Origin of the sequence: Kitasatospora sp. NPDC127121, assembly GCF_042677305.1 — a bacterium.
Taxonomy (GTDB): domain Bacteria; phylum Actinomycetota; class Actinomycetes; order Streptomycetales; family Streptomycetaceae; genus Kitasatospora.
In genome coordinates this window covers 7,578-90,181 of sequence record NZ_JBHXTQ010000025.1, presented here as the reverse complement: position 1 = coordinate 90,181, position 82,604 = coordinate 7,578, and the positions used below count along the sequence as shown (strand labels likewise).

Sequence of the window (82,604 nt, the reverse complement as noted above, 5' to 3'; positions counted from 1 at the left end):
CGGGCGATCAGCCCGGGGTACCAAGGTCACACTGTCCGACGGAACCGGGATCCTGCCGGTCCCAGGTGTGCCCGGGACCGGCAGGACGGCGGTCAGCGGCGGGTCCGGCGGAGCGTCAGCAGCAGGAGGCCCGCGGCGAGCATCGCGAAGGCCGCCAGGCCCGCCAGGGGCATCGGGTCCGACCCGGTGGGGGGCAGCGGGCCGCCGGTGGGGCTGGGCGAGGGCTGCGACGGGTTGACGGTGATGCTGGTGGCGCAAGGTCCGCCGGTGGTCGCCGACGGCTGCGGCACCTCCCGCGCGGAGCGGAGCGACCGGTTTGCCGAAGCGGGGCAGTTGCTGCCGTCGCCGAGCGAGACGACCCGGTTGTCGAGGCGCTTGCCGCCGGCGTCGGACCTGACGGTGAAGGTGTAGACGAGGGTCTCGGTGGCTCCGGGGCGGAGGTCGAGGGTCCAGGTCAGGCGCGGCGGGCTGTAGGAGATCCGGCCGATGGTGGCGTGGGCGTCACCGTCGTAGCCGGCGGCGTCCAGGACGCCGGTGAAGTCGTCGACGACGACGGCGCCGTGGTAGGTGCCGCTGGCGCGGTTCGTGGCGGTGACGGTGTAGGTGACCTTGTCACCGGGGTCGGGCTTGGCCGGGGAGACCTGCTTGGCGAGGTGCAGGTCGTGCCGGACGGTGATCGGCTCCGTCGGGGTGGCCACGGCCGTGTGCGTGGGCGTGGCCGGGTCGGGGCCGCCGGTGACGACGGCGGAGTTCACCGGCACCTCCGTCGCGTCCGGAGAGAGGGTCCCGCTGAGGGTGTAGGTCGCGGTGGCGCCGACGGCCAGGTCGATGGCGGGGCAGGTGGCGACGCCGCCGCTGTCAGGGCAGGGCATGCCGTCGGCGTCGGCGGTCAGCACCGGGTGGTCCACCTGCTGCGGGAACCGGTCGGTGACCACGACGTTGCGGGCCCGCGAGGGGCCGTCGTTGGTGACGCTGACCCGCCAGGAGATCGGCCCGCCGGCCACGACCGGGGAGGTCAGCAGCACCTTGGAGACCGTCAGACGGGCCTGCTGGACCGGCGAACCGGTCGGTGAGGCGACGGCGGTGTGGGTGGGTGTGGCGGGGTCGGGCCCGCCGGTGACGACCGCAGTGTTCACCGGCGTGCTGGTGGCCGCGGGGTCGAGCTTGCCGGTGAGCGTCCACGAGTGGGTGGCGCCGACCGGGATCTGGACGGCGGGGCAGGTCGCGACCCCGGCCGTGACGGGGCAGACGGCGCCATCGGAATCCGAGGTCAGCGAGGCGCCGGACACCCCGCCGGGCACCCGGTCGGTGACGACCACGTCCCGCGCCTGGCTGGGGCCGTTGTTGGTGACCGACACCTGCCACCGGATCTGCTGCCCAGGCACCACCGGGCTCGTCAGCAGCACCTTCGACACCGTCAGACGGGCCTGCTGGACCGGCGAACCGGTCGGTGAGGCCACGGCGGTGTGGGTGGGTGTGGCCGGGTCGGGCCCGCCGGTGACGACCGCAGTGTTCACCGGCGTGCTGGTGGCCGCGGGGTCGAGCGTGCCGGTGAGCGTCCAGCTCGCGGTGCCCCCGGCGGGGATCTCGACCGCCGGGCAGGTGGCGACGCCGGCGGCGATGGCGCAGCTGGCCCCGCTCGTGTCATCGGCCATCGCGGGGTTGTCGACGCCGTCCGGGATCCGGTCGGTGACCACGACGTTCCGGGCCCGCGAAGGACCGTGGTTGGTGACCGTCACCCGCCACCGGATCGGGCCGCCCGGCACCACCGGATCGGTGAGCAGGATCTTGGAGGCGGTCAGGTTCGCCTGCGGCGACGGGGAGCCGGTGGGCGAGGCCACGGCGGTGTGCGAGGAGGCCGTGGGGTCGGGGCCGCCGGTGGCGGTGGCGCCGTTGGTGGGAGTGACCGTGGCGTTGGGGTCGAGGACGCCGCTCAGGCTGTAGCTGTGCGACTGACCGACCTCCAGCTCAATGGCCGGGCAGGTTGCGACGCCGCCCGAGACCGGGCAGGCGGCCCCGTCGGTCTCGGACGTCATGGTCGGGCTCGACACTCCCGCCGGGATCCGGTCCGTGACGACGACGTTCCGGGCCCGCGAAGGACCGTTGTTCGTGACGGTGACCCGCCACTGGATCTGCTGCCCGGGCACCACCGGGTTCGTCACCAGCACCTTGCCGAGCGTCAGGTTCGCCTGCGGGGTGACGGCGCCGGAGGGGCTGGCGACCGCCGTGTGCGTGGGCGTGGCAGGGTCCGGGCCGCCGGTGACGGTCGCGGTGTTCCCGGGCACGGCCGTGGCGTCCTGGGCGAGCATGCCGGTGAGGGTGAAGGTCGAAGTCGCGCCGACCGGGATCTTCACCGCCGGGCACGTCGCCGTGCCGGTGCTGACCGGGCAGGACGAGCCCGTGGCGTCCACGGTCATCATGGCGCCGACCACCTGGTCCGGGATCCGGTCGCTGACGACCACATTGCGGGCGGTCGACGGCCCCCGGTTGGTGACGGCGACCCGCCACGAGATCGGCTGGCCAGGCACCACCGGGTCGGTGAGCAGGATCTTCGTCACGGTCAGGTTCGCCTGCGGCTGGGCCGTCTCCGTGGGAGTCGCCGTAGCCGTGTTGTTCGACGGGTTGGGGTCCGGGCCGCCGGAGACGGAGGCGACGTTCACGGGCGTGCTGGTCGCGGCGGCAGCGTCGAGCGTGCCGGTGACGGTGTAGGAGGCGATGCCGTCGGCCGGGATCTCGACGGCCGGACAGGTCGCCGTGTTGCCGGCGATCGGACACGGCGTGCCGTCGGTGTCGGCGGTCACGGCCGGATTGTGGACCTCCGCCGGGACGGTGTCGGTGACGACCACGTTCCGGGCCCGGGAGGGACCGTTGTTGGTCACCGTCACCCGCCACTGGATCGGGCCGCCCGGCACCACGGAACCGGTGACCAGCACCTTGGAGAGCGTGAGGCTGGCCTGCGGCGAGGGCGAGTTGGTCGGGGTCGCGACGGCGGTGTGCGTGGGCGTCGCCGGGTCGGGGCCGCCGGTCACGATGGCGGTGTTGGTGGGCGTGGTGGTCGCGTCCGAGGCCAGGGTGCCGGTGAGGGTGTACGACTCCGACTTGCCGATGGCGAGCTCGATGGCCGGACAGGTCGCCCGGTTCCCGGTGATCGGGCAGAGGCTGCCGTCCGTGTCCCGGGCCAGGGACGGGTTCGCGACGCCGTCAGGGACGGTATCGGTGACGACCACGTTCCGGGCCGTGCTCGGTCCGTTGTCGGTCACGGTGATCCGCCACTGGATCTGCTGTCCGGGCACGACCGGGTTGGTGAGCAGCACCTTCGACACCGTCAGGCTGGCCCGTCCTGAGGGGGTGGTGGTCGGCGAGGCGACGGCGGTGTGGTGGGGTCGGGGCCGCCGGTCACGGTGGCGGTGTTGGTGGGTGTGGTGGTGGCGTCCGAGGCCAGGGTGCCGGCGAGTGTCCACCTCAGTGTTTGGCCGACGGGGATCTGGACGACCGGGCACGTCGCCGTCCCGTTGGCGATCGGGCATGTCGTGCCGTCCGTAGCCGTCATCCTGGCGTTGGTCACGCCCGTCGGTACCTGGTCGGTGACGATGACGTTGCGGGCTTCGCTGGGCCCGTTGTTGGTGACGCTGACCTGCCATTGGATCTGCTGTCCGGGCACGACCGGATTGGTGACGAGCGCCTTCGAGACAGTCAGGTTCGCCTGCGGCGAGGGGGTGGCGGTCGGCGAAGCCACCGCGGTGTGGGTCGGAGTCGCCGGATCGGGGCCGCCGGTGACCGTCGCGGTGTTGGTGGGCGTGGTGGTGGCGTCGGGTGACAGTGTGCCGGTCAGTGTCCAGGGGACCGAGCCGCCCACGGGGATTTGAACGGCCGGGCAGGTCGCCGTCCCGGACGTGATCGGGCAGTTGGCGCCATCAGCGTCAGCCTTCATCGAGGCAGCCGTGACACCGGCCGGAACCTGGTCGGTCACCACGACGTTCCGGGCTTGCGACGGACCGTTGTTCGTCACGCTGACCTGCCACTGGATCGGGCCGCCGGGTACGACCGGGTCGGTGAGCAGGGCCTTCGACACCGTCAGGTTGGCCTGTCCCGAGGGGGATGCGGTCGGTGAGGCGACGGCGGTGTGGGTCGGGGTCGCCGGGTCGGGGCCGCCCGTGACGATGGCGGTGTTGGTGGGTGTGGCGGTCGCGTTGGGGTCGAGGGTGCCGGTGAGTGTCCACTTCAGTGTTTGGCCGACGGGGAGGTTCACCGCCGGGCAGGTAGCTGTTCCGGACGTGATCGGGCACGTCGTGCCGTCCGTAGCCGTCATGCTGGCGGTGGTCACACCCGTCGGTACCTGGTCGGTGACCACGACGTTGCGAGCTTCGCTGGGTCCGTTGTTGGTGACGCTGACCTGCCATTGGATCTGCTGTCCTGGCACGACCGGGTTGGTGACGAGCACCTTGGAGACGGTCAGGTTCGCCTGCGGCGAAGGCGAGTTGGTTGGTGAGGCGACTGCGGTGTGTGTGGGTGTCGCGGGGTCGGGGCCGCCGGTGACGGTGGCGGTGTTGGTGGGTGTGGTGGCCGCGTTGGGGTCGAGGGTGCCCGTCAGTGTCCAGGTGCGTGTCTGGCCGACCGGGATGTTCGCTCCTGGGCAGGTGGCGGTGCCGTTGGTGATCGGGCAGTTGATGCCGTCGGCGTCAGCCTTCATCGAGGCAGCTGTGACACCGGCCGGCACCTGGTCGGACACCACCACATTCTGGGCGGTGCTCGGTCCGTTGTTGGTGACGGCTACCTGCCACTGGATCTGCTGTCCGGGTACGACTGGGTTGGTGAGCAGCGTCTTCGAGACCGTGAGGCTGGCGTGCGGTGAGGGCGAGTTGGTCGGTGAGGCGACGGCGGTGTGCGTGGGCGTTGCCGGGTCGGGGCCGCCCGTCACGATGGCGGTGTTGGTGGGTGTGGTGGTCGCGTTGGGGTCGAGGGTGCCGGTCAGTGTCCAGGTCGACGTCTGGCCGACGGGGATCTCGACGGCCGGGCAGGTCGCGATGCCGTTGGCGATCGGGCAGGTCGTGCCGTCTGCGGCCGTCACGCTGGCGTTGGTCACGCCCGTCGGTACCTGGTCGGTGACGATGACGTTGCGGGCTTCGCTGGGTCCGTTGTTGGTGACGCTGACCTGCCATTGGATCTGCTGTCCGGGCACGACCGGGTTGGTGACGAGCACCTTGGAGACGGTCAGGCTCGCCTGCGGTGACGGCGAGCCGGACGGGGTCGCGACGGCGGTGTGCGTCGGGGTGGCCGGGTCGGGACCGCCCGTCACCGTCGCCGTGTTGGACGGTGTCGTCGGGGCGTTCGGGCTGAGGGTGCCGGTGAGCGTCCAGGTGAGCGAGCCGCCGACGGGGATCTCGACGGCGGGGCAGGTTGCCGTCCCGTTGGTGATCGGGCAGTTGGTGCCGTCGGTGTCGGCCTTCATCGACGCGCCGGTCACCCCGTTGGGCACGGTGTCGCTGACGACCACGTTCCGGGCCCGCGACGGCCCGTTGTTGGTCACGGTCACCTGCCACTGCACCTGTTGTCCGGGCACCACCGGGCTCGTCAGCAGCGCCTTCGACACCGTCAGGTTTGCCTGCGGTGACGGAGTGGCGGTCGGCGAGGCCACCGCTGTACGCGTCGGGGTCGCCGGGTCGGGGCCTCCGGTGACCGTGGCGGTGTTGGTGGGGGAGGTGGTGGCGTCGGGCGACAGCGTGCCGGTGAGCGTCCAGGAGAGCGAGCCGCCGACGGGGATCTCGACAGCCGGACAGGTGGCAGTCCCGTTGCTGATCGGGCAGTTGGCGCCGCCGGTGTCGGCCGTCATGGAGGCGCCGGTCACTCCGCTGGGCACGGTGTCGCTGACCACGACGTTGCGGGCCCGCGACGGGCCGCTGTTGGTCACCGTGATCCGCCACTGGATCTGCTGTCCGGGCACCACCGGGTTGGTGAGCAGGACCACCGGCCGCCGGGGTGGTGGCGTCGGCACCGGGGGAGGAGCCGCCGCCACCACCGGCGATGAGCAGCGGGGTGGTTCCGTAGGTGCCGTTCCACACGGCGCTCAGCCCGCCGCCGCCGTACGTCGGGCTGGTGCTGTTCATCACGCCGCCCTGCCCGGAGGTGACGGTGAGCCGCTGGCCGGGCGTCACGGCGAGGGTGCCGGTGGTGTAGCCGCCGCCACCGCCTCCGTACTGGCCGGTGTAGTAGGGGGGCCGGCGCCGCCGGCGCCGAAGACGCGGGCGTAGACGCTGCTCACCCCGGCGGGCACGGTGAAGGTCTGGTCGCCGCCGCTGTAGGTGAAGCGGACGCAGTTGGTGTTGGTGGCGGACGGCGTGCAGGAGACCTGGGCGCGGTTCCGTTCGACGAGGCCCGGGGCGGTTCGCTGCGGGTGCACGGAGGCGGCGAGGGCGAACCCTCCTTGCGGCACCAGGCACAGCAGCGCGAGGACGCCACGCAGCAGCATGGACACTGGACCGTCGACCAACGACCGCACCGGACGCCCCGGCGCCTCCTCTCGCGATCACGCGTCAGCACGCGTGCGCGACCAGGAATAACCGACGTCGCGGTAGGCAGCGGTCACTCGCGACCGTGTCATCTGATCATTACGTGCGAATCCCTGCTATTGGCCTATGAGGAGGCCTCGGCCGGGTCTCGCGGGCGGCGACGGAGTCGCTGCTCCCGCCCCGGAGGACTCCGGTCGGAAACCCGCCCGGAACGACGGGTCGGGGTGGGGAGCACCCACCCCGACCCGTGTGTCGATGTCCCCGCTCGATCAGTGCGCTCAGCGCGTTCAGCCGAACGCCGGCACCTGGTCCAGCACCGCCAGCCGCGCGTTCGCCGTCCGGATGCTGCCGCACACCACCTGCGCACCGCCGATCCGGTAGTCGTCCCCGCTGCCGGTCGCCTTGATCACCGCACCCTGCAGCGAGGTGTAGGACTTGTCCGCCAGATCGGCCTTCCGCAGGTCCCGGACCACGATCAGGCGGCGCAGCAGGTCGCTCGCGCCGGGCTGGGCGCCCAGGGCCTTCTTCTGGTCCTCCGACAGCTTGGCGAAGGCCGCGTCGTTCGGGGCGAAGACGGTGACGTTGTCCATCGAGTCGAAGACGTCCTTGGCCTTGGCCGTCTTGATCAGCGAGGACATCGAGGTGAGGTCCTTGGTCTGGTCGATCGCGGACAGCACCGGGATGCCGCCCATCGAGGCCAGGCTCCCGGGGCCGTCGGCCGGCAGCGCAGCGCAGTTCGGGCCGAACGCCTGCTCCGGCGGGGGAGGTGCGGCGACCGCCGGAGCGGCAGCGTCGCTGCCCACACCGGTGCAGCCCGCGAGCGGCACGAGGGCCAGCGCGACGGCTGCGGTCAAGACGGGGCGGGTCGTGCGACGACGCATGCGAAGTCCTCCTCAAGGGGGCGAACCGGCCTATCCGGGCTGAATACGCTCAGATAGTGACACGGGAGCGGGGTGATCCCCGGGACTGGCCTCACTTGACGAACCATCACTGGACAACGTCCGGCTCCGGCGGACCGGCCCGCCCGGGCGACGGGCGAGCCGAACGGGCTGTCCTCGCCCGGACCCCCCGTCAGGGGGTGAGTCGGAACGCCTCCAACTCCATGCCGTACCAGCGGGTGGTGCGGCCCAGCGCGGTCATGCCGAGCCGGTGGCAGACGGCCAGCGACGGCCGGTTGTCCGGCCGGACCACCGCGTGGATCTCGGCCAGGCCGTCCGCGAATCCCTTGGCCACGGCGCCCTGCGCGGCCTCGGTGGCGTAGCCCTGCCCCCAGCTGTCCGGATGGAGGTGCCAGCCGACCTCGACCTCTCCGTCGCCGTCCGGGATCGGGATGAGCAGGACGGAGCCGGCGACCACGCCGGTGTCCTTCCGTTCCGCCGCCCAGGTGCCGAAGCGCGGGTCGGCCGAGCGGCAGCGGAAGCGTTCGATCGCCGCCTCGGCGTCAGTGAGGTTTTCCAGGGTGCGGGGATCGCGGCCCAGCCACTGCGTCACCTCCCAGCGGGAGTAGATGTCGAGTGCCCGCTCGCGGTCCTCGGGCTGCCACTGGCGTATCGTCAGGCGATTGGTCGTGAACATGGACGTGATTCTGCTCCGACTGACCTGCGGGTGCCAGGCGCAGGCGCTTTCGGCATCGACCGCGAGGCTTCCACCGCACGGCGCTTCCGTCGCGGAGCTTCCATCCCGCAGCTTCCACCGCCCCGACCGGACGGGCTCCCGTGCGCAGGGCGACTTTGGGCCAAGATTGCCTGTTCATGCGATCAGCACATGTTGTGCACACCTCCTCCCCGTAGGGTGTGGCCGTCCCATCCCGGGTTCCCCCGTCAACGGGCCGCATCGTGCTGCCCGCCGCTTGGACTGGAGTGAATTGACCATGCCTGACCGCCACTTGTGGAAGCGCCTGACAACTACCGTCGTCCGCAGGGGAGTCGGCGCCACCCTGGGCGCCCTCGCGCTGATCGCAGCCTTCGTCCTCGCGGGAACCGCCGCCGGGACGTCGAGTGCGGCGGCCCAGCCGGCCGGCTGGGGCGGCCCCGGCAAGTGGGCCTGCTCCGGCGCACCCGTCCAGTCCGGATGGGTCATCACCATCTACGACCGGACCGGCTGCAACGGCTCCGGCTCCTGGTACCAGGAACCGGTCAAGGACGGGATCTGGACCTGTTCGGGCTCGCCGATCGTCCCCGGGTACGTCATCACCGACCACATCCAGACCGGCTGCAACGGCATCGGCTCCTGGCGGCACAGCCTCCCGAAGGACGGGATCTGGACCTGCGGCGGATCGCCGGTCGTCAGCGGCTACGTCATCACCGACTACATCCGCAACGGCTGCAACGGTGTCGGGTCCTGGCGGCACAACCTCGCACGCGTCGGCCTGTGGACCTGCCCGGGCTCGCCCATCCCGGCCGGCTTCCGCGCCACCACGTACAGTGCCGGCGGGTGCAGCGGCCTCGGCGCCTGGGCCCTGCTCCGCGCCTGACCCCACCCGCCTGCCGGAGGCACCGCGCACTCGCGCCGGTGCCTCCGGCACGCTCCCGCCACGGCAGCTGGTCGAAGCCGTCGCCGTCGACGCGCACAGCGTCGAGATCCACGCTGGCCATCGTGTCCACACAACGGATGGTTGTGCCCTCCCGACGGATCAGTTGTTTGATCCCGCCATTCGCCATCCGCTTTGATGCCGGTGGCCAGCGGGTGGTTGTTCGGATCGGCGAGAGGCGTACGGGTATGAATGGGCAGCGGGTACTGGGGCGGCGGGCACTGGGGCGGCGGTTCGGATGGCTGTGGGCGGCGTTCGCGGTCAGCTCCTACGGCTCGGGACTCGGATTCGGCGCGTTCCCCCTCCTCGCGATCCTCGTGCTGCACTCCGGACCGACCCAGGTGGCGCTGCTGGCCGCCGCGGGACGGGCGGTGGGGGCCCTGGTCGCCGTGCCGCTCGGTCCGTGGATGGAGTTCCGGCGCAAACGGCCGGTCATGATGGCGATGGACCTGACCCGGTTCGCGGTGCTGCTGAGCGTCCCCGCCGCGTTCGCGCTCGGCCGGCTCAGCTTCGCCCAGCTCCTTGTTGTCTCCGTCGTCACCGCCGCGGCCGACATCGCCTTCAAGGCCGCCAGTGGTGCGTACCTCAAGACGCTCGTGCCGCCCCAGGACCTGCTCGTCGCGAACAGCCGGTTCGAATCGACGACCTGGACCGCCACCACGGTCGGGCCACCGCTCGGCGGGGCCGCCATCGGAGTGTTCGGCCCGGTGGTGACCGTGGTCGCCGACGCCCTCAGCTACCTGCTCTCGGCCCTCGGCATCCGCGCCATCGGCGGCACCGAACCGCACCCCGCGCCGACCGGCGCACCGCGGCTGCGTGCCGGGGACCTGCTCGAAGGGTGGCGCCACATCCTCACCCACCCCACACTGCGCCCGCTGTTCCTCAACGCGATCGCGGTCAACGGCCTGATCATGGCCGCGGAACCGCTGATGGCCGTACTCCTCCTCGGCCACCTCGGCTACGCACCCTGGCAGTACGGCCTCGTGTTCGCCTCCCCCTGCGTCGGCGGCCTGCTGGGCTCACGCCTCGCCCGCCCGCTCGCGACGCGCTTCGGACAGCACCGGACGCTGCTCGCCGCCGGAGTGCTGCGCGCGTGCTGGCCCATCGGGCTGGCGTTCGTCCAGCCCGGGGCCCCCGGGATCGTCCTGATCGTCACCGTCCAGCTCGGCCTGGTCACCTGCTGCGGCCTGTTCAATCCGCTGCTGGCCACCCACCGGCTCGAACAGATCGACCCCGACAAGATCGCCCGCACCCTCGCCGCATGGTCGATCAGCAGCAGTGCCGCCATCGCGGCCCTCACCGCCCTGTGGGGCCTGCTGGCCGCCACCACCAGCCCCCGCACCGCGATCGCCGCCGCCGGAATCCTCCTCCTCGCGACCCCGCTGCTGCTGCCGCGCCGCGAGAGGACGCCCCGGAAGGCAGGGGAACAGGCCGCGAGCCTGACCTGAGACGCGGGAGTTCGGACGGCTGCCGGTCGAATGTCTCAGATGTCAGCGCGGCCCGCGGCGGTCGTCGAGCTGGACCTCCAACTGCGGCCAGGTTGCGGCCAGGCGTGTCAGGTCGTCCGCCGTCGGGGTGGTGAGTTTCGGGCCGGTGAGCGAGCCCACCGGTGCGCCAGGCTTGAAGTGGACCAGTGTCCCGGTCGTGCCGTCCACCTCGACGGGCTCCAATCCGGTGACGGGGACGCCGAGTTCGTAGCGCTGGGTCCAGGCCCCGTTGAGACGGCGGTTGGTGTGGACGAGCCAGTCGCTGAGCGCTGCGACGACGGACATGCCGCGCCGAGGATGACCGTCGGGCAGCACTTCGGCCTGCGGGAAGTCGAAGAACCGAAGGTCCTTCGTCGCCATGACGGGCTTCTTCACGCTCCGACCCTGCTCGTCCACCCGGGTGTCGGTGCCCCGCCCGTTGTCCCTGACGGACAGGGAGCCGTCGGTGTGGAGAACGAGGACGCAGCGCCCGCCGCCGTTTCCTGATGCTTCGTCGGCCGCATAGCCGAGGACTTCCAGGGCGAGGTGCCACGGTCCGCCCGGAGCGAACTCCGCCGGGTTCTGCCTGATGTGCGCCAGATGATCCGCATCGACGGCGCTCGACCAGTCATGTGTCGTGTTGACCCACTGGGCCCTCGGTTCATTCATCGGGCCAGGATGCCGCAGGCCGACGACGGCTCCGGGACCGGCCCCGTGACTGGCGACCGTTCGTGGCATCCGTGCCGGTCGAGGCCGGGCGATGGCCGTTGGGTGTCAGAGCAGGACCGCTCCCGCGACTGCCGCTGACGCCGTGACGAGAACGCCCACGATGCCGCTGGTGACTCCGCTCCTCCAGGACCGCTGTGCGGCCGCGAGGTCCGGGGTGAAGTCGGCCGGGTCGGCGGGGGAGTAGTGGATCGTGACGTTCCGGCCGTACGAGTTGGTGGGGTCCGGCAGGCCTGAAAAGCAGTACGCGGTGACGGCCGCGCCCTCGTGGGTGGTGAAGGCGACCACCGGCGTCTGGCTGGTGGAGGTGTAGCCGTCCTCGTCGGTGCGGACGCTCCTGACGACGGCGACCACACGGCCCGGAACGGGAACCATCGCGGCCAGAGTGTCGAACCGGCTCCGCGCCTGGCGGACCTCCTGGGGCAGGGAGCACGCGAGGAACACGCTCCACGGCGCGCCGACACCGATCAGGGCCCACGGCCAGCCCCAGTCGACCGCGGCGACGACCACCAGCCCGACGTAGATCAGGAACACCGCGAAGTTCGGCCAGCCGAGCCCGTAGCGGCCGGCCCAGAGGTCGTCGGTGAACCGGAAGGCGTCCGGTCTTCCGGGCGGATAGCGGATCCCGATCTCCCGGCCCGTCCAGGCGGTGTTGATCCGGTCGCCGCAGTCGCCGTCGTTCGTCACGGTGAACTCCTGCCCGGTGGAGGAGTCCTGGAAGGTGGCGACGATCGCTATGCCGTCCGCCTCGGAACCTCTGTGCCGCGGCTCCTGCACCCGCTCGATCCGCCCCATCACCCGGACCGTCCGCTGGGCGCCGGTGACCCCCGCCAGCGACCGCCCGTACCCGAGCAGTGCCAATGTGCCGAGCACCCCGCACCAGAGCGCCAGATAGTCGTGCCAGCCCATGAGTCCTCCTCCTGTCCTCCGGGTACGGTCTGCCGGGGTTCGTTCGCTGCTGTGGCAACCCGCCGTGTCGAAGCGCGTCGAGTGCGGGTGACGCGCGGGTGATCAGCGTGCCGGGGCTCGTCGCACTACCTGGCCCTCACCGTTCGCCTCCAGCGAGGCACTGCCCTCGGGCCCGGTCACGCCGACCCTGATCGTGAGGGAGCCGGCGAGATGGTCGGCGGTGATCTGCCAGGACGTCGGGGAGCGGACATCGAGCGTCGTTTCGGCCTCCTTGACCAGGGCCGGGAACCGCTCGTAGGGCAGGGACAGCGGATCGAACTGGGGGGCCTTCGTGCTGCTCGGGGAGAACACGACCGACAGCACGCGCTCCTGCGCGAAGACGGTGATCGCCTGTCGCGGATCCTTCCCCTCGGTAAGGGAGTTGATGGCCTTGCGCAGTTCGCCGTCGTCGAGGAACGACTGGTCCGGCCCGAGAGAGACCGTCCCGGTCCCGGACGACACCACCGTGGTCGACCACGTCGAAGTGACCGTCGGTGCCGGAGAAGCGGCGGAGTCCTGTTGCTCGAACAGGTCCACGCGGAACAGGAAGACCACGGCAGCCGCGGCGAGCAGCAGGCCGAAGAGCCTGACGAAACCGGTCGAACGGCCCTCGGAAGGCTCGGTCACCATGGTCGACTCGGGAGCCGAATCCAGCTGGGCGCCGGCCGCCCGCTCCTCCCACTCCGGGGTCGGCCGCTTCACGATCGTCACCCGCCACGGCCTGTCCGGTGGATACTTCACCACCAGGACGCCGCGCGGCCGGTAGCCGGGGAGGTCGACGAGGTTGATGTCCTGAGTGATCCCGACGCGGTAGGCAGGCTCGTCGTCCGGTACGACGGTGAGATCGAACCGCACCGGCACGTCGCTCGTCTCACCCCCAATGGCGCGCAGGCTCTCGATCACCGCGAGCGCCGTTCGGGGCACGACCTCCGCCTCCCGGGCCCGCCTCGGCGCGCCGGCGAGGAGGAGCAACAGGCCGTAGACGACGGGCAGTCCCAAACCCCCGATGAACAAGGGCACTTTCTCGACGACCACACCGACGACTAGCGCGGCCAGCGAGCCCCCGATCACGGCCCCCGTCAGGAAACCGCGGGCGAGGGCGACCGGAGTGCTGCGCGAGGGCGGCGCGCTCGTGGTGATCGTCATACGGGTGATTGTGCCGGGCCGGGGTGACAGCCGGTAGGCCTGGGGCGGGCGTTGTTCACGCGGGGCTGGCAGGGCGCGGAGTGGGGCGGCTGTCAGGAGCAGTCGGAGCGACGGGCGGCGGGCTGCGTGTGCTCTCGAAGGGCAGGTCCCAGATCGCGCCCGTCGCGGGGCGGTTTCGACGGGTGGCCCGGTTCGCCAGCTCCCGCGGTCGACCTCACGGGAGTTGGCGATGAGCGGGCGGTCTGTGCGAGAGCCGAGGGTCGGGCACGAGGGGCAGAACGGGCGCTGGGCCCGGGTGTCGAGCCTGCTGTTGGCGGGTGGCTATTGGGTGTCTGCGTCTGCGTTGGTGCCGTGTGTGAGTTGGTGGTTGAGGTTGGTGAGGGCGTTGTGGGTGGCTTTGGTGTGTTGGTTGGGGATGGTGTGTTTGGGGAGGAGGGTGGGCCATCCGTGGGGGGTGGTGGTGAAGGTGATGGTGAGTTTGGTGTGTTGGTTGTTGTGGGTGGGGGTGAGGGTGTAGGTGGTGGTGCCGGTGAAGTGGCCGGTGTGGGTGGTGGTGAGGGTGTGTGGGGGTGTGGTGTGGGTGGTGGTGGCGGTGGTGTGGATTTTGGGTCCGGGTTTGGTGTGGCCGTTGGGGTGGATGGTGATGTGGGTGGTGCCGCCGGGGTGTTCGGGGGTGGGGTTGCCGGGTTGGTGGGTGTTGTGGGGGGTCCACCAGGTGGTGGTGCCGTTGAGTTCGGCGATGAGGTGGTTCCAGACTTGTTGGGTGGGGGCGTGGATGATGGCTTCGTTGATGAGGTCGTAGGTGTGCATGGCGGGCCTTCCTGTTCTTTCCTGAATTCCTGAAGTCCTGAGTTCTTGCTTTCTGGCCTTTGGCCTGTATTTCTTTTTTGCCGCTTGCCGCTTGCCGCTTGCCGCTTGCCGCTTGCCGCTTGCCGCTTGCCGCTTGCCGCTTGCCGCTTGCCGCTTGCCGCTTGTGGTTTTGGCCTGTGCCTGTGTCTGTGGTTTGTTTTTTTATGGGTTTTTTGCTGGCTTGTTTTGTCTGTCTGGGATTTGGGCCTTCGGCTTGTGGTCTGTGGTTTGCCGATTGTTGTTTGTGGTTTGTTTGTTTTTTGTTGTGTGTTTGCGTGTGCCTGTGTGTCTGTGTTTGGGTTTGTTTTATTGGTGTATTTCTGTGGTTCTGTGTCGGCGTGTGTGTTCTTGTTTCTGTGCTTGTTGTGGGTTTGTGTCGGTGGGGGTGCCTGTGCCTGTGCCTGTGCGCCTGTGGGTCGATGCCTGCGCTTGCGGGTCGATGCCTGTGTGTTTGTGCTTGTGCCTGTTGTGTGTCTGTGTGTCTGGTGTTTTCTGTTTGTGCGCCCGCGGCCCGTGGTCTGTGTCGGTGTTTGTGCGCTCGTGGCCTGTGGTCTGTGTCGGTGTTTGCGGGTCTGTGGTCTGTGGTCTGTGTTTTTTGTTTGCTGGTTTGTTTTATTGCTGTGTCTGTGTTTGTTTCTGTATGTCTGCTGTGTGTGTTTGTTGTGTGTGTGTGTTTGTGTGTTGTTAGGGGAAGATGTTTTGGCCGGGGGTGAGGGTGTGGGTGGGGTCGTATTTGTGTTTGGTGTTGGTGAGGTTGGTCCATTGGGGGCCGTAGTGGTTTTTCCAGTCGGTGGGGGTCATGTGGGGGATGGCGCCGACGAGGTAGCGTTTGGCGCCGAGGGTGGTGGCGTGGTCGTAGAGGGTGCGGTTGTGGGTGAGTTGGGTGGTGGGGTTGGTGCCTGGGTGGGGGAAGGTGAGGAGGTCGAAGAGGTAGGTGGTGGGTTCGTTTGGGGTGATGGCGTAGGGGTGGGTGAGTTTGTTGGTGGGGAAGGGGTAGAAGAGGAGGAGGCCTTGGCCGAGGGTTTGGGGGGTGATGAGGGGGGTGGCGTAGGTGATGAAGTTGGCGGCTTGGGTGGCGGGGATGAAGAGGCTGAGCCAGGGTTTGGGTTGGTTCCAGTAGCCGAGGTTTTTGAGGTTTTGGGTCCAGGTGTCGGCGCGGTAGGTGTATTCGCGGTAGGTCTGGTCGGTGGTGGTGGTTTGGTTGGGGAGGTTGGGGTTGAGTCCGGTGAGGAGGGGTGTGGGGTTGGGGGGTGTGGTGCCGTTGTAGTAGGTGGCGGTTTCGATTTTGTAGAGGGGGGTGGTGTTTTGTTGGGGGATGATTTCGCCGATTTGGGTGTGGAAGCGGCCGTCGTTGAGGATGGTTTGTTGGTCGGTGAGGTAGGTGGTGAGGTTGTTGTAGTAGAGGTTGAAGACGAGGGCGCGTTGGGGGGCGGGGATGAGTTTGATGGTGGCGCGGATGATGATGCCGAATTGTCCGGCGCCGGCGAGGGCGGCGTGGAAGAGGTCGGGGTTTTTGGTGGGGGTGGCGGTGAGGAGGTGGCCGGTGCCGGTGATGATGTCGATGGATTCGACGGTGTCGGCTTGGAGGCCGTGTTTTTGGACGGTGTTGCCGATGCCGCCGATGCTGATGGTGCCGCCGATGGAGAGGTGGAGGTAGTCGGTGAGGCAGGGTGGGGTGAGGCCTTGGTTGAGGGTGGCGTCGGTGAGTTGGGCCCAGGTGACGCCGGCGTCGACGGTGGCGTTGGTGGGGGTGATGGTGTGGATGCGGTTGAGGGTGCGGGCGTCGATGCTGATGCCGCCGTCGGGGGAGGCTTGGCCGTAGTTGGAGTGTGATTCGAGGTCGTTGTCGGTGCCGCTTTGGCCGTTCATGGCGACTTTGAGGCCGTTGTGGCGGGCGTAGTTGATGATTTTGATGATGTCTTGGTCGGAGCCGGGTTTGAGGACGGCGTGGGGGGTGTTGGTGGTGAGGCGGCCGAAGTCGTGGCTGAATTCGGTGAGGGTGGTGGTGTCGGTGGTGAGGGTGCCGTCGAGGGTGGGGACGGGGCAGTGGTTGTGGGTGGTGGGGGTGTTGGTGGTGGCCCAGGTGCGGGTGGTGGTGTTGAAGGCGGTGATGAGGGCGGTGGTGGCGGTGGTGGTGAGGATGGTGCGTCGGGTGAGGGGTTTGGTCATGGGGTTTCCTGTTCTGGGGTAGTGGGTGTGTTCGGGTGGCGTGTGGGTGTTCGTGGGTGGGGTGCTTGATGGTGTGACGGTTGCGGGTTGGCGGCCGGGTGGTGGTTAGTGTGTGAGGGCGGGTGGGTGGGTCCTGCAGGGTGGGCGGTCTGCTGGGCCCGTGCAGGTGTTCGGTTGTTGGTTGTGTGTCCGGTTCGGTTTCCGGTGGGGTGTTCTGGGGTGTGGGCCGGCCGGGCGGCGGGGTCCGTGGGTGGGCGGGTGCCGCCCGGCCGTGTTGGGTGTGCCTGTGTGGTTGTGTGCGTGTGCCCGAGGGTGTGCCCCCGCGTGTGCCCGTGTGTGTGTCCGGGTGTGTGCGTGTGGGGGGTTAGGGGGTGGTGTGGGTGACGGTGGCGCGTTGGTAGTTGAGGAGGTCGAAGCGGCGGGTCTGGCGGCGGAAGCGGTAGGTGTAGGTGGGCCAGATGGAGGGGTTGTTGCCGTGGTGGTCGGTGTACCAGCTCTGGCAGCCGCCGGCGTTCCAGACGGTGTTCTTCAGGCGGTCGGTGAGGGTCTGGTTGTAGGCGTTCTGGGCTTCGGGGCGGATCTCGACGGAGGTGATGCCGAGTTTGTCGATGGTTTTGAGGGCGTCGACGATGTAGGCGATCTGGGCTTCGATCATGACGGTCTGGGAGGAGTGGCCCAGGGTGGTGTTGGGGCCCAGGAGCATGAAGAGGTTGGGGAAGCCGTGGATGGTGGTGCCGCGGTGGGCTTTCATGCCGTGGGTGTGCCAGGTGTCGCGCAGGGTGGTTCCGTCGCGGCCGTGGATGCGGCGGGCGACGGGGCGGTCGGTGGCGGTGAAGCCGGTGGCCAGGATGATGGTGTCGACGGTGCGGGTGGTGCCGTCGGCGGTGGTGATGTGGGTGGGGCCGATGTCGGTGATGGTGTCGGAGACGATGTCGACGTTGGGCTGCTGGATGGCGGGGTACCAGGTGTTGGAGAACAGGAGGCGTTTGCAGCCGACGGTGTAGTCGGGGGTCAGGCGCTTGCGCAGGCCGGGGTCGGGGACGGATTTCTTGAGGTGGCCGGCGGCCATGTTCTTCATGCCGGTGGTGCGGGTGGGGCGGGACATGAAGAACGCGACGATCTCGCGGCCGTTCTTGTTGAAGGCGCGGCGGAAGCGCTGGTAGCCGGGCAGGTGGCGCAGCATCCAGGTGTGGCGGGGGGTGTTGGGCTTGTCGGGTTTGTGGGCGACCCAGGGGGGTGTTCGCTGGTAGAGGTCGAGGCGGGCGACCTGGTTCTGGATGGCGGGGACGAACTGGATGGCGGAGGCGCCGGTGCCGATGACGGCGACGTTGCGGCCGGTGAGGTCGTGGTCGTGGCGCCAGCGCGCGGAGTGGAAGAGGGTGCCGGTGAAGGTGTCCAGGCCGGGCAGGTCGGGGACGGCGGGCTCGGAGAGGTAGCCGGTGCCGGTGACGAGGATCTGCGCGGTGTAGCGGCCGTGGGTGGTGTGGATGCGCCAGTGGCGGTGGTCGGCGTCCCAGTGGGCGTCGAGGAGTTCGTGGCCGTAGCGCAGGTGGGGTTCGACGCCGAAGCGCTGCGCGGTGTCCTTGAGGTAGGCGTGGACTTCGGCCTGGGTGGCGAAGGTGGACTTCCACCGCGGGTTGCGGGCGAAGGAGAAGGAGTAGAGGTGGGCCTGGACGTCGCAGGCGCAGCCGGGGTAGGTGTTGTCGCGCCAGGTGCCGCCGAGGTCGGTGGCGCGTTCGAAGACGAGGAAGTCGTCGGTGCCGCTCTGCAGGAGGCGGATCGCGGTGCCCAGGCCGGAGATGCCGGCGCCGATGATGGCGACTTTGAGGTGGCGGACGGCGGTGGTGCCGGGGTGGGTGGTGGCGCCGGCGGGTTCGGGCTGGTCGGCGCCGGAGGGGGCGGGGTGTTCGGCGGTGGTGGTCATGGCCGGGGTGTCCCCTTTCAGGCGCGGCGGGTGAGGGTGACGCGGAAGTTGTTGAAGATGTGGTCTTCGAGGGTGTAGGCGAAGATGTCGAGGTAGCGCTCGAAGCGCTGGACGGTGGTCTCGTCGGCCATGGCGACGGCTTCGTCGCGGCGGGCGGCCAGGAGCTGGAGCCAGGCGCGGCAGGCGCGGGCGAAGGACTCGGGTTCGTTGCGGATCTCGGTGACCTCGAAGAGGCCGTCGAGGCCGGCGGCGAGTTCGGGCAGGCGCGGGATGTGGCAGCCCTCGAACTCCTCGCGCTGGAGGAACTTGAGGTCGTCCAGGAGCTGGCGGCGCAGCGGGGGGTTCTCGACGGTCATGGTGTGCAGGACGAAGCGGGCGCCGGGCTTGAGCAGGGAGTGGACCTGCTTGAAGAAGACGCGGTAGCGCTGGGTGCGCTCCTTGGGGGTGAGGGAGGAGAGCACGAAGTGTTCGAGGGCGTTGATGCAGAACGCGGCGTCGTAGGGCTCGCCGTCGGCCTTGTGGTCCTCCCAGCTCTCCACGCGGGCGTGGATGGCGGGGTTGTCGAGGGCGGCGACGAAGTCGGCCTGGGTGCGGGAGAGGGTGACGCCGACGGCCTGCTGGACGCCGTGGACGGTGGTGAGGCGGTTGAGCATGGTGCCCCAGCCGCAGCCGATGTCCAGGACCTTGGCCTTGCCGGCGGCCTGGGCGAGGTCGGTGAAGACGTCGAGCTTGCGTTCCTGGGCCTCGTCGAGGGTGGCGACGAGGTCCTCGCCGTCCTCCCAGTAGCCGCCGGAGTACATCATGGTGGGGCCCAGGATGAGGCGGTAGAGGTCGTTGCCGACCTCGTAGTGGTGGCGGATCGCGTCGACGTCGGGGTTGATGGAGCGGGTCTCGGCGGTGGTCATGCGGGTGTGCCCCTGTTCTGGTGGCGGATCGGATGGACCGGATTGGGCCGGGCTCGGCCGGGCCGGACTGGACTGGACTGGGCCGGGTGGTGCGGGTGTCCGGTGGTGCGGGTGTCCGTGGTGCGCGGCGCCGGGTGGTGCCTTTCCCCGCGTGGACGGCCGTTGCGGTGGCGGTGGCCGCTCTCGTCGTCTGCGGACGGGAGCGCCGGTGAGGGCGGCCGGGTCCGTGCGGTGTGAACGGCCGTGCGGGTCGGGGTGGTCGGGGTGTGTCCGTGCTTGCCTACGGTCGCCCTCCCGCCCCGGCGGGTGCGGCCTGCGGCGCGGTGCGGTGCGGTGGCCTCGGTGCGGTGGCCTCGGTGCGGCGCTGTGCGGGTGCGGTGCGGTGCGGTGCGGGTGCGGTGTCCGCGTCGCGGTGCGGTGCGGTGCGGGGTGGTGGGTGTCGTGCGTGTGGGTGCGGTGTCTCGGGTCAGGTAAGCGCGTGTCTCGCAAGCGGTGCGCAAGCGTGGGCGCAGGGCCGGGGTTGCGGGGCGTTTGCGTGGGGGTGGGTTTCATGCGGTTTCGACAAGACACGCGGCCCCCACGGCCTTCCCGGGTTTTTCCCCGGGGGGTTTTCGGGTTCCGTCGCGGTGCGTTCCGTGGCCTGTGGGCGGCGGGGGGCGCGGTGGCGGTGTCCGTGATCCTCCCGGGGTGTCCGGGTCTGTTCTGCCTCATCACGTGTTGGCGCCCGTTCCGGGGCGTCCAGGAAGGAACGATCACTCATGTCCGACATCCCCACCATCGAGGACCTGGCCGCGCAGTTGCAGGCGGTGTCCGGGGCGCAGGAGATCGACGCGGACGCGGCGCTGCAGCACATCGCGGACGTGGACTCGCTGGATCTGATGGAGTGGCTGTACGGGTTCCAGAACCAGTACCCGCACATTCCGGCGGACGAGTCGCTGTTCGCGGACATCGACGACACGACGACGCTGCGGGTGGTGCACGAGCGGATCCTGGCGCTCGTGGGCCAGGCCGGCGTCTGAGCGCGGGGCACTGCTCGATGAGCGGCTTCGACATCACCGGGTGGGGGATCTCCGTCCCCGAGCGCGTGGTGACCAGCGTGGAGCTGGCGGAGCGTTTCGGTGTGGACGAGCACTGGATCGTCTCCAGGTGCGGGATCCGGGAGCGGCGGGCGGTCGGGGCGGGGCAGAGCACCGCGTCGATGGCGGTGGAAGCCGGGCGCCGGGCGCTGGAGCGGGCGGGGCTGTCGGGTGCGGACATCGCGCACCTGATCGTGGCGACGGCGACGCCGGAGCAGCCCTCGCCGGCGACGTCGGCGTTCGTCCACGACGCGCTGAAGATCGCGGGCAGCGCGCACGACGTGAACTCCGAGTGCGCGGGGTTCGTGTACGCGCTGGTGACGGCGGTGGGTCTGCTGCACATGGACCCGCGCCCGATCCTGGTGATCGGTTCGGACACCCACACGCTGACCGCGAACCCGGCGGACCGGGACCTGTCGATCCTGGTGGGTGACGGGGCCGGTGCGGTGGTCCTGCAGCCCGGCCCGGTGGAGCGGGTCCTGGCGTGGAACCTGGGCGCGGACGGCTCGTGCAAGGACAGCCTGAAGGTCCTGGCGGGGGGCTCGCGGATGCCCACCACCGAGGAGACGGTGCGCCAGGGCTTGCACTACGCGCAGATCAACGGCAACGAGATCTACCTGAACGCGGTGCGCTACACGGTGCGCACGATCCGCGAGACGCTGGAGCAGGCGAAGCTGACGCCGGCGGACGTGGACCACGTGGTGCCGCACCAGGCGAACATCCGGATCATCAACTCGGTGCTCGCCCACACCGGGATTCCCGCGGACCGTCTGGTGGCGAATCTCGACCGGTACGGCAACACCGCTTCGGCATCGATCCCCATCGCGCTGGCGGAGGCGCTGGACGCCGGGCGCATCCAGGACGGCGACACGGTGCTGCTGGCCGGGTTCGGTGCCGGGATGACGTGGGGTTCGGTCCTGCTGACGTGGGGAGGGGCGCGGTGAGCGGCAAGGGCGCCTTCGGGCAGCGGCCCGACTCCCCGGTGGCGCTGGTCACCGGCGCCTCGGGGGGTCTGGGCCGGGAGCTGGCGCTGGCGCTGGACGCGGCCGGGTGCCGGGTCGCGGTGCACTACAACAGCGCCCGCCAGGCCGCCGAGGAGGTGGCGGGCAAGCTGGCCGGCGACCACGTCCTGGTCACCGGCGACGTCGCGGACTACGCGCAGGTCACCGCGATGTACGAGCGGATCACCGAGGCGCTGGGCCCGGTGGACGTGCTCGTCAACAACGGGGCGGTGCGCAAGGACGCGCTGATGGCCATGCAGAACCCGGTCGAGTGGCGGCAGGTGATCGACACGAACCTGGTCGGTTCCTTCCACACCGCGCGGGTGTGCGTGCCGGCGATGCTGCGGGCCCGCTGGGGCAGGGTGGTCAACATCGTCTCCCCGTCCGCGCTGATCGCCACCGCCGGGCAGACCGCCTACGCGGCGTCCAAGGCGGGGCTGATCGGGCTGACCCGCACGCTGGCGGCGGAGTGCGGGCGCCGGGGGGTGACGGTGAACGCGCTGTCGCCCGGGTTCATGATCACGGGGATGACGGACACCCTGCCCGAGCACGTGATCGCCGGGATGCGGGAGAAGGTGCCGGTGCCGCGGTTCGTCACCCCGCAGGAGGTCGCCCGTTCCATCGGGCTCTTCCTCGACCAGGACTGCATGACCGGACAGGTCATCAGCATCGACTCGGGAGCCTCCATCACCTGACCCGCCCCCGGCCCCGCCCGCTCCCCTTCCCGGCCCGCCCCCCAGGTGAAGACCTCAGGGGCGGGCCGGGCCGCGTGCGCAGGCAGCCCGGCCGGGGCCGGCGGGGCCGACCGGGGCCGGCGTCCCGTGGCGGGGCCTGGGCGAGGACGGCTAGGCGAGGACGGCGAGCGCGGCCTCGTAGTTCGGCTCGTCGGCGATCTCCGCGACCAGCTCGGTGTGCAGGACGGTGTCGTTCTCGTCCAGGACGACGACGGCGCGGGCGGTCAGCCCCGCCAGCGGGCCGTCGGCCAGGGCCACGCCGTAGTTCTCGTGGAAGTCGCGTCCGCGCAGGGTGGACAGGGTCCGGACGCTGTCCAGGCCCTCGGCGCCGCAGAAACGGGCCTGCGCGAACGGCAGGTCGGCGGAGATGCACAGCACCACGGTGTTGGCCAGCGAGCCGGCCTTGGCGTTGAAGGTGCGCACCGAGGTGGCGCAGGTGGGGGTGTCGATGCTGGGGAAGATGTTAAGGACCTTGCGCTTGCCGGCGAAGTCCTGCAGCGAGGTGTCGGCGAGTCCCTCGCCGACCAGCGTGAACGCCGGGGCCTGGCTGCCGGCCTGGGGCAGCGCGCCGCCGACCTGGACCGGGTTCCCCTTCAGCGTGACCTGAGCCATGAAAAGCCTCCTACCAGCGGTGGAATGTGGTGACAACGCCGCCGATCCTACTGCGCGCCCCCGGCCCCGGACGCCGGGCGGCCACCTCTCGGACACGGGAGGGCCCCCGGGTGCCCGCGCCGCTGTGCCCGCCGGTGCGCTCGCCGGCGGGTCTGCCGGTGCGTCTGCCTGCGGGTCTACCAGTGTGCCTGCCGGCGGGTCTGGCGGTGCGTCTGGCGGTCAGGCGGACCAGAACGGGTCGTCGTGGCGGGGCAGGACGTCCAGGTTGCCGTTGGGCAGGGTCGGTTCGGGCACGTAGGTGCCGAAGGGGTCGCGGTCGCGGATGACGGGGATGGGGCCGACGGTGGCCTGGAAGGCGATGTTCCCGGCGGCGCCGAACAGCACGGCGACGCCGTATCCGGCGGGCGTGGTGGCGAACATGGCGGGCTGGCGGGGGTTGACGGCGGTGATCCGGTAGCCGCGGGCCTGCCAGCCGCGTTCGGTGACGCCCAGCAGCGCCCCGTACCTGGCGGGGGCGACCCTGGTGGTGACGTGCCGCTCGCGGGTGGCGGTGGCGTAGCCCAGGGAGCGGTCCTCAAGGCCGCCGGTGGTCTGCTCGGTGGAGCGCGGCCAGCCGTCCCAGTGGCGCAGCGGGGGGCGGATGGCGGACATCGCCTCGTCGAGGAGCGCGTCGAGGGCGTGGACGGCCTGTTCGGGGGTCATGGGGGCGGCTTTCAGTGTGACCAGAACGGGTCGTCGTCCGTGGGGATGACGTCGAGGTTGCCGTTGGCCGTCACGGGGTCGGGGGTGGGGGTGCCGAACGGGTCGCGGTCGCGGATGACGGGGATGTGGCCGCCGCCGGAGGCCTGGAGGGTGATGTTGCCGGCGGCGCCGAACAGCATCGCGACGGAGGATCCGTCCGGGGCGGCGGCGAACAGGGCCGGCTGGTTGGGGTTGACCGAGGTGATCTTGTATCCCTTGGCTTTCCAGTCGCGTTCGGCCATGTCCATCAGGGCGGTGTACTTGGCCTTGGAGACCTTGGTCATGATGTGGCGGTCGCGGGTGGCGATGGCATAGCCCTTGGAGTGGTCGTCGATGCCCCCGCTCTGTTCGGTGGAGCGCGGCCAGCCGTCCCAGTGGCGCAGCGGCGGCTGGATGCCGGAGAGCGCCTCGTCCAGGAGCGCGTCGAGTTTCTGGACGGCCTGTTCGGGTGTGGTGAGGGACTGGGGTGCCGGGTGCTCGTCGCCCACGCCCACGCCCACGCCCGCGCCCGTGTGCCCGCAGGCCGTCAGGGCGAGTGCCAGCGTGGCGGCCGTGAGGCCGAGCCGTCGTGCGGTCGGGGTTGCCATGTTCATCGGCCTTCCTGCCGTGTCACGGCGTCGTACCTGCCGGCCACGATCTGGCCGATGTTGTTGATCGACTCCGCGGTCGCGGTGTCGGAGGAGCTGTTCATGTAGTTGGAGTGGGAGTCCAGGGACAGGGACTTGCCGTCGGGGACCGCGAACCGGTTGGCGCCGAAGTCCTTGCTGGCGGGGTCCTGGCCGAACCAGAGCTGGTTGTCGGGGGCGAACGTCTGGTAGAGGTCGTCGGCGACGGGGCCCAGGACGGGGCCCAGGACCACGTCGGTGGCGACCCGGCCCTTGGCCGGCAGGTGGCTGACCGGGTCGTTCTCGGCGTCGCCGACCCACACGTGGTGGGGGTCGATGTGCAGTTGGGAGGCCTTGTCGGCGCCGGTGCCGGGGGAGCCGACCAGGATGATGTCGTCGGCGCCGGTGCCGCCGGGCAGCTGCGCGCCCAGGCCCACCGTGGTGGAGCCGTAGCTGTGGGCGAGGGCGACCAGGTGCGCGGGCGCTCCCTCGTGGGTGGCGCGCAGTCCGGCCATGAACGTGTCGTAGGCGGCGCCGCCCTTGGCGGCGCGGTCGGTGCCCATCACCTCCAGGGGCCGGGGGTCCCCGTCGAGGACCTTCTCCAGTCCGGGCGGCGGGTCGTAGCCGAGCCAGATCATGGAGGCGACCTCGGCACCGGAGTCGGCGATGTGGGCGGCGTTCCACACGTTCAGGGCCCGGTCGGCGTCCTTGCCGCCGACGGAGGACAGCTTGGTGCCCAGCCCCGGCACGTAGGCGCTGACGTTCTTCGCGGTGTCGGGGTTGCCGAAGGACAGGATGCCGCGGCCCTGGCCCTGTTCGCCGACGCCCAGCAGGAACGCGGGCGGCTGCCGGCCGTTCTGCACGTTCAGCTTGTCCCGGATCGCTCGGAAGCCCTCCAGTTTCTGCTTCTCGTCGTCCGACGGGTTCGGCTTGTGCTCGTAGGTGTCGATCAGGTGCGCCAGGTTGAGGCGGTTGGCCTGGTCGCGGGCGGTGGCGGGGATGCCGTCGCGCATGCCCAGCAGGTCGGGGTGGGCCTGGACCAGGCGCTGCTGCTCGTCCGGGGTCAGGCCCTTCCACCAGGAGTTGACCTCGGTGGGGGCGGCGCCGGCGGGCGGCCAGCCGGCCGCCATCAGGCCGGTGCCGAGCTCGTCGACGGCCTTGCGGTCGGCGCCGGCCTGCGCCAGGTCCAGTCCGGTGCCGGTGCGGGCCCGCACCGTCAGGTCGTCCAGCAGCTTGGCGATCTTCTGGTCGGCGCCGTCGGCCTCGGTGACGGCGTGGGAGATGCGATCCGCCAGCGCCCTGGCCCGCTGCGGCGTGTCGTAGCCGGGGTCGTGGCGCTCCGCCTGCGAGGGCGCCGGCCAGCTGACCGTGCCGTCCTCGGCGACCGTCAGCCCCGCGCCCTGCGCCTCCTGGAGGGCCTCCTTCAGCTTCGACTGCGCCAGCTGGAAGCTCTCCGAGGCCTCGCGCAGCAGCCCCGACACCGCCGACATCTCGGTGTGCGCGGCGTCCAGGCGCCCGCTGGTGCGCTGCAGCGAGGCGTTGGCGGCGCCGGCCGCGGTGCCGACCCACTGGCTGTTGAAGACGTGCTTGGTGACCTCGGTGTTCATCGCCTGGACGTGCTTGCCGAACGCGCCGGCCAGGGTGTCGTAGGCGCCGGCGGCGCCGGCCAGGCCGGACAGGTCCGCGTCGCGCAGCTGGGCGAGGGTGACCATCAGTTCACCGCCGGCGCGTAGGGCCCGGCGCCGGGCGCCTTGAGGGCGCCGGCGTTGCCCGAGTCGGTGCCGCGGTAGTTGCCCGCGGTCTGGCCCAGCTTCAGGCTCACCCCGTCCACCTCCGAGGCCAGCTTGTTCAGGCACTCCTCCCACGCCGCCGTGCAGGCGTGCAGCGACGCCCCGGTGCGCCAGCCCGACAGCGCCGCGACCGCCGTGTCGGAGGGCTCGTGGATGTGCTTGAGCTCGCCCGGCATCGCCTCACCGGTGTCCTTGGCGACCTTCGCCGCCGCGTCCAGGTCCGCCGGGTTCACCCCGAACAGCGGCCCGCCCGCCGGCGGACCGTAGGGCCCGTACAGGCCCGGCCCGTCGGAGCCCGCGTACGCGTTCATGGATCCCGTCCCCCCGCTGGTCGACCGACTGCTGTGCCCGCTTGGGGCCGCCCCGGGGCCCGCACCCGGGGCCGCGGCCGGGCTCGCGGCCGGGGTCCCGTGCGGGCATGCGAAACCGCACGCTTGTACGGTTCGCGTCGAAGCATGGCGAAAATAGCAGATCAGCCCACCGGCGCAGGCCCGGTGACGGCCTGGCGGCGGGCTTTCGGTGCCCGCGTCCCGGCGGTGGCGCCCCGTCACCCGGGCCCGGGTCGGGGCGGTCGGGCGGTGGCGCGGGTCTACGGCTGCGGTGGTCGGGCGGCGATGAAGACGAGTTCGCGGCCCGGCCGGTCGGGGGCGTCGCGGACCTCGCGCAGGATGAAGCCGTGTGCGGCCAAGTCCGCCTCCACCTCGCCGCGTTGGCGAAAGCGCAGGGTGGAGGTGGAGGTGGGCTGCTGCCCGTCGGCGGCGAACACGCAGGTCCGCCGGAAGGTCACCGGGGCCGGCCCGGCCGGGCGGTTCAGGGGGTGGGGTCCGCCGGCCCGGCGGGGGAGGGCCAGGGGTGGGTGGGGTCCTCGGTGATCCGTACCTGCTGCGGGGCGTTGCGGGGGAAGGTCCAGATCCGTCCCAGGGTGCTGGTGGCGGTCACCGTGGTGTCGTCGAGGGTGACGTCGGCGAACGGGTTGGAGGAGCAGGAGATCGCGAGCCACTCCAGGGTGTTCTCGTCGTCGTCGCGGGTCAGCGCGACCCAGCCGATGCTGCCGTGCTCGGACGCCTCGCCGGCGAGGGCGCGGCTGCCGGCGTGGGTGCTGGTGGCGAACGTCGTGTCGACGTCCGTCCAGTCGGTGGGGGTCCACGCGGTGGCCCGCAGCAGTTCCCCCCAACTCCACTGCTGGGCCCGCGGGTCGTGGGGCCGGCCGGCGGGGGAGAACCGCATGAGCTGCATCACCGACAGTGACCCGTCGCCGAACATGATGAAGTCCCCGTGGGGCGCCTCGCGGGCGCGCCAGCGCTCATAGGCCAGGCCGGACCGGGGTCGCGCGTCGTCAAAAGCCACGCCCGCCATGATCGCACCCGGCAGCGCCCCGGCAACGGCCGGGACCGAACTCCCCTGCACCGCAAGGCCGGTGCGGCGCCGCGCCGCGGCGGGCGACTCGGACCACCCCTTCCACATACTCGGATCCGAGTAGTACGATCCGAGTATCACCAGCCCCGGCCCCGACCCGGGCCCCCGCGTGCGACCACGGAGTGCCATGACCGCCAAACGACCCGCCAACCCCCTGGCCCTCGCCCTGCTCGGCCTGCTCCTCGAACAGCCCCTGCACCCCCACGCCATGGCCACCACCCTGCGCGAGCGCCACCTCGACCAGGCCTTCAAACTGACCACCGGTTCGCTCTACGACACGGTGCGCGCCCTGGCCCGCGACGGCTGGATCGAGGCCACCGACACCGAACAAGTCGGCGCGCGCCCCGCCCGCACCGTCTACCGCCACACCCCCCAGGGCCGCCAGTACTTCACCCAGTGGCTGGACGAACTCATCCGCGAACCCTCCCGCGAATACCCGAAATTCCTGTCCGCCGTCAGCTACCTCGGCGCCCTGGGACCGCACCGCGCCGCCCAGGCCCTGCGCGAACGGGCCGCCGCCCTGCAGACCCGCATCACCGAGAGCGAACAGGCCCACCACAGCGCCACCCGCGAACACCACGCCCCCCGACTGTTCGTCATCGAGGCCGAGTACGCCCACGCCATGCTGCACGCCGAACGCCAATGGGTGCTGCGCACCGCCGAGGAGATCGAACAGGGCACCCTGGCCTGGCCGGAGGCCGCCCCCGATGCCTGACACCCCCACACCCGCACCTGCACCCGCGCCGGCCCGTACCGGACAGCGCTTACCCGCCGCCGAGGCCGCCAGCGCCGCCGGCGACGCGGACGTCCTGGTCGTCGGCGCCGGCCCCGCCGGCCTGATGCTGGCCTGCGAACTGGCCCTGGCCCGCGTGCGCACCGTGCTCCTGGAACGCGACCCGTCCCCGCCCGGCTTCTGCCGCGGCTTCAATCTCAACGCCCGCAGCCTGGAACTGCTGGAACGCCGCGGCCTGGCCGAGCGCCTCCTCGCCGAAGGCCCCACCGTGGCGACCACCGCGTTCACCGCACAGGCCCGCCTCGACCTCGCCGCCATGCGCACCCGCCACCCCTACGTCCTGGGCATCGCCCAGACCAGGGTGGAGGAGATCCTCACCGAACACGCCCGCCACCTGGGCGTGCGCATCCTGCGTGGCCACCGCCTGAGCGCCCTCGACCTCGACGACGACGGCGTCCACGCCCACACCGACACCCCCGACGGCCCCGCGCTGCTGCGCGCCGGCTGGCTGGCCGGCTGCGACGGCGGCCGCAGCACCGTGCGCGGACTCGCCGCCATCGCCTTCCCCGGCACCCCCGCCCGCCGCTTCACCCTGCTCGCGGACGTGGTCCTGACCGACCCCCGGCAGATCCCCTTCGGCGTGAACACGGGCGAGAACGGCACCGTGTTCGCCATCCCCAGACCCGGCTACGTCCGCCTGCTCACCGCCGACCCCCACCCGCCCCGGGACCGGCACGAACCGCTCACCCTGCCCCGCTTCCAGCAGGCACTGGACCACGCCCTGGGACGCCGCGTCCCGATCGCCCGCGCCCACTGGCTGACCCGCTTCGGCGACGCCGCCCGCCTGGCCGAACGGCTGCGCCGGGGCCGGGTGCTGCTGGCCGGGGACGCCGCCCACATCCACCCGCCCGCCGGCGCCATCGGCGTCAACGCCGCCATCGACGACGCGATGAACCTCGGCTGGAAACTCGCCCTCGTCGCCCGCGGCCAAGCCCCCGAAACCCTCCTGGACACCTACCACAGCGAACGGCACGCGGCCGGCGCCAGGCTGCTGCGCAACACCCGCGCCCAGGCGCTGCTCGCCGGCGACGACGAGGAACTCGCGCCGGTGCGCGACCTGCTCGCCGAACTCGCGCAGGCCAAGGAGACGGCCGGCCCCCTGGCCGAGGAGATCACCGGCATCGCCACCCGCTACCCGGCCCCCCACGGCAGCGGCCACCCCTGGGAGGGCGCGATGGTCCCGGACATCCCCCTCCAACACGGCACCCTGCAACACGGCACTGTGCAGCACGGCACTGTGCAAGACGGCACCCTCCAACACGGCGCCCTGATACCGCTGCTGGCCCGCACCGGCGCCGGCGCCCTGCTCCTGGAGGACACCACCGCGGCCGAGGCGCTGCGCGCGGCGGCCGCCCCCTGGGCGGACCGGGTGAGCGCGGCGACGGTGCGGCCCGGCGCCCTGCCCGACACGCCCGCGGTGCTGGTGCGCCCGGACGGTCACGCCGCCTGGACCGCACCGCCCACCGCACCGCCCCGGGCCGCCGCCGAACAGCTGCGCGCGGCCCTGCACTTGTGGTTCGGGCCGGCGGCGGTGCCGGTGCCGGGGGCGACCGGCCTCCCGTAGTGCCGCGCGGGGTCCGGGCGCTCCGGCGCTCCGGCCGTGTGCCGCCGGTGCGCCGCTGGGCGAACCGGCGGTGGTGCGCGAGGCGTTGACGGCGTCCGCGGCACAGGTGTCCGCTGTGCCGAGAGGCCCGTCCCGCCCGCCCGCCGTCCCGCCCGCCGGGGCAGCCCCGCGGCTGCCCGGGGCGGCGGGTCGCCCGGGCCCGGGTACGGCCTGCGCGCGGTGCGGCCACCGGCTGGGGCCGCTACAGGTTGACGCCGCCGGTGACGTCGATCTTGGTGTCGGTGGTCCAGCGGGCGTCGTCGGAGGCGAGGAAGGCGACTGCGTCGGCGATGTCCGGTACCTGGCCGATCCGGCCGAGGGCGGTCAGGGCGGGGTTGCGTTCCAGGTTCGCCGGGTCGGCCAGCACGTCGGCGGTCATGTCGGTGCGGGTGAGTCCGGCGACGACGGAGTTGACGGTGATGTTGCGGGAGGAGATGTTGATGATCCGGCCGCTGTCGCGCAGCCGTGGCAGCACCCGCTGGGTGAGGAAGAGCGGCGCCTTGACGTTGACCGCGACCATCTCGTCGAACTCCTCGGGGGTGAGGACCTCGATCGGGCGCCCCATGAGGTTGAACCCGGCGTTGTGGACCAGGATGCCGATCGCCGCTTCCCCGTGCGCGCGCAGCCCGGCCGCCGGCCCGGCCATGAGGGTGTCCACGTCGCCGGGAACGCCCAGTTCGGCGTCCACGGTGAACGCCCGGCCGTCGGCCCCGGCGATGGCCGTGGCGCTCTCCTTCGCCGCCGCCTCGTTGCTGCCGTAGTGCACGGCGACCAGGGCGCCGTCCCGGGCCGGGCGTTCGGCGATGCCCCGCCCGATGCCCCGGCTGGCGCCGGTGACCAGCGCGACCTTCCCGCCGAGGTCTCGCATGTCCACCCCTTGATCATGTTCCGCCGAGACCCCACCGTCCGACCCGACAAGGTCGGACTCGCGCGAGTTTGACGTTCACTCAGGCCGCGCGGGGGTGCCGCCCTTTCCCGGACACGGACACGGACACGGACGTGGACGCGCACGCCTCGGCCCCAGGCCGGCGGGCCGTCGCCCGAGCCGGTCCCGCCACCGCCGGGCTCAGGCGGCCAGGCCGGGGAGGACCTCGGCGCCGGGCAGCCGGGCCGCCGCCCAGCCGGGGAGGATCAGCTTGCCCCGCCGCCGCCCGCTGCCGATGAGCACATGCGGGGCGGCGGCCACCGCCTCGTCGACCAGCAGCGGCCAGCCGCCCGGCAGGCCGACGGCGGTGATGCCGCCGTACTCCATGCCGGTGGCGGCGACGGCGACGTCCACCGGCGCGAAGGAGGCCTTGCGCGCGCCCAGGTGCCTGCGCACGGCGGTGTTGACGTCCAGGCGGGTGTCGGCGCGCACCAGGCAGGCGGCCAGGGTGACGTCGCCGCCGCGTTTGGCGGCGACCACCACGCAGTTCGCGGAGAGCTCCAGCGGCACGTCGTAGGCCTGGCAGAACACCGCGGTGTCCGCCTTGTCGGGGTCGGTGTCCACGTACAGCACGGATCCGGCCCACCCGTGCTCGTCCGCGTTCGTCAAGGCGTCGGTGACGGGGGCGGCGAGGTCGTCGCAGACCTCGATCGCCGCGCGGACGAGGGTGAAGTTCCCAAACGGGGCGCGCACGTTCTCGTTCATGAAACGGACTGTACCGCGCCCCCGGCAGGCCTGGCGCGGGCCCTGCCGCTGCCCCTGGGGCGGCGAAATCCGGTGCCGGCCGGAGTCGGTGGCGCCGGGCGCGGGGAAGGGGCCCGCCATGGAAGATCTTGCACAGAACATCGATGAGGCGGCCGCCGGACAGGACGGTCCGCCGCCGCACCTGCTCCCCGGCCCGCCGGCGCACGCGGTGCGCCTGGCCGGCGGCGCCGCGAACACCGTCTGGCTGGTCACCCTGGCCGACGGCGGGCGCGTGGTGGTGAAATCCACCCCGGGACTGCCCCCCGACGCGTACGCGAAGGAGGCCCGGGGCCTGCAAGCCCTGCGTACCCACGGCGCCCTGCCGACCCCGCGGGTGCCGGCCCTGCACCCGGACGGCCTGGTCCTGGAAGCCCTCGAACAGCCGCCCGCGCACGACACCGCCTTCTGGGAACGCGCCGCACACGCGCTGGCCGGCCTGCACACCACCACCGGACAGCGCTTCGGCTGGGCCGAGGACGGCTGGCTCGGCCGCCTGGCACAGCGCAACCCCTGGACCCAGGACGGACACGAGTTCTTCGCCCGCCACCGCCTGCTGCGCTACCTCGACGAACCCCTGGCACGCCAGGCACTCGGACCCCGGGGCCGCGCCGACCTGGAACGCATCTGCAACCGGCTGCCCCGACTCCTCCCCGCCGCACCGCCCGTCCTCACCCACGGCGACCTGTGGCACGCCAACATCCTCGCCCGCCCGCACGCGGCACCGGCGTTCATCGACCCGGCGGTGTGCTGGACATGGGCGGAGACGGACCTGAGCATGATGCTCTGCACCGGCGGCGTCCCCGCCCGCTTCTTCGACGCCTACCGCGAACACCACCCCCTCACCGACGGCTGGCAGCACCGCATGCGACTGCTCCACCTGCGCGAACAGCTCAGCTGCGCCGCCCACTTCGGCGCACGCGACGGCCACACCGGCGACCTCCTCGACGTGCTGCGCACCTACCGGTAGCGCGGCCGCCCGTCCGGCCCGGCGCCCGCTGCGCCGTCCTCAGCGGCCTTCTCGTCTGTGGTGGTCCTGCGGTGCGTCGGGGACCAGTTCCTGGTCGTAGCGGGCCAGGAGGGTCTGCATCGTCCGGCGGTCGGGGCGGCCGCCGGCGGCGAGGGCGGCGGCCTCGATGAAGAACTCCTCGAAGCCGGCCGGGGTCAGCGTCACCAGGATTGTGGCGGGGGTGTCGCCGATCGCGGTGAAGGAGTGCGGGTGGGTGCGCGGGACGTGCAGGAAGGCGCCGGGGCCCGCCTCGGTGGTGTGCTCGTCGCACCGCAGGCGGAACGCGCCGCTGACGACGTAGAACGTCTCGTCGTGGCCGCGGTGCAGGTGCAGCGGTGCGCCCTGGCCGGGTTCGAAGGTGGACTCCAGGACGGCGATCGATCCGCCGCTCTGGGCGCCCGCGAGTTTGACGACGTACGGGCTGCCCGGCACGTGGTGGCGCCCGCCGTGTCCGGGGGCCAGGGCGACGGGTTCGCGGTGGGGGTCAGCCACGGCCGGGCTCCCGGCCGGGCTGCCCGCCGGGTTCCGCGCCGGGTTCCCTGGTGAACTCCTTGCGGTGGCGTTCGGCCCAGGCCCGGAACGGTGTCGCCGCGCGGCCGGTGAGCTGCTGGACCGCCGGCGTGACGGTCGCGGCGAACGGTTCGAGCGAGGCGGCGCGCAGCGCCATGACCGCGTCGGCGGTCTCCGGGCGCAGGCCGTGGTCCAGGAGTGCCTGGCGGGCGGCGGGGGGTGGGATCTCGGTGAAGTCCAGTGGGGTGCCCAGGACTTCGGCGAGCGTCGTGGTCATCTCGCCGGGGGTGAGGGCCTGGGGGCCGGTCAGCAGGTGGGCCCGGCCGTCGTGTCCGGGCCGGGTCAGGGCGTGGGCGGCGGCCGCGGCGATGTCGGCGGGGTCGATGACGGACACCCGGCCGGCGGCGAACGGGGCCCGGACGGTGCGGGTCGCGCGGATCGCTCCGGCCCAGGCGAGGGTGTTGGACATGAAGCCCATCGGGCGCAGGAACGTCCATGCCAGGCCGCTGTCCTGGACGGCCTGTTCGCCCGCGCGGTGCCAGCGGGCGACGGGGTCGTCCGCGTCCGGGTCGGCGGCCCGGCCGGAGGACAGCTTGACGACGGCCTCGGCGCCGGCGCGGGCGGCCGCGGCGGCGAGGTTGGCGTCGTGGCGCGGGATGTCGGGGCCGTCGGAGAGCAGGAACACCTTGCGCACGCCCCGCAGGGCGGCGGCCAGGCTGTCCGGCTCGCCGAGGTCGGCGCCGACGACGTCCACGCCGCCTGGCAGGCGGGCCCGTTCGGGGCGGCGGGTGGCGGCGCGCACGGGGGCGCCGAGGGCGGCCAGGTGGCCGACGAGGGCGCGGCCGACGGTGCCGGTCGCGCCGGTCACGAGTATCACGGGGTCCTCCCGGTGTCCTTCGGCAGGCTGTCCTTCGGCAGGGTGTCCTTCGTCAGGGTGTCGAGCAGGTCGTCGTGCCAGGCCAGGTCGGCCTTCAGGCGGGCGAGGCAGTGCTCGAAGATCCACGGTTCCAGGCCGGTCAGGTCCGGCCGGGCGGCCTCGAACTGCTCCTCGAACAGGGCCACCTGGTCGGCCACGGCCCGCCGGCGCGCGGCGACGGCCCCGGCGAGGTCCTCGTCCGTGAGGTCCGCGGTGTACTGCAGGGCCAGGTCGACCGGGTCGGGCAGCAGGCGCACCTTGCGCAGGGCGGCGTCGCGCAGGGCGGCGAGCTCCCGGCGGCCCTGGCCGGTGATCGCGTAGACGGTCCGCTCGGGCGGGTTGCCGACCTTCTCGTTGCGCACCACCTCGACCAGGCCGTCGTCGGCCATCCGGTGCAGGACGCTGTAGAGCGATCCGGGCTTGACGTCGGTCCACAGCTCGGTGCGGTCGAGCTGGGCCGCCTGGCGGATCTGGTAGCCGTGCATCGGGCCGCCCCGGGCCAGCGCGCTGAGTGCGAAGAGTCGCGAAGTGCTCACAGTGTTAGTCGAACACGACTACAGGTCATAGTCAAACGCGATTATGGGTGCGGGTGCGGGTGCGGGTGCGGGTGCGGGTGCGGGTGCCGGTGCGGCGTGGGAAGTCGGCCGGTCCGACTTCCCGCGCTGTCGCGTCCGTTGCCGGGGGCGGGCGCGACTCGGGGCGAATCGTTCCTGCGGCCCCGTTGCTCCCCGCAAGGGGCCGCCGGTACAACAGAATTGGCCGTTCCGGCCGTCTCCAACGCCTGCGCAGGGAGGTCGTGGCCACCGTGGTGCGGGTCGGGCGGGCTGGTCGGGTCGGAGCTCGTGGGCTCGGTACACCGATGGGGCCGGCGGGGCGGGTCGTCGGGCCGGACGGCATCCCCGTGGTGCTGCGGCTGTACGGACCTGTCCACGGCCTTCCGCCGGACGGCGGCGCGGCCTATTCCGACGGCTTTCCGGTCTTCCTCGTGCTCGCCGTTCTGTTCGGTGTGGTGATCCTGCTGGTCGAGGCGGTGTGGTGGGTGCGCGGGACGCCTCGCTACCGGCTGAGCATCGAGGTCGGCGGGCCGCAGCCGCGCAGCCTCCTGCTCGGTTTCAAGTCCCGGGCGCAGGCGGAGGACTGTCGCCGGAGCCTGACCGCCGCCATCGGCGAGCACGGCGGGGAAGCGGTGCCCTGCACCCCGGAGGAGGCGGGAGGGCTGCCGGTTGCGGCCGGCCGTCGGCCCAGGGTCCCCAGGGTCCCCAAGGGCCGCAGGGCGGCGAAGGCGGACTGAAAGCGCGGGAAGTCGGCCGGTCCGACTTCCTGTGCGGAACAGCGGTTTGCTGCAGCCCGCCACTCTGCTGGGTTCGGCTCCCGCTCAGAGGCCTGGTGGATCCGCTGGGACGGGTCCTTGTCGCTCACGGTACGTAGACGCTGGGGGTCAGGCCGTGGGGAAGTCGCCGGCCTTGATTCCGGTGACGAAGGCGGACCAGGCGTCGGAGGAGAAAGCAAGCACGGGCCCGTCGGGGTTCTTGGAGTCGCGGACGCGGCCGGGGTTTGCGTCGTCGACCTCGATGCAGTTTCCCTGGTCGGCGCTGTAGCTGCTCTTGCGCCAGGAGGCGGGGTTCTGGGCGGTGTTGGTCACGGGCGATCCTCCGCAAGCTGGGTTGCGTTGCTGCCGGACGGGTCCTTCGCGCTCACGGTACGTCGCAGCCCCGGCCGTGCGGCCGGGGCTGCGACGGGGGTGGCTGGCGGGTCAGGCCGTGGGGAAGTCGCCGGCCTTGACCCCGGTGAGGAAAGCGGACCAGGCGTCGGCCGGGAAGACCAAGGCCGGGCCGCTGGGGTCCTTCGAGTCGCGGACGGCCATGCCGCCAGCGACGACGTTCCCCGCCTCGACGCACTCGTTCGCCTGTGCGCTGTAGCTGCTCTTGTACCAGCCCCGAGCGGAGATCTTCGGCTTGGTCATGCGCTCACCCTCTTGTCTGATCTCTTAACTCGCTGTCTCTGCCGCGATTGCGGTGATCATATCCAGCGACTGGGCGGGGTTCAGGGCTGACGATCGCAGGTCCTCGAAGACGAGCCCGTAGCCGTCGAGTTCTGCCTCTCGTTCCAGGTAATGGCTGCTCGTCAGATTCTCCAGAAACACTGCTCCCGAGGTAGGGGAGCCAGTGAATCCGTACATCACGAATGCCCCGCAGGCGCCAGCGGTCGGACCGATGTCGAGCGGAACCACTTGCAAGGTGACGTTGGGGAGTTGCGCCGCTTCGACGAGGTAGCCCAGTTGCGCGCGGTGTGCATCGGTGCCGCCCACCGGGCATCGGAGGGCCGGCTCCCAGATGATCGCGCAGAGTCGGGCCGGATCGGGCTTGGTCAGAACCTCCTTGCGTTCCATCCGGAGCCTGACCAACTGGTCGATGCGTTCCGGGCGGACAACAGCCGGGTTGGCCTGAAGCAGAGCGCGGGTGTAGTCCTCGGTCTGCAACAGGCCTGGCAGGACCAGTGGCTGCCAGTTCCGGATGTAGCGAGCGTCTGCTTCCAGATCGAGGAAGTCCACATAGGCGGGCGGGATCGTATCGCCGTGGTCGTGCCACCAGCCGCGCTTCTTGCTGTCGCGGGCCAGCGTCTCAAGGGAATCGCGGTCCCTCGGCTCCGTGACGCCGTACAGGTCCATCAGGACGCCGAGGTCCAGTCGGCGGATCCCGACCGCGCCGGTCTCTATCCGGCTGATCTTCGCGCGCGAGCATGCGAGCGCGGATGCGGCGTCCTCGGTGGTCCTGTTCGCTGATTCCCGGAGCCGACGGAGCTCCGACCCCAGGCGGCGGCCGCGGACGGTCGGCCTCGGTTCGTCGGTCATGCGCGATTCCTCCCTTGAACTGCCCAGTCTGCCCCGTGACGGACCGTCGGGGCCACGCGCCTCGCAAATCTGCACGGTTGCAGTCGTTCTTGTTGCAGACAGCATTGGCGCAGTGGCATGCTACAGGGAGTAGTCCATGAAAGACACAGCGTGATCTTGATGGATCGTCACCCGGGCATCCCCATGCCCGCCGACGGTCCTCGGGCCTTGCCTCACGTGCCCGGATCACGCTTTCCCGCTCCGCCGCCGAGGAGGCGTCGCCATGTCCGAAACGCTGAAGATCCCGCCCCCCGTCGCGGGGGAGTACTCCTGCTGGCTGTCGCGCCACCAGAAGTCCGTGCCCACCGCGCGGGGGCTGCTGCGCGACTTCCTCTCCGACCACCAGGGGGGCGAACTGTTCTCCGACTACTCCGGGTTGGTGCTCGGCGAACTCGTCACCAACGCCGTCCAGCACGCCCGCACCCCGTCCGACCGGCTGCTGTTCGTGCGCTTCGCCCTCTCGGCCGACGACCTGCGGATCGAGGTCCACGACGCCGACTCCCGGCAGCCCGTGCTGCGCCGCGTCAACGGGGACGAGGAATGCGGGCGGGGGCTGTGGCTGGTGTCCGAACTCGCCCTCCAGTGGGGCTGCCGACCGTGCGCGGGCGGGGTCGGCAAAGCGGTGTGGGCGGTCCTCGGACCCCAGAGCGGCGCCGCCGCGTGACCACCATCCCGCCCCGCGACTACCCGCACCCGGTCACCGTCGAGATCGCCGGCGTCACCGAGACCGCCACCTTCGCCCGGCTCGCCGACGCCCTGGCGGCCGTGCGCACCGACCTGGCCCGCCTTCCCCTCGACGACGACCACGCCGCCTACCTCGCCGACCTGTTCGCCCCCGAATCCACCGCCCTCATCTCCCGCCGGCTGACCGACTTCGGCGCGCTGCGCACGATCGCCTTCGTCGGCATCCACGCCCACCCCATCCACCTGCGCCCCGCCGAAAGCCCCGCCGGCTCCGACGGCATCGACGAGCTCCCGGACCCGACGTGAGGCGCAGCTGCGCCCGGGTCGTGAGGTGGTGGTGCCTGCGCGGCCAGTTCTCCCTGCCCGTGCGGGCGTTGAGTCCGGGGCGCCGCGCCGCGTACGCCGAGATACGGCGCTGGGCGGCCACCCCGGGCAGTGCCGAGGCCCTGCTGCGGGCCGTCGCCGACCGCGCCGCCCGCCAGGCGCCCTCGCGCTAGTTGTGCTGCGACCGGGACCGTTCGCCGTGTACGGGGGCGCCTCTCAGTCTTCCTGCGAGAGGCCTGATCACTCGGCCACTGCCGCGCGCCAGATCCATGAGGTGCGGCGGGGGCGGTCTTCCAGATCGCCCCGGCCGGTGCACCAGAGGAGGACATGGGCCGGGTCGCCGGGTGGAGCTTCGGGGAAGAGCCGGTGGAGTACCGCCGCGCAGAGCGGTGCCGGGGGCAGCCATGGCACGCCCAGCCCCTGGGTGATGTCGTGGGTGTGCAGGAGCACCTCGGCGACACCCATTGCCGCAAAGCCTGACGGGTCGCAAGGACCCCAGTGCCAGGCCCGCGCCTCCGGGCTGGCCGTGGCCAGGGCACTGCCGAGTAGCCCTGCGCAGGCGGTGACCACCTGGAGCACCTCGCGTGGGGAGCTGTCCGGGCGGACGGCGAGGTCGAAGGGCAGGTAGGCGTCCGTCGGGCGTGCGGTGATCTGCCCGGCGTAGGCCAGCAGGTCATGGGCGATGTGGGCGGCCGTCGTCCAGCAGCTCCATTCCAGCGGACCTGCCGGTACCGACCAGTCCTCCGCGTCGTGCGGGCCAAGTACCCGCATCATCTCGGTCACGGCCTCGTTGACGTCTCGGTTGTCGATGTAGCGCATCCGGCGATGCTACGGCCGCGACAGGAGAGTTCATCCGTCCACGGTTGGGCTGCCGCGCTTGCGAGGGGGCGTCCGCCCCGGCGGAGGCCCTTCTCGCCGCGGATGCGTGCGCGTTCACGGCGTTGGGCGGCCAGGACGTCGGGGTTCTGGGCCCACTGGCGGATCTTGGCGCCCTTGTGGGCGGAGAGGTTGTCCACCACCGGGGGCGACCGTCACAGAATGTGACGAATCGTCAATCATGCACCGATAAAAGAGAGTTGCAACAGTAGCCCGGCCCGGGCGGTCTCAGCGCCGAGCGTGGCGGACCTTCAGCCGTCCGAACCCGGTGGTCCCGGAGATCCGGATCGTGGGGCCGCCGGGGGTGGGGTGCCGCGGGGGCTTGTAGCGGGCCTCCTTCCAGCCGGCGTGCATGCCCTCGATGTCGACGACCGCGTCGTGGGGCACCGTGATCCTGGCGCCGCCGGTGCCGAGTTGCAGTTCGATGTCGACGACCGGGTGCTCGAAGACCGCCCGGGACAGGTCCAGGTGCACCCTGCCGAGCGCGGAGGCGACCTTGAGGGTCCGGGGCACCCGCCAGGCGCCGCTGCGCCGGATGCGTCCCGTGGCGGCGCCGATCGTCGTCTCGGTGCCCGCGCCCGGTTCGGGGAGCGAGGCCAGGGACCGCGCGAGTGCGCCCTGCGTCCTGGCGGTGAGCGCCTGGTCGAGGCGTTCGTCCATCTCCTCGTGGGAGATGCGCCCTTGGCTGTACGCCTCTTGCAGGCGTTGCACGGCCGTGTCGCGGTCGTCGTCGCCGGCCAGGGGCGAGAGGTCTTCCGGCAGCGAGGTCACCGCCACAGCCTAGCGCCGCGCCTGCGCCGCGAGTCAGCCAAGGCCCCTGGCGGGAACGGCCGGTGCCGCGCGGAGCCGGTGCGCGCAGGATCGCGGCCCCGCGTCGGGCGGCGTGCGGTCAGCGCAGGGCGGCGAGTTCGCTGACGCGCAGGGTGGGGGTGCCCAGGAAGAGGTCGGCAGGTGCCGGGCCGTGGGCGATGTTGAGCGTGTCGAGCCGGTAGGTCCACGCGCCGTCGTGTGCGTGGGCGAAGCGGTAGTTGATCTGCCAGCGCAGCCATTGCCCGCGGGCCAGGCGCACTGCCGGGGGGCGGCGCCGTCGGCGCGGCATGCCGAAGGGCGTCGCGACGAGCTGGACCCGCAGCAGGTGGCCGGCCTCCTGGAGGAGCACGCCGGTGTCCGTGCGGGAGCCGGGTGTGCTCTCGTGCGTCAGGGAGCGGGGCCGGAAGCCGTCGGCCTCGTGCATCCGGACCTCGTGGACGAGGGGCGGTGAGCCGGGCGGCAGCGCAAAGGCGGTCGGGGCCGCGTTGCGCCGGGCGGCTTCGGGTCCGCCCCGGGACTGTCCGGTCCATGACGTGCGGACCCACTGCATCACTGTTTCCACGGGGCCGATCCTGCGGCAGGGTGGTGCCCGGGCGCCACGTCGTTTCGGCGGCTCACGGCACCGGCCGGGGCCGGGCGGGTGGGCCTCACGGCAACGGCCATGCGCGGGTGGGCGCGTAGTCGGCCTTGAGGCTGTGCAGCTGGGCGGCGAGCAGGCGGCCCGCCGCCCCGGCCAGGCCCTGGCGGTCCGTCACCGGATGCGGACCGTCCAGGAGGGACATGGTGAGGCGGTAGGTCGACAGGGCTCTGTCCGTCCGGGCCCCGGTCTGCTCCCGGGACGGTGCGCGGGACAGGACCAGTGCCGCCGGCTCGCGGTTCTCGGCGATGGCGGCGCCGAGGCGGGCGTGGCCGTCCAGGACCACATGGCAGTTGAGCCCGCTGAACCACCAGAGCAGGACGGGCGCCAGGATGCCCTCCCGGGCCTGCTTGCGGCAGGCCTTCACCCGGGGGTCGTCGGGTGGCGGCATCCGGCGCAGCGGCATGACCCGCCACGAGCCGTCGAACCAGTCGATGTAGCCGTCGGGATGGCCGTCGAGCAGCAGGGAACGCCACTGGCCGCCCGGCCCGCCTGCGGCCGGTGCCATCCCCTCGCGGGCGAGCCGCGGGGAGAGCACCCACCGCCCCTCGTGGAGCGGGCCGGCGGCGCGGGCGTGCAGGGCGCCGGCGAAGCGGTGCGCCCAGCGGGCGTACCAGGACGGCCCTCCCGGCCCGGCGGCCGAGCACGCCTCGGCGATCGCGCGTGCCTCGGCGGCCCGCAGGGGGGTGATGGGGGAGCGGTAGTGGTCCGTGCGGGAGTACTCGACGCCGCACCGGTCGTCGTCGATCCTGCCGGTGAGCACCACCCGCGGACCCTGCGACAGGACGATCAGGTTCCCGTTCGCCGTCCGCGGCCGCAGCCCCGGTTCGGTGGCAGGGGGGAGCTCCAGGCCCAGGCCGCCCCAGGATTCGCCGTCGGCCGCTGTCAGATTCCTCCGGTGCACCGCACCGATCCTAGGCGCAGGCGGGCAGGCCCGCGTCGGCCCGCCCGGCCCGGGTTGACACGCTTCTTCACATCTAGAATATTGGATACGTCATCTGGTCGAGGGTCGGGCGAAGGGGGTGCGCGCGGTGGATCCGCTGGCCGTTCACAAGGCGCTCGCCAACCCGGCGCGGGCGGACTTCCTGCGCTGGCTCAAGACGCCCGAGCGCTACTTCGACGAGGACTACTACCGCGAACGCGGCGTGGGCTTCCACATCGGCGTGTGCGTGACGGACATCCGGGAGAAGTCCGGGCTCGCCCAGTCCGTGGTCTCCGGCTACCTGCAGATCCTGCGCGACGCCGGACTGCTGGTGTCCGAACGTGTCGGCAAGTGGACCTTCTACCGCCGCGACGAGGAGACGATCGCCGCGTTCGCCGCCTACGCCCGCGACGAACTCTGACGCTCCGCCCCCTCAGGGGCGCACCCCACCGCCCCCGCCGGGGCGGCCCGGGCTGCGCCCTTCCTTTTCGCCCCATTCCATCTAACTATCTAGATTTGTAGCCCTGTGCGTGGGGGGGCGGGTGCCGTGCGCCCGCACACCCCGCGCGCCGGGCGGACGGAGGCAGCACATGGCAAAGACCGGCCCCGCCGTCCTGACGCTCTCCCTGGGAGTGTTCGGGATCATCACCACCGAGATGGGCGTCGTCGGCGTCCTGCCCCGCATCTCCGAGGACCTCGGCGTCACACCCTCCGCCGCCGGCTGGCTGGTGGGCGTCTTCGCTCTCGTGGTCGCCGCCACCGGGCCGTTCGGCACCCTGCTGGCCTCCGGCCTGCGCCGCAAGGCCGTCCTGGCGGGCGCCCTGGCCGTCTTCGCGCTCTCCAACGCCGTGTACGCGCTCACCGACGACTTCGCCGTGATGTTCGCCTTCCGGATCCTGCCCGCGCTCTTCCACCCCGTCTTCTTCGCCGTCGCCCTCACCACCGCCGCCAACCTGGTCCCCGCACACCGCGCCACCCGGGCGGCCACCACCGTCTTCGCCGGCGTCACCGTCGGCTTCGCCTTCGGCGTGCCGCTCACCTCCTACCTCGCCGAACACGCGGGCCTGGCCGCCGCGTTCTGGTTCGGCGCCGGCGTCAACCTGCTGGCCTGCCTGGGCGTCCTGCTCCTCCTGCCCGCCACCCCCGCAGCGCCCGCCACCCCCGCAGCGCCCGCCGGCCGGCGCCCCTCCTACCGGGGCCAGCTGGCCATCCTGCGCCGGGGCCGGCTGTGGCTGTCGGTCCTGGCCGTCGTGTGCGTGTTCGCCGCGATGTTCTCCGTCTACGGCTACTTCGCCGAATACCTGGAACGCGTCACCGGCCTGAGCGCCTCCCTGGTGGGCGCCGCGCTGATGGCCTTCGGGATCGTCATGGTCCTCGGCAACCTCCTCTTCGGCCGCCTCCTGGAACGCGACCTGCTGCTCACCGTCACCGCCTTCCCCGCCCTCTACGTCCTCCTCTACGCCCTGCTCTACGCGATCGGCCCCTGGCCCGCGCCGATGACCGCCGGCGTCCTGCTCTGGGGCGCGGTGCACTCCGGCGGACTCGTCGTCAGCCAGAGCTGGCTGGCCCGCGACGCCCAGGACGCACCCGAGTTCGGCAACAGCCTGTTCATCTCCTTCTCCAACCTGGGCATCACCGCCGGCAGCGCGGTGGGCGGCCTCGTCGTCTCCACCGCCGGCGCCCGCCACCTGCCCTGGGCCGGAGCGGGCTTCGCCCTCGCCGCCCTGGCCGCCGTCCTGCTCCGCCGCCGTCTGGGCCCCGGTGCCCCCATCCCCACCGCGCCGGCCGTGCTGGCGCCGCAGGCGCAGGACGCACCGCCCGCCACCGTCTGACGGCTCCCGTGTCAGTCCAGGCAGGCCAGGGCGTCCGCCACGAGTGAGCGCGCTGCCGCGCCCCGTACCGCCCCCTGTGAGAGGCGGTCGAAGGCCCGGGCGTACAGGCCGACCTGGCTGGGCTGCGTAAGCGTGGAAGCGGCATCCAGCGTGTCCGCGTGGACCCTGCTGTCGTCGAAGACCGTGAAGGTCGGCATGGGCCACACGTCCCGTTGTGCCGCGAACGGGACGATGCCCAGGGCGACGTTCGGGAGATCCATGGCGCCGAGCAGGTGGTCGAGCTGCGCGGCCATGGCCTCGGCGCTGCACACGCGGTACCGCAGCACGGACTCCTCCAGGACGAAGGAGAACCGGCGTGCGCCGTTGTTCAGCACCGCGTTGCGCTTCATGCGGGCCGCCACGGCGTCACTCACGTCGTTCGGGATTCCCCGGAAGTCCGCGATGGACGCCAGCAGGGCGGCGGCGTATCCAGGTGTTTGGAGGAACCCGGGGATCACGTCGGAGACGTAGGTCCGGAACACCTTGGTCTGTCGGTACAGGTCCCCGGTGGACTCCTGCAGACGGCGCAGCCCGCTTCGCTGGAGCCGTCTCCACTGCACGTGGGCGTCGGTGGACTGCCTGTTGGCGGCGATCAGGTCGGGGATCTGATCGCCGGCGTCACAGGCCCGGCACCACGCCCTGATGTCCGCGTCGGAGGGGGGCGTCCTGGCGTTCTCGATCCGGGACGACTTCGACTCCGACCAGCCGCACCTGATGGCCAGCTCCCGCCCGCTGATCTCTGCGTCCTTGCGGATCTCGCGCAGCCGGGCGGCCAGGACTTCGCGGGCCTGCTGGACGCTCGCAGAGGGGTGCGCGGGCACGGAGCCGGCCTTCGTCAGATTCCGTACAGGTGGTGCGGGACCGCTCGCTCCCAGACCGCTTCGAACGCGGTGGCGCACAGCTTGACGGTCTGCGGGTCCTCGGTGATCTCGTCCTCGACCACCGCGCCGTCGCCGGAGAAGTGGTGCACCCGGAGCAGCGCGTCGTCGAACAGCCAGAAGTCGTTGCCCGGCAGGGGGATGCCCGTGGCCCGTCGCCGGGGCAGCCAGCGGACCTCCTCGCCCGCCGTGACGTTGGCGTGGGTGACGTAGTGCTCCCACCGGATGTACGCGGACACGGGCTCGGAGACGACCCGGGCCCGGCGCACGGCCACGCCCCGGGCCACCGTGTCCGTGATCAACTGGTCATAGGGATGCCACCAGGACCCGCGGTCCTCCCAGTCGATCCGCTCGCCGCGCCGCCATGCCTCGAACCGCTCCGTCGGGGCGTAGGAGTCCCGCAGCTCCAGATGGACGGCGGACCGCCGGCACCGCCCGAGCAGCTCAGCGAAGTCGGGCACGCTCGACGGCATCACAGGCCTCCCTGATCATGGGCACCATCCGGGCCGGAATCCTGACGATGGTCTCACTGTCGGGTACCGGACCGTTCGCGGGGCTGCTCGCCTCGCACTGCGCCTGAGTCTCGGGGCTCGCATTCCACCCCTGCAACAGGATCTCCTGAGCCTGCGGGTCCACCCACACGGTGGGGCAGTGGTCCCGATCGGTGTCGGGATCGATGCCAACGAACTCCACGGCCATGGTCGGCTCCCTGGTCCAGGTGCTTTCTCGGGCTCGCACAAGCTTTGCCGAGCAGCGGATACGGCGTCAATACGGGTACTCGCCAGGGTGATTGAAGTGCAAGCTCGTGCAAGTTCGTAGAGTCCGGTGCCTCGCCGTCCGTAGCGTGGCCTGTGCCGGTCACAGCAGACGGCGCAGGAAGCATCCGGGTCGAGTGCGGAGCCCGGGACGACGCGAAGGAGCCCGGCCATGGGTTGGGGAACCGGCAAGGGTGGGAGCAGCGGCGGCGGATCGGGCCGCAACGACGGCGGACAGGGCAAGCACGCGGGGAACAAGGACCCGGGCAAGTCGGCCCCGAGCCCCGACACGCAGGGCAGCAAGGGCGACAACAAGCACGGCAAGGGGAAGTAATTGCCTGAGCACGAGGGTCAGCCGGAGCAGGCCGCCGTTCGCGGCCTGCTCTCGGCCGTCGGCAAGGAGCTCGGCCGCGACGTGGCCCCGGAATGGGCGGCAGCCGCCGAAGCGGCGCCCCGGTCCTGGTTCCTCGCCGACCGGGTGTGGCTGGACGACGGGAACGGCGGCTACACGCCGTGCGACCGCGCATCCGATCCGGAGGGCTGGAACAAGGCCGCCTACGCCGACGTACCGGTCGTCACGCAGGTCAACGACGGGAAGGACCCGGACGCAGACCCATGGCCGTCGTCCTCGGCATCGGCCCCGTCCATCGTGTTCCGCATGCTCGAAATGCTCGATCTGCGGGACGGCATGACCGTGCTGGAGATCGGCACCGGCACGGGGCTGACGGCCGCCTACCTGAGCCACCGGCTCGGTTCGCCGAACGTCGTCTCCGTCGAGGTGGACGCGCAGGTCGCGACGCGAGCCCGGACCAGTCTGGCGAACGCCGGTTTCAGCCCCGAAGTGGTCTGCGGCGACGGCACCCGAGGGTGGGGCCTGCGGGCCCCGTACGACCGTGTCTCGGTGACCTGCGCCCTGCAGGGCGTCCCCGAGGCGCTGGTCCGCCAGACCAGGCCCGGCGGGCTGATCCTCACGCCGTGGGACAACCCGTGGGTCTGCTGGGGCCTGCTGAGGCTGTCGGTCGCCGAGGACGGCAGCGCCGAGGGCCGTTTCAGTCCCTACAGCGCGTTCATGCTCGCGCGGAACCAGCGAACGGACCTGCGGATCTATCGGGACGTGGTCCGCGACGAGCACGTGCCGGACGAGTCGCACACCGAGCTGCCCGCGCACGGGATCGCGGAAGACCGGTGGGACCTCGCGTTCACCATCGGCGTGCACCTCGGTAACGTCTGGACGGCGTGGGACGACGACCCCGACGTGGACGGCGTCGCCCGCCGGCTCTGGCTCGCCACCACCGACGCCACGTCGTGGGCGGCCGTCGATCGGGCGGACGACGGGTCGAGCGGCTACACCGTGTGGCAGTACGGCGAGCGGCGGCTGTGGGACGAAGTGGCACGGGCGCGCGCCTGGTGGATCGGCCACGGTGAACCCGGGCCAGAGCGGTTCGGGCTGACCGTGACGCCCCAGGGCGAGCACCGGTACTGGCTCGACAGCCCGGGCAACGCCGTCCGTTCCAGGGACGATCGCTAAGGCTCGGACCGGGGCGCGGACGTCTCTCATCGCGACGGTCCATGCCTGCCGCCGTCCCACACGGGGTGTTGTTCAGCAGGGGACGGGGACGGCGAACCCTCGCGCCGGACCGGATTGAGGAAGGGCCCGCCGATCCGGCGCGGCCGCCCAAGAGTCCTTCCTGCGAAGCGGATCGGGCGCGCGCCGCGGCGTGCAGCGGGCGCGGTGACGGCCGGATGCCGGGGGTGTGAGCCGGGTGCCGGTGGCCTGTCAGTGGCGTGCCGGTGGGCCCTGGGAGCTTTCCGGGGACAGGCCGGGTGCCCATCCGGCAGGCGTGCGACAGACAGGGAACCACCATGACCACCGACATCACGATCATCGGCGCCGGACTCGGCGGGCTGACCCTGGCCCGCGTGCTGCACCTGCACGGCATCGCGTCCACGGTCTACGAGGCGGAGGCCTCGCCGGCGGCGCGTGCGCAGGGCGGGATGCTCGACATCCACGACTACAACGGGCAGCTCGCCGTCCGGGCGGCCGGCCTGATGGACGAGTTCGAGGCCCTCGTACTGGAGGGCCGCCAGGCGATGCGGATCCTCGACCGGGACGGGAGCGTCCTGCTCGACAAGGCCGACGACGGCACGGGCGGGCGCCCCGAGGTGCAGCGCGCCGAACTGCGGCAGATGCTGCTCGACTCGCTCCCGGCCGGCACCGTCCGGTGGGGCCGCAAGGCCGCCGGCGTCCGCGCCCTGGGCGCCGGCCGCCACGAGGTGGCGTTCGCCGACGGCGCCACCGCCGTCACGGGCCTGCTGGTCGGCGCGGACGGCGCGTGGTCACGGGTGCGGCCGCTGCTGTCCGCCGCCACTCCCGAGTACACCGGCACGTCGTCCGTCGAGACCTACCTGTTCGACGCCGACACCCGCCACCTCGCCGCCGCGAAGGCGGTCGGCGGCGGGTCGATGATGGCGCCCTCGCCGGGCGCGGAGATCTTCGCCCACCGGGAGAGCGGCGACACCCTGCACACCTACGTGATGCTCACCAGGACGCAGGACTGGTTCGCCGCCGTCGACTTCGCCGACCCCGCCGCGGCACGCGCCCGCATCGCGGCACAGTTCGACGGCTGGGCACCGGAACTCACCGCGCTGATCACCGACGGCGACACCGCCCCGGTCCTGCGCCCCCACTACACCCTGCCGATCGCCCACCGGTGGGACCGGGTGCCGGGGGTGACCCTGCTGGGCGACGCCGCCCACCTCACCGCCCCCAACGGCGAGGGCGCCAACCTCGCCATGCTCGACGGCGCCGAACTCGGCCAGGCCCTGGCCGCGCACCCCGGCGACACCGAGGCCGCCCTCGCCGCGTACGAGCGGGCCATGTTCCCCCGCAGCGCCGAGGCCGCCTCCGAGGGCGTGCACATGCACGAGCTCCTCAACGGCGACGACACCCCCCGCGCCCTGATCGCCGCCTTCCTCGACGGCGAACCGGCCTCCTGAACCGGCCTCCTGAACCACCCACCGGGAAGCGACCGGCGGGCGGCGCTCAGGCGTACCGGTCGAGCAGCGCCTCCAGGTAGTCCTCCAGGCGCCGGCCCAGCAGGGCCGGCGTCAGGTCGCCGCGCCCCAGCTCCCGCCACGGCACGGCGACCTTCTCCGCGTCCGGGGCGAACGCCAGCGCGTCCAGCAGCCGCCAGTACAGGTGTGCGCCCGGGTCGGCCTCCAGCGTGCCGCCGGCCGCCAGGTAGCGGGCGGCGAAGTCCAGGCCGGTGTCCACGCCGTGCAGCAGGGCCAGGGCGGTGGAGCAGTGGGCCACGTCCAGGTCGGCCGGGCCCCAGGAGGTCTCCACCCAGTCCACGACCCCGCTGACGGCCAGCGCGGCTCCCTGCCCGGTGAACAGCACGTTGCCGGGGTGGAAGTCGCGGTGCAGGAAGCACGGCCGGTACGCGGGCGCCTCGCGGCGGATCACGTCCACCGCCCGCCGCCACACCCCGGGACGCGCCGTGGCCCCGGGCACCCGCACCCGCTCCGGGGCCGTCCACGCCTCGAAGGCGCGGGGTCGCTCGCCCGGCGCCACCGCGAGGGCGTGCACGGCGGCCAGCTGACCGGCCAGCAGGTCCGCGCGGCGCTCCACGTCGCCGTCCTGCGCCACCCGCACGCCGCCCGGCAGCAGCGACATCACCAGCGACGGGTGGTCGCAGAACTCGCCCGCCGCGTCCAGGGCGTGCAGCCGCGCCGCCGGCACGCCGCCGTCCGCGAGCAGCCGCAGCACGCCGGCCTCACGGGTCAGCAGGGCGGGCGCGTGGCGCAGGTAGAACGGCTTGACGAACGAACGCAGCACCAGCCCGTACCCGCCCGGGACCGGGCCTGCCTCCGGGCCGACGTCCAGGCGCCGCATCCGCGACGTCCAGCCGCCGCGCAGGCCCGTCACCGACCGCACCCGGTGGCCCGGGGGGAGGCCCTGCTCCACCCAGCGCAGCGTGGCGGCCCAGTCCCGGCCCGAGGGCCCGTACGGTTCGTGCGGCGGTTCGTGCGGCGGTTCGTGCGGCGGCGCGAAGGCGTTCATCCGCCGAAGGATACGAACACCGCCCGCCCGCCGCCATGCCGGGTTCCCACCCGCCCCCGCAGCCCGCGCGGCCCCGGGCCTGACGCAGGGTCAACTCACCGTCAACGCCCGCCGACCGCCCACTATTCCGAGACCGGTCGAAGTTTGACAGTTCCCCGCGCACCGGGTTACGTAAGTGGCCGCACCGCACGCCACGCCGCACGCCGCACCGCACACCGCACCGCCACCGGCCCGTCGCAGCAGGGGAGTTACGCCATGTCCAGGACCGTCGTCTTCGACCGCACCGGAGGACCGGAGGTCCTGACCGTGCGAGCCGCCGCCGTCCCCGTGCCCGGCCCCGGCGAACTGCTCATCCGCGTCAGCGCGATCGGCCTCAACCGCGCCGAGGCCCTCTTCCGCGCCGGCGCCTACCTCGACGAGCCCAAACTGCCCGCCACCCCCGGCTACGAGGCCGCCGGCACCGTGGAAGCCCTCGGCGAAGGCGTCACCGGCTTCGCCGCCGGCGACCGGGTCGACACCGTCCCGGCCTTCTCCCAGAACGACTACGGCGTCTACCGCACCCACGCCCTCGTGCCCGCCCGCGCCGTCGTCCACCACCCGGCCGGCCTCACCGACATCCAGGGCACGGCCGTGTGGATGCCCTACCTGACCGCCTACGGCGCCCTCGCCGAGGACGGCCACCTGCGCCCCGGCGACCACGCCCTGCTCACCGCCGCCGCCTCCGGCACCGGCCTGGCCGCCATCCGCACCGCCCGCCGCCTGGGCGCCGTCCCCATCGCCACCACCCGCACCCGCGCCAAGAAGCAGCAACTCCTGGACGCCGGCGCCGCCGACGTGATCATCACCGGTGAGGAGGACCTGGTGGCCCGCGTGGACGCCATCACCGCCGGCACCGGCGTGCGCACCGTCTTCGACCCCGTCGCCGGCCCCGGCGTCCTCACCCTCGCCCGCACCATCGCCCCCGGCGGCCGCCTGATCGTCTACGGCCGCCTCGACCCCCGCGACACCCCCCTGCCCGGCCAGGACACCTTCGCCCCCGTCACCAGCCGCTTCTACTCCATGCACGACATCACCCGCGACGACGAACGGCTGCGCCGCGCGCAGGCCTTCGTCACCGCCGGGCTCGCCGACGGCTCCTTCACCCCCGCCGTCGACCGGGTCTTCGAGGGCCTCGACCGGATCGCCGAGGCCCACCGCTACCTGGAGGCCGGCACCCAGGTCGGCAAGATCGTCCTCACCGTCCAGAACTGACCCCACTGACCCCACCAGGGCCGAGCCTTCCAGAACCGGCCCGCCCCACGGCCGCCGGCCGCGGGACGGGCCGGCCCGCTCAGGGCGCCGTGCGGGCCTCGGCATCGGCGGCGGCGACCACCGCCGACAGCAGGCCCGGGAAACGGCCCTCCAACTCCTCGGCGCGCAGCGAGTTCATCTTGGTGGTGCCGACGTAGTACTGGTGCAGCAGTCCGGCCTGGCGCAGCACGTTGAAGTGGTGCGTCGAGGTGGAACGGGAGACCGGAAGGTCAAAGGAGCCGCAGCTCAGCGCGGCACCCGCGTGGGCCAGCCGGCGCACCACCGATCTGCGGGCAGGGTCCGCGAGTGCCTCCAACACCTGCTGGACCCTGAGGTCCTCCACACCAGGGTGCACGATCACCCGCGCCGCCACGCGTGCCCGTCCCACACCCACCACCCCTTCCCAACGCTCGACCCCCGTCCCGGTTCGGTAAAAGCCGCGCGGCGTGCGCGACTTCGCGCCTCGACGCTACTACGAGCGCGCCGTGCGCCACGCCCACCCGCAACACCTCCGCAACACGCGCGCGCCCGCCCCGGCGCGCCCGCGACCCCCGCGCCCCCGCCCGCCCCCGTGCGCGCACGCGGGCGGGCGGCCCCCTCAGCGTCGGGGGCCGCCCGCCACGACGACAGGCCGTCAGGCCGCGCGCGCACCGACAGGCCGCCAAGCCGCGCGCACCGGCGATCCGCCGAACCACGCGCGCACCGACAGGCCGTCAGGCCGCGCGCACCGCCGGTCCCGTCAGGCCGCGCGCACCGGCGGCCCGGCCGGGCGCGCCAGCCGGGCCAGGGCCAGCGGCTCGAAGATCCCCATCAGCACCGGGTCCACCGGCCGTACCACCGCCGGAGCGGGCGCGACGGGAGCGGGGGAGCGCAGCAGCGCCAGGTAGAGCTCCTGGGTCTCGGCGGCCGGGTCGATGCCCAGCTCCTCCGCCAGCACCCGGCGCAGCTGCTGGTAACAGCGCAGCGCCTCGGCCCGGTTGCCGGCCGCGGCCAGCGCCTCCATCCGGCAGCGGTAGGCGCTCTCGCGGAACGGGGCGCGGCGCACCGCCTCGTCGGCCCAGCGCAGCGCGTGGTGCTCCTCGCCCAGCGCCGAGGCCGACAGGCTCGCCGTCTCCAGCGCGGACATCCGCAGTTCCTCCACGTGCTCGCGCACCCCGCCCGCCCACTCGCCCTCGTGGTCGGGCAGGAACGCGCCGCGCAGGTTGGCGATCGCCCCCGCGGCCAACTGCTGCGCCACCGCGTAGGAGCGGGCCGCGTACGCCTCCCCGGCCTCCCCGACCGCGCTGGCGGCGGCCTCCAGGTCCACCGCCGCGTCCGCGGGCAGCCGCAGGACGTAGCGCCCGCCCTGGGCGATCAGCGGGGTGGCGCCCGGGCCCTGGCCGGGGGAGGCGACGAAGGCCCGCACCCGCGAGACCACGCTGCGCAGCGCGGAGGCCCAGGTGTCGGGCAGGCCGTCGGGCCAGATGGTGTCGGCCAGCTGGTCGCGGCTGGTGCCGGCGGAGCGTTCCAGGACCAGGCGGGCGAACGCCACCTGGGCCTGGGCGCTGGACAGGTGCTGCGGGGCGCCGCGGTCGTGCTCGATCGTCACAAGTCCTGTCAGGCGGATCAGCATGAGAATGTCCCCGATCTGCCGGACGGACTGTCTTCCCGGAAGCCGTTCAACGTGCTCCAACCCCCTTGAGCCAAAGCGGAGCCGACGGCCCGTGACGCCGGGCCGACGGCGTGGGAAACCTGGACCGGAAATTCCGCCTACCAGCCGTTCGGTTTCGGCGGATTTCGACCATACATTCGGCGCATCACACGGTGTCAACACTGGTCGACAAAACATACCCACCGGCCGGTCCATGCGTCGTGGACGCAGGGTTTCTGCACGTCAGAGCGTTACCGCAGGCCGAGAACACGGCTATTGCGGACGCCTTGCGCATCCTGCCGTAGAAATGTAGTCATCCTTGAGCACCCCGCGTGAAGGCTTCGAGAAACACCACCCACCCCCTGCGCCGGGCACCACCCGTAAAAGCCCCGGGACTATCCCGGGAGGAAACCCCAGCACCACCACCCGCCCCCGCGCCGGGAAATACCGAAAACAATCCGGAACAAGCCGACGACGAACCGCCGAACAGCCGACGGACAACCGGCGGCAAACCGACGGCAAACCGCACGGCAAAACCGCCGCGCGCCCGCCGCGCCCCGCCGAGAAGGAGACCCGCACGTGAACGCCACCGGAGCATGGGACCGCCTGGAGCCGAAGCTCGCCGCCACCCTGGACCGCGTGGCCGCGCTGGAGTCCGACCCCTCACGCCGCAACAGCTTCGTCGCCTACACCATGGAACGCGACAGCGCCTACTGCGACCTGGACGGCGAGCGCCTGCTCATGATGTCCGGCTACAGCTACCTGGGCCTGGCCGGAGACGAACGCGTGGTGGCCGCCGCCAAGGCCGCCGTCGACGTCTACGGCACCGGCAACCACGGCGTGCGCGCCCTGGCCGGCACCATCCCGCTGCACGAGGAACTGGAAGCCGAGGTCGCCCGCTTCGCCCGCCGCGAACGCGCCCAGGTCTTCGGCTCCGGCTACGCCGCCAACGTCGGCACCGTCGGCGCCCTGGTCGGCCAGGGCGACACCGTCCTGATCGACAAGTACGACCACGCCAGCATCGTCGACGGCTGCCGCCTCTCCGGCGCCACCGTCACCCGCTTCCGCCACAACGACGTCGACCACCTGGAACGCCGCCTCAAGGCCGCCTCCCCGACCGGCGTGCGCCTGGTCATCGTCGACAGCGTCTACTCCATGGACGGCGACATCGCCCCGCTGCCCGAACTGCGCGCGGTCTGCGACGCCCACGACGCCCTCCTGATGGTCGACGAGGCCCACGCCCTGGGCGTCATCGGCGAGACCGGCGGCGGCATCGAGGAGCACTTCGGCTACCGCCACCGCGTCGACATCAAACTCGGCACCCTCTCCAAGGCCATCCCCTCCATGGGCGGCTGGGTCGCCGGCAGCCACGAACTGATCGGCCACCTGCGCTACGCCGCCCGCCCGTTCCTGTTCTCCGCCGCCCTCGGCCCCGCCCAGACCGGCGCCGCCCTGGAGTCCCTGCGGATCCTGCGCCGCGAACCCGAACGCGTCACCCACATCCAGGTCCAGGCCGAGCGCCTGCGCCGGCGCCTCAACGACGCCGGCATCTCCACCATGGACTCCGCCACCGCCGTCCTGCCCGTCATCGCCGGCTCCGACGACGCCGCCTACGACTACGCCACCGCCTGCCGCAAGGCCGGCGTCATCGGCCTGCCCGTCGTCACCCCCGCCGTGCCCAACGACCTGGCCCGGCTGCGGATCGCCGTCACCGCCCGCCACACCGCCGCCGACATCGACTTCGCCGCCGACGCCTTCCTGACCGCCGCCGCCCAGACCGGCCTCATCTGACCGAGCCGGCCCCCGGCCCACCCAGGAAGGCCCGCCGGCCCCGGCCCCGCCCCACCTGGGAAGGCCCGCGCCGGCCCCCAACGCCCGGAAAGGACAAGACCATGGCAGCCCGCCCCACCCGGCCCCCCATCGCCGTCACCGGCCTGGGCGTCGTCAGCCCCGCCGGCCACACCCCGGCCGCGTTCTGGCACACCGTCAGCACCGGCACCCCCACCGCCACCGCCCTCACCGACCCCGCCCTGGCCCGCCACCGGGTCCGCCTGGGCTGCCGCGTCACCGACCTGCCCGACAACGGCCCCGTCCCCGCCAAGGACGCCCGCCGCCTCGACCCCTTCGCCCACTACGGCACCCTCGCCGCCCTCGCCGCCCACCAGGACGCCGGCGCCCCCGAACCCGACCCCGGCCGCAGCGCCATCGTCGTCGGCAACGCGGTCGGCGGCCGCACCACCAGCGACCGCGAATCCGCCCTCTTCACCACCGCCGGACCCCTGCGCGTCAGCCCCCTGATGCCCCTGGTCACCATGCCCAACGCCGCCGCCGCCCAGATCGCCATGCGCCTGGCCTGGACCGGCCCCGCCCTGACCATCGCCACCACCTGCGCCTCCAGCGCCGACGCCATCGGCCACGCCGCCCTCCTCCTGGAAACCGGCCGCGCCGACATCGTCATCGCCGGCGGCTGCGAAGCCACCCTCACCCCCGTCACCCTCGCCGCGTTCGGCAACCTCGGCGCCCACTCCCAGCGCAACGACGACCCCGCCCGCGCCAGCCGCCCCTTCGACACCGACCGCGACGGCTTCGTCATGGGCGAAGGCGCCGGCTTCCTCGTCCTCGAACGCCTCGCCGACGCCCGCGCCCGCCACCGCACCCCCTACGCCCTCCTCGCCGGCTACGGCTCCAGCGCCGACGCCTACCACCTCTCCAACCCCCGCCCCGACGGCGCCGGCGCCGTCGCCGCCATGCGCGCCGCCCTCACCGACGCCGGCCTCACCCCCGCCGACATCGCCCACGTCAACGCCCACGGCACCTCCACCGTGCACAACGACCGCGCCGAAGCCGCCGCGCTGCGCACCGTCTTCGGCCCGCACGGCGTGCCCGTCACCTCCACCAAGGGCGCCATCGGCCACCTCATCGGCGCCGCCGGCGCCGTCGAGCTGATCGCCGCCGTGCAGGCCATGAACAGCCGCCTCGCCCCTCCCACCGCCAACCACGAGCACACCGAACAGGGCCTGGACCTCGACGTCGTCCACGGCACCGCCCGCCCCATCCGCGCGGGCGCGGCCCTGTCCAACTCGTTCGGCTTCGGCGGCCACAACTCGACCCTGGTGGTGACCCCGCTATGACCACGACCACACCCGCGACCGCTACGGCGACCGGGCCCGCCCACCGCACCGCCCGCACCAGCACCACCGTGACCGCCGACGCCCTGGCCGCCTACCGCACCGCCGCCCGCACCGGCCTGCCCCCCGCCCCGGACGGCGCCGCCGCCCCCGCCCACCCCTTCGTCCTCGCCCACACCCTCGCCCAGCACACCGTCACCACCCTGACCACGGGCGACACCGGCTTCACCGGCGTGGTCCACCTCGCCCAGGAGATCCACACCCACCACCCCCTCACCGCCGGCACCCACGTCGACATCGACGTCACCGTCACCGCCGCCCGCCGCGAAGCCCGCGGCACCCGCCTGGCCCTCACCACCCACCTCACCGACGGCACCCGCACCCTGGCCCACCTGACCACCTCCGCCCTGCTCGTCGGCGCCACCACCATCGAACCCTTCGGCACCCTGGGCCCCGCCGCCCACCCCGGCACCACCCCCGACACCGAACCCCTCACCCTCACCCACACCCTCACCCCCGCCGACGTCACCGCCTACGCCCACGCCGCCGGCGACCTCAACCCCCTGCACCTCGACGACGACGCCGCCCGCGCCGCCGGATTCCCCGCCGCCATCGCCCACGGCATGCACCTGGTCGCCCTCGCCACCGAGGAGATCACCGACCGCCACGCCGACGGCGACCCCATCCGCCTCACCGCCCTGGGCGCCCGCTTCGCCGCCCCCACCACCCCCGGCACCCCGCTGCGCCTGACCCTGCAGCCCTACGACCGGGGCACGGTGGTGCGCTTCACCGTCGCCACCCAGGCCGGCACCGCCGTCAAGGCCGGCTGGGCCGCCCTCACCCCGGCGGGGGAGTGAGACCCCGATGACCACACCCGCCGAACCCGCCGCGCCCACCGCACCCGCCGCGCCCGCCGCACCCGCCGCGTCCGCCGCACTCGCCGCGCCCGCCGTGCAGGCCCCGCCGCCGCTGTCGCTGCCCGACGCGTTCACCGCCCACGCCCGCACCCGGCCCGACGCCGTCGCCCTCCTGTGGCACGAGCGCGCCGTCACCTACCGCGAACTCGCCGAAACCGCCGAACGCGAACGGCTGCGCCTGCACACGCTGGACCTCGCCCCCGGCGAGCCGGTGGGCCTGCCCGCCGCCAAGTCCCCCGAGCAGATCGCCCTCGTCCTGGCCTGCCTGATCGAGCGCCGCCCCTTCCTGCTGCCCTCCCCGCAGCTGGCCCCCGCCCTGCTCGCGGCCCTGTTCGCCCAGGCCGGCGCCCGCCACCTGCTCGCCCCCCTCGGCCAGGACGCCCCCGCCCTGCCCACCCTGGCCCGCCCCGCTCCCGTGCCCACCCTCGCCGCCGGCACCTCCTTCCTGCTCACCACCTCCGGCTCCACCGACCTGCCCAAGATCGTCCCCCTCGCGCAGGCCGCCGTCGACCGCTTCACCGCCTGGGCCCACGACACCTTCGACCTCGGGCCCGGCCGCGTCGTCGCCAACTACGCCCCCCTCAACTTCGACCTGTGCCTGCTCGACGTGTGGGCCACCCTCGCCGCCGGCGGCACCGTCCTGCTCATCGACCCCGCCCACGCGCTCAACGCCCGCCACCTGCTCGCCCAGCTCACCCGCCACCGCCCGCACGTCCTCCAGGCCGTCCCCCTCGCCTACGCCCTCCTCGCCCAGGCCGCCGCCGCCCAGCCGGCAGGCGTCGCGGTGCTGGACAGCGTCGAGCACGCCGCGTTCACCGGCGACGCCATCGACGCCCGCACCCTGGCCGCACTGCCCGCCCTGCTGCCCGGCGCCGCGCTCTACAACATCTACGGCTGCACCGAGACCAACGACAGCTTCCTGCACCGCCTGGACCGCCTGGACGCCACCGCCGCCCTGCCGGTGCCCATCGGCACCCCCCTGCCCGGGGTGCGCACCCTGCTCGCCGCCCCCGACGGCACCCCCGTCACCGGCCCCGGCCACGGCGAACTGTACGTCTCCACCCCCTTCCAGGCCGCCGGCTACCTGGACCGCTCCCGCGACACCGGCCGCTTCACCACCCAGCCCGAAGGCGCCGGGCCCGGACGGCGCTGGTTCCGCACCGGAGACCTGGCCGTCCGCGACGAACACGGCCGCCTGCACCTGACCGGACGCGCCGACTTCCAGGTCAAGGTCCGCGGCGTCGCCGTCAACACCGCCGAGGTCGAACGCGTCCTGCTCGCCCACCCCGAGGTCCGCGAGGCCGCCGTCGCCGCCGCCCCGGACCCGCTGACCGGCAAGCGCCTGCACGCCGCCGTCCAACGCGCCGCCGGCTCCGCCCTCAACAGCCTCACCCTGCGCGAACACCTCGCCCGCAACCTGCCGCGCGCCGCCGTGCCCGAACGCCTGGCCATCCACGACGCCCCGCTGCCCAAGACCGCCACCGGCAAGGTCGACCGCAAGGCCGTCCTGCCCACCGCCTGACCGAGCCACCCGGCCCATCACCTGATTACGCCACCAAAACCCCACACACCCAAGGGAGTTGCGAGCCATGAGCAACATCGCCCAGATCAAGCGGTTCCTCATCGAGGAGTTCCTGCCCGACGTCACCCCCGAGCAACTCGCCGACGACCACGACCTGCTCTCCGACGGCGTCATCGACAGCCTGGGCGTCCTCAAGCTCATCGCCTGGGTCGAGGACCACTTCGCCCTGCCCGTCGACGACACCGACCTCGACCCCAACAACTTCCGCTCCGTCACCGCCATCGACGCCTTCATCACCCAGCGCCGCGCCGTCCCGGCCAGCGCCGTGGCAGGCGGCTGACCCGTGCACCCGGCCCTCACCGCCCTGCTCGCCGGGCACGACGTCGACCTGGACACCTGGCGCTCGTGGTGGGACCAGCTGGAGCAGCGCACCCCGGGCCCGGCCCGCGACAGCGACCGGGCCCAGGCCGCGGCCCTGCTGGCCGCCCTCACCACCCGCCTGCCCGCCCCCGACACCCTCGCCGCCTTCACCACCTCCCTGACCGAACGCAGCCCCCACCCCGGCCCCGCCCACCCCGCCAGCGTCAACATCGTCGGCACCGGCGGCGGCCCGGCCACCTTCAACCTCTCCACCGCCGCCGCCCTGACCGCCGCCGCCATGGGCGTACCCGTCGTCAAGACCGGCTCCCGCGCCTACACCAGCAGCGCCGGCTCCATCGACCTGCTGGAGCGCCTCGGCATCACCCTCACCTCCTCCCACACCGCCACCGCCGACCACCTCGCCCGCCACGGCATCGCCTTCGCCGGCCCCCACGTCTACCCGCCCGCCCTCACCCGCCTGGCCCGCCTCCTGTTCCCGCTCACCCTCAAACCCTTCGGCCGCCTCCTCAACACCCTCGGCCCGCTGCTCGCCACCGTGCCCGTCACCGCCCAACTCACCGGCACCAGCGCCACCACCGACCTGCCCGCCCTGCGCCACCTCGCCCCCCGCACCCCCGGGCGCGCCGTGTGGCTGGCCACCAACACCGCCGGCGCCGACGAACTCCTGCCCTTCGCCGACAACACCCTGCACACCCCCGACACCACCCTCCACCTGCCCGCCGGCTCCATCGCCCCCGCCGACGGCACCCTGGCCGACCTCGCCCCCCACCCCGAGGACCTCACCGGCCACTTCCTGCAAGCCCTCGCCGGCCGCGCCGGCCCCACCGCCACCCACACCATCGCCCTCAACGCCGCCGCCCTCGCCCTCGCCTCGGGCCGCCACACCCACTGGCACACCGCCCACACCGCCGCCCTGGACGCCCTGGCCGACGGCGCCCCCCGCGCCCTGGCCGCCCGCCTGCGCGCCGACCACAAGGCCCCCGCCCATGCCTGACACCACGTTCTTCGCCGCCCGCGCCGACGGCCGCCCGCACCTGGCCCTGTTCCTCAACGCCGGAGACCCGCCCGCCCGCCTCACCGACCTGGCCCTCGTCCTGGAGGAGGAAGGCGTCGACGTCCTCGAACTCGCCGTCCCCTTCCCCAACTCGCCCACCGACGGCCCCGTCATCCGCCGCTCCGCCGACCGGGCCCTGGCCGCCGGCACCACCCTGGACACCGTCCTGGACGAACTCGCCACCCTGCGGCCCCAGTTGAAGAACCTGAAGATCGCACTGCTCGCCGACTGGAGCCACAGCCTGCGCGCCGCCGACCCCGCCACCTGCGCCCGCGCCATCGCCCAGGCCGGCGCCGACGCCCTGCTCGTCCACGCCCTGCCGCCCCGCCTGCGCCCCGCCTGGCGCCAGGCCCTGCGCGAGGCCGCCCTGCCGCAGGTCGCCACCTGCTACCCGACCTCCACCCCCGAGGTCCTCGCCGCCGCCGCCCGCGACGCCCACGACGCCTACGTCTACCTCGTCGCCCACTACGGCCGCTCCGGCACCACCCCCGCGGCAGGCCACCACACCCTGGCCGCCACCGTCGCCACCCTGCGCGCCGCCGCCCCCGCCACCCCGGTCGCCATCGGCTTCGGCGTCAAAAGCGCCGCCGACCTGGACGCGGTCGCCGCCGCCGGAGCCGACGCCGCGATCGTCGGCTCCGCCGCCGTCGCCCGCATCGAGACCGCCCTCACCGAGGGCCGCGACGCCGCCCAGGCGCTGCGCGCCCTCCTCCACGACCTCCGCCCGCCCGGGCCACCCCAGCCCGCCACGGCCGGACGCACCACCACCAGCACCACCGCCGTACCGCGCACCACCGCCACACCGCGCACCACCAGCACGAGCACCACCCCCGGCACCACCACCCTCGCCCGCTGACACGAAAGGCAGAACCAGCATGCTGATCCGCGACCTTGACGACGTCCAGACCGTCGAGTGGGGCAACGGCCTGTCCCGCCGCTTCCTGGTGGCCGGCGACAACCTCGGCTACACCCTCACCGACACCATCGTCAACGCCGGCACCAAGTCCCGCCTGGAGTACCGCAACCACCTGGAGGCGTGCTACTGCATCGCCGGCTCCGGCGAGGTCATCGCCATGGACGGCACCTCCCACCCCATCACCCCCGGCCGCCTCTACGCCCTCGACCAGCACGACGCCCACTACCTGGTCGCCAGCCCCCACGAGGACCTGCGCCTGGTCTGCGTCTTCTCCCCGGCCCTGCGCGGCGACGAGGTCCACCAGCTCGACGCCTCCTCCTCCTCCGCCTACTAGGCGAAGACCCCCCTTCGAGTCACGCGCCGGCGCCCCGCGCGCCGGCCTGCCACCCCGGGCCCCGCACGCGGGCCCGGGAGGAAGGCGGCACGTCCATGATCCGCTGGAACGCCGACCAGCACGCCCTGCGCGAGGGCCTGGCCCGCTTCGGCGACGACCTGAGCGCCGGCCACATCGAAGGCGACGAACAGGCCGCCTTCTCCCACGACAAGTGGCGCCTCGTCCAGAAGACCGGCATCCTGTCCCTGCCCTTCGAGGAACGCTACGGCGGGCTGGGCCAGTCCCTGCTCACCACCATGTACGTCCTGGAGGGCCTGGGGCAGACCTGCCGCGACGGCGGCCTCAACTTCTCCGTCACCACCTCCCTCGCCTCCACCGGCGTCCCCCTCCAGGCCTTCGGCTCACCCGCCCTCAAAGAGGCCTACCTGCCGCGCATCGCCTCCGGCGAGGCCATCGGCGCCCACGCCATCACCGAGTCCGAGGGCGGCTCGGACGCCATGCAGATGCGCACCCGCGCGATCCGCGACGGCGACCACTTCGTCCTCAACGGCGCCAAGACCTTCGTCAGCAACGGCCCCGTCGCCGACGTCATCGTCGTCTACGCCCGCACCCACCCCCAGGGCGGGGCGCTCGGCGTCACCGCGTTCCTCCTGGACCGCGACATGCCCGGCATCAGCACCGGAAACCCCATCAAGAAGATGGGCCTGCGCACCTCACCGCTGTCCGAGGTCTACCTCGACGACGTCAAGGTGCCCGCCTCCCGGGTCCTGGGCCGCGTCGGCGGCGGCTTCCTCGTCCTGGACCACGTCATGAAACGCGAGATCCTCTACTCCTTCATCGTCAACACCGGCGAGATGCAGCACCGCCTGGCCCGCTGCCTCGACTACGCCAAGACCCGCATGTCCTTCGGCAAGCCCATCGGCTCCTACCAGTCGGTCGCCAACAAGATCGTCGACACCAAGATCCGCCTGGAGACCGCCCGCAAGTGGCTCTACGACACGGCCCAGCGCCTGGAGGCCGGCGAGAACGTCACCGTCGACATGGCGATCGCCAAACTCCTCACCAGCGAATCCAACCTCGCCACCTCGCTGGCCGCCGTCCAGGTCTTCGGCGGCAACGGCTACATGTCCGAGTACGGGCTGGAGAAGGACGTGCGCAACGCCGTCGCCGGCACCATCTACTCCGGCAGCAACGAGATCCAGTACAACCGCATCGCCGCCATGCTCGGACTCGGCAAGTGAGCGCCCCCGCCCCGCCCCGCCCGCTGCCGCCCGCGCGGCCCCGCCACCTCAAGGTGTGCGGGGCCCGCACCCGCGCCGACCTCACCCTCCTCGCCGAATCCGGCCCCACCCTGGTGGGCCTGTGGCACGGCGTGCCCGGCGGCCCCGCCGAACTCTCCGAACAACACCTCGCCCACCTCGCCGCCACCGCCATCCGCCTGGGCCTGGAACCCGTCCTGGTCACCTTCCTCGACGACGCCGACCGACTCGCCCGCCTCGCCCGCGCCACCGGCATCCGCTGGATCCAGCTCCACGCCTACCAGAACCCCGCTCTCGTCACCGAACTGCGCCACCACCTGCCCTACGCCGTCCTCGTCAAAGTCCTCCACCTCTCCCGCGGCCGCTGCCTGGAACGCCCCTTCATCGGCGCCTTCGAACGCGCCGGCTGCGACCTGTTCCTCCTGGACACCGTCACCGACGACGGCCGCGTCGGCTCCACCGGCCACCCCCTGGCCCCCGCCGACGTCCACACCCTGCTGCCCCGCCTCACCATCCCCTTCCTCCTCGCCGGCGGCCTGAACGCCGCCAACCGCGACACCTACCGCACCGTCACCGACCACCCCCTGTACGCCGGCGCCGACATCGACACCGCCGCCCGCAACCGGGCCGGCGACTTCACCCACGAAGCCGTCACCGCCCTCGCCCACGCCTGGCACCCCCGCCCCAAGGAGGCTCGCGTATGAGCGCCCCGCGGTTCCTCGACGCCCTGCTGGCCGCGAGACGCCCCCTGATCATGGAAGTCAAACTCCGCGACCCGCACGGCACCGACCTGCTGGGCCCGCGCACCGTCACCGACCTCGTCACCCGCTACGAACAGGCCGGCGCGCCCTGCCTGTCCGTGGTCACCGGCCGCTGGTTCGGCGGCACCCCCCGCCTGCTGCGCGAGGTCACCGCCGCCACCGACCTGCCCGTCCTCCAGAAGGACTTCCTCACCCGCCCCGCCCAACTGGAGGCCGCCGCCGCCCTCGGCGCCTCCGCCGTCCTGCTCACCGCCGCCCTGCTGCCCGCCACCTCCCTGCACCGCCTGGTCACCACCGCCCTCGCCCTGGGCCTGACCCCGTTCGTCGAGATCACCGGCGAACACGAACTCGCCCACCTGCCCCAGCCCGAACACTGCGTCATCGCCGTCAACAACAAGGACATCCGCACCCGCGAACGCGACCGCGGCGACCTCGGACGCAGCCTGCGCCTGCTGCCCGCCCTGCACGCCACCGGCACCCGCGCCCCCGTCTCCGCCTCCGCCATCACCGAACCCGCCGACGCCGCCCGCCTCCTGGACGCCGGCTACGCCGGACTGCTCATCGGCACCGCCCTGATGCGCCAGAGCGACCTCACCGGCTGGCTCACCGACCTCGACACCGCCCGCGCCGGGACCGCCACCCGCGCCGGGACCGCAGATCGCGCCGCCACCGCCCGGGCCGGGGCCGCCGTATGAACCCCCGCCCGAACCTGCGGCCCAACCCCCGGCTCGCCACCCGCTCCCTCGTCCTGGACGCCGGCGGCATCCCCGTCTCCGCCCTCGTCGCCGAACCCCAGGACCGCGCCCCCAAGGCCGTCCTCCTCGCCATCCACGGCCGCGGCATGCGCGCCGCCTACTTCGCCGGCCCCGCCCACCCCGACACCAGCCTGCTCACCCTGGCCGCCGACCTCGGCTACACCGTCCTGGCCCTGGACCGCCCCGGCCACGGCGCCTCCGCCCACCGCCTGCCCGACGGCCAGCTCATCGCCGACCAGGCCGCCACCCTGCACGCCGCCCTCACCGACTACGCCCGCGCCCACCCCGTCGGCGCCGGCGTCCAGCTCCTCGCCCACTCCTTCGGCGGCAAGATCGCCCTCCACCTCGCCGCCCACTGGCCCGCCGACCCCCGCCTGCCCCTGCTCGGCGCCGACATCTCCGGCCTCGCCCAGCACTACGCCCCCGGCGCGTGGGACCGGCCCGACGACCTCGCCGGCGGCGGCCGCCTCAACTGGGGCCCCCTCGGCCTCTACCCGCCCGGCACCTTCCACGCCGCCCGCACCCTGCTCACCCCCGTCCCCGCCCTCGAATCCCGCGAACTGGCCACCTGGCCCGCCCGCTACAGCGCCCTGGCCGCCCGCGTACGCGTGCCCGTGCGCCTCACCCTCGCCGACCACGAGGCCTGGTGGCGCCTGGAGCCCTCCCACCGCACCGCCCTCACCGCCGCCTTCCCCCCGGGCCTGGCCCACCTCGTCACCGCCCACCGCGCCGGCCACAACCTCTCCCTGGGCCACGCCGCCCGCCCCTACCACCTGCGCGCCCTCGCCTTCACCGACGAATGCCTCACCCGCCCCCGGCCCCAGCCCGCCACAGCCGCCCCCGAACCGGCCCTGGCCGCCGCCGGCTGACCGCAGGGTGGGTGGGAGATCGTGGACACCGCCCGCGGCGCGGTGGCCCTGGACAACCTCGCCCCCATCGCGCTGCTGCTCACCCAGTGGCGCCACAGCGCCGAGGTCCACGCCGACCCCGCCCTGCTCGCCCTGATCACCCGCGAGCCCGACGGCGACCTCGGGCCGGCCGCCATGCCCGAGGCCGCCGAGTAGGTCACTGCGCCATCGCCCGCGCCCATCGGCGCGCCGCCGGGGCGCGTGAAGCGGATTGCCTTGGTGCCGCGATGTTCTGACGTCGCGTCAGCTCGGTTTGCCCGCCAGCGTACTTTGAGCTCGGTGATCTTCGGCCGGCGCCGGACCCGGCCCACCCGGACGAGCGGGACGCCATGCTCGCCGACTACCAGAAGTCCACCGGCGTGCCGTTCACCAACCGCACCCCCGAGCAGATCGCGGCCTGGCTCGACAGCCTCCAGATCCAGCCGCCTGGCCTGGTGCCGATCGACGAGTGGCGTCCGGCGCCCGAGACCGAGCGGGAGCCGATGCTGCTGACGTATGGCGTGCCGGCTCGGAAGCCGGTCGACGGCTGGCGGACTGACTCAGGCAGTCACCTCGGCCGACCGCGCCCGAACCTGCTGGAGGGTCTCGTCGGCGCTTCTCTGTCCGGCCCAGCCCTCGGTGAGGGCGGCGCCGGCGGTGCGGCATTCGCCGTGGAACGTGGCGTATCCGCCGCCGCCCGGCAGCATGAAGTGCGCCTTGAACGCGCTTCGCTCCAAGTTGGTGGTCCCGTGGAACTGAGTGCCCATGAAGTCCGCACGCGCGAACCGGCAGTCACTGAGGTCGAAGTCGATCAGAGTGGCGGCGGAAAGGCTGAGATCGACTCCGTCCCAGAACTGTTCGCGCGGCGGGGAATCCGGCGCCGCCCCGGGGTCGTGAGGGCGGAGGTGGTCGGTGAGGATCTGCTGCGCGGTCCGCCGCAGCCTCAGTTCGGCCACCTGCTCCGCGGTGAGCGCGGCTTCATCGCCGGCCTCGAACGCCAGCGGCGCCCTCAGGAATCCGCAGACCGCGTCGACGATTCCGGCCCGCTGGTCGGCGCGGGCCTGGCCGAGCGCGTCGAGCACGTGCAGTCCGGACAGCCGCACCGCCGGGTCGGCGTCGGCGAGCTGGTGGGCGTAGGGCGCCACGGACTCGTCCGTCACCAGCCGGCCCGGCCCGTTGTCCTCGGGGCGCAGCACCCAGCCGAAGGGCCATTGCTGAGGGCTGAACGAGCCTTCCGCGTCGTCGGACTCCGAAGCGTCGTCTTCCTCGGCGACGGTGTCCGCGGTCGCGCCGGTGAGATCCACACTCGGCTGGTCGAGATGGACCTGATCGCCGAACCAGGCGTCGCCGAACTCCGCATCCGCCCCGAACCGTGCCTTCCAGAACCAGGCCGGACCGTGGAATCGCGCGCCGTGAAAGGACACCCGATCCCGGAAGCAGGCGCCGTCGCTGCCCTCGTACCAGGTCTGGTAGTCCTCTTGAAGCACGGCGCTCGGCCAGCCGGGATCGGCCTCGTTCGGCTCGCGCCAGGGGATCTGCACCCCGAACGGATCCGGCTTGCCAGAGGGCAGGTCGCCGTCCTCGTCGAACTCTTCGAATCGGGGGTCGTCCTCCTGGACGGACTCCTCACCACGGCCGAACCAGGCCATATTGTCGAACCGGGCGCCGGCGAAGCCGGCCGGGGAGTGGAACCGCGCCAGCCCGAAGTGGGCGTCTGCGCCGAACCTGACGTCGGCGAACGACGCCTCGCCTTCGAACACGGCCCGCGCGAAGATCGCGTCGTCGCGGAAGTGAGCGCCGTCGAAGACGCAGCGGCCGCGGAAGTGGGCGTCCGCGAAGACCGTCGGCCCGAAGGAGCAGCCGCTGAAGTCGACGTCCGGCAAGACGGCGCCCTCCAGGGCGAAGGCGAGGTGGTCTCCGCCCCGCGCCAGCGCGACAAGAAGCGCGACAGCACTGTCGGCAGCTTCCACAACGGTGCCGCGCAGGTAGCGGCACACGGCGTCGGCGGCAGGCTGGCGCAGCGCGGGATGTGCCCGGGCGAGTGTCTCAAGCTCCTGCAAGCCGGCGTGGTGCGCGTCGGCACCCGGCCCCGCCAAGCAGTCGGCTATCCGCTGGAACTCCCCGGAGGCGTCCGGTTCCGTCGGTGATCCCATGCCGTCAGACCCTAGCGCAGCACCGCGTTGACCCTTCGGGGGTTCATGTGGCTTCGAGCGGGGAGCCGTCGTAGGTCCAGCGGTAGGCCTAGTCGGTGCCGAATTCGCCTGCGCGGATGGCGGTGACGAAGGCCTGCCAGGCGGGGGTGGGGAAGAGGAGGGCCGGGCCGTGGGGGTCTTTGGAGTCGCGGACGGGTGTCACGTTGGCGAAACCCTCGGCCACCTCGATGCACTGGCCGCCGCCACTGCTGTATGAGCTCTTTTTCCAGCAGGCGTCAGTCAGTTCGACATCCATTCGAGCTTCCTCCGTACCGAGCTGATCGTTGCGAGTGAGTCGGCCTGGTTCATGGCCTCGACTACAAGGCGATCGTAGCTCCTGTCCAGTTCCCTGGTCGGCTGAGAATCCCGGTCGATGTAGCCACGCTGCTCAGTTTCCAGGTAGGCGAGCATTTTGTGGTTCGGCATGGTAAGCAGCGTCACCGGACGAATGAACGGCCGGTTCTCGCCCAGGGAGTACGGCGCCACCTGGATCACCACGTTCGGTCGGCGGGCGAACGCTTCGAGGTGGGTCAGCTGTTCGAGCATGACCTCCCGGCCCCCGATGATTCGGCTGAGACAGCTTTCGTCGAGCACGGCGTGCAGGAACGGCGGTGGTGTCCAGTCCAGGATCTGCTGTCGGGCGATCCGGAAATCGACACGTTCGGAGGCCTGTTCCGGAGAGGTGCTGCCCTGTCGGACGTAACCGGCCTCGATCGCCGCGGCGTAGGCCCGTGTCTGCAGGAGCCCGGGGATGACGTTGATCTCGAAGAGTTTGATCTGCTCCGCGCGGGCCTCGTAGTTGGTGTACTCCGGGAAGCCCTCCAACAACGCGGTGTGCTTGAGCTGCCAGTACATCAGTACCAGCGTGCCGCCGGTCCTGAGCTCCTGGTCGGCCAGCTCCGCCAGCTGCAGGCTCGGCGGTCGGTGCGCAAGTTCGACGTAGGACAGGTGCGATGCGGTGCACCCGACCTTCTTCGCCAGTTGGACCTGGGTGAGCCCAACTGCTTCGCGTGACCTGCGGAGTTGAACTCCGAAGGCGGCCCACGGGGACGAGGTCGGGTCGATGGTCTTCTTGTTCATGGAGCTTCCCCAACTCACGGCTGGCCTGACTGCAAGTCGCACATCACTTCCGATGCTAGATGACGCCGGGCCATCATGTGCACAGAACGTGAAACACTGATTGCGGAAGGTTATTCCCATGGCCGATGCCCAAGTTCCCCGCCTCGACGGCTACGGCGTGCGCTGGGACGCCGGGGCCCGCCTCTACCGGGTCCGCAACGAGGTCACCCGGGAGTGGTTGCGCCAACCGGACGGTGAGCTCAGCGGGTTCAGGTCCTTCTCCGACGCCTGGGGCACGTGGCGCGTGTTCGAGGTCCACAAGCGGCCGGGGGAGTGAGCGCCTGGCGCATGACGGCTGAACTCCTCGCCCGCCTCCTGTGGTTGGCGGGCTTCTCCCTCGTACTCCTCGCCGCCCTCAGAAGGTGAACCGCCCGATGCGCGACCCCCGCCTGCTCGCCAAGCCGCCGGTGTGCCGGCTCGGCTGCCTCGTCCTCGTCCGCAACCCGCGCGGCGATGTCCTCCTCGTGGACCCGGACTACATGGACGGGCTGATCCTGCCCGGCGGCGCTGCGAAGCCGAACGAGCCCCCGCACCTCGCCGCCGCCCGAAACCTGCACGCCGAGACCGGGCTCGACCTCCGTCTCGCCGACGTCCTGGCGGTCGACTTCACCCCCGCCGACCGCTACCTGGAGCGCCTCAACCTCGTGTTCGACGGCGGCACCGTGCATGACGACGTCCGCCTGACCGTCCCGCCCCGGCACCGCAGCGGCCTGTTCGGCGCCCGCTTCGTCCCCGCCCGCCAACTCCACGACGTCATGGCGCCCTCCCAACTCGCCCGCGTCAGCGAGGCGTTGGCGGGCCGCGCGCTGCCCGTCCTCCTCCACGGCCAGCGCGCGAACTGAGAACCGCCGCCCTGGTTCACCGCGCGCCGGCGGACTCCAGGATCGCGGACAGCCGCGCCAGGCATTCGCCGACGAAGCCGGGATAGGTGCCCCAGTAGTACGACAGCCCGCCGACTGCGACGCCGACCGCCCACGCCCGGGCCCGCAGCCACGTCACGTCGTCGAGGCCGAGGGCGTCCCAGTACGCCTGGCGGGCCGGGGTCGGAAGGTCCCACACCGTGGCGTGCTCGGCGTCGGGAAAGCCGACCGACAGGCATCCGAAGTCGATGACCGCGTGCAGCCTGCCCTGCCGGACGAGCAGGTTGGAGGGTTTCAGGTCGCCGTGCAGCCACACCTGGTGGCCGGACGGCCCGGGCAGGGCGAGCGCGCTCTTCCACAGGTGCCGCAGGTGCTCGATGTCGAGGTTGAGGTCGAGGCCCGGGATCGTCCGGCACTTCTCGAAGCATGCGGTGATCGACTCGTCGCTGTCCCGCAGGTCGCCTCCGCGGTACCAGTCGAGCGCGCCGTGGCGGACGGCCCCCATGAGCGGGGCGCAGTGCAGGTCCTTGACGACCGCCGCCAGGTCGGCCCCGAAGGCGGGCCAGTCGGTGACCGACCCCGGGCCGGGCTCCTCGCCGTCGATCCAGCGGTACACCGACCAGGCGAGCGGGAACGCGGCACTCGCCGTCCCGGCGTGCACCGGCTCCGGGACGCGGCACGGCAGGTGCGGCGCCAGCCGCGGCAGCCACGTCTGCTCCTTCCGCACGGACTCCGCGCTCTGCGCGGTGCGCGGCAGCCGCACGAGCAGGTCGTCGCCGAGCCGGTACATCGTGTTGTCCGTGCCCGCGCCGGCCGGCGAGACGGACAGGCCGGCCCAGTGCGGCCGCTGCTCCCGGAGCAGGGAGCGGACGACCGCCTGGTCCGCGAAGATCTCGTTCTCGTGAAGGGCCACGGTGCGAGCCTTCACGCCGGGCGCCACCGCCGCCAGCGATTTTCCCGAAACCGCTGCTGTCCGGGTCCCGTCGAAGAGCTGGGACGCCGGCCCGCCCGTACGCCCCCGGGTCAGAGGAGCCCGAGGCGGTCCAGGGCGAGGTAGGCGGCGGCGGTGTCGGTCATCTGGCCCCTGCGCAGCACGGTGGAGCGGAACTCGGGCAGGGGCAGGGTGACCACGTCGATGAACTCGGTGCGCTCCGGGGTCGGCTCGGTGACCTTGGCGCAGCCGGTGGCGTAGAAGGCGAAGCGCAGGGCGGTGGAGTAGGCGTCGTGCCAGTACGGTCCGGCCGCGTGGACCTCGCCCTGGTAGCCGGTCTCCTCCAGCAGTTCGCGGGCGACGGCCTCGGCTGCCTCTTCTCCGGGTTCGATGAAGCCACCGGGTAGTTCGTACAGCACGCGGTCGGGGCCGGGCCGGTACTGGCGGGCGAGGATGACGTGCTGGTCGGGAGTGAGGGCGAGCACGGCGCCGGCTGGGCGCTCGCGTTTGAGGTAGAACTCCTCCTTCCGTCCGTCGGGCAGCTCGAAGTCGACGCGTTCCACGGACCGGCCGAACTTGCTGAACATGGTGGTGCGTTCGATCTCGCGCCATGACGCGGCGGGGTGGGTCATGGCTGGACTGTACGGCTCCGGCCTGACTCCGGGCGCTCGTTGGAGCCGCCCAGGCCTCCGCGCTCGCTGCCGCCGTCGGCTCCGCCCACCTGGCCTCCGCCCTCACCGACATGCGCAATGCTTCCTCACTGGAAGCCAGTTGACGCCTCACCGATCCGGCGGCCCGTTCCCGGCGCGGTCCCTCCTCGGCGAGATGGCCGCAGAGCAGGCCGCCGCTTGTCGCCGGCGAAATGGCGACATGCGCAACAGCGAAAAAGGGGGTGCGCGCGGAGCCGGGCGCCGACCCGGCTCCGCGCGCCGGGGGGCCGCGGCTCAGGCGGCGGTCAGGCGGGCGGTCCTGCGGTGTTCCGTCATGCCGGAGACCAGCTGGTCGCGGATGCGGGCGGGGACCTGGGGGGCGAAGCGGGCCAGGTAGTGGGCCAGGTGGGCCTCGTCGTCGACGAGGAAGGGCAGGTCGAAGACGAGGAGCTTGCGCACCGCCAGCAGCGGCACGGGCGCGCGCAGCGGCCTGAAGGAGCGGTTCCACAGGCCCCCCTCCTCGCAGACGGGGTGGAACTGGCCGATCATCAGGCCCTGTTCGACGAACTCGTCCTTGGCCTTGCGCTGCGCCTCGTCCAGCGCGGTGGAGTCGGCGCGGTCCAGGCCCGGCAGCACCAGCAGGACGGTCAGCAGCTCCCGGTCCGACTCCTCCGTCAGGTCGGCCAGCAGCCGCTCGTACCAGGCGCGCAGCTCGCCGACGAGTGCGGGCAGGTCGCCGACGAGTGCGGGCAGGTCGCCGCCCGCGCGGGTGTCGGCGACGGCGATGTGGAACAGGCCGCGGCGCAGCGAGGGCTGGGTGTAGGGGCAGACGGGGCCGCTGCGCCCGAGGTCGGGGTGGGCGGTGGTGAGGAAGCGCCGGCTCCAGGCGAGGATCTCGGCGGCCTCGGGGTGGTGGTCGGCGGCGCCGGCGTCGATCTGCTCGGCGGAGTAGACGCGCAGTGCGGTGTCGACGCGCAGTGCGGTGCCGCTGTGCAGTGCGGTGTCGCTGTGCAGCGCGGTGTCGATGTCGAGGGTGTGGGTGGTCATCGGGGGCCCCGCCACACGGGGGTCAGGCGGGGGCCGCCGGCGGGCAGGGCGATGGCCTCGCCGAAGCGGGTGAAGCCGCCGGCGCCGCAGACGCGGGCGCCGCCGGGGGAGCTGGTCTCGGCGTAGGCGGCCTGGCCGTCGTGGTCGACGCGGGCCAGGAAGGCGCGCAGGAGGGCGGTGCCGGTGCCGGTGTGGCGGGCGTCGGGGTGGGCGCCGACGAACGCCAGGTAGTGGTGGGGGCGGTGGCGCGGGTGGCGGCGGGCCTGGAGGCGGGTGATGGCGGCCAGGCGGCGGGCGGATTCGGGGTGGGCGTCGGCGTCGACGGCCGCGTCCAGGGCGCGGGCGGCCGCCTGGTCCTGCTCCCCGGGGTGTTCCCATACGCCGGGGGGCAGGAAGAGCAGCGCGCCGACGGGGCCGTGGTCGTCGGGGTGCTGGGCGGTCAGGGCGCCCTGGTGGGCCAGGCACTGGTCGACGTGGACGCGGAAGAAGGCGGGCAGGATGCGGGCGCGGTGGGCGTCGTCGGGGAAGGCCCAGCGGGTGAGCGGGTCGTCGTGGAAGGCGGCGGCGAGCACCCGGGCGAGGGCGGGGGCCTCCTCGGGTCGGGCGGGGCGGACCGCGGGGGCCGCGAGGGCGGCGCCCGGCGGGACGGTGGCGGTGGTCAACGGACACTCCTCGGCAGACAGGCGGCGGGCGGCGGGACAGCAGGGCGGTCGTACTGGGGGTGCACTCGTACAGCGGGGCGACGGGCGGGTCAGGGCCGGGCGGTGGCGAGCGAGGTCAGGCGCGCGTGCAGGGCGGGCAGGTGGTCCTCCGCCTCGGGCTTGATCAGGACGCTGCGCAGCACCGAGGCCCCCTCGGCGTCCGCCGCCGCTGCCGGGTGGCGGCGGGTGAAGTCGGCGGCGTCCACCCGCAGCAGGCTCAGGTAGAGCGGGTCCTGCTCGTCGGCCATGCCCTGGCGCAGCACGTGCCGGCTGGCGGCGTCGACGGCGGACATCGGCGTCCCGCCGGGGGTGGGGTGGTAGGTGACGATGTCCAGTTGCGGGCGCTGGTGGAGGGTCAGGTGCGGGCTGTCCTCGATCAGGTCCGCCCAGGCCAGGGCCGCGCGCCGCCCGCCGGCCAGGACGGCGCCCAGCCCCTGGGGGGTGAGCGGCAGCAGTTGCAGGGTCAGCCACAGGGCGGCGGCCGCGGCGCCGGCGCGCGAGCATTCCAGGCTGATCTCGCCCAGGTGCAGTTCGGCGTCGGTGAAGTAGGTGTAGGGGGAGTCGTGGGCGAAGTGGCGGCCGATGTCGGGGTCGGCGAACAGCACCGCGCCGCAGCCGTAGGGCTGCAGGCCGTGCTTGTGCGGGTCGACGGTGACGGAGTCGCAGCCGGCGATGGCCCGCCACGGCGCCGGGTCCAGGCGCAGGGCGGCGGCCTGGGCGTCGTCGGTGGCCAGCAGGGCGAAGAACCCGCCGTAGGCGGCGTCCACGTGCACCCGCACCCCGTGGCGGCGGGCCAGTGCCAGTACCTCGTGCACCGGGTCGACGGCGCCGAGCCCGGTGGTGCCGGCGGTGACGACCACCGTGCCGACGCGGCCGGTGGCGAGCAGGGCGGCCAGCGCGTCGACGTCCATGCGCCCGTCCGCGTCGGCGGCCACCGCGTGGCCCTCGACGCCCAGGACGTGGCACATGCGGCTGTGCGTGTAGTGGGACTGCGCGCTGTAGGCGACGCCGCGCCCGGGGTGGCTCTGGCGGGCCACGTACAGGGCTTCCAGGTTGGCGATGGTGCCGCTGCTGGTGAGGTGGCCGACGTGGCGGGGCAGGCCGAACATGGCGGCGAGCTGGGCGACGCACTCGCGTTCCATGTCGTTGGTGGCGGGCCCGCCCTCGTAGGCGTGGTTGTTGGGGTTGAAGCGCATCGCCGTCAGGTAGCCGACGACGGCGGCCGGGTGCGGCGGCTTGACCATCTGCCCGGCGTAACGGGGGTGGAAGAACGGATAGTTGTGCTCCAGGCGCTTGGCGAAGCGCTCGAACGCGGCGGCGAAGTCCGCGTCGTCCACCTGGTGCGAGGGGTGCGGGCTGTACGGCCCGAACCGCTCTCCCCACTGCTCGGCGACCTCGGCCGCCCTCGGCAGCCAGTACCGCAGGTCCACGCTCCGGCCCTTCCCTTCGAGGGATCCTCCAGTGTTCTGCGAGCCACGGTGACCGCCCGCCGCAAGCGGCCCGCAACACCCGCAGCTCACCGCGCGCCCCGCCCGCAACCCGCCCCGCGCGCTCCACCGGGCCTCAGCCGGACCCCAACCGGGCGCAAGGATCCGCTGCTGCAATCACCCCCGGAACCCGCCCCCGCCCCACCCGCCGGGGCCGCACGGGCACACCGCCACACCGGGCCGGCAGCAGGAGGACGCGCGATGGTGACCAGACGCAGGATGATCGGCGCCGCCCTGGCGACCGGGGGAGGGGTCCTGCTCATGCGCACCACCCTGCGCCCGGCCGCCTCCGTGGAGACCGCCGCCGACGCGGCCGCCCACACCCACCCGGGCGCCACCGCCCCCGCCGCCGAGGCCGACCCGGGCCCCGACGCCGGCCCCACCCTGGCACCGAAGTTCACCGCCGCGATGCCCCTGCCCCCGGTGCTCGCCCCCGTCTCCACCGACGGCGCCGCCGACACCTACGCCGTCACCATGCTCAAGGCCTACGCCCGCATCCTGCCCGGGCACCGCACCGACGTCCTCACCTACAACGGCGCCTTCCCCGGCCCCGTCATCCGCGCCCGCTCCGGACGCCCGGTCGTGGTGCGCCAGACCAACCTGCTGGACGACCCCGTCTCCGTCCACCTGCACGGCGCCCGCGTCCCCGTCGCCTCCGACGGCGGCCCCATGAACCTCCTGGACACCGGCGCCACCCGCACCTACACCTACCCCAACGACCAGCCCCACGCGAGCCTGTGGTTCCACGACCACGCCCACCACCTGGAGTCCGAGCACGTCTACCGGGGCCTGGCCGGCACCTACCTGATCACCGACGCCACCGAAGCCGCCCTGCCGCTGCCCGCCGGCCGCTACGACCTGCCCATCGCCCTGCGCGACGCCCGATTCGACCCCCAGGGCCGCCTCGTCTACCGCATGGACGACCCCCTCAACCGCACCACCATCCTCGCCAACGGCCGCCCCTGGCCCAAGGTCGAGGTCGCCGCCCGCAAGTACCGGCTGCGCCTGCTCAACTCCTCCAACCTGCGCTTCTTCTCCCTGCGCCTGGCCGACGGCGGCCCCCTCACCCAGATCGGCTCCGACGGCGGCCTGCTGGAACGCCCCCACGTCACCGACACCGTCGACCTCTCCCCCGGGGAGCGCGCCGACGTCGTCGTCGACTTCTCCCGCTACCCGGTCGGCTCCAGCATCGTCCTCACCAACTCCATGCCCCCCGGCCCCGCCGAACACGTCGGCCAGGTCCTGCGCTTCGACATCACCCGCGCCGCCGACGACCCCAGCCGCGTCCCCGCCCAGCTGCGCACCCTGCCCGCCCTGGGCGCTGCGGCCCGCGAGCGCACCGTCGTCCTGGAGTACCAGGAGAAGCCCGGCGCCGCCCCGCTGGGACTGATCGACGGCAAGGTGTACGACCCGGCGCGGGTGGACGCCTCGGTGGCGTTCGGCACCTCGGAGATCTGGACGGTCGTCAACGCCAACAAGGACGTCCCGCACAACTTCCACCTGCACCTGGTGCAGTTCCGGGTGCTGGCGCGCAACGGCGCCGCGCCCGGCCCGGCGGAGTCCGGCCTGAAGGACACCGTGCGCCTGCTGCCGGGGGAGAGCGTGCGCCTGCAGGCCCTCTTCGACTCCTACCGCGGCCGCTACCCCTACCACTGCCACCTGCTGGACCACTCCGCGATGGGCATGATGGCGCAGCTGGAGATCACCTGACCACCTTCTATCTGCCCCCCGCCGGGCCGCCCGCCCCCCCCGCAGGCGGCCCGGGGGCCCGGCCGTCAGCCGGCGTGGATGCCCTGGCCCGGTGCCAGGATCCCCGCCGGATCCCACCGCCGCTTGGCCCGCTCCACCCGCTCCCACAGACCGCCGTAGTGGCGCCGCCAGTCCGCCCCCGTCATCCCCGGCACCGCCCCGATCAGGTAGCGCTTGCCGCCCAGCGCCACCGCCCGGTCGTACAGCCGCCGGTTGCGCTCCAGCATCGCCGCCGTGTCCGCCCCCGGCGCCGGGAACGCCAGCAGGTCGAAGTGCCAGCCCACCGGCTCCTGCGGCAGCACCGCCAGCGGCGCCCCCACCCGCGCCCGCGCGTACGGGTAGAACAGCAGCAGCCCCGCCCCCAGGTCCTCCGCCGTCAGCAGCGCGGTCGCCTCCCGCATGAACACCCCCACCGTCGAGGCGGGCAGGAACAGGCTCAGCCACGGCTTCGGCAGCCCCCAGAACCCGGCCGCCCGCAGGTAGCCCGCGAACGCGTCCACCCGGAACGCGTACTCGCGCCAGCTCTGCTCCACCACCGTCGTCTCGCCCGCCACCCCGTGCAGCCCCGCCAGCAGCGTCTCCCGGTCCACCGCCCGCCCGGCGTCCCCGTAGGCCACCAGCTCCGCCGTGTAGCGCCACCGCTGCCCGTCCGCGCTGCGCACCACGTTGCCGACCTGGAGGTCGAAGCGGCCCTGGGCCAGCACCTTCTCCTGGTCCGCGCGGTAGAGGTCCGCGTCGTCGTAGGCCAGGGTGAACACGGTGGCGCGCTCGCGCGCCGGCACCAGGGCGAGCGTGGCCCGCACGATGATCCCCACCTGCCCGCCGCCGGCCAGCACCGCCTCGAACAGCTCCCGGTTGTGCTCGCGCGAGGCCGTCACCAGCTCGCCGGTGCCGGTCACCACGTCCAGCGACCGCACGGTGTCCGCCTGCAGCCCGTGGCGTTGCACCGCCCCGCCGATGCCGCCCACGCTCAGCGTCCCGCCCACCGACAGGTGCAGGTAGTCCGTCAGGCACGGCGGCATCCAGCCCGCCGCCAGCGCCGCGTCCGTCAGCTGCGCCCAGGTGGCGCCCGCCTCCACGACGGCGCGCCCGGGTTCGACGGAGAGGATCCGCGACAGCCCGCGCGCGTCGATCGCGATGCCGCCGCGGGGGTTGGCCTGGCCGTAGCTGGAGTGCGACTCCAGCCCGCTGTCGCCGGCCGCCGCCTGGTCGCCGCTCTGCCCGTTGACCGCCACCGGGATGCGGTGGCGGCGGGCGAAGGCCACCACCTTCTGGACGTCGCGCACCGAGGCCGGGCGCAGCACCGCGCGGGGCGAGGCGGTGACCAGGTGCCCGAAGTCGGAGGAGAACCGTTCCACGTCGGTGCCCCGCAGGGCCACCGTGCCGTCCAGGGCGGGCAGTTGATCCACGTTCTCGCCCGGCTCGGCGGCCCAGGCGCGGGCGGCGGTGTTCCAGCCGACGACGGCGGCGCCGGCGCCGGCGATCAGTGCGCGGCGGGACAGACCTGAACTGCTCATATCAGCGTTTCTCCGATCAGTCGTCAAATAGGGATTGTTGTACCGCAACCACCCCGCGACCACCTACCTCCCCGCACGCCCCTCCTGCTCCAGCCCCGCCAGCGCGGCCGCGATGTACTCCGGCATCCGCATCTGGTAGGCCGGGGCGCCGGCGGGGATGTGCGCGCAGGCGGCCCGCGCCTCCTCCAGCAACGCCCGCCGCGCCTGGGGCAGATGGGCCACCCGCGGCGAGTCGGCCGCCGTCCACAGCACGTAGGCGAGCTTGTAGGCGTACACGGGCGGGCTGACCGGGAACAGCGCCCGGTACACCCACAGCCCCTCCGGGGCGTCCAGGATCCACTCGTTGTGGCTCAGCAGCCGCACCCGCGCCTTGAGCACCAGGTCCCTGTGCGCCGTGTCCCTGTGCGCCGCGTCCTTGCGTGCCGTGTCCTTGTGCACCGTCATCCTCGCGTCCCCCTTCGTCCGTTCACCGCCCACCGCCTGCGGCGCCGTACGGCCCGTGCGCAGCACGGCGCGCGCCCCGGCCGCCCTGGGCAGGGGGCCGGCGCGTGGCCGAAGGAGTGGATGCGGACGAGTCTGCGGGCTGCGCCCGCCGCCCGGCAAGGTGTGATCCGGGTGCTCTGCGTCCTACCGAAACCCCCCGCTGAACTGGCACAATGGGGCTCGGTACACGCCGGGATCCCCGGCCGCGAGGCCCCTGCCGTGCGGGGCTAGCCTGGTCGCATGTTCGTACTTGAGCTGACGTACACCGCCCCGCTGGAGCGCATCGACGCCGCCTTGCCGCAGCACGTCGAGTGGCTGCGCGGGCACTACGAGGCCGGCACCTTCCTCGCCTCGGGCCGCAAGGTGCCGCGCGAGGGCGGGGTGATCATCGCGCTGGGCGAGGACCGCGCCGCGGTCGAGGAGCTGACCCGCACCGACCCCTTCGCCCGCGAGGGCCTGGTCGCCTACACGGTGACCGAGTTCCTCGCCACCACCACCGCCCCCGCCCTGGACGCCTACCGCCAGCAGCTGCCCGCCTGAACCCCGGCCCCTGAACCCCGGCCCCGCCGTGCCCCGCCCCGCCTCGCGGTTCGGGGCACGGTCGCGTTCTGGCTACGATCGGTGGCACGGGGCAAGGACGCGTACGGGAAGTTGGCGGGAGAAGACGGATGGCACACGCACGGGCCGGGCAGTTGGCACAGCCGGATGACCTGGTGGATGTGGCGCGGCTGGTGACGGCGTACTACGCGCTGAACCCGGACCCTCAGGAGGTCGGCCAGCGGGTGGCGTTCGGCACCTCGGGCCACCGCGGGTCCTCGCTGGACGCCGCGTTCAACGAGGACCACATCGCCGCGACCACGCAGGCGATCTGCGAGTACCGGGCCCAACAGGGCATCGCAGGACCGCTGTTCCTGGGCGCCGACACGCACGCGCTCTCGGAGCCGGCGAAGGTGACGGCGGTGGAGGTGCTGGCCGCCAACGGCGTGCAGGTACTGCTGGACGCGGCCGACGGCTACACCCCCACGCCCGCGGTCTCGCACGCGATCCTGGCCCACAACCGGCGCAGCCCCCGGGCGCTGGCGGACGGCATCGTGGTCACCCCCTCGCACAACCCGCCGCGCGACGGCGGCTTCAAGTACAACCCGCCCAGCGGCGGCCCGGCCGGCTCGCAGGCCACCGGCTGGATCCAGGACCGCGCCAACGAGCTGATCCGCGAGGGCCTGCGCGGCGTCAAGCGCGTCCCGTACGCGCGGGCGCTGGCGGCGGCGACCACCGGGCGCCACGACTACCTGGGCACCTACGTCGATGACCTGCCCGCCGTCCTCGACCTGGACGCGGTGCGCGCGGCCGGGCTGCGCATCGGCGCGGACCCGCTGGGCGGGGCGTCGGTGGCGTACTGGGCGCGCATCGCCGAGACGCACCGCCTGGACCTGACGGTGGTCAACCCGGTCACCGACCCGACCTGGCGGTTCATGACGCTGGACTGGGACGGCAAGATCCGCATGGACTGCTCCTCGCCGTCCGCGATGGCCTCCCTGATCGGGCGCCGCGACGAGTACGCCATCGCCACCGGCAACGACGCGGACGCCGACCGGCACGGCATCGTCACCCCCGACGGCGGCCTGATGAACCCCAACCACTACCTGGCGGTGGCCGTCGACTACCTGTACCGCCACCGCGCGGACTGGCCCGCCGACGCCGCGGTCGGCAAGACGCTGGTGTCCTCCTCGATGCTGGACCGGGTCGCCGCCGACCTCAAGCGCGAATTGGTCGAGGTGCCGGTGGGCTTCAAGTGGTTCGTCGACGGGCTCGCGGAGGGCTCGATCGCCTTCGGCGGCGAGGAGTCGGCCGGCGCCTCGTTCCTGCGCCGCGACGGCGGGGTGTGGACCACCGACAAGGACGGCATCCTGCTGGCCCTGCTGGCCTCCGAGATCACCGCCGTCACCGGCGCCACCCCCAGCGCCTACTACCGGGAGCTGACCGAGCGCCACGGCGCCCCCGCCTACGCCCGCGTGGACGCCCCGGCCGACCGCGAGCAGAAGGCGCGCCTGGCCCGGCTCTCCCCGCAGCAGGTCACCGCGGGCGAACTGGCCGGCGAGGCGGTGACCGCGGTGCTGGCCGAGGCGCCCGGCAACGGCGCGCCGATCGGCGGCATCAAGGTGTGCACCGACAACGCCTGGTTCGCGGCCCGCCCCTCGGGCACCGAGGACGTCTACAAGATCTACGCCGAGTCCTTCCTCGGCACCGGCCACCTGGCCCGGGTGCAGGAGGAGGCCCGCGCCCTGGTCGGCGAGGTCCTCGGCGCCTGATCCCCGCGCCCGCGGGTGCCCCGGACCGGTTCACCGGCCCGGGGCACCCGCGTTTTCCGGGCCCCTCGCCGTCACGGCGCTGTCCCGCGCGCCCCTTAGCTCCGTCGCTTCGCCGCCCCTTAGCCCTTTCGTCTCGTGCTCAGCCGAACGGGCCCTGCTCGGTGAAGCGCCGCAGCGACCGGGCGAACGCCTCGGCCTCCCCGGGCGGCCAGGAGGCGAGCGCCTCCTCGATGCCGCCGGCCAGGCGCCCGCGCATCACCGCCACGGTGCGCTCGCCCGCGCCGGTCAGGGTCAGCAGGGTGGCGCGCTGATCGTGCGGATCGGCCTCGCGGCGCAGCAGCCCGGCCTCCTCCAGACGGGTGGCGCGGCGGCTGACCCCGGAGCGGTCCAGGCCGATCTCGGCGGCCAGGTCGGCGGCGCTGCACGCCCCGGTGCGGGCCAGGCCGGAGAGCACGGGGTAGGTGACCTCGTCCACCGCCTCGCCCAGGCCCTCGGTCAGGCGCCGGTAGAGCGCGGCGCGGGCGGGGCGGCGCAGCAGGACGGCCAGGGCCTGGGCGACGGTGTCCCCGAGGCCGGGGGCGGCCTCCGGGTCGGTCTTGGTCTCGGGGTCGGGGATTTCGGGGGAGTGGTCCACCCTCCGATCATAGCGTGCGCGGCGCACGCGTTCCTGGGGTACGCTCACCCCATGAAGCGTGCGCCACGCACGCATTGTCGGATTCCGAGAAGGGAACCCCCATGCCCGCCACCGCCCCCCGCACCACCATCGCCGCCGCCCTCGACGACCTGCTCTTCACCCCCGGCCTCGACCTGGAGACCGCCGTCGAGCGCCACTTCACCCCCGACTACCGCCAGCGCACCGACGGCCGCTGGGACGACCGCGCCGCCTTCACCGACCACATCCGCCACCTGCGCGCCGTGGTCGCCTCCGGCCGCGTCCAGGTCCACGAGGAACTCCACGACGGCGACCGCACCGCCACCCGGCACACCGTCGACGTCCTCAAGACCGACGGCACCCGGGTCTCCATGGAGGTCTACCTCTTCGGCCGGTACGCCCCCTGCGGACGCCTGCGCCGCATCGAGGAGACCACCCTCCTGCTCGCCGGAGCCGAGGTCGACCGCAACCTCGGCTCCGCTCGCTGAGACCCCCGCCCGCTGAGAGCCCCGCCCGATGAGGGCCCCCGCCTGTTCGAGGATCAGGACCGCGACGGTGCCGGCGCCGGCACCGTCGCCACCTCCGCCGCCGCCGGCGCACCCGCCCGCGCGTCCCGCGTGGTCGCCGCCGCCGTCACCGCCGCCACCAGCGCCAGCCCCGCCGCCGCGAACGGGAACCACCGCCCGCCCAGCACCGCGATCGCCGCACTGCCCGCCACACCCCCGGCCGCCGTCCCCAGGTACAGCGCACTGCTGTTCAGCGAGATCAGCAGCGGCGCGTTCCCCGGATCGATCGACGCCAGCCGGTGCGGCAGCGCCACCGACACCGCCCACCCCGCCAGCGGCACCACCGCCGCGTACACCAGCGCCCCCGGCATGCTGCGCCCCAGCCAGGGCAGCGCGGCGAACGCGCCCGCCGCCACCGTCGAGCCGGTCAGCAGCACCCGCCGCACCCCGACCCGGTCCACCAGGCGCCCGCCCAGCCAGCTGCCCGCCACCGACATCACGCCCGCCGTCAGCAGCACCAGGCTCAGCCGGTCCGCGTCGCCCCCGGTCGCCCCCGAGACGGCGGTGGCCAGGTAGATGTAGACGCACTGGAAGGCCAGGAAGAACGCCAGCGTGGTGGCCGCCGCCCCCAGCACCCGCCGCTGCCCCAGCGGGGCCAGGCGCGCCCGCAGTCCCGGCGCCGCCACCGGCGCCGGCAGGTCGCGCAGCAGCAGCGCCAGCCCCGCCAGCGCCGCCACGCCCAGCGCGGTGACCAGCCACATCGTCATCCGCCAGTCGCCGCGCCCCACCCAGGTGCCCAGCGGCACGCCCAGTGCGGTGGCCACCGTCATCCCGCCCAGTACGGTGGCCAGCGCCCGTCCGCGCCGCTCGGGGGTGACCAGGGTGGTGGCCACCGCGTTGGCGGTCGGCGTGTACAGCGCGGCCCCGGCGGCCGCCAGGACCCGGGTGGCCAGCAGCAGCCCGTAGTTCGGGGCGAGCGCGCTGAGCGCGTTGGCCGCGCTGAACACCGCGAGCGCGGTCAGCAGCAGCCGCCGGCGCGGCCAGCGGGCGGTGAGCGCGGCCAGCACCGGGGCCAGCAGCGCGTAGCCGAGCGCGAAGACGGTGACCAGCTGGCCCGCGGCCGGCACGGACACCCCCAGGTCGGCGGCGATCGGGCCGAGGATGCCGGCGACGACCATCGAGTCGGTGCCCATGGCGAAGGTGCCGAGGGCGAGCAGGAGCAGGCGTACGGGCATGGAAAAGCCCCCCGATTGTTTGACGATAGGGCAACAGTTTGACGCTCGTCAAACACTAGGGATGGGTGGATGATTGTCAAACCATCGACGACCCGACGAGGATCACGCGCCATGACCGAAGACGAGCGGCTGCCCCAGCCCACCACCGCCGACATCGACCTCGTCACGGTCCTGCACGCCCTCGGCGACCCCGTCCGGATGACCCTGCTGCTCAGCTACGCCGACGGCGCCGAACACTCCTGCGCCCCCCGCGACCTGGGCCTGGAGCACCTCCACAAGTCGACCGTCTCCCACCACATGCGCGTCCTGCGCGAGGCCGGCGTCACCACCACCCGCGTCGCCGGGCGCAACCGCTTCGTCAGCCTGCGCCGCACCGACCTCGACACCCGCTTCCCCGGCCTGCTCGACGCCCTCCTCACCGGTGCGCCCGCTGCCCCCGCAGCTCCCGCCGCGCCCGCTGGGCCCGCCGTCTCCGGCTGAGGCCTGCGCCCCGGGGCCTATGCCCGCGGTCGTACCCGCCGCCCGGCGCTCCTGCGCCGGCCCGACGCGCCCGCAGGGCCCGACCCGCCACCGTGGGCCCATGACCACCCCGCACACCGTGACCACCCCGTACGCCGCTGCCGCCCCGCAGTTCGGCCGCCGCAGCGCCCTGGCCGCCCTGGCCGCCACCGCTCTGCTCACCGCCGCGGGCACCGCCCCCGCCCGCGCCGCCACCCGCGCCGCCGCCCCGCCCTCACCCCCGGGCCGGCCCCCGCGCCTGATGCTGCCCGCCCCCACCGGGCCCCACCCCGTCGGCACCACCACCCTGCACCTGGTCGACCCCGCCCGCCCCGACCGCTGGGCCCCCACCCCGCGCCCGCGCGAGCTGCGCACCCGCCTCTGGTACCCCGCCGCCCGCGTCGCCGGCCACCCCCGCGCCCCCTGGATGAGCCCCGCCGAGACCGCCCACCTGGAGACCGCCTACTTCCAGGTCCCCGCCGCCGGCCTGGACTGGCCCACCACCCACGCCCACGCCGACGCCCCCGCCGAGACCTCGTGCCGCCACCCCGTCGTCCTCAACTCCCACGGCTCCGGCGGCGACTCCGCCTTCAACACCGCTCTCGCCGAGGAACTCGCCTCCCACGGCCACGTCGTCGCCGCCGTCGACCACACCTTCGACGCCGGCGAGATTGAATTCCCCGGCCACCGCCTGGAAGTACGCGACAAGGCCGCCGTCCAGGCCATGACCGACGCCGACATCGTCGCCTACCGCGCCGCCGACGTCCGCCTCGTCCTCGACCGCCTCACCGACCTCGCCGCCGGCGCCGACCCCGACGCCGACCACCGCCCCCTGCCCGCCGGCCTCGCCCAGGCCCTCGACCCGGACGCCGTCGCCATGTTCGGCCACTCCATGGGCGGCGCCACCACCGCCCAGGCCCTCCACGACGACCCCCGCATCCGCGCCGGAGCCGTCCTCGACGGCCCCCTCTTCGGCACCTGCGCCACCGCCGACCAGCCGCGCCCCCTGCTGCTCATGGCCTCCACCTGGGCCAGCCCCGCCCGCGACGCCATGTGGGACACCCTGTGGCCCCACCTGACGGGCTGGCGCCGCCGGCTCACCCTCACCCGCTCCGGCCACCTGTCCTACACCGACCTCCAACTCCTCGTCCCCCAGGGGCAGGACGTGATCGGCTGGCCCGCCGACCAACTGGAGCACTTCCTCGGCACCGGCGACCCGCTGCGCGCCGTCACCGCCCAACGCGCCTACCTCACCGCCTACTTCCAGCTCCACCTGCGCCGCCGCCCCACCACCCTCTTCGACGCCCCCTCCCCGCACTACCCCGAGATCACCCTCGACGCCTGAACCGGCCAGGACCGGCCAGGACCCACCGCCCGCGGGGTGGCGGGGGGGTGGGTGCTGGAGTGGGGTCTAGGCCAGTGCGCCTTTGCCCGTCCGCGGCGTTGCGGGGGTCGCGGCGGGGGGGGGGCGGCCGGAGGTAGG

General features: G+C 72.9%; 87 protein-coding genes and 3 pseudogenes. 39 read left to right on the top strand and 51 right to left on the bottom strand.

Going from position 1 to position 82,604, the window contains the following annotated elements:
• Positions 1-92 precede the first annotated feature (92 nt).
• The 6 genes and pseudogenes from ACFVHI_RS15580 to ACFVHI_RS15555 all read right to left on the bottom strand — a co-directional run bounded on the left by ACFVHI_RS15580 (position 93) and on the right by ACFVHI_RS15555 (position 8,081).
• Positions 93-3,314, bottom strand: coding sequence for a hypothetical protein (locus ACFVHI_RS15580; RefSeq protein ID WP_380339383.1), 3,222 nt, complete (start codon positions 3,312-3,314; stop codon positions 93-95).
• 11 nt (positions 3,315-3,325) lie between these two features.
• Positions 3,326-5,941, bottom strand: coding sequence for a hypothetical protein (locus tag ACFVHI_RS15575; protein WP_380339390.1), 2,616 nt, complete (start codon positions 5,939-5,941; stop codon positions 3,326-3,328).
• Positions 5,937-6,152: pseudogene (locus ACFVHI_RS15570) on the bottom strand (hypothetical protein); the annotation flags it as partial. The pseudogene ACFVHI_RS15570 and the gene ACFVHI_RS15575, both read right to left, overlap by 5 nt.
• Positions 6,149-6,466, bottom strand: a complete 318-nt coding sequence (locus tag ACFVHI_RS15565; RefSeq protein WP_380339380.1) for a hypothetical protein — start codon at positions 6,464-6,466, stop codon at positions 6,149-6,151. The gene ACFVHI_RS15565 and the pseudogene ACFVHI_RS15570, both read right to left, overlap by 4 nt.
• A gap of 327 nt (positions 6,467-6,793) precedes the next feature.
• Positions 6,794-7,387, bottom strand: coding sequence for a fasciclin domain-containing protein (locus ACFVHI_RS15560; protein WP_380339377.1), 594 nt, complete (start codon positions 7,385-7,387; stop codon positions 6,794-6,796).
• Positions 7,388-7,577: 190 nt separating this feature from the next.
• Positions 7,578-8,081, bottom strand: coding sequence for a GNAT family N-acetyltransferase (locus ACFVHI_RS15555; RefSeq protein ID WP_380339374.1), 504 nt, complete (start codon positions 8,079-8,081; stop codon positions 7,578-7,580).
• Positions 8,082-8,376: 295 nt separating this feature from the next.
• Between ACFVHI_RS15555 and ACFVHI_RS15550 the strand changes: the two genes are divergently transcribed.
• Positions 8,377-8,979 (top strand): hypothetical protein, encoded by a 603-nt coding sequence (locus ACFVHI_RS15550; protein ID WP_380339371.1) that lies wholly within the window; start codon positions 8,377-8,379, stop codon positions 8,977-8,979.
• A gap of 245 nt (positions 8,980-9,224) precedes the next feature.
• Positions 9,225-10,484, top strand: coding sequence for an MFS transporter (locus ACFVHI_RS15545; protein WP_380339369.1), 1,260 nt, complete (start codon positions 9,225-9,227; stop codon positions 10,482-10,484).
• Between the two features lie 42 nt (positions 10,485-10,526).
• Here ACFVHI_RS15545 and ACFVHI_RS15540 read toward each other — a convergent pair whose 3' ends face one another.
• The 7 genes from ACFVHI_RS15540 to ACFVHI_RS15510 form a co-directional block, all read right to left on the bottom strand.
• Positions 10,527-11,171: an ATP-binding protein gene (locus ACFVHI_RS15540; protein ID WP_380339366.1), complete on the bottom strand. Its 645-nt coding sequence runs from the start codon at positions 11,169-11,171 to the stop codon at positions 10,527-10,529.
• A gap of 105 nt (positions 11,172-11,276) precedes the next feature.
• Positions 11,277-12,137: a DUF3592 domain-containing protein gene (locus tag ACFVHI_RS15535; protein WP_380339363.1), complete on the bottom strand. Its 861-nt coding sequence runs from the start codon at positions 12,135-12,137 to the stop codon at positions 11,277-11,279.
• Between the two features lie 102 nt (positions 12,138-12,239).
• Positions 12,240-13,322 (bottom strand): hypothetical protein, encoded by a 1,083-nt coding sequence (locus ACFVHI_RS15530; RefSeq protein WP_380339360.1) that lies wholly within the window; start codon positions 13,320-13,322, stop codon positions 12,240-12,242.
• Between the two features lie 321 nt (positions 13,323-13,643).
• Positions 13,644-14,132 (bottom strand): SRPBCC family protein, encoded by a 489-nt coding sequence (locus tag ACFVHI_RS15525; RefSeq protein ID WP_380339357.1) that lies wholly within the window; start codon positions 14,130-14,132, stop codon positions 13,644-13,646.
• A gap of 723 nt (positions 14,133-14,855) precedes the next feature.
• On the bottom strand, positions 14,856-16,340 hold the full coding sequence (locus ACFVHI_RS15520; RefSeq protein ID WP_380339355.1) for an FAD-binding protein: 1,485 nt from the start codon (positions 16,338-16,340) through the stop codon (positions 14,856-14,858).
• A gap of 364 nt (positions 16,341-16,704) precedes the next feature.
• On the bottom strand, positions 16,705-18,264 hold the full coding sequence (locus ACFVHI_RS15515) for a flavin-containing monooxygenase (protein WP_380339352.1): 1,560 nt from the start codon (positions 18,262-18,264) through the stop codon (positions 16,705-16,707).
• Between the two features lie 17 nt (positions 18,265-18,281).
• Complete coding sequence (locus tag ACFVHI_RS15510; RefSeq protein ID WP_063350786.1) at positions 18,282-19,169, bottom strand: class I SAM-dependent methyltransferase; 888 nt, start codon at positions 19,167-19,169, stop codon at positions 18,282-18,284.
• Positions 19,170-19,927: 758 nt separating this feature from the next.
• Here ACFVHI_RS15510 and ACFVHI_RS15505 point away from each other — a divergent pair.
• From ACFVHI_RS15505 to ACFVHI_RS15495, 3 genes are read left to right on the top strand one after another with little or no spacing between them, the layout of a single operon-like run.
• Positions 19,928-20,188, top strand: coding sequence for a hypothetical protein (locus ACFVHI_RS15505; RefSeq protein WP_063350787.1), 261 nt, complete (start codon positions 19,928-19,930; stop codon positions 20,186-20,188).
• Between the two features lie 17 nt (positions 20,189-20,205).
• Positions 20,206-21,189, top strand: a complete 984-nt coding sequence (locus ACFVHI_RS15500; RefSeq protein WP_063350788.1) for a 3-oxoacyl-ACP synthase III family protein — start codon at positions 20,206-20,208, stop codon at positions 21,187-21,189.
• A complete protein-coding gene (locus ACFVHI_RS15495) occupies positions 21,186-21,941 on the top strand; it encodes an SDR family NAD(P)-dependent oxidoreductase (RefSeq protein ID WP_063350789.1) in 756 nt (251 codons plus the stop codon). The genes ACFVHI_RS15500 and ACFVHI_RS15495 overlap by 4 nt, the downstream gene beginning before the upstream one ends.
• A 150-nt stretch (positions 21,942-22,091) precedes the next feature.
• Here the strand turns inward: ACFVHI_RS15495 and tpx are convergent, their stop codons facing one another.
• From tpx to ACFVHI_RS15460, 7 genes and pseudogenes are all read right to left on the bottom strand, one after another.
• Positions 22,092-22,592, bottom strand: a complete 501-nt coding sequence (gene tpx, locus ACFVHI_RS15490) for a thiol peroxidase (protein WP_063350790.1) — start codon at positions 22,590-22,592, stop codon at positions 22,092-22,094.
• Between the two features lie 219 nt (positions 22,593-22,811).
• The gene (locus ACFVHI_RS15485) at positions 22,812-23,294 is read right to left on the bottom strand and encodes a hypothetical protein (protein WP_380339347.1); all 483 of its coding nucleotides are present in this window, start codon (positions 23,292-23,294) and stop codon (positions 22,812-22,814) included.
• A gap of 11 nt (positions 23,295-23,305) precedes the next feature.
• Positions 23,306-23,926 (bottom strand): hypothetical protein, encoded by a 621-nt coding sequence (locus ACFVHI_RS15480; RefSeq protein ID WP_380339344.1) that lies wholly within the window; start codon positions 23,924-23,926, stop codon positions 23,306-23,308.
• Entirely contained in the window at positions 23,923-25,650 is a 1,728-nt protein-coding gene (locus tag ACFVHI_RS15475) for an alpha/beta hydrolase (protein WP_380339341.1), read from the bottom strand. Before ACFVHI_RS15475 ends, ACFVHI_RS15480 begins: the two co-directional genes overlap by 4 nt.
• Positions 25,650-26,039, bottom strand: coding sequence for a WXG100 family type VII secretion target (locus ACFVHI_RS15470; protein ID WP_063350794.1), 390 nt, complete (start codon positions 26,037-26,039; stop codon positions 25,650-25,652). The genes ACFVHI_RS15475 and ACFVHI_RS15470 overlap by 1 nt, the downstream gene beginning before the upstream one ends.
• A 278-nt stretch (positions 26,040-26,317) precedes the next feature.
• Positions 26,318-26,524, bottom strand: a pseudogene (locus tag ACFVHI_RS15465) (SAM-dependent methyltransferase); the annotation flags it as partial.
• 14 nt (positions 26,525-26,538) lie between these two features.
• Positions 26,539-27,075: a hypothetical protein gene (locus tag ACFVHI_RS15460; RefSeq protein WP_380339338.1), complete on the bottom strand. Its 537-nt coding sequence runs from the start codon at positions 27,073-27,075 to the stop codon at positions 26,539-26,541.
• Between the two features lie 196 nt (positions 27,076-27,271).
• Between ACFVHI_RS15460 and ACFVHI_RS15455 the strand changes: the two genes are divergently transcribed.
• Complete coding sequence (locus tag ACFVHI_RS15455) at positions 27,272-27,859, top strand: PadR family transcriptional regulator (RefSeq protein WP_063350796.1); 588 nt, start codon at positions 27,272-27,274, stop codon at positions 27,857-27,859.
• A complete protein-coding gene (locus ACFVHI_RS15450) occupies positions 27,852-29,501 on the top strand; it encodes an FAD-dependent monooxygenase (RefSeq protein ID WP_380339335.1) in 1,650 nt (549 codons plus the stop codon). Before ACFVHI_RS15455 ends, ACFVHI_RS15450 begins: the two co-directional genes overlap by 8 nt.
• 241 nt (positions 29,502-29,742) lie before the next feature.
• Here ACFVHI_RS15450 and ACFVHI_RS15445 read toward each other — a convergent pair whose 3' ends face one another.
• Together ACFVHI_RS15445 and ACFVHI_RS15440 are read right to left on the bottom strand one after the other, a co-directional pair.
• Positions 29,743-30,408, bottom strand: a complete 666-nt coding sequence (locus tag ACFVHI_RS15445) for an SDR family oxidoreductase (protein ID WP_380339388.1) — start codon at positions 30,406-30,408, stop codon at positions 29,743-29,745.
• A gap of 198 nt (positions 30,409-30,606) precedes the next feature.
• Entirely contained in the window at positions 30,607-31,170 is a 564-nt protein-coding gene (locus ACFVHI_RS15440) for a YbaK/EbsC family protein (RefSeq protein WP_380339332.1), read from the bottom strand.
• Positions 31,171-31,288: 118 nt separating this feature from the next.
• Here ACFVHI_RS15440 and ACFVHI_RS15435 point away from each other — a divergent pair, with 118 nt between their 5' ends.
• Positions 31,289-32,176, top strand: a complete 888-nt coding sequence (locus tag ACFVHI_RS15435) for a fructosamine kinase family protein (protein ID WP_380339329.1) — start codon at positions 31,289-31,291, stop codon at positions 32,174-32,176.
• A gap of 39 nt (positions 32,177-32,215) precedes the next feature.
• On the opposite strand, the gene ACFVHI_RS15430 is transcribed toward ACFVHI_RS15435, so the two are convergent.
• From ACFVHI_RS15430 to ACFVHI_RS15420, 3 genes are read right to left on the bottom strand one after another with little or no spacing between them, the layout of a single operon-like run.
• A complete protein-coding gene (locus tag ACFVHI_RS15430; protein WP_380339327.1) occupies positions 32,216-32,707 on the bottom strand; it encodes a cupin domain-containing protein in 492 nt (163 codons plus the stop codon).
• Positions 32,700-33,602 (bottom strand): NAD(P)H-binding protein, encoded by a 903-nt coding sequence (locus ACFVHI_RS15425; protein ID WP_380339324.1) that lies wholly within the window; start codon positions 33,600-33,602, stop codon positions 32,700-32,702. The genes ACFVHI_RS15430 and ACFVHI_RS15425 overlap by 8 nt, the downstream gene beginning before the upstream one ends.
• Entirely contained in the window at positions 33,599-34,177 is a 579-nt protein-coding gene (locus ACFVHI_RS15420) for a PadR family transcriptional regulator (RefSeq protein ID WP_380339321.1), read from the bottom strand. The genes ACFVHI_RS15425 and ACFVHI_RS15420 overlap by 4 nt, the downstream gene beginning before the upstream one ends.
• Before the next feature lie 323 nt (positions 34,178-34,500).
• Between ACFVHI_RS15420 and ACFVHI_RS15415 the strand changes: the two genes are divergently transcribed.
• A complete protein-coding gene (locus tag ACFVHI_RS15415) occupies positions 34,501-34,932 on the top strand; it encodes a hypothetical protein (protein WP_380339318.1) in 432 nt (143 codons plus the stop codon).
• A gap of 147 nt (positions 34,933-35,079) precedes the next feature.
• On the opposite strand, the gene ACFVHI_RS15410 is transcribed toward ACFVHI_RS15415, so the two are convergent.
• The 3 genes from ACFVHI_RS15410 to ACFVHI_RS15400 all read right to left on the bottom strand — a co-directional run bounded on the left by ACFVHI_RS15410 (position 35,080) and on the right by ACFVHI_RS15400 (position 36,492).
• Entirely contained in the window at positions 35,080-35,283 is a 204-nt protein-coding gene (locus tag ACFVHI_RS15410) for a DUF397 domain-containing protein (RefSeq protein ID WP_380339315.1), read from the bottom strand.
• A 111-nt stretch (positions 35,284-35,394) separates the two neighbouring features.
• Positions 35,395-35,604, bottom strand: coding sequence for a DUF397 domain-containing protein (locus ACFVHI_RS15405; protein WP_063353001.1), 210 nt, complete (start codon positions 35,602-35,604; stop codon positions 35,395-35,397).
• A gap of 24 nt (positions 35,605-35,628) precedes the next feature.
• The gene (locus ACFVHI_RS15400) at positions 35,629-36,492 is read right to left on the bottom strand and encodes a helix-turn-helix domain-containing protein (protein ID WP_380339312.1); all 864 of its coding nucleotides are present in this window, start codon (positions 36,490-36,492) and stop codon (positions 35,629-35,631) included.
• Positions 36,493-36,754: 262 nt separating this feature from the next.
• On the opposite strand from ACFVHI_RS15400, the gene ACFVHI_RS15395 reads away from it, so the two are divergent.
• Genes ACFVHI_RS15395 through ACFVHI_RS15385 form a run of 3 tightly spaced genes read left to right on the top strand, consistent with a single transcriptional unit; the run spans position 36,755 to position 37,712 of the window.
• Positions 36,755-37,195 carry an ATP-binding protein gene (locus tag ACFVHI_RS15395; protein ID WP_079136664.1) on the top strand — a complete coding sequence of 147 codons (441 nt, stop codon included), beginning with the start codon at positions 36,755-36,757 and terminating at the stop codon, positions 37,193-37,195.
• Positions 37,192-37,521, top strand: coding sequence for a hypothetical protein (locus ACFVHI_RS15390; RefSeq protein ID WP_380339309.1), 330 nt, complete (start codon positions 37,192-37,194; stop codon positions 37,519-37,521). The genes ACFVHI_RS15395 and ACFVHI_RS15390 overlap by 4 nt, the downstream gene beginning before the upstream one ends.
• Complete coding sequence (locus tag ACFVHI_RS15385; protein WP_380339306.1) at positions 37,518-37,712, top strand: hypothetical protein; 195 nt, start codon at positions 37,518-37,520, stop codon at positions 37,710-37,712. Before ACFVHI_RS15390 ends, ACFVHI_RS15385 begins: the two co-directional genes overlap by 4 nt.
• A gap of 67 nt (positions 37,713-37,779) precedes the next feature.
• Here ACFVHI_RS15385 and ACFVHI_RS15380 read toward each other — a convergent pair whose 3' ends face one another.
• The 5 genes and pseudogenes from ACFVHI_RS15380 to ACFVHI_RS15360 form a co-directional block, all read right to left on the bottom strand.
• Entirely contained in the window at positions 37,780-38,358 is a 579-nt protein-coding gene (locus ACFVHI_RS15380; RefSeq protein WP_380339303.1) for a maleylpyruvate isomerase N-terminal domain-containing protein, read from the bottom strand.
• A gap of 68 nt (positions 38,359-38,426) precedes the next feature.
• A pseudogene (locus ACFVHI_RS15375) lies at positions 38,427-38,510 on the bottom strand (IS630 family transposase); the annotation flags it as partial.
• A gap of 133 nt (positions 38,511-38,643) precedes the next feature.
• A complete protein-coding gene (locus ACFVHI_RS15370) occupies positions 38,644-39,186 on the bottom strand; it encodes a DUF1707 domain-containing protein (protein WP_380339300.1) in 543 nt (180 codons plus the stop codon).
• A gap of 118 nt (positions 39,187-39,304) precedes the next feature.
• Positions 39,305-39,787, bottom strand: a complete 483-nt coding sequence (locus tag ACFVHI_RS15365) for a hypothetical protein (RefSeq protein WP_380339297.1) — start codon at positions 39,785-39,787, stop codon at positions 39,305-39,307.
• Positions 39,788-39,872: 85 nt separating this feature from the next.
• Complete coding sequence (locus ACFVHI_RS15360; protein ID WP_380339294.1) at positions 39,873-40,766, bottom strand: hypothetical protein; 894 nt, start codon at positions 40,764-40,766, stop codon at positions 39,873-39,875.
• A 127-nt stretch (positions 40,767-40,893) separates the two neighbouring features.
• Here ACFVHI_RS15360 and ACFVHI_RS15355 point away from each other — a divergent pair, with 127 nt between their 5' ends.
• Together ACFVHI_RS15355 and ACFVHI_RS15350 are read left to right on the top strand one after the other, a co-directional pair.
• A complete protein-coding gene (locus ACFVHI_RS15355) occupies positions 40,894-41,205 on the top strand; it encodes a helix-turn-helix transcriptional regulator (protein WP_063352995.1) in 312 nt (103 codons plus the stop codon).
• Positions 41,206-41,374: 169 nt separating this feature from the next.
• Positions 41,375-42,616: an MFS transporter gene (locus ACFVHI_RS15350; RefSeq protein ID WP_380339291.1), complete on the top strand. Its 1,242-nt coding sequence runs from the start codon at positions 41,375-41,377 to the stop codon at positions 42,614-42,616.
• A gap of 11 nt (positions 42,617-42,627) precedes the next feature.
• Here ACFVHI_RS15350 and ACFVHI_RS15345 read toward each other — a convergent pair whose 3' ends face one another.
• The 3 genes from ACFVHI_RS15345 to ACFVHI_RS15335 are packed head-to-tail and all read right to left on the bottom strand — an operon-like array spanning position 42,628 to position 44,232.
• Positions 42,628-43,476: a helix-turn-helix domain-containing protein gene (locus ACFVHI_RS15345; protein ID WP_380339288.1), complete on the bottom strand. Its 849-nt coding sequence runs from the start codon at positions 43,474-43,476 to the stop codon at positions 42,628-42,630.
• 14 nt (positions 43,477-43,490) lie between these two features.
• Positions 43,491-44,006 carry a DUF6879 family protein gene (locus ACFVHI_RS15340; RefSeq protein WP_380339285.1) on the bottom strand — a complete coding sequence of 172 codons (516 nt, stop codon included), beginning with the start codon at positions 44,004-44,006 and terminating at the stop codon, positions 43,491-43,493.
• The gene (locus ACFVHI_RS15335) at positions 43,978-44,232 is read right to left on the bottom strand and encodes a hypothetical protein (RefSeq protein WP_380339282.1); all 255 of its coding nucleotides are present in this window, start codon (positions 44,230-44,232) and stop codon (positions 43,978-43,980) included. Before ACFVHI_RS15335 ends, ACFVHI_RS15340 begins: the two co-directional genes overlap by 29 nt.
• 228 nt (positions 44,233-44,460) lie before the next feature.
• Here ACFVHI_RS15335 and ACFVHI_RS15330 point away from each other — a divergent pair, with 228 nt between their 5' ends.
• The 3 genes from ACFVHI_RS15330 (at position 44,461) to ACFVHI_RS15320 (ending at position 47,285) form a co-directional block, all read left to right on the top strand.
• Complete coding sequence (locus ACFVHI_RS15330) at positions 44,461-44,622, top strand: hypothetical protein (protein ID WP_350886069.1); 162 nt, start codon at positions 44,461-44,463, stop codon at positions 44,620-44,622.
• The gene (locus ACFVHI_RS15325; protein ID WP_380339279.1) at positions 44,623-45,816 is read left to right on the top strand and encodes a methyltransferase domain-containing protein; all 1,194 of its coding nucleotides are present in this window, start codon (positions 44,623-44,625) and stop codon (positions 45,814-45,816) included.
• Positions 45,817-46,151: 335 nt separating this feature from the next.
• Positions 46,152-47,285, top strand: coding sequence for an FAD-dependent oxidoreductase (locus ACFVHI_RS15320; protein ID WP_380339276.1), 1,134 nt, complete (start codon positions 46,152-46,154; stop codon positions 47,283-47,285).
• Between the two features lie 46 nt (positions 47,286-47,331).
• On the opposite strand, the gene ACFVHI_RS15315 is transcribed toward ACFVHI_RS15320, so the two are convergent.
• Positions 47,332-48,351 carry a phosphotransferase family protein gene (locus ACFVHI_RS15315; RefSeq protein ID WP_380339273.1) on the bottom strand — a complete coding sequence of 340 codons (1,020 nt, stop codon included), beginning with the start codon at positions 48,349-48,351 and terminating at the stop codon, positions 47,332-47,334.
• 255 nt (positions 48,352-48,606) lie between these two features.
• On the opposite strand from ACFVHI_RS15315, the gene ACFVHI_RS15310 reads away from it, so the two are divergent.
• A complete protein-coding gene (locus ACFVHI_RS15310; protein ID WP_380339270.1) occupies positions 48,607-49,602 on the top strand; it encodes a zinc-dependent alcohol dehydrogenase family protein in 996 nt (331 codons plus the stop codon).
• Positions 49,603-49,681: 79 nt separating this feature from the next.
• Here ACFVHI_RS15310 and ACFVHI_RS15305 read toward each other — a convergent pair whose 3' ends face one another.
• Together ACFVHI_RS15305 and ACFVHI_RS15300 are read right to left on the bottom strand one after the other, a co-directional pair.
• The gene (locus ACFVHI_RS15305) at positions 49,682-50,029 is read right to left on the bottom strand and encodes a helix-turn-helix transcriptional regulator (protein ID WP_063352990.1); all 348 of its coding nucleotides are present in this window, start codon (positions 50,027-50,029) and stop codon (positions 49,682-49,684) included.
• A 351-nt stretch (positions 50,030-50,380) separates the two neighbouring features.
• Positions 50,381-51,253, bottom strand: coding sequence for a bacterial transcriptional activator domain-containing protein (locus tag ACFVHI_RS15300; RefSeq protein ID WP_063352989.1), 873 nt, complete (start codon positions 51,251-51,253; stop codon positions 50,381-50,383).
• A 597-nt stretch (positions 51,254-51,850) separates the two neighbouring features.
• On the opposite strand from ACFVHI_RS15300, the gene ACFVHI_RS15295 reads away from it, so the two are divergent.
• The 13 genes from ACFVHI_RS15295 (at position 51,851) to ACFVHI_RS15235 (ending at position 63,362) form a co-directional block, all read left to right on the top strand.
• On the top strand, positions 51,851-53,062 hold the full coding sequence (locus tag ACFVHI_RS15295) for an aminotransferase class I/II-fold pyridoxal phosphate-dependent enzyme (RefSeq protein WP_063352988.1): 1,212 nt from the start codon (positions 51,851-51,853) through the stop codon (positions 53,060-53,062).
• A gap of 101 nt (positions 53,063-53,163) precedes the next feature.
• A complete protein-coding gene (locus ACFVHI_RS15290) occupies positions 53,164-54,402 on the top strand; it encodes a beta-ketoacyl synthase (RefSeq protein WP_063352987.1) in 1,239 nt (412 codons plus the stop codon).
• Positions 54,399-55,256 carry a MaoC family dehydratase gene (locus ACFVHI_RS15285; protein ID WP_380339265.1) on the top strand — a complete coding sequence of 286 codons (858 nt, stop codon included), beginning with the start codon at positions 54,399-54,401 and terminating at the stop codon, positions 55,254-55,256. Before ACFVHI_RS15290 ends, ACFVHI_RS15285 begins: the two co-directional genes overlap by 4 nt.
• Positions 55,257-55,263: 7 nt before the next feature.
• On the top strand, positions 55,264-56,838 hold the full coding sequence (locus tag ACFVHI_RS15280) for an AMP-binding protein (protein ID WP_380339262.1): 1,575 nt from the start codon (positions 55,264-55,266) through the stop codon (positions 56,836-56,838).
• A 67-nt stretch (positions 56,839-56,905) separates the two neighbouring features.
• A complete protein-coding gene (locus ACFVHI_RS15275; protein WP_063352985.1) occupies positions 56,906-57,178 on the top strand; it encodes an acyl carrier protein in 273 nt (90 codons plus the stop codon).
• Positions 57,179-57,181: 3 nt separating this feature from the next.
• Entirely contained in the window at positions 57,182-58,213 is a 1,032-nt protein-coding gene (locus tag ACFVHI_RS15270) for a hypothetical protein (RefSeq protein ID WP_363378858.1), read from the top strand.
• Entirely contained in the window at positions 58,206-59,129 is a 924-nt protein-coding gene (gene trpA / locus ACFVHI_RS15265) for a tryptophan synthase subunit alpha (RefSeq protein ID WP_380339258.1), read from the top strand. Before ACFVHI_RS15270 ends, trpA begins: the two co-directional genes overlap by 8 nt.
• Before the next feature lie 19 nt (positions 59,130-59,148).
• Positions 59,149-59,523 carry an ectoine synthase gene (locus ACFVHI_RS15260; RefSeq protein WP_063352982.1) on the top strand — a complete coding sequence of 125 codons (375 nt, stop codon included), beginning with the start codon at positions 59,149-59,151 and terminating at the stop codon, positions 59,521-59,523.
• Positions 59,524-59,618: 95 nt separating this feature from the next.
• On the top strand, positions 59,619-60,764 hold the full coding sequence (locus tag ACFVHI_RS15255) for an acyl-CoA dehydrogenase family protein (protein WP_063352981.1): 1,146 nt from the start codon (positions 59,619-59,621) through the stop codon (positions 60,762-60,764).
• Positions 60,761-61,486, top strand: coding sequence for an N-(5'-phosphoribosyl)anthranilate isomerase (locus ACFVHI_RS15250; protein WP_380339254.1), 726 nt, complete (start codon positions 60,761-60,763; stop codon positions 61,484-61,486). The genes ACFVHI_RS15255 and ACFVHI_RS15250 overlap by 4 nt, the downstream gene beginning before the upstream one ends.
• The gene (locus ACFVHI_RS15245) at positions 61,483-62,238 is read left to right on the top strand and encodes an indole-3-glycerol-phosphate synthase (protein WP_380339251.1); all 756 of its coding nucleotides are present in this window, start codon (positions 61,483-61,485) and stop codon (positions 62,236-62,238) included. Before ACFVHI_RS15250 ends, ACFVHI_RS15245 begins: the two co-directional genes overlap by 4 nt.
• Entirely contained in the window at positions 62,235-63,167 is a 933-nt protein-coding gene (locus ACFVHI_RS15240) for an alpha/beta hydrolase (RefSeq protein WP_380339248.1), read from the top strand. Before ACFVHI_RS15245 ends, ACFVHI_RS15240 begins: the two co-directional genes overlap by 4 nt.
• 21 nt (positions 63,168-63,188) lie before the next feature.
• Positions 63,189-63,362 carry a hypothetical protein gene (locus ACFVHI_RS15235; RefSeq protein ID WP_380339246.1) on the top strand — a complete coding sequence of 58 codons (174 nt, stop codon included), beginning with the start codon at positions 63,189-63,191 and terminating at the stop codon, positions 63,360-63,362.
• A gap of 383 nt (positions 63,363-63,745) precedes the next feature.
• Here the strand turns inward: ACFVHI_RS15235 and ACFVHI_RS15230 are convergent, their stop codons facing one another.
• The 3 genes from ACFVHI_RS15230 to ACFVHI_RS15220 all read right to left on the bottom strand — a co-directional run bounded on the left by ACFVHI_RS15230 (position 63,746) and on the right by ACFVHI_RS15220 (position 66,457).
• Positions 63,746-65,281 carry a pentapeptide repeat-containing protein gene (locus tag ACFVHI_RS15230; RefSeq protein ID WP_380339243.1) on the bottom strand — a complete coding sequence of 512 codons (1,536 nt, stop codon included), beginning with the start codon at positions 65,279-65,281 and terminating at the stop codon, positions 63,746-63,748.
• A 145-nt stretch (positions 65,282-65,426) separates the two neighbouring features.
• Positions 65,427-65,633, bottom strand: coding sequence for a DUF397 domain-containing protein (locus ACFVHI_RS15225; RefSeq protein WP_063352976.1), 207 nt, complete (start codon positions 65,631-65,633; stop codon positions 65,427-65,429).
• Positions 65,618-66,457 (bottom strand): helix-turn-helix domain-containing protein, encoded by an 840-nt coding sequence (locus ACFVHI_RS15220; protein ID WP_380339239.1) that lies wholly within the window; start codon positions 66,455-66,457, stop codon positions 65,618-65,620. Before ACFVHI_RS15220 ends, ACFVHI_RS15225 begins: the two co-directional genes overlap by 16 nt.
• Before the next feature lie 118 nt (positions 66,458-66,575).
• On the opposite strand from ACFVHI_RS15220, the gene ACFVHI_RS15215 reads away from it, so the two are divergent.
• Together ACFVHI_RS15215 and ACFVHI_RS15210 are read left to right on the top strand one after the other, a co-directional pair.
• Positions 66,576-66,773, top strand: coding sequence for a hypothetical protein (locus ACFVHI_RS15215; protein WP_380339236.1), 198 nt, complete (start codon positions 66,576-66,578; stop codon positions 66,771-66,773).
• A gap of 97 nt (positions 66,774-66,870) precedes the next feature.
• On the top strand, positions 66,871-67,338 hold the full coding sequence (locus ACFVHI_RS15210) for an NUDIX domain-containing protein (RefSeq protein WP_380339233.1): 468 nt from the start codon (positions 66,871-66,873) through the stop codon (positions 67,336-67,338).
• Between the two features lie 16 nt (positions 67,339-67,354).
• Here the strand turns inward: ACFVHI_RS15210 and ACFVHI_RS15205 are convergent, their stop codons facing one another.
• The 5 genes from ACFVHI_RS15205 to ACFVHI_RS15185 all read right to left on the bottom strand — a co-directional run bounded on the left by ACFVHI_RS15205 (position 67,355) and on the right by ACFVHI_RS15185 (position 72,115).
• On the bottom strand, positions 67,355-68,269 hold the full coding sequence (locus tag ACFVHI_RS15205; RefSeq protein WP_380339230.1) for an aminoglycoside phosphotransferase family protein: 915 nt from the start codon (positions 68,267-68,269) through the stop codon (positions 67,355-67,357).
• Between the two features lie 110 nt (positions 68,270-68,379).
• Positions 68,380-68,919, bottom strand: coding sequence for an NUDIX hydrolase (locus tag ACFVHI_RS15200; RefSeq protein ID WP_380339227.1), 540 nt, complete (start codon positions 68,917-68,919; stop codon positions 68,380-68,382).
• Between the two features lie 312 nt (positions 68,920-69,231).
• Positions 69,232-69,984 (bottom strand): DUF6875 domain-containing protein, encoded by a 753-nt coding sequence (locus tag ACFVHI_RS15195; protein ID WP_380339224.1) that lies wholly within the window; start codon positions 69,982-69,984, stop codon positions 69,232-69,234.
• A complete protein-coding gene (locus ACFVHI_RS15190; RefSeq protein ID WP_380339221.1) occupies positions 69,981-70,646 on the bottom strand; it encodes a hypothetical protein in 666 nt (221 codons plus the stop codon). The genes ACFVHI_RS15195 and ACFVHI_RS15190 overlap by 4 nt, the downstream gene beginning before the upstream one ends.
• A gap of 89 nt (positions 70,647-70,735) precedes the next feature.
• A complete protein-coding gene (locus ACFVHI_RS15185; protein ID WP_380339218.1) occupies positions 70,736-72,115 on the bottom strand; it encodes a pyridoxal phosphate-dependent decarboxylase family protein in 1,380 nt (459 codons plus the stop codon).
• A gap of 258 nt (positions 72,116-72,373) precedes the next feature.
• Here ACFVHI_RS15185 and ACFVHI_RS15180 point away from each other — a divergent pair, with 258 nt between their 5' ends.
• Positions 72,374-73,882 (top strand): multicopper oxidase family protein, encoded by a 1,509-nt coding sequence (locus ACFVHI_RS15180; RefSeq protein ID WP_380339215.1) that lies wholly within the window; start codon positions 72,374-72,376, stop codon positions 73,880-73,882.
• 65 nt (positions 73,883-73,947) lie between these two features.
• Here the strand turns inward: ACFVHI_RS15180 and ACFVHI_RS15175 are convergent, their stop codons facing one another.
• On the bottom strand, positions 73,948-75,438 hold the full coding sequence (locus ACFVHI_RS15175; protein WP_380339212.1) for an FAD-binding protein: 1,491 nt from the start codon (positions 75,436-75,438) through the stop codon (positions 73,948-73,950).
• Positions 75,439-75,501: 63 nt separating this feature from the next.
• Positions 75,502-75,882 (bottom strand): hypothetical protein, encoded by a 381-nt coding sequence (locus ACFVHI_RS15170; protein WP_380339209.1) that lies wholly within the window; start codon positions 75,880-75,882, stop codon positions 75,502-75,504.
• A gap of 279 nt (positions 75,883-76,161) precedes the next feature.
• On the opposite strand from ACFVHI_RS15170, the gene ACFVHI_RS15165 reads away from it, so the two are divergent.
• Both ACFVHI_RS15165 and pgm read left to right on the top strand, forming a co-directional pair.
• Positions 76,162-76,461, top strand: coding sequence for a YciI family protein (locus ACFVHI_RS15165; protein WP_063352966.1), 300 nt, complete (start codon positions 76,162-76,164; stop codon positions 76,459-76,461).
• Positions 76,462-76,589: 128 nt separating this feature from the next.
• Complete coding sequence (gene pgm / locus ACFVHI_RS15160; RefSeq protein WP_363377591.1) at positions 76,590-78,230, top strand: phosphoglucomutase (alpha-D-glucose-1,6-bisphosphate-dependent); 1,641 nt, start codon at positions 76,590-76,592, stop codon at positions 78,228-78,230.
• 139 nt (positions 78,231-78,369) lie between these two features.
• Here the strand turns inward: pgm and ACFVHI_RS15155 are convergent, their stop codons facing one another.
• Entirely contained in the window at positions 78,370-78,777 is a 408-nt protein-coding gene (locus ACFVHI_RS15155) for a MarR family winged helix-turn-helix transcriptional regulator (RefSeq protein ID WP_380339385.1), read from the bottom strand.
• A 188-nt stretch (positions 78,778-78,965) separates the two neighbouring features.
• Here ACFVHI_RS15155 and ACFVHI_RS15150 point away from each other — a divergent pair, with 188 nt between their 5' ends.
• Positions 78,966-79,370, top strand: coding sequence for a nuclear transport factor 2 family protein (locus ACFVHI_RS15150; protein WP_380339204.1), 405 nt, complete (start codon positions 78,966-78,968; stop codon positions 79,368-79,370).
• Between the two features lie 53 nt (positions 79,371-79,423).
• On the opposite strand, the gene ACFVHI_RS15145 is transcribed toward ACFVHI_RS15150, so the two are convergent.
• Positions 79,424-80,623, bottom strand: coding sequence for an MFS transporter (locus tag ACFVHI_RS15145; protein ID WP_380339201.1), 1,200 nt, complete (start codon positions 80,621-80,623; stop codon positions 79,424-79,426).
• Between the two features lie 111 nt (positions 80,624-80,734).
• On the opposite strand from ACFVHI_RS15145, the gene ACFVHI_RS15140 reads away from it, so the two are divergent.
• Together ACFVHI_RS15140 and ACFVHI_RS15135 are read left to right on the top strand one after the other, a co-directional pair.
• Complete coding sequence (locus tag ACFVHI_RS15140) at positions 80,735-81,103, top strand: ArsR/SmtB family transcription factor (protein WP_380339198.1); 369 nt, start codon at positions 80,735-80,737, stop codon at positions 81,101-81,103.
• A 100-nt stretch (positions 81,104-81,203) separates the two neighbouring features.
• On the top strand, positions 81,204-82,466 hold the full coding sequence (locus ACFVHI_RS15135) for an alpha/beta hydrolase family protein (RefSeq protein ID WP_380339195.1): 1,263 nt from the start codon (positions 81,204-81,206) through the stop codon (positions 82,464-82,466).
• Positions 82,467-82,604 lie beyond the last annotated feature (138 nt).

Excerpts from the sequence above, each read along its gene's own strand:
- ACFVHI_RS15565 (WP_380339380.1), bottom strand. The coding sequence starts at position 6,466 with ATGCTGCTGCGTGGCGTCCTCGCGCTGCTGTGCCTGGTGCCGCAAGGA.
- ACFVHI_RS15560 (WP_380339377.1), bottom strand. The coding sequence starts at position 7,387 with ATGCGTCGTCGCACGACCCGCCCCGTCTTGACCGCAGCCGTCGCGCTG.
- ACFVHI_RS15555 (WP_380339374.1), bottom strand. The coding sequence starts at position 8,081 with ATGTTCACGACCAATCGCCTGACGATACGCCAGTGGCAGCCCGAGGAC.
- ACFVHI_RS15550 (WP_380339371.1), top strand. The coding sequence starts at position 8,377 with ATGCCTGACCGCCACTTGTGGAAGCGCCTGACAACTACCGTCGTCCGC.
- ACFVHI_RS15545 (WP_380339369.1), top strand. The coding sequence starts at position 9,225 with ATGAATGGGCAGCGGGTACTGGGGCGGCGGGCACTGGGGCGGCGGTTC.
- ACFVHI_RS15540 (WP_380339366.1), bottom strand. The coding sequence starts at position 11,171 with ATGAATGAACCGAGGGCCCAGTGGGTCAACACGACACATGACTGGTCG.
- ACFVHI_RS15535 (WP_380339363.1), bottom strand. The coding sequence starts at position 12,137 with ATGGGCTGGCACGACTATCTGGCGCTCTGGTGCGGGGTGCTCGGCACA.
- ACFVHI_RS15530 (WP_380339360.1), bottom strand. The coding sequence starts at position 13,322 with ATGACGATCACCACGAGCGCGCCGCCCTCGCGCAGCACTCCGGTCGCC.
- ACFVHI_RS15525 (WP_380339357.1), bottom strand. The coding sequence starts at position 14,132 with ATGCACACCTACGACCTCATCAACGAAGCCATCATCCACGCCCCCACC.
- ACFVHI_RS15520 (WP_380339355.1), bottom strand. The coding sequence starts at position 16,340 with ATGACCAAACCCCTCACCCGACGCACCATCCTCACCACCACCGCCACC.
- ACFVHI_RS15515 (WP_380339352.1), bottom strand. The coding sequence starts at position 18,264 with ATGACCACCACCGCCGAACACCCCGCCCCCTCCGGCGCCGACCAGCCC.
- ACFVHI_RS15510 (WP_063350786.1), bottom strand. The coding sequence starts at position 19,169 with ATGACCACCGCCGAGACCCGCTCCATCAACCCCGACGTCGACGCGATC.
- ACFVHI_RS15505 (WP_063350787.1), top strand. The coding sequence starts at position 19,928 with ATGTCCGACATCCCCACCATCGAGGACCTGGCCGCGCAGTTGCAGGCG.
- ACFVHI_RS15500 (WP_063350788.1), top strand. The coding sequence starts at position 20,206 with ATGAGCGGCTTCGACATCACCGGGTGGGGGATCTCCGTCCCCGAGCGC.
- tpx (WP_063350790.1), bottom strand. The coding sequence starts at position 22,592 with ATGGCTCAGGTCACGCTGAAGGGGAACCCGGTCCAGGTCGGCGGCGCG.
- ACFVHI_RS15485 (WP_380339347.1), bottom strand. The coding sequence starts at position 23,294 with ATGACCCCCGAACAGGCCGTCCACGCCCTCGACGCGCTCCTCGACGAG.
- ACFVHI_RS15480 (WP_380339344.1), bottom strand. The coding sequence starts at position 23,926 with ATGAACATGGCAACCCCGACCGCACGACGGCTCGGCCTCACGGCCGCC.
- ACFVHI_RS15475 (WP_380339341.1), bottom strand. The coding sequence starts at position 25,650 with ATGGTCACCCTCGCCCAGCTGCGCGACGCGGACCTGTCCGGCCTGGCC.
- ACFVHI_RS15470 (WP_063350794.1), bottom strand. The coding sequence starts at position 26,039 with ATGAACGCGTACGCGGGCTCCGACGGGCCGGGCCTGTACGGGCCCTAC.
- ACFVHI_RS15455 (WP_063350796.1), top strand. The coding sequence starts at position 27,272 with ATGACCGCCAAACGACCCGCCAACCCCCTGGCCCTCGCCCTGCTCGGC.
- ACFVHI_RS15450 (WP_380339335.1), top strand. The coding sequence starts at position 27,852 with ATGCCTGACACCCCCACACCCGCACCTGCACCCGCGCCGGCCCGTACC.
- ACFVHI_RS15445 (WP_380339388.1), bottom strand. The coding sequence starts at position 30,408 with ATGCGAGACCTCGGCGGGAAGGTCGCGCTGGTCACCGGCGCCAGCCGG.
- ACFVHI_RS15440 (WP_380339332.1), bottom strand. The coding sequence starts at position 31,170 with ATGAACGAGAACGTGCGCGCCCCGTTTGGGAACTTCACCCTCGTCCGC.
- ACFVHI_RS15435 (WP_380339329.1), top strand. The coding sequence starts at position 31,289 with ATGGAAGATCTTGCACAGAACATCGATGAGGCGGCCGCCGGACAGGAC.
- ACFVHI_RS15415 (WP_380339318.1), top strand. The coding sequence starts at position 34,501 with ATGGGGCCGGCGGGGCGGGTCGTCGGGCCGGACGGCATCCCCGTGGTG.
- ACFVHI_RS15405 (WP_063353001.1), bottom strand. The coding sequence starts at position 35,604 with ATGACCAAGCCGAAGATCTCCGCTCGGGGCTGGTACAAGAGCAGCTAC.
- ACFVHI_RS15400 (WP_380339312.1), bottom strand. The coding sequence starts at position 36,492 with ATGACCGACGAACCGAGGCCGACCGTCCGCGGCCGCCGCCTGGGGTCG.
- ACFVHI_RS15395 (WP_079136664.1), top strand. The coding sequence starts at position 36,755 with ATGTCCGAAACGCTGAAGATCCCGCCCCCCGTCGCGGGGGAGTACTCC.
- ACFVHI_RS15380 (WP_380339303.1), bottom strand. The coding sequence starts at position 38,358 with ATGCGCTACATCGACAACCGAGACGTCAACGAGGCCGTGACCGAGATG.
- ACFVHI_RS15350 (WP_380339291.1), top strand. The coding sequence starts at position 41,375 with ATGGCAAAGACCGGCCCCGCCGTCCTGACGCTCTCCCTGGGAGTGTTC.
- ACFVHI_RS15340 (WP_380339285.1), bottom strand. The coding sequence starts at position 44,006 with ATGCCGTCGAGCGTGCCCGACTTCGCTGAGCTGCTCGGGCGGTGCCGG.
- ACFVHI_RS15335 (WP_380339282.1), bottom strand. The coding sequence starts at position 44,232 with ATGGCCGTGGAGTTCGTTGGCATCGATCCCGACACCGATCGGGACCAC.
- ACFVHI_RS15330 (WP_350886069.1), top strand. The coding sequence starts at position 44,461 with ATGGGTTGGGGAACCGGCAAGGGTGGGAGCAGCGGCGGCGGATCGGGC.
- ACFVHI_RS15320 (WP_380339276.1), top strand. The coding sequence starts at position 46,152 with ATGACCACCGACATCACGATCATCGGCGCCGGACTCGGCGGGCTGACC.
- ACFVHI_RS15315 (WP_380339273.1), bottom strand. The coding sequence starts at position 48,351 with ATGAACGCCTTCGCGCCGCCGCACGAACCGCCGCACGAACCGCCGCAC.
- ACFVHI_RS15310 (WP_380339270.1), top strand. The coding sequence starts at position 48,607 with ATGTCCAGGACCGTCGTCTTCGACCGCACCGGAGGACCGGAGGTCCTG.
- ACFVHI_RS15300 (WP_063352989.1), bottom strand. The coding sequence starts at position 51,253 with ATGCTGATCCGCCTGACAGGACTTGTGACGATCGAGCACGACCGCGGC.
- ACFVHI_RS15290 (WP_063352987.1), top strand. The coding sequence starts at position 53,164 with ATGGCAGCCCGCCCCACCCGGCCCCCCATCGCCGTCACCGGCCTGGGC.
- ACFVHI_RS15285 (WP_380339265.1), top strand. The coding sequence starts at position 54,399 with ATGACCACGACCACACCCGCGACCGCTACGGCGACCGGGCCCGCCCAC.
- ACFVHI_RS15280 (WP_380339262.1), top strand. The coding sequence starts at position 55,264 with ATGACCACACCCGCCGAACCCGCCGCGCCCACCGCACCCGCCGCGCCC.
- ACFVHI_RS15275 (WP_063352985.1), top strand. The coding sequence starts at position 56,906 with ATGAGCAACATCGCCCAGATCAAGCGGTTCCTCATCGAGGAGTTCCTG.
- trpA (WP_380339258.1), top strand. The coding sequence starts at position 58,206 with ATGCCTGACACCACGTTCTTCGCCGCCCGCGCCGACGGCCGCCCGCAC.
- ACFVHI_RS15260 (WP_063352982.1), top strand. The coding sequence starts at position 59,149 with ATGCTGATCCGCGACCTTGACGACGTCCAGACCGTCGAGTGGGGCAAC.
- ACFVHI_RS15255 (WP_063352981.1), top strand. The coding sequence starts at position 59,619 with ATGATCCGCTGGAACGCCGACCAGCACGCCCTGCGCGAGGGCCTGGCC.
- ACFVHI_RS15245 (WP_380339251.1), top strand. The coding sequence starts at position 61,483 with ATGAGCGCCCCGCGGTTCCTCGACGCCCTGCTGGCCGCGAGACGCCCC.
- ACFVHI_RS15240 (WP_380339248.1), top strand. The coding sequence starts at position 62,235 with ATGAACCCCCGCCCGAACCTGCGGCCCAACCCCCGGCTCGCCACCCGC.
- ACFVHI_RS15225 (WP_063352976.1), bottom strand. The coding sequence starts at position 65,633 with ATGGATGTCGAACTGACTGACGCCTGCTGGAAAAAGAGCTCATACAGC.
- ACFVHI_RS15220 (WP_380339239.1), bottom strand. The coding sequence starts at position 66,457 with ATGAACAAGAAGACCATCGACCCGACCTCGTCCCCGTGGGCCGCCTTC.
- ACFVHI_RS15215 (WP_380339236.1), top strand. The coding sequence starts at position 66,576 with ATGGCCGATGCCCAAGTTCCCCGCCTCGACGGCTACGGCGTGCGCTGG.
- ACFVHI_RS15210 (WP_380339233.1), top strand. The coding sequence starts at position 66,871 with ATGCGCGACCCCCGCCTGCTCGCCAAGCCGCCGGTGTGCCGGCTCGGC.
- ACFVHI_RS15200 (WP_380339227.1), bottom strand. The coding sequence starts at position 68,919 with ATGACCCACCCCGCCGCGTCATGGCGCGAGATCGAACGCACCACCATG.
- ACFVHI_RS15195 (WP_380339224.1), bottom strand. The coding sequence starts at position 69,984 with ATGACCACCCACACCCTCGACATCGACACCGCGCTGCACAGCGACACC.
- ACFVHI_RS15180 (WP_380339215.1), top strand. The coding sequence starts at position 72,374 with ATGGTGACCAGACGCAGGATGATCGGCGCCGCCCTGGCGACCGGGGGA.
- ACFVHI_RS15175 (WP_380339212.1), bottom strand. The coding sequence starts at position 75,438 with ATGAGCAGTTCAGGTCTGTCCCGCCGCGCACTGATCGCCGGCGCCGGC.
- ACFVHI_RS15170 (WP_380339209.1), bottom strand. The coding sequence starts at position 75,882 with ATGACGGTGCACAAGGACACGGCACGCAAGGACGCGGCGCACAGGGAC.
- ACFVHI_RS15165 (WP_063352966.1), top strand. The coding sequence starts at position 76,162 with ATGTTCGTACTTGAGCTGACGTACACCGCCCCGCTGGAGCGCATCGAC.
- pgm (WP_363377591.1), top strand. The coding sequence starts at position 76,590 with ATGGCACACGCACGGGCCGGGCAGTTGGCACAGCCGGATGACCTGGTG.
- ACFVHI_RS15150 (WP_380339204.1), top strand. The coding sequence starts at position 78,966 with ATGCCCGCCACCGCCCCCCGCACCACCATCGCCGCCGCCCTCGACGAC.
- ACFVHI_RS15145 (WP_380339201.1), bottom strand. The coding sequence starts at position 80,623 with ATGCCCGTACGCCTGCTCCTGCTCGCCCTCGGCACCTTCGCCATGGGC.
- ACFVHI_RS15140 (WP_380339198.1), top strand. The coding sequence starts at position 80,735 with ATGACCGAAGACGAGCGGCTGCCCCAGCCCACCACCGCCGACATCGAC.
- ACFVHI_RS15135 (WP_380339195.1), top strand. The coding sequence starts at position 81,204 with ATGACCACCCCGCACACCGTGACCACCCCGTACGCCGCTGCCGCCCCG.